Genomic DNA, 114,291 nt, shown 5'->3' with positions numbered 1-114,291 from the left:
CCTACACGGTTAAGCCCAGGGTTCTGGCTCAACAGCCTGATCACCCTGATTATTCTGCTGGGCCAGTCGGTTCAAGACAGTATTGCAGGCAAGGACGTCTACACGGCGTTTGCCGTGCGCATGGGACTGTTCATTCTCGTGACGCTGTATGCCTGCCTGATGGTGCATATTCTGGATCAGCGACAACCAGGGCGGGCTCAAGAATTAATCTGATTGGATGAAACGCTTCAGGGGCGATTCTTGCGGTGAAATCCTCAGAAATCAGGGGAAAGGGTGGCAAAAGCGTTTACTCACTTTGGGGCGATGCAGACTGCCGGTCGTGAAAGTCCACTATCGACTCATACTGTTTTAAACCGCAGGTCTTGAACTGCTCGGCGGTGTTTTCACACAGCCTGGACCCCCTGCTGCCGGCTGTGACAGGCAGCAAGGGGCCAATCTCTCTCGTGCGCTGCGTCGGCAGCCGTGGCAGCACATCTATGAGATAGGCATACGGATCATGCCCATGCATGCGTGCTTAGATATCCAGGCAAATTTTGCCGAAATGCTGGTTGGTTTCCTGATACTTGAACGCTTCGACAATCTCGCTCATAGGGAAATGACGATCAATAATCGGGCGCATGCCATTAGCATTGATGGCTCGGATCATGTCCTGCTGCTGGCTGCGGCTACCCACCAATACACCCTGCAGACGCACTTGCTTGATCAGTGCCGGTACAAAATTCATTGCACCGCTTACGCCACTCAATATGCCGATGACGGAGATGTGACCAGCAACCCGAATGGCACTCATCGATTGCTCAAGCGTCGCAGGGCCGCCGACTTCGATGATGTGGTCAACACCACGGCCACCCGTTAGCGCGCGTGCAGTTTCACCCCAGTTGAGGTCTTTGCGGTAATTGATCACATGATCAGCGCCTAGCGCTTTCAGACGTTCAAGTTTTTCGTCGCTTGAAGAGGTCGCAATAACGGTAGCGCCGGCCATTTTAGCGAACTGCAGGGCGAAAATTGAAACGCCACCAGTGCCTTGGACGAGCACGGTGTCGCCCGGCTTGAGTGAGTCATCGGCCATCAGGGCGCGCCATGCAGTCAGGCCAGCGGTGGTAAGCGTCGACGCTTCAGCATGGCTGTAGCCAATAGGCGCGAGGGTGAACGATGTGGCGTTGGCCGTTACTTGCTCACGAGCGTAGCCGTCAATGCCATCACCTGGCACGCTGACAAAGCCTTCAACCAGTGGCGTACCGTTGATCCATTCCGGGAAGAAAGTGCTGACGACCGAGTCACCTACCTTGAATTCAGTGACATCTGGGCCGACAGCAATGACTTCACCTGCACCATCGGCCATGGGGATGCGTTTTTCGCTAGGGCCCCACATACCGCTGACCACCGCGAAGTCGTGGTAGTTGAGCGAGTTTGCATGAAGACGGACGGTGATTTCGCCACGCGCTGCGGCTCGGACTTCGCTGCTGCCAACCACAACCTTTTCATAGCCGCCACCAGGTTCAACGAAGATAGTTTTGCTGCTCATAGGGGTTCCCTCATGCTTTCTCATTACGCGAAATAACGAAATGAATGTTTAAAAATTACAATTCGATGATCAGCCTAGCCGCAAAGTCATTAATCGCCTGCTCATTGCGCCGGTAGTAAGTCCATTTTCCGATGCGGGTGGTCAGGACGAAGCCTGCACGTTGCAAGATAGCTAAATGTGCAGACGCCGTAGAAGGTGAAAGCCCGGCCTTGTGCTGCAAATGGGTGACGCAAACGCCTATCGCAGGATCGCCATGATCCTGAGGGGGGAAATTACTGAGTGGGTCTTTGAGCCACTCCATCATTTGCATGCGAGTGTCATTGCCCAGGGCTTTGAGCTGTTCGAGTATCATGGGCGGCAATGCTACGCTTTTTTACGAAATGTTCAATAAGTAATCTATGCTCCCGCGCAAAGGGTTGAAATCAAAAACGCATCCAGCTGAATCGACCCCGCTATTTGTAGACGCATTGAATGACTGCTTGGACTACCCCGCTCCGGTAGACATCCCCGGTCTATGCCTGAACGACTGCTTCTAGCCGCAAGCCGCCTCTCGCAATCAACGGTTCTCGCTGTTTTTCACTCGAAGTTTGAGCGGAGCGACAGTAAGACAAAATAAAACAAACCCGACACAAGATTCCGGGTTTGTTTTATTGGCAGGATGCTTACCCGCTATCGCGGATCCACGTTATCCAACACCAGGTTCGCCAGCAACGCACTCAGTTCGATCAGGTGCTGAATGCCGAGGGCAGCGTGACGTCGTGAACCATCCAGCTCGAAGCCAGGTCGCTAACCATTGCATCGGCTGAGGCCAGGGTCTCGCTAAGCAACGAACCATGCTCCCAGGAGCGCGTACATTTCGTGGCGAAAGCTTGACGACGCTCGGAGACGCTGCTGTCGTAAGCCGGGTGATCTCTGTTCAGAAATGGCCTGTCGACTGACTAGGCCTGGACAGTTACGCTGACGTTTTTCACCGGCACGGATGAACTTATGCCAGAGGTTTACCAAGGAAGCTGCCTGTGCGCAGCCGTCAGTTATGAACTACTCGCCCCACCGAAAGCAGTGAGTCATTGTTACTGCAGCCAGTGTCGCAAAAGTCACGGAGCAGCGTTTGCTTCCTACGGCAGCGTTCCGCGTAACGCGCTTCGAATACTCAGTGGCGCCACCAGCATCAAAACCTATGCATCTTCACGGACGGTATTACGGGAGTTCTGCGTGCAGTGCGGTTCGACGTTGTTCTGGTCTCGATCTCAAGGGGAGTTTGCCTGCTGGGTTTCGGTAGCACTGGGTACCCTCGATACGCCTTTTCTGCCTCAAAAGCAGAAAGACGTTCATTTCGATAGCGCAGCTCCTTGGTACACACTGTCGCAGGAACGCTTGGGCAGCCAGTAAAGTCATCAATATCGATATGTCTCACGCTGGGAAGGTGAGAGGGTATGCGCCTTTTGCTTGGCCGGGATAGGCCAAGCGCTCCGATTCAACTTTGGGTTTCTACGATCCTGAGCCAAGGCCAGCGAGCCTGATAACTTTTCGCCTTCTGATCGAACAGATCTGGCTTGGGATTCTTTGGGTTGATGCGAAGGAGACCTTGCTCGGTGTCGGCCAGGCCGTTGGGGGCATAAACTTCGCCAGTTTCTATATCCAAACCAATGCAGGTACCCGAAACCAGGTAGCGATCAACTCCATCTTTAGCCGACTGAAGCTGGGGATAGTCCGCTCCAAACCGCTGGCGGTACCACAGGTGAACGCGAGCCTGATTCTTGATCTCAACGTTCACTCCAAGGTCTTGGAAGAGACGCTGAGCTGAGGTGATGACCTCATTCTCAGCGTCCCAGGACAGATCACTGTCGAAGTAAAAAACGTCGTAATCCTTCACCCCCCAGGCGGGCGGCAGCTGTGACTGATGATTCCAGACGGCTTGGAACAGGCAGCCTGCAGTGAGCATGCATTGATTCAAACCGAGTGAAGGTAGGCGTGAGGTGATTTCCGCATTTATTGGATTGGCCATTGCTATCCTGACCAACCTTTCGACAGTCAATGTCATTTTCGTCCCTTTGGAATCGATCTAGTGCTGGCGACCGGCAATACATCATCGCTTGGTAAAATTTCTCCAATGACGGCGTTTCCACACACTCTGGGCCAAGAGCGGTCATTGGTGACGGGGCTACAAACCGGGCTGTCGATGCCGGGCATAGAGAATTGAACCACCCACTCCGGACGTTCCCCTAGCTTGCAGTTCAAACGTATCCGGATACCCCTTGATCAGTTCACTGAGCTTTTTATAACCATGGGTGCGAGGGTCGAATTCAGGTCTCAATTTGCTGATGTTGGTGCCCAGCGCACCCAGGTGAACCCAGCCATCCTCGTCGGCAATGTCATCCAATATCTTTGCAATAAAACTTACGGGTGCCTTGGGTAGTTTTTTCGCCTCGGGCGTACTGGCGACATTAACGGTCTCAATTTCGGCGAGTGGCTCGGGTTCGGGGCGATCATGTCCATTGCTTGCAGCAACAAGCGCTTCACCGCGCAACAATTCGGTATAGATAAACTTGTCGCAGGCCGACACGAACGGCCTCGGGGTTTTTTCTTCACCAAACCCGTAGACCGTCAAACCTTCCTCTCGTAACCGCGATGCGAGTCGGGTGAAGTCACTGTCGCTCGAGACCAGGCAGAAACCGTCGAAGCGGCGGGTGTATAGCAGGTCCATTGCGTCGATGATCAACGCACTGTCTGTTGCGTTCTTACCTTTGGTATACGCGAACTGTTGAATAGGCTGAATCGAATGGTCGAGCAGCACCTTTTTCCATCCGCCCAACTGAGGGCCAGTCCAGTCGCCATAGATACGCTTGACGTTGGCGACACCATACTTGGCGATTTCTTCGAATAAACCTTCAACAATTGCCGCGGCGGCGTTGTCGGCGTCGATTAACACTGCCAAGTGTTTTTGCGTGACGGTGGGTGCGTGGATGGCCATAGGTCGTCCTCGAGTTGAGGACTTAAACATACCGTTAAAGCAACGACGAACAAAAGGGGCGCCGCTGCCAGAGGGCATGAAACAGTGGGCGGCTGCGACAACAGGGGAAACCTATGGGCCAGGAAATGAGCCGGGTAATCAGGAGTCCGGGATGCTGATGCTGTTATCCGAGTTACTGAGAAGGCGAATACGACCGTAGTACCTGAGAAACCATGGAACAACGGGCCTAGTCCTGTGAAGATGGTTTTTCATCCTGAAGGGTGCCCACCAGGGGCACCGTTTCAGTTCTATCGCAAGACGCCAGACTCAAACCAAGTCTTCAGGCTGCATGGTCAGAATGATTTTCCCGACGTTCTTGCAAGATTCCATCCGGCGATGTGCATCGGCGGCCCGTGATAGGGGGAACGTGCTGTCAACGACAGGCTCGAGGCTTGCAGCACCATCGAAGCGATCAAGCCAATGCTCACGGAAGCGCCTGATCATGTCGTGCTTCTCCGGCTGCGTGCGGGACTTCATGACCGTGCCAATGATTTGCAAGTGACGGTAGAGGATATGCTCCAGCTCTATAGTTACTTTGCCGCCACCGCCGAGGATGCCAACCTGAATCAGGCGGCCGCCATGCGCAAGGGACGCGACGTTGCGTGCGAAGTAGGGCTCGCCGACGAAGTCGATGACGATATCGACGCCTCGACCGTTGGTTTTATCGGCAATGACTTCGGCGAAGTTCTGTGTCTTATAGTCAATCGCGACATCTGCCCCCAAGTGTTCGACGCGAGACAACTTGCTGCCTTCAGTTGTCGCATACACCGTGGCGCCTGTGGCGTAAGCCAGCTGCACGGCGGCAGACCCAACGCCTCCAGCAGCAGCGTGAATCAGCACCGAGTCGCTGGCCTTGAGCCGAGCCAGATGCATCATCGCTTCATGGGCGGTGACGAAGACCTCCGGAATTGCTGCCGCGTGCACATAGTCCAGCTGGGCAGGGATGTGCATGGCCATGCGGTAGTCGATTCGAGCCAGTTCGGCATAGGCGCCGCCTCCAACAACGCCCATCACTCGATCACCCACCTCAAATCCGATCACCTCACTGCCTGCATCGATCACCTCTCCGGCGATCTCCAGCCCGATGATCGGGGAGTCACCGAAATTAGGATGGCCATAGCCACCCGTTCGATGAGTCAGATCCGCACGGTTTACCCCCGCGGCATAGACACGCACTAGCAGGTCGGTAGGACGCACTTCAGGAGTGGCAACCTCTGCGAGTTCCAGAACGTCTGCGGCACCAAATTCTCTGATGTTGATGGCTTTCATGCTTGGTTGTTCTCCGATTCGGTAAACGTGGCGTTGGCGATAGCAGACGCGGTAATGGCGCCAGGGAATCCCACGTAGAAAGCCAGGTGCGTGATCGCCGCTGCAATTTCGTCATGGTTAACGCCATTGCCCACCGCCCGGCGTAAATGAGCGGGCAATTCTTCCGAGTGGCTCCCGGCGATCAATGCGGCCACGGTGATCAGGCTGCGGTCGCGGGGGGACAATGCCGGATCGCTCCAGATCTGCGGATAAAGCGTTGAGTCGACGAACTGCGACAACTTGGGAGTGAATGCGCGCGCCGCTTCGCGGGGACTGCTGAAATTGATCTTGGACATGGGAATTACCCTTAAACCTGGCTGATGAATTTGTGGGTCAGATAGTGCTCGATGCCTTCAATGCCGCCTTCCGAGCCATGACCGCTTTCTTTCATGCCGCCGAACGGAAGCTCGGTGGCGACGATGCGGTATTGGTTGATCCCGATCATTCCGGCCTCCAATCCGTCAGCGACGTCAATCGCGGTTCGCGCACTGGATGTGAATGCGTACGCTGAGAGCCCGTAGGGCAGGCGGTTCGCTTCTTTCAGTCCATCCGCCAATTCATCGAACGGCATCAGCACTGCGATCGGGCCAAAGGGTTCTTCGTGCATGACTCGGGCGTTCAGCGGCACATCCGCCAGAACGGTGGGCTGGAAGAAGAAGCCTTCACGTGACAAGGCTTCGCCCCCGACCAATACCCGAGCACCTTTCTCGACGGCATCGGCCACCAGTTCTTCCATCTTTGCCAATTGCCTTGGGTTGGCCAAAGGGCCCACTTGAGTGTCTGGATGCAGGCCATCACCGATTCTCAGGGCTTTGGTTGCAGCGACAAAATGATCGACAAAAGCTTGATAGGCACCGCGCTGGATCAGAAAACGAGTGGATGAAATGCACACCTGTCCGGTCCCGCGAAACCGATTCGCGACACCTTCGGTTGCAGCCTTTTCAATATCTGCATCTTCGAATACGAGCACGGGGCCGTGCCCACCCAACTCAAGGGTGATGGGCTTAACGCCTTCGGCAGCTCGGGCAGATAGCAGGCGACCGATGGGCACTGAGCCGGTAAAGGTGACTTTGCGAATGATCGGTGAGGCGATCAGATGGCTGGACACTTGATCCGGTACGCCGAAGACCACCTGCAGCACCCCTTTGGGCAAGCCTGCGTCGTCGAGCGCACGAGCCAGGGCCAGCGCTGTGGAAGGACTTTCTTCACCTGGCTTGAGGATAACGCTGCACCCGGCGGCCAAGGCTGCCGAGAGCTTGCGGGCTGGAGTAATGGCCGGGAAGTTCCAGGGTGTGAACGCTGCCACTGGGCCGATGGCCTGGCGTTTGACCAGTTGCAGTACGCCAGGACGGTTGGCGGGTACCACGCGGCCATCAATACGCCGGGCACTCTCGGCGAACCACTCGAAGTATTCCGCCGCACGTATCACTTCATCCATGCTTTCACCCAGCGGCTTGCCTTCTTCCAGTGTCATTTGCGCGGCGATGTGCGGTGCTCGTTCAATGATCAGGTCGGCGGCCCGCTTGAGGATTTTTGCGCGTTTGTCAGGTACGGTCTGGCGCCATTGTTCGAAGCTCAGTCGAGCCACCTCAAGGGCGTTATCAAGGTCACCTGCGGTGGCGAGGGGGACGCGCCCGATCATCCGTCCGGTTGCCGGGTTAACGACAGCAGCAGTGTCGCGCCCTTGGTCACTGATCCATTCACCACCGATGAAAAGATAAAGCGGGTCGTAGGGAGTGTTCATGATGTGGCCTTCATTTGGTTGTCAGGGTTTGGTATGACGCTCGGCGCCTGAGTGGCTTTGCCGCAGGCCTGTTGAGGCGGCCTGTGCAACCAAGTCTATGGAAGGCGACACCGTTGATTTAGTCGGCCCAGAGGGAATCATTGTTGTCAGCAGAGGTAATATCGAGCATCGGGCCGAGCGTGTAGCATCATGGAAAAATGCGTGTTGTCACGGGTATGCGTCAGATCTGAAGGAAGGTCGCAATGGATAAGCTTTCGAACATGTCGGTCTACATAAAGGTTGTCGAGATGGGCAGTTTCACTGCCGTGGCAAATCATCTGGACTCCACAGTAGGTAACGTATCGCGTGCTGTTTCTGCGCTCGAAAATGTGCTCGATGCGCGTCTGTTGCAGCGCTCGACCCGGCGCCTGTCGGTCACTGATGCGGGGCGGCGGTTCTATGAGCGGTGCACGAAAATTCTGGCTGATCTTGAGAGTGCGGAAGCCGAAGCAAGCAACGCGGCCTTGCAGCCCAGGGGAACACTCCGTGTGCATTGTGTACCTGGACTGGCTCGGCATCTGGTCACGGGGGCCGTGCTGGAATACCGCAAACATTTTCCGGATGTCACTGTGGATCTATTGCTTTCCCAGCGTATGCCTAACCTGCTTGAAGACCAGCTCGATGTCTCGATTCTGATTGCCCGAACGCTGCCTGATTCGGCGTATGTCAGCCAAAAGATCGGTGTCAGCCATTGCGTTCTGGTGGCGTCACCAGACTATCTGGCTCGACATGCGCCGCCCGTGACGCCGAAGGATCTCGATGATCACCAGTGTCTGCTGCTGGGCACCGTGGACTATGTCAGGGATGAGTGGCAACTGAAGAGCAAGGCGGGCGACGCGACATTTGTCCCTGCCGGGCCAAGTTTCAGCGTGAACGATATGGATGCGATGGCGGTGGCTATTCGGGAGGGGGCTGGAATTGGGTTGCTGGCCGGGTTTACGGCCGTCGAGGATTTGCGCTCCGGGAAGCTGGTGCGGGTTCTGCCTGACTTCCATACGTATGAGCGCAACGTCTATGCCATCTACAACTCACGACAGTTTGTCGATGCAAAAATCACCCGCTTCATCGACACGTTAAAGGATCGGGTTGGTCGTCAATTGGCAGCCACCGCTCAGGAGCTCATCCATTGACATCAGTATTTTCACCTCGACAAGACAACATTCGAGCAACTCGCCTAAGCGCAAGGATATGTAGCCCCCCAAAAAACACCACCGGTAGCATCGGCTGGCCAATACCCAATAGTGAATTAAGCTATGAGGGCTGACCGCCTCCCGGCTCAAGTCGCTTTCAGGACACGTTAAGTCGTCTGTGTGCAATCGCCGCCCCCCGGGAGTGGCAAGCTGTAACGATGCCCCGGACCTGGTGCGCCTAGACACTTGGCCGGAGAGCGAGAATGGTGACTGGATCAGCCACGCGTCCGTGACGTGGCCCGGCACCGCAGCCAAGACTCCGGACGGTCGTCGCGTTGCGGCGGTATCGTTCGAGATGCCGAGGTACGTTTATGCCTGATGAGACGCTTCACCTGCCTCTGATTCATAGCGTGTTGCAGCGCGAAAAGGACACTCCCGGTGCCTTGCTGCCGATTCTCCACGCCATCCAGGAAGGCTGCGGGTACGTTCCCGACGTCGCCGTCCCGGAGATTGCCCATGCCTTGAACCTCAGCCAAGCTGAAGTGCGCGGCGTAATCAGCTTCTACCACGACTTCCGTACCTCGCCGCCGGCGCGCCACACGCTGCGTCTGTGCCGGGCCGAGTCCTGCCAGAGCATGGGGGCCGAGGGCCTGGCTGCGCAGTTGCGTGAGCAATTGGCGCTGGATGACCATGGCACCAGTGCCGATGGCAGCATCAGCCTGCGTCCCGTCTATTGCCTGGGTGCCTGCGTCTGTTCACCTGCTCTGGAACTGGACGGCGAGCTGCATGCACGGTTAACCCCCGAGCGCTTGCGCGAGCTGGTGAAGGGTTGTCTGGAGGAGGGCGCATGCTGAAGCTCTGTATCCCCCGTGATTCAGTGGCCCGTGCCGTGGGGGCGGACAAGGTCGCCGTGGCGCTGGTGAGTGAAGCCGAGCGTCGACAACTGCCGCTTGAACTGCGCCGCACCAGCTCCCGTGGGCTCTATTGGTTGGAGCCAATGCTGGAGCTTGAAACCGCCGAGGGCCGGCTGGGCTTTGGCCCGATCACGCCGCAAGACGTGCCGAGCCTGCTTGATGCCCTTGCAGGAGATCCCGCCAGTCATCCGTTGGCCTTGGGGCTGGTCGAGGAAATCCCGTACCTCAAAAGCCAGCAGCGTCTGCTGTTTGCGCGTGCCGGCATCACTCAACCGCTATCCCTGGACGATTACCGTGCCCAAGGTGGTTTTCTCGGGCTTGCGCGGGCGATCCAGATGGACGGCGCCGACGTGGTCGCCAGCGTGCTCGATTCCGGCCTGCGCGGCCGCGGTGGCGCGGCGTTCCCGGCGGGCATCAAGTGGCGCACCGTTCGAGATGCGGTAGGCGCACAGAAGTATGTGGTGTGTAACGCCGATGAGGGCGACTCCGGCACGTTTGCCGACCGCATGCTGATGGAGGGCGATCCGTTCCTTTTGATCGAAGGCATGATTATCGCGGGCATCGCTGTCGGCGCGACCATGGGCTACATCTACGTGCGTTCGGAATACCCGGACGCGGTAGCCACCCTCAATGCTGCCCTGGGCATCGCTCGCCAGGCGGGTTATCTGGGGACGAACGTGGGCGGCAGCGGTCGCGCGTTCGAGCTGGAAGTCCGGGTGGGCGCGGGGGCTTACATCTGTGGTGAGGAAACCGCCCTGCTGGAATCGCTGGAGGGCAAGCGCGGCACCGTTCGCGCCAAACCGCCATTGCCGGCGCTGCAAGGTTTGTTCGGGCTGCCGACACTGGTCCACAACGTGCTGACTCTGGCCTCGGTGCCCGTGATCCTGGAGAAGGGCGCACAGTTTTACCGTGATTTCGGCATGGGCCGTTCCTTGGGCACGATGCCTTTTCAACTGGCGGGCAACATCCGTCACGGCGGCCTGGTAGAGCGCGCCTTCGGTTTGAGCCTGCGTGAGCTGGTGGAAGGTTATGGGGGCGGTACCGCCAGTGGTCGGCCGCTCAAGGCCGCGCAAGTGGGCGGGCCGTTGGGTGCCTGGGTGCCGCCTTCGCAGTTCGACACGCCGCTGGACTACGAGGCATTCGCCGCCATGGGCGCCATGCTCGGCCACGGTGGTGTGGTGGTTGCCGACGACAGCCTGGACATGGCCCGGATGGCCCGTTTTGCCTTGCAGTTCTGCGCCGAGGAATCCTGCGGCAAGTGCACGCCGTGCCGGATCGGTTCCACCCGTGGCGTGGAAGTGGTGGACCGCTTGATCGCCAGCACCGATGCCGCTGCGCGCCAGGAGCAGGCGCTGCTGCTGCAAGACCTTTGCGACACCATGCAGTACGGCTCGCTCTGCGCCCTGGGTGGGATGACTTCCTTTCCCGTCGGCAGCGCCCTCAAGCATTTTCCCGCCGACTTCGGTCTGGCGACCACGGAGGCCGACCAATGATCAATATCTTCGACCCAAGTAGCGATATCGACCTTGGCACCCCGGAACGTGAAAGCGACGTGCAGGTCAGCCTGACCATTGATGGCCGCGAAATCAGCGTCGCCTCTGGCACCTCGGTGATGCGCGCGGCGGCCATGCTCGGCACCACCATTCCAAAGCTCTGCGCCACCGACAGCCTGGAAGCCTTCGGCTCCTGCCGCATGTGCCTGGTGGAGATCGACGGTATGCGTGGCTACCCGGCCTCCTGCACCACGCCGGTGACACAAGGCATGGTGGTGCGCACCCAAACGTCCAGACTGGCCGATCTGCGGCGCAACGTGATGGAAATGTACATTTCCGATCACCCGCTGGACTGCCTGACGTGCGCCGCCAACGGCAACTGTGAATTGCAGACGGTGGCGGGGCAGGTGGGCCTGCGCGAGGTGCGCTACGGCTACGAGGGTGCCAATCACCTGGCCGAAGCCAAGGACGTCTCCAACCCTTATTTCGAGTATGACCCGAGCAAATGCATCGTCTGTAACCGTTGTGTGCGCGCCTGTGAGGAAATCCAGGGCACGTTTGCCCTGACCATCACCGGACGCGGCTTCGATTCCCGCGTGGCGGCGGCCGGCGGTGACAACTTCCTCGACTCCGAATGCGTCTCCTGCGGCGCCTGTGTCCAGGCCTGCCCGACGGCGACCCTGATCGACAAGAGCGTTGTGGAGATCGGCCAGCCGGAGCGCAGCGTCATCACCACCTGTGCCTATTGCGGTGTAGGCTGCTCCTTCCGCGCCGAAATGAAAGGCGAGCAACTGGTGCGCATGGTCCCGGACAAGAACGGCCAGGCCAACCATGGGCACTCCTGCGTCAAGGGCCGTTTCGCCTGGGGTTACGCCACCCACCCAGACCGCATCACCAAACCGATGATCCGCAAGCACATCAGCGACCCGTGGCAGGAAGTCAGCTGGGAAGAGGCGGTCAACTACGCGGCCAGCGAATTACGGCGTATCCAGCTCAAATACGGGCGCGACTCCATCGGTGGCATCACCTCCAGCCGCTGCACCAACGAAGAAACCTACCTGGTGCAGAAACTGGTGCGCACCGCTTTCGGCAACAACAACGTCGACACGTGCGCCAGGGTCTGCCATTCGCCCACCGGTTATGGCCTCAAGCAGACCTTGGGCGAATCCGCCGGCACCCAGAATTTCGACTCGGTGATGAAGGCCGACGTGATCCTGGTGATGGGCGCCAACCCTACCGACGCTCACCCGGTGTTCGGCTCCCAGCTCAAGCGTCGCTTGCGCCAGGGCGCGCGGCTGATCGTCATCGACCCGCGTCGTATCGATCTGGTGGACTCCCCCCATGCCCGTGCCGAACTGCACTTGCAACTGCGTCCGGGGACCAACGTGGCCATGCTCAATGCGCTGGCCCATGTGATTGTCACTGAGGGGCTGGTCAACCAGCCTTTTGTCGAGGAGCGCTGCGAGGCGGCGGACTTCACCCGGTGGCGCGAGTTCGTCAGTCAGCCGGAAAACTCGCCCGAAGTCCTCGGACCGGTGTGTGGCGTGCCCGCCGAGCAGATCCGCGCCGCCGCGCGGCTGTACGCCAGCGTTGACAATGCCGCTATCTACTACGGCCTCGGTGTCACCGAACACAGTCAGGGCAGCACCTCGGTGATGGGTATCGCCAACCTGGCCATGGTCACCGGCAATATTGGCCGTGAAGGGGTTGGGGTGAATCCGCTGCGCGGGCAGAACAACGTCCAGGGTTCCTGCGACATGGGTTCTTTCCCCCACGAGCTGCCCGGCTATCGGCACATTTCCAACGAAACGGTACGCGCCCAGTTCGAACAGGCCTGGAACGTGACCCTGCAACCCGATCCGGGGCTGCGCATTCCCAATATGTTCGAAGCGGCCCTGGACGGGACCTTCAAGGCGCTTTACTGCCAGGGCGAGGATATCGCCCAGAGCGACCCGAACACCCAGCACGTGACCGCGGCCCTGTCGGCCATGGAATGCGTGGTGGTGCAGGATATCTTCCTCAACGAGACGGCCAAGTTCGCCCATGTGTTCCTGCCGGGCAGCTCGTTCCTTGAGAAGGACGGCACCTTCACCAACGCCGAGCGCCGCATTTCCCGCGTGCGCAAGGTGATGGAACCGCTGGCCGGTAAGGCCGACTGGGAAGCCACCGTGGCCCTGGCCGATGCCTTGGGCTACAAGATGCACTACAACCATCCTTCGCAGATCATGGACGAGATCGCTCGCCTGACCCCCACCTTCAGCCGCGTCAGCTACGCCGAACTGGATCGTCACGGCAGCCTGCAATGGCCGTGTAACGACGCCGCGCCCGACGGCACGCCGACCATGCACATCGAGCAGTTCGTGCGTGGCAAGGGACGCTTCATGCTCACCGGCTATGTACCCACCGAGGAGAAGGTCAACAGCCGTTATCCGTTGCTACTGACCACCGGGCGGATCCTTAGCCAGTACAACGTCGGCGCCCAGACCCGACGCACCGACAACGTGGCCTGGCACGAGGAAGACCGGCTGGAAATTCATCCGACTGACGCCGAAAACCGCGGTATCGTCGAGGGCGACTGGGTCGGTATCGGCAGTCGCGCCGGGCAGACCGTGCTGCGTGCGAAAGTCACCGAGCGGGTGGCGCCAGGGGTGGTCTACACCACCTTCCACTTCCCCGAATCGGGCGCCAACGTCATCACCACCGACAACTCCGACTGGGCCACCAACTGCCCGGAATACAAAGTGACGGCGGTCGAGATCGTGCGGGTCAGCCAGCCTTCCGAATGGCAGAAGCGCTACCAGGCCTTCAGTGATGAACAGGGACGTCTGCTCAGAGAGCGTCGCCATGCCGAGAAAGCCGAGGTGCGGCGATGAGTTCCGAAAGCCTGATCAAGATGGCCAACCAGATCGCGCAGTACTTCGCCAGTGAACCGGATCACGCACAGGCGGTGAACGGCGTGCGCCAACACATGAAGAACTTCTGGACGCCGGCCATGCGTCGCCAGTTGAGTGCTTGGCAAACCGAGCATCCAGGCGCAGTACTGCATCCTTTGGTGCTGGCGGCACTGACGGAAACGACAGAGGGGGCGGTCTAGCGGGGCCTGCGATGGCGGGAACGGGCACAGCCCTGGCCGGTTCATCGTCGAAGACGTATGACAAAACCGATCAGGGCTGTGGTCAACTCAGGGATCTGTCAGTTGACAGTGATGTAGGGGTCCCAGCTGTAGTTCGGACCAATCTGGTTCAGGTTCCGGTCCAGCAGAACGAAGGTAACGGTGTACCAGAGTTTTCCTGCGTTCAGGGCCGTGGACTGCCAGAAGGTGTAGGTCACGTCAGTTTTGGCGATGCCGTGGGGGGCGCCCTTGTCCAGGTACGGCACCGGGATATTCGGGATGTTGTAGGAGATCGGGGTCGACATGGAACCTGGGTAATCACCGCCCTGGTGAGGATTGCCTTGCTGGACGTTGGTGATCAGTGCGACGCGGTCGAAGTTGCGCGACAGGGTCGTTGCGCGCCAGCGGATGTTGTCGCCGGGGTTCACGTCGATCCACAACTCGTCGCCACCTTCGCCGGTGTTGCCGCTGGCTTGCTTGTCGACCGCATCGCGGCTCACCAGCATGGCCACTGCGCCGCCGACATCGCCAGGATGGGCGATCAGGTAATCGGCATCAATCGTGACAAGCACATCAATTGTTTGGGTCGCTCCAGACATTTTGTTGCTCCTTGATCGTAGTGACATCGACGACCGCGCCCTCAAAGGGCGTCCGGGCCACCCGGTCCCTGGGTGCGGTCTCGGGGGGAACGATAGAAGACGGCTTTATGGAGTCAAATTTCGATTTCTTGACGCTGAAAAAGCGCAGCGAAGCGCGACGGCGGCATGTCCTTGATTCGGTTCCGAACCGGACATTTTCGTAAGATGCATCGGGTGAAATTCTGGCGGCATGCGTAGGTGAAGGCGCACAGCGCATGTCTGTCTTTGCCTTCAATGCCGCCACGGACACGCCGCAGGAATTGGTCAGCCGCCGTGCTCGGTCCTGCGGCTGCTGACTTCCGCCGGTACGTCATCCCCGGCCATGCGTTTGCGAAACAACGCGGCGCGGGCCAGCAACAGGGTGGTCACCGGTACCGTGATGGACAGCAGGATCGGTATCAGCCAGGCATGCAGAACCGGCGCGGACTTGAGCGCTGAAAAATAGATGATCGAGGCCAGCGCCACGCACCAGGCGCCCAATGTCGAAGCCAGGGCCGGCGGGTGCATGCGCTGGAAATAATCCTTCAAACGCACCAGGCCGATCGCTCCGGCCAGGGCGAACAGGCTGCTGAGCACCAGCAGGATCGCCACGGGAATTTCGACCCACATCGACAGTTCGCTGCTCATTCAATCACCTCGCCGCGCAACAGGAACTTGGCCAGGGCGAACGAGCCGACAAAGCCGAACAGGGCGATCATCAGCGCCGCCTCGAAATAGGTGTCACTGGCGTAACGAATGCCCAGCACCAGCATCATCAGCATCGCCACGATGTACAGATAGTCCAGGGCCAGTACCCGGTCTTGCGCTGACGGTCCCTTGAACAGACGCAGCAAGGTCAGCACCATCGTCAGGGAGAACAGGAACAGGCTCAACAGGATCGCGTTGGACAGCAATGGGCTCATTCGAAAATCTCCATCAGCGGCCGCTCGAAGGTGGTCTTGAAGTGCGTAATGAATGCCGCTTCGTCTTCCAGATCGAACACGTGCAGTAGCAGGACGCTGCGATCCAGGGCCAGTTCCGACCAGACCGTGCCGGGAATTACCGTGGTGATCATCGACAGCGCCGCCAGGCCATTGGCATCGTGCAGGTCCAGCGGCACCTTGATGAACCGCGAGCGAGGTGGGCGGTGTCCAGCGTTGATCACACTCCAGGCCACGGCCAGATTGGACACCAGCACTTCGCGACCCACCAGCAGGAACAACCGCAGCACTGCCCAGGGCCGCCGAATATGGATGGGCCTGGGGCGCAACGGGCGCATCATTAAAGGTGCCAGCACGCCCAGTGCCGCTCCCAGCAGCAGATGCCCTGCACTGAGGGACAGGTTCAACAGCAGCCAGAGCAACCAGAGTGCCAGGGACAACCACGGAGCAGGAAACAGACGTTTCATGGTTGCACCTCTGTCAGTGCGCTGTCCGCTTTCGGGCCGGGGACGGGGCGGGTAGCGAGCACCGACATCACATAATGTTCGGGGGTGTTCAGCCCGGCGGCCGCCTCCTGGGTGTAGCGCAGCAGTGGCTCGGCCTTGAGGGTCAGCGCGATGCCCAACCCCAGCAGCACGATGATCGGCAGGCATTCGGAAGGTCGCAACAAGGGGGACGGTCGTTCTTGCGGCGTCCAGAAACGCTGGATACCCAGGCGCGAGAAAGCGATCAACGACGCCAGCCCCGACAGGATCAACAGCGCCAACAAGCCCCACGCCTGGTTCGACACCGGTTCCACACTGTCCCCAAACCCCTGAGGATTGAGCAATGCGCTCATGAGCCCCAGCTTGCCGATGAACCCCGAAAGTGGCGGCATGCCCACCACCAACAGCGTGCAGGCGATGAAACTCAAGCCGAGGAAGGCCATGGTCCAGGGAATGACTTGCCCGATGACGGCTTTCTGTTCGTCATCGAGGTTGATGCCCTTGGGCGGTTGCAAGGATTCCAGTGGCCGAGGCAGGACATCGAGATCGTCCTCCAGCGACGGTTCATTGGCCGAGCGCGAGCGTTCGATCAGCTCGGCCAGCAAGAACAACGCACAGAGTGCCAGGGTCGAGCTCACCAGATAAAACAGCGCCGCACCCACCAGGTTTGGCTGGGCAAAGCCGATGGCCGACAACAGGATTCCGGCGGACACCAGGATACTCAGGCTGGCCATGCGCTCCAGGCGCTGGGCCGCAAGAATGGCGATGGCGGCACAGATGATCGTCGCCATGCCGCCGTAGATCAGCCAGTCGCCGCCGAAATATGCCGAGGCACCGGCCTGGCCGGAGAACAGCAACGTCCACAGGCGCAGGATCGTGTAGACGCCCACCTTGGTCATGATCGCGAACAGGGCCGCCACCGGCGCACTGGCGGCGCTGTAGGCCGGCACCAGCCAGAAGTTCAGCGGCCACATGCCGGCCTTGGCCAGGAACGCCACCGCCAGGATGCCCGCCCCGGCGTGCAGCAAGCCCCGGTCGGCTTCCGGTACCAGGGGCACCTTCAACGCCAGGTCAGCCATGTTCAACGTGCCGGTGACGCCATAGATCAGCGCCGCGCCGATCAGGAACAGCGAGGAGGCCAGCAGGTTGATGGAAATGTAGTGCAACCCCGACGACACCCGCGCCCGGCCCGAGCCGTGCAGCATCAAACCGTACGACGCTGCCAGCAGCACCTCGAAGAACACAAACAGATTGAACAGATCCGCGGTCAGGAAGGCCCCGTAGAGGCCCATCAACTGGATCTGGAACAGCGCATGGAAACTCGCGCCGGCGCGATCCCAGCGGGCTGTGGCGAACAGCAAGGCACTGACGCCGATGATGCCGGTCAACACCAGCATCAACGCCGACAGACGATCGACCACCAATACGATGCCGAACGGCGCCTGCCAGTTGCCCGGCAGGTACACGCCGATGGAGGCGGGCAGGGCCTGGTCCTGGGTCCAATGCAACAACAGCATGGCGATGCCCAGGCCCAGCAGGCTGGAAAACAGATTGATCCGCGCTTTGAGCGGGCGATGCTTCTCGCCCAGCATGAGCATCAGCGCAGCGGTCAAAAGCGGCAGCAGGATCGGCGCGGCGATCAAATGAGGCGTCAACGTCATTCCTTGGGCTCCCGACCGTCCACATGGTCCGTGCCGGTCAAGCCCCGGGAGGCCAGCAGGACCACCAGGAACAGCGCGGTCATGGCGAAGCTGATCACAATCGCAGTGAGAACCAGCGCCTGGGGCAGCGGGTCGGTGTAATGCAGCAGGTCCTGGGGTATGCCGTCCTTGATGATCGGTTCCTTGCCGATGAACAGGCTGCCCATGCTGAAGATGAACAGATTGACGCCATAGGACAGCAGGCACAGGCCCATGACCACTTGGAACGTCCGTGGCCGCAGCACCAGCCAGACCCCGGAGGCGGCCAGCACGCCGATTGCTATTGCGATGACTTCTTCCATCAGGCCGCGCCTCCCGCTACCGGTTGTGCAATGGGTTTTGGATGCAGGCCAGGCTTGTGGGCCCGCACCGACTGGTGAGCCAGAGCGGTGAGAATCAACAGGGTCGAACCGACCACCACGGCGTAGACGCCGATGTCGAAGAACAGCGCGCTGGCCAAATGAATATCACCCAGCACCGGCAACTCGAAATGCCAGGTGTGGGTGGTCAGGAATGGATAACCCACGGCCATCGCTCCAAGCCCCGTGACCGTGGCGAACAACAGCCCCGTGCCCATCCAGCGCAGCGGACGCAGGCTCATCTGCGCTTCGACCCATTGGGTGCCGGCGACCATGTATTGCAGGATGAACGCCACCGACATCACCAGCCCGGCCACAAAACCGCCGCCGGGTTGATTGTGACCGCGCATGAACAGGTAGAACGACACCACCAGGGAGATCGGCAGCAGCAAACGCACCAGCACCGACGGCACCATCATGAACCCCAGCGCGGTATCACTGGCGTGGCGCGGGTTGACCAGATCGGTGACCACATCGGGTGCCAGCAGACGCTGTTGGGCCGGTAGCTGCATGCTTTCCTTGGGTGGCCGGAAACGTCGCAGCAGGGCGAAGACCGCCAGAGCCACCGCCACCAGCACCGTGACCTCGCCAAGGGTGTCGAAGCCACGGAAATCCACCAGCATCACGTTCACCACGTTGCTGCCGCCGCCCTCGGGCAAGGCCCGGCTCAGGTAAAACGATGAAATATCGTTGGGTGTCTGGCGGGTCAGCATTGCGTAGGACAGCAGCGCCATGCCGCCACCCACGGCGATGGACAGCAGCAAGTCCCGCAGACGACGGATGCGTGCGCGTCGTTCGCTGTTGGGTCGCGGCGCTGCATCCTCGATCCGCCGGGGCAACCAGCGCAGGCCCAGCAGGATCAGCACGGTGGTGACCACTTCCACGGCCAGTTGCGTCAGGGCCAGATCGGGGGCCGAGAACCAGACGAAGGTCACGCAGGTCATCAGGCCGCAGACGCTGACCATGGTCAGGGCCGCGAGCCGGTGATATTTGGCTTGCCAAGCCGCGCCCAGGGCGCAGGCAATTGCCAGCAGCCACAGGGTCACGAATACGATGGAGCCAGGGATCTTCGGCCGGTCACCCCACACCAGCGTGCTGTTGAGCATCGGGATCAGCCCGGCCAGTACGGCGGCCAGCACCAGCCAGAACAGCTGCGCTTGCAGGCGCCGGGTGCTGATCTTGCGCTCCAGCCGTCGGCCCTGGCGCATCATCAGCACCAAGCAGCGCTCGAACAGCCGCTTGCCGCTGAATCGGCCGATGAACGGTGGATGCTTGATGTGGCCCAGTTTGAACTGATTGCGCAGCAGCAGATAAAGCACGATGCCGCCGGACATCGCCACCAGGCTCATGATCATCGGCGCGTTCAGGCCATGCCAGATCGCCAGGCTGTACTCGGGCAACGGGCCGCCCACCACCGGCAATGCGGCGGCGGCCAGCAACGAGCCGACCACCTGGGCCGGGAAAATGCCCACCAGCAGACAGGCGAACACCAGCAACTCCACCGGTGCTCGCATCCAGCGTGGCGGTTCATGGGGGGTATGGGGCAGGTCGGTGGCCGGGGGGCCGAAGAACACGTCCACGGTAAAGCGCAGGGAGTAGGCGACGCTGAAAGTCCCGGCAATGGTGGCGATGATGGGTAGCGCCAGCTCGACCCAGGCCGTGGCGGAGATAAACACGGTTTCGGCGAAGAACATTTCCTTGGACAGGAACCCGTTGAGCAGCGGCACCCCGGCCATCGCCGCGCTGGCGACCATGGCCAGGGTGGCGGTGAACGGAATCAGCCGCACCAGGCCGCTGAGCCTTCGAATATCGCGGGTGCCGCTTTCGTGGTCGATGATCCCGGCGGCCATGAACAGCGAGGCTTTGAAGGTGGCGTGGTTAAGAATATGAAACACCGCCGCCACCGCCGCCAGCGGACTGTTGAGGCCCAGCAGCAGGGTGATCAACCCCAGATGGCTGATGGTGGAGTAGGCCAGCAGGCCCTTGAGATCGTTCTGAAACATCGCGCAGTAGGCGCCCAGCAACAACGTACAGGCCCCGGCGCCGCCGACGATGTAGAACCATTGTTCACTGCCCGACAGCGACGGCCACAACCGCGCCAGCAGGAATACACCGGCCTTGACCATGGTGGCCGAATGCAGATACGCCGATACCGGAGTGGGCGCGGCCATGGCATGGGGAAGCCAGAAGTGGAAAGGGAACTGCGCGCTTTTGCTCAGCGCGCCGATCAGGATCAGCGGCAGCAGGATGGGGTAGAGGGCGTGGTCACGGATCAGGTTGCCGGCAGCCAGGACCTTGTCCAGGTCATAGCTGCCCACCACATGGCCGAGGATCATCACGCCGGCCAACAGGCACAGCCCGCCGGCCCCGGTCACCATCAAGGCCATGTAGGCTCCGCGTCGGGCATCGGCGCGGTGGTGCCAATAGCCGATCAGCAGGAATGAGAACAGGCTGGTCAGTTCCCAGAAAAACACCATCTGGATCAGGTTGCCGGAAATCACCAGGCCAAGCATGGCGCCCATGAAGGCCAGGAAAAACGCAAAGAAACGCGGCACCGGATCGTCCGGCGACATGTAGTAGCGGGCATACAGCGACACCAGCGTGCCGATGCCCAGCACCAGCATCGCGAACAGCCAGGCGAAACCGTCCAGGCGCAGCACGACATTCAGGCCCAGGCTCGGTAGCCAGAAATACTCCTCACGAATCACACCGCCGTCGGCGATCTGCGGGTACAGCAAAGCCACCTGAACGGTGCCGACCAAGGCCACGAGGCCTGCCAGCAAGGATTCGGCGTTACGGGCGTTATGCGGCAGCAGCGCCGCGACACAGCTGCCGATGAAGGGCAAAAGCAATAGAACTATCAGTGACATAGGCTTCTATTCGGCGGGAGTTTGTCAGGGATCATACGTGGCGAGCGTCCGATCACCAACCGCCAGCCTGTCGCAGAATCCTACAAGGCCAGTGGAGTTTTCCTATTTTGCGTGGGGTAGGAGCCGCCGAAGACGGCGACCTTCCTAGAGACAAAACTTCTCGAAAGGTTTTTCGATTGCCTCAGCGTTCGCGCTCAAGCACCTCATCCGCCTCGTTGACAATTTTGCCGCGGGTTTTCAGTTCACTGACGATCACCGCCGCCACGATCAACACCGCACCTACCAGCGCAATCGCCGGCAACCGCTCGCCGGCCAGGCGCCCGGCAATACCGGCCCACACCGGCTCGCCGGCATAGATCAGCGTGGCGCGGGTGGGCGAGACGCTTTTCTGCGCCCAGTTCATCGCCACCTGGATCGCCGCGCTGGCCGCCCCGAGGCCCACGGCGCTGACCAGCAACAGCCAGGAAAAGTCCGGAATTCTTTCCTGGGTGGGCACCACCATCAAAAATGCCAGCACCGCCGTGCTTGCCAGTTGCACCACGGTTACCCGGCGCACATCGACCTGGCCGGCGTAGGCGCTGATCAGGATGATTTCGGCGGCAATGGCGATGGCGCTGATCAGCGTGGCGATTTCACCGGGGCTGAAATTCAACGACGCCCCGGCCGGGCCCGACACCAGCATCAACCCGGTGAACGCCAGCATGATGCCCAGGCTCGGCATCAAGCCGGGCCGACGGCCCAGCACCAGCCACTGCAACAGCGGCACGAACGGCACGTAAAGTGCGGTGATGAATGCCGATTGGCTGCTGGGAATGGTCTGCAGGCCGACGGTCTGCAAGCCATAGCCGAGCATGATCGCCACGCCGATGAAGCTCCCGGCCTTGAGTTCGAACAGGGTCAGGTCCCGCAGATGCCGCCACGAAAACAGCGCAACAAAGGCAGCAGCGGCGGCAAACCGCAGGCCCACGAAAAACATCGGCCCGCTGACCGTCATGGCGTGTTGCACCAGCAAGAAAGTCCCGCCCCAGATCATGGTGATCAGCACCAGCACGCATTCGGCCTTGCTGAACCTTGAGAAACGGGAGGGAGCTTGAGGGGAGTTCACCGATGCCATGACCTTGCGCGCCACTTGAGGCGGACGCACAATGCGCCCGAAGAAGGTGGGCAGTATAATGCGCAACCCCAGCAGATGAGCAATATAGTGCACAAAGAAAACGGCCAGCGGGCATCCGTCCTGCAACACGTCAGCCAGAACGTCCGCCGCCTGCGGCACGCCGCGCAGCTCAGTCAGACAACCCTGGCCGAACTGTCAGGGGTCAGCCGGCGCATGTTGGTGGCCATCGAGGCCGGCGAAAAGAACGTCAGCCTGACCACCCTTGACCGTGTCGCCGAAGCCCTCGACGTGGCCTTCAGCGACTTGATCCAGGCCCCCGATGCCCGCGACCCGAGTCGCATCAACGAACTGGCCTGGGCCGGTACCATCCCCGGCAGCAAAGCCGTGCTGCTGGCCAAGGCCACCGCCAGCCGCGAAGTCGAACTTTGGGAATGGCGCCTGGAGCCCGGTGAGCATTACCCATCCGAACCTGATGCCGATGGCTGGAGCGAGCAGCTCTATGTGTTCGAAGGCTGCCTGACCCTTACGCTGGGCAGCGCAGAGCACCAGATAGGCGCCGGTGAGTTTTTCATGTTTGCCAGCAACCAGCCCCATGCCTATCGCAATGAGGGGCCGGTGGCGACGAGATTCGTACGCAACGTGGTGATTTGATTCCTGGAGAGCGACATGCATACAGCGCTGGATCGACCTGGCAGCAGCATCACCCGCGAGGCCGATGTTTTGATCATCGGCGGTGGCCTGAGCGGAGCCATGCTGGCGGCGCAGCTACTGCGCCTGCCTGGCCGGCGCAACGTGCTGATCGTCGAGCCGCGCAGCGAGTTGGGCCGGGGCGAGGCCTACAGCGCCGTGGAGCTGGGCCACACCTTGAACGGCAACGCCGCGCGAATGAGCGTCGATCCGGACAACGCCGATGACCTGACCCAATGGCTCGCCGAATTCATCGAGGCCGGCGGCTGGCCCGAGTCGGATCAGCAGCATGTGCCGGTCAGCGAGCTGTTCCCGCCCCGGGGAATCTTTGGTTTATATGTGCAGCAGCGTCTGGCCGAAGCCCGGGCGCTGGGGGCCCGCAATGGCTCTGTGGCGGAGCATGTGCGCGGGGAGGCCGTGGATCTGCAGGTCGCCGGTGATGCCGTGCTGCTGACGCTTGACGATGGCCAGACGTTGCGCGGACGTTGCGCGGTGCTAGCCACCGGTATGTTCCCGGCGGCGCGCACCCCGCAGACCGAATCCAGCGGCTTGAATGCCGCCGCGCTGGACCCTTGGGATGTAGCGGCGATGCGTCGGCTCGATCCGCAATCCACGGTGTTGATCATTGGCTCAGGGCTGACGATGGTGGATGCCGTGGTGTCCCTCGAGCAGGCCGGGCATCGCGGACCTATCGAAGTGTTTTCCCGCCATGGTCTGCTGCCCCATGTGCGTCGACAACCGCCTGAGTGGGTGGACTTTCTCGCCGCCGATCACAGCCTCCGCTCGCCACGCCAATTAATGCGCGCTCTGCGTGAGCAATGCCGTCAGGCCCAGGCCGAAGGCATCGACTGGCAGGCCCCGCTGGACACGGTGCGTGCGCACATCGGGCGCTTGTGGAGCCAGGCCAGCGATGTGCAGCGCCGGCAATTCGTGCGGCATGTACGACCCTGGTGGGAGAGCCATCATCATCGTTCGCCGCCTCTGAGCGCTGAGCTGGTGGCGCGGTTGCACGAGGAAGGGCGGTTGCGGATCCAGGCAGCGTCGTTCAAGGGGCTGGCGCCGTCTGCCGAGGGAGCGGTGAACATCCGCATTCGCCGAAGGGGCGAGGCAGACCTGACGGTGGTGCAGGGCGCTGCGCTGATCAACTCCAGTGGCATTGAATACGATTGGCGCCGGGTTGCACGACCGTTGCCCCAACAACTGCTGGCTCGCGGATTGGTCCAGCCCGGCCCGCTGGCCCTGGGCATCGCCGCCCGTCCCGATGGCGCGGTGCTGGATGCCCAGGGCGAGCCTGCCAGTCGTCTGTTCGCCATGGGGCCACCGTTGCGCGGGATGTGGTGGGAAAGCACCGCTGTGACCGATGTGGCAAGCCAGGCCAAGGCGTTGGCGGCGCGGTTGGTTGAGTGGCAAACCCAATACCCACGTTGAACACAGTCCCCTGTGGCGAGGGAGCTTGCTCCCGCTGGGTTGCGCAGCAACCCCAAGGAGGCTAGCTGCAGTCAACCTGACACACCGGGTGAATTGTTTTGGGGCTACTTCGTAGCCCAGCGGGAGCAAGCTCCCTCGCCACGGGGTGTTCACTCGCGTGTGAGGTTACAGCTCGCTGATGTTCACCCAGCGCTGTTCCCTCGCCGCCAGGCGAATCGCCGCCGCCAGCCGCTCCACTTCCCAGGCTTCTGCAAAATCGGTCCCGTCCCCGCCTTGGCCCGCGAGGGCCATGATCAGTTCCTGGACTTCCAGGGTCTTCAATTCGTTGTACCCCAACTGATGCCCGGCCGCTGGGCTGAACGCGGCATAGCCCGGCAGATCCGGGCCGGCCAGCAGGCGCTGGAAGCCCCCTTGGCCGACGCGGCACAGGCGCAGTTCATTCAGCCGTTCCTGATCGAACACCAGGGTGCCGAGCGTACCGCTGATCTCGAAGCTCAAGTGGTTTTTGTAGCCGTGCTTGAGCCAACTGCTGCTGACCGTGCCTCGGGCGCCGCTGGTGAAGCGCAGCAGGGCGTGGACCTGGTCATCCACGGCGATGGTGCGCTGCTCAGTGTTGCCGGCACTGGCGGGGCGTTGGCTGTGTACGGTCTGGCTGTCGGCACACACGGCCTCGACATCGCCCAATAAATGACGGGCCATGGCCAGCAAGTGACTGCCCAGGTCCGCCAATGCGCCGCCAGCATGGGCGGCTTCGCAGCGCCATGACCACGGTGAGGTCGGATCGGCCATGAAGTCTTCGCTGAACTCGCCCTGGAAACTGATGATCTGCCCCAGTTCCCCGCGCCGGATCATGTCACGCGCCCGTTGAATGACTGGATTGTGCTGGTAGTTGTAGCCGACCCGCGTGACCACGCCGGCCGCCTTGGCTGCCCGTTGCATCTGGTCGGCCTGTTCCAGCGACACGGCCAGGGGCTTTTCACAATAAACCGGCTTGCCCGCTGCCAGCGCAGCCATGGCCATCGGGAAGTGCAAATGGTTGGGCGTGGTGATGGCGATCAGGCCGACCTTCGGGTCGTCGATCAGTTGTTGCCAGTCGCTGTGGGCCGTCTCGAACCCCCAGCTCTGGGCGCACTGCCGGGCACGCTGGGGATCGGCATCGGCCAGCGCCGCCAGTTTCAGGTTCAGGGGGAGGTCGAACACCGCTTTGGCATTGTGAAACGCCAAGGCATGGGCACGGCCCATGAAGCCAGTGCCAATCAGACCGATGCCGAGTTCGCGCATGAGAAAGAGCCCTTTGAATTTTTATTTTCAGAAGGGCTCTTTATGGAATAGATATTCGCATATTGCAAATACTGGAATAAATATTCTTTTGTTGGCACTCCCTGCACCACCCCCTGTGGGAGCGAGCCTGCTCGCGATAGCGGTGGATCAGTGACATCAATGCTGGCTGATCCAACGTCATCGCGAGCAGGCTCGCTCCCACAGGGGAAACATCATCAGGAGAGGAAACCCCCATCCACATTCAGCGCCACACCGGTAGTATAGCTGGACGCATCACTGGCCAGGTACAGCACCGCGCCGGCCATTTCGCTTGGGTCGGCCACGCGCTTGAGCGGGATCTGCGCCAGGGCGGTTTTCAGGATCGCGTCGTTCTTGACCAGCGCCGAGGCGAACTTGGTGTCGGTCAGGCCCGGCAGCAAGGCATTGCAGCGGATGCCGAATTGCGCGCATTCCTTGGCGAACACCTTGGTCATGTTGATGACTGCAGCCTTGGTTACCGAGTAGATGCCCTGGAAGATCCCCGGCGAGATGCCATTGATCGACGCCACGTTGATGATGCTGCCGCCACCGTTTTCGCGCATCAGCTTGCCGGCTTCGACCGACATGAAGAAATAGCCGCGAATGTTCACGTCGACGGTTTTCTGGAATGCCCCCAGGTCAGTGTCCAGCACGTTGCAGAACTGCGGGTTGGTGGCGGCGTTGTTCACCAGGATGTCCAGGCGCCCGAACTGCTCGCGGATACCGGCAAATACCTGGCTGATCTGTTCCATTTCACCGATGTGGCAGGCGATGGCGGTCGCTTTGCCGCCAGCGGCGATGATGGCATCGGCCACGTGCTGGCAACCCTCGAGTTTGCGGCTCGAGACGATCACATGGGCGCCTTGCTGGGCCAGCAGTTTGGCGATGGCCTCGCCGATGCCGCGGCTGGCGCCGGAAACGAAAGCGATTTTACCGTCGAGGTCGAACAACTGAGTCTTGGACATGCTGTTTCCTTGTTATAGATGCGCTCAGAGCGTGGATTTGCTGATGACCTGCAGGCTCATCTGCTCCAGCAGTTTGTTCATCTGAACGAACTGCGCGAAGCGTTTGTCCTGGGTCTGGCCATGGAAGAAGCGGTAGTAGATCTGTTGGACGATGCCGGCCAGACGGAACAGGCCGTAGGTGTAATAGAAGTCGAAATTGTCGATGCGGATCCCGGAGCGTTCGGCGTAGTAATCGACGAACTCGCGACGGGTCAGCATGCCCGGTGCATGGCTGGGCTGGCGGCGCATCAGTTGTACCGGGGCGGGGTCGCCGGCTTCGATCCAGTAGGCGAGGCTGTTGCCCAGGTCCATCAGCGGGTCGCCAATGGTGGTCAGTTCCCAGTCCAGCACGCCGATGATCTGCATCGGGTTCTCTGGGTCGAGGATCACGTTGTCGAAGCGGTAGTCGTTGTGCACGATGCTGGAGGTGGGGTGGTCGGCAGGCATCTTCTCGTTGAGCCAAGCCTTGACCGCCTCCCATTTCGGCGCGTCCGGGGTCAGGGCTTTTTCGTAACGGTCGCTCCAGCCACGGATCTGCCGGGCCACGTAGCCTTCGGGCTTGCCCAGGTCGGCCAGGCCGCAGGCCTTGTAGTCAACCTGATGCAGTTCGACGAGGCGGTCGATGAAGCTCTTGCACAGGGCTTCGGTACGGGCAGCGTCAAAACCCAGTTCCGGCGGCAGGTCGGAGCGCAGGATGATGCCCTTGACCCGCTCCATCACGTAGAACTCGGCGCCCATCACCGACTCGTCGGTGCAGTGCACGTAAGCCTTCGGGCAATAGGGGAAACCTTCGCGCAACTGATTGAGGATGCGGAACTCACGGCCCATGTCGTGGGCGGACTTGGCTTTATGGCCGAACGGCGGACGCCGCAGGACGAATTCCTGTTCAGGGTATTCCAGCAGGTAAGTCAGGTTCGAAGCACCACCGGGAAACTGGCTGATCTGCGGCGTACCGGTCAGGCCTGGAATGTGGGCCTTGAGGTACGGGTCGATCAGACTGGCATCGAGTTCTTCACCGTCGCGGACACGGGTGGACTGATCAGTAAACGCCATGCTTATCCCTTCTGCTTATTTTGGAGGCCATCGATCATTGGCTAATCTAATGGCAGGTGAGAGGCGTCACAAGCACGCCAGGGTCTTATAGGTTAGCGTGTTGCAGGATAATCAGCGGGCCTGATGCCGGGTGGATGAGCTATGGTTTCAGCGTCTGTCGCTTTTCAGGGAGCCATCGCGATGGGATGCCCGCAAGTCTGTGGCACCGCAACCTTGCAATGCAGTTTCGGCGCCGCCCCGGCGGTGCTCAATGTGCTGCCGGTCAATCGGCTGCTGACCGGCGGGATGCCGGCGGCGAATATCATGGATCACATTCCCCTGGTGAACATCACCACCTTCGGCATGTGTCAAAGCCTCGCTAACCCGACCGTCGCCGCTGCGACTGCCGCGGCATTGGGCGTGCTGACACCCATGCCGTGCATTCCTGCCACCGCAACGCCCTGGATCCCCGGCGGCCCGCCGACCTTGCTGCTGGGCAACATGCCGGCCATCGATGCCAACAGCACCCTGATGTGTACCTGGGCCGGGGTGATCAAGATCGTCGTGCCGGGGCAGGTGCAGATGCTCATTCCTTGATTGGTTCGGACCTACAGGTAGGGATGATTTCCTGTGGGAGCGAGCTTGCTCGCGATAGCGGCGGTTCAGTTGGTGGAGATGTTGGCTGTACCACCGTCATCGCGAGCAGGCTCGCTCCCACATGGGTAAGGGGAAAGATAATAATTATGCTTGCGCCGGATCACTCCAGCGCCTGAACCACCAGCGCACCCTGGAAATCGGCTTGCCCTCTGCGTCCAGTGGTCGGCCGTCTTCGGCATAAGCGTGTGCCGGTTCCAGCAGTTGGCCGTTGAGGTAGCGGGCCTCGACGGCGGGGTTGCCATTGGGGTGCATGCGTCGATAACGACCGTCACGCACACCGTCACGATAGAACTCGGACTCGGCCAGTTGCCCATCGGGGAAATAGTTGTTCGCTTCACCGTGCAGCAACCCACCCCGATAAGTGGCCTGGCGCTGCAGCCCGCCTTCGGCGGCGTAAAAACTCGCCACGCCCTGCAGTTTGCCTTTGACGAAGGGCAACACCGCCGAGACTTTACCGTTGGGGTGATACAGCGTGCTGGTGCCTTGCAGCTCACCTTGCTGATAGTTGAGTTTCGCTTGCGGGCGCTGGGCCTCATCAATCTGCAGCGGGCCGTCGAGGTGGCCGTCGACCAGTTGCCCGCCCAGGTGGCTGTCGCCACGCTCCACGTCGAGTTTTTTCGAGGTCATTGGCACGCTCCCGTCAGTTGACCTTCACCAGGCCGCCCTTGATGGTCAGCATGCCGCCGCCGTCCACGGTCTGTTCGGCGGCGGCCTTGTTCACCAGGCTGATGCCGGCGTCGTTGGTCAGGGTGGTGCCGGCCTTGTTCTCCAATGACGTACCGGCCTGGTTGCTCAGGGCGGTTCCAGCCTTTTGGCTGATGGACGTGCTGGCCTGGGCCGCCAGGTCGGCACCGCTCTTGATCGCGAAACTGCCGCCGCTTTGCAGGGTCAGGGTGCCACTGACCTTGATGGTCAGGTTGCCGTCCACCGTCAGTTCATAGTTACCGGTGACCTTGTGCGCGTAGTTGCCCCCGGTGCTGTGGTTCTGGTCCGAACCCACGGTCACGGTGCGAGTGTCCTTCACATCGAGGCTGTCGCTGCCGGTCTGGATGGTCACGCTGCGTTTGCCCTTTTCCAGGGTGACGGTTTCGTCGCCTTCCTTGACCGTGCGAGTGCGCGCGTTCTGCACCGTGAGGGTTTCATCGTGACCGACCGTGGCGGTGGTGTCGTTGAGCACGTTGATGTTGAAGTCTTTCTGGGCCTGGAGAAAAACCTCCTCGGCGTCCTTCTTGTCCTCGAAGCGTAATTCGTTGAAACCGCCGCCGCCCTTGGACGAGTTGGTCTTGATCCCGGACTGGGTCTGGTTGGCCGGCAGCGCGTAGGGCAGGGCGTTGTCGCCGTTGTAGACACAACCGGTCACCAGCGGCCGGTCGGGGTCGCCGTCGATGAAGGTGACGATGACCTCCTGGCCGATGCGCGGCACGAACTGCATGCCAAACCCCTTGCCGCTCCAGGGCAAAACCACACGAACCCAGCAGGATGAACTCTCGTCGTTCTTGCCGGTGCGGTCCCAGGGGAACTGCAACTTGATCCGCCCGTATTCATCGGTCCAGATTTCTTCGCCGGCCTTGCCCACCACCAGTGCCGTCTGGGTGTGCATGCGTGGTTTTTGCGTGGTGCGGGGCGGTCGATAAGTCGTTGCCTTGGGAATCGCCTCGAAGCGGTTTCGGTAGCTATCGTGGCTGGCTTCGTGGCTGACCGAGGTCACCACCCAATCGATATTCAGCGTCGAGTCTTCATGGCCGGCGAGGGTGAACCAATACCCCGGCACCAGCCAACGGCAGTCGCTTTCGCCGACAAAACGCTTCTCCTGACTGCGCAGGCCATCCACCCGTTGTTTGGTCAACGCATCGCCCTGGCCCTTGGCGTCATAGCCGCCCGGATGCTCGTATATCGAACTCGGCCCGGCGACGGCTTCGGCCTGGCTGTAGAGCGAAGTCGTTGGCGTGGTGAATTGGTAGTCGGTTGCCTGGTAGACCCCGGCCACCGCTTGCAGGCACACCTGGCCTGAGCGGATGCCATGCAGTTCCCGATCACCTATTTTCTGCCCGAGATAATTCACCGTCGGGCCATTGGGGATCGGCAAGAACGCATCATTGTTGTCAGCCAGCACCAGCGTGTGCGTGCCTTGTTCGTGGCTGAAAAACCAGAAGATTCCGTCTTCTTCCATCAAGCGCGAAACAAAGGCCAGATCGGTTTCGCCGTATTGCACACAGTATTCGCGTGGTGTGTAGCTGCCGGTGAGTTTGAGCTGGAAATCGGTGAAACCATGGGCCTTGAAAATCGTGGTGACGATGTCCGAGGTGGCGAGGTTCTGAAACACCCGATTGTTGCTCGCCAGGGTCAGCCACCAAAGCCACGGGCGCAATAAAAGTTGATAGCGTTCGGCGGTGGCGTCGGCGGGGAGCTGGCGGATCTCCGCGACCAGAAAATCCAGCGGGCGCAACAAGGCGTCCTTGTGCAGCGTCATGGTGACATGGCTGGCGACAGCGCTGGTGAGGGTCAGCGAAGGGCCGTCGTTGATGCCGTTGAGGATGTGCGAGCCCAACGCATTGAGGCTCTCTTCGCCGGACAGCGATTCCGGATACAGCGCTGACAGCGTGGCAGCGGTGAGGGAGAGGGTGGTGTTGCTGTCGGTGGAGCGGGGCATCGATTGTCCTCAGCGCCTTTAAATATCGTCAGGAAATCCTTCGACCGGGCCTGCCCATAAACATGACTCAACCGGGAAAGGAACATTGTCCAGTTGATTGGTATTGACCCCAATGCGTTGAGCGCAAATTTTGTCAGGCTCGCCAACTTTTTTAATCTTGATGAATCCGCTATTTACGTAATCATCCACTTTCTTCATCTGTTTTGGTTTTATCCATGCGAGGTTGAAATACAAAACATAGACTTCTGACAGTTTGCTAATGCCGAGTTTCTCTTTTTTCTCCCGTATTTCAGACGGTGGTATGGTCGTTAAATAGAAACCTTCTTCATGCTGCTTTTTGAACCAGGCCCACTTTTGAGGTTGATTCATCGTGCATTTCCACTCCCGGACGGCGGGGGTGCCGATTTGATTATCAGTGATGGATTTGGCCGCTGACTGGGTGGTGTAGTGATAGAACTTCATAAGGGCTCCGGTCCAACTCAGAAAGTCTTAACAGGCGATGAACCACGACGGTTTGTCACTCCAACACCCACTCCGCCAACTTCCCCGTCACCTGCGTCATCAACACATTCTCCACATCCCTTGCTCCTGCCGCGCTGCACTTGGCCAACACGGCCTTGACGATCCCTGCGTCGAACTCGAACTGCTTGCCGGTCGCGGCCTTGTACCGCCCACGCAGTTTCTCCAGCTTGGCCAGGACAATGGCTTCCAGCGTCGCCTCATCCAGCGGCCGATACGCCACCACCGTCATGCGCGCCAGGAATGCGGGGCGAAACGCTTGCAGCAAGACTTTATGCAAGGCTTCGTTGAAGGCGTCGCTGCCCAGTTGCGCGGCTGGCGTGTCCAGTAGCAGTTCGGCGCCGACGTTGCTGGTGGCGAGCATCACCGTGTTCTTGAAGTCCACCACCAGGCCGGTGCCGTCTTCCATCAGGCCTTTGTCGAAGACGTTGTAGAAGGCCTCGAGCACATCCGGGTGGGCCTTTTCGATTTCATCCAGCAACACCACCGAGTAGGGTTTGCGCCGCACCGCTTCGGTGAGCACACCGCCGCTGCCGTAGCCGACATAGCCGGGCGGGGCGCCCTTGAGCTGGCTGACGGTGTGGGCTTCCTGGTATTCCGAAAGGTTGATGCTGATCAGGTTACGTTCGCCGCCATAAAGGGCATCGGCCAGGGCGTAGGCGGTTTCGGTCTTGCCCACGCCGGTGGGGCCCACCAGCAGGAATACGCCGACCGGTTTCTGTGGATCGGTCAGGCCGGCGCGGTAGGCTTGCAGGCGCTGGGCGATGGTGTTCAACGCGGTGTCCTGGCCCATCACCCGCAGGCCCATGCGCTGACCGAGGGTGCGCACGGCGTGGGCTTCGTCGGCGAGCATCTTGCCTACCGGGATGCCGGTCCAGCCGGCGATCACGGCGGCGACGGTCTTGCTGTCCACCTGTTCGGGTACCAGCGGATCGTCCTGGCGAATGGCATCCAGGCCGGCCTCCAGACGCAGCAGTTCGGCAGCCAGGTGGTCGATGCGGTTATCGATCTCGGTGTCGGGCTTTTCACCGTCGGCGCGCTCGCTCAAGGCCAGCAGCTCGCGGCGGGTGTCGAGCAGTTCGCGCACCGCTTCGCGCTCTTCACCCCAGCGGGTCTCCAGCTCGCGGATGGCCTGCACGTTGCCGCTCGACTCGGTTTCCAGCAGGGTGATGCGCTCGCGGTGATCCAGTCCGGTGGCCTGTTCACGGCGCAAGCGTTCGACTTCGTCCTTGAGGCTGTTCTGGCGATGGCGCAGGCTTTCCAGAGGCGGTGGCACATCGTGTTGGCCGAGGGCGACCCGCGCGCAGGCGGTGTCGAGCACGCTGATGGCTTTGTCCGGCAACTGTCGCCCGGAAATGTAGCGGTGGGACAGTTTCACCGCCTCCTGAATGGCCGCATCCAGCACGTGTACGCCGTGATGTTGTTCCAGTTTGGTCGCTACGCCACGGAGCATTTCCACGGCGGTGAGTTCGTCCGGTTCTTCGACCTGCACCAGTTGGAAGCGACGGGCGAGGGCCGGGTCTTTCTCGAAGTATTTTTTGTATTCCAGCCAGGTGGTGGCGGCCAGGGTGCGCAGTTCACCCCGGGCCAGGGCCGGTTTGAGCAGGTTGGCCGCGTCGCTGCCACCTTCAGCGCCGCCGGCACCGATCAGGGTATGGGCTTCGTCGATAAACAGAATGATCGGTTTTTCAGCGCTGCGTACAGCGTCAATCACGCCTTTGAGACGCTGTTCGAACTCGCCCTTGACGCCCGCGCCGGCCTGCAACAGGCCCAGATCCAGCACGCGCAAAGTGACCTCCTGCAACGACGGTGGCACGTCGCCTGCGGCAATGCGCAGGGCCAGCCCTTCCACCACGGCGGTTTTGCCGACGCCCGGCGCGCCCACCAGGATCGGGTTGTTCTGCCGACGTCTGAGCAGGATATCGATGCACTGACGAATCTCACCGTCGCGTCCGACGATGGGATCGATGCGTCCGTCCCGAGCGTCGGCGGTCAGGTCCTGGGTATATTGGTCGAGCACCGGGTCCTGTTTCGGTGGTGCCTCACCGGGTTTTACCGGGCGCACGCCGCCGACATGTTCCCGCGAGCTTTCGGTCCATTCCAACAGATGGGCGCGCAAGGCCTCCCGGGGAATGCGCAGCAGCGACGAGGCACTGTTGAGCAACAGGCTGCGACGCTCATCACGGTCCAGCAGTGCCAGCAACAACAAGCCGGAACGAATGCTGTCCAGGCCCAGCACGCTGGCCTGCACCACAGCATCTTCCAGCAGGCCGATGGTTTGCGTCGACAGGGCCGGCGTGCGGGTACTGCCGGATTTGAACAGCTCCAGGGCCTTGTTGATTTCTGCCGCCACCGCGTCGCGCTCCAGGCCAAAGCGCGGCAACAGGCAGGCAAAGTCACCGCCTTCGATGTCCAGCAGTTCCAGCAGCAGGTGCTCGATTTCCACATAGTGATGGCTGCGTTGCAGGCAGCGTTGCGCGGCGCGTTCCAGGGCGCGACGGTTGTCCGGGTTGAGGCGTCCGATCAGGCTGGCCAGTTCCATTTCAGGCGATCTCCGGCTGACGAAGGCGAGTTTCGATCCGTTGTACGGCAAGGTTCGGCTGGCGTTGCAGGCCACCGTTCCAGCTCAATCGCGGCGGCGCCTGGCGAACCAGTTGCAGTGGCCCGGCGCCACGGATCAGCAGCACCAGACTGCAATCCAGATCGGGACCGAAGTACAAGGCGTAAAGGCTTGCGAGTAACGGATGGGTCTCGCCGGTGGGCAGCAATGCACTGGCCTGAACCGCGGTCAGCGGGCCGAGGGTCAGGCGCACGCCGGCATGTTCGTCCCAGACCCGAGTGCCGGCGACCGCGCTGTGGCCCAAGCGCAAGTTGCGCCCGCCGGGCTGCAAGCGGCTGCGGCTGGCGGGGGGAATTTCGCGCCAGCCACCTTTGTAGGCGGTCAGTTCCACCGGCAGCCCGAACTGTTCGCGCACGATGGCCGCAAACCCGGCCAGGGAGCGCCGGCCATCGGCGTACAGTGCGGTACACGCCAGCACGCCCGCATCGGGCGCGGCCTGGCGTTCTTGCAACGCCTTGGGCAGCAGGCCGGTCAATGCACGCAATTGCGCCTGCACGGCAGACGCCGCCGGTGCGGTAAAACCCAGGGCGATGCGGTGTTTGCGCATCACTTTGTAGAGCAGGCTGAGCAGACGATGCTGGAACAGGTCGAGAAACTCCGCCGGCGCATGATCGCGCGCCCGTGCCCGTTGTTGCAGCCATTCCTGATAGGCGTAGGGCAAGGGGCCGTCGGGGCCGCCGAGGCCAAAGATCGGCGTGGTCAGGATGGGTGCCGTGCCGGGCTCCTGCTTCAGGCTTTCGACTTCACTGGCGGCGAACAGCGGTGTCAGCGGTCCCCGCAGGCGCAGGGCTTCGGCGTGGGGCGCGGTGCCGCTGCCCAGGGTTTCGGCCTGGGGCTGTTCGCGCTCCAGCACCAGCAATGCCTGAAGCCATTCGAAACGATGCGGGTCGCGCCGCAATCGTTCGCTCAGGTTCAGAGCGTCAGGGGTTTGCCGGCTTGGGGTTGCCATGTTTTCACCTCCCTGTCCGACTGAACGAGTACGGTGCGCACGAAACGATTGGCGGTGGCATAGAGGGAAAAGAACTGCGCCAGCACCCCGGAGAACAGCACGGCACTGCTGCCGACGAAGTGTTGCGGGTCCAGTTGCAGGCTTACTTGCAACCCGTTGCGCCACCCGCGCCAGGCGTCTTCGCCGACATGGGCGATGACCCGGTCACAAGCCAGTTCCAGCACCCCGGCGATCTGTCGCCGGGCGCTGGCCTCGTCCCGCAGATTGTGCAATTCGAGAATTTCCCGCAGCGCGTCGAGAGCCTGGGGACCTTCCACCAGCGACAGGTGGTTGAGGGTCAATTGCGACACCAGTCTCCAGCGCGATTCGCCATCCAGGCGTGGCAGGCTCTGCGGGCTGGGCGGGTTGCGCAGGCGAGCCCAGGCCACCGGCCCGGGACGCTCAAAACCCAGCGCGGTGCCGGACGGCAGGCTCTGGGCCAGATGGCGGTTGGTGCACAGCAACTCGGCGGTGAGGCTGTAGTCCCGCGTGTCAGCCAGCGGGTCGAACTGAGTGTCCACCAGGCTGACCATCAAATCGGTGCCCAGGCGATTGGGGCTCATGCCGCTGACTCGCCGCGCATGCCAGTAATAGGCCTGGTCGTTGCCGTGCTGGCTGCCGTAATAGGCCGGGACTTTGCGCACCCCCTGGCTCGACGTCGCGCGCATGCCGCGGATGCTGTGGATCTCGACGCTGTTCTCTCGATGACTGTCGGCCACCAGGCGGTATTCGCTGCGGGTGCCGTCCGGGCGTAGCGGCTCGGACGTCCTGGGGAACAGGTTGATCACTGGCGCGCAGCCCAGGGCGATGTCGCTGGCCTGGAGCGGAAGGCGGCTGACGGGGGCACGGTCGAACACGATGTACAGGTACAAAGCTTGGCTGTCGCTGGACGCTCCGGCCAGTGGCAGGTCGAAAAAGCCGAATTTGTCGGGGAAGGCAAAGTACTCCGCCAGCAGGCGCATGCCGGGATGCACCCCGTCCTCGTCCGGCAGCAAGGCTTGATCACTGGCGAAACCGACGATCTCCGGCAGGCCGGTCAGGGGTTCCGGCACGCTGCCCGGTGGGCCGGCCAGGACCTTCACGGCATGGGCGCCGAGCAGGTCATACAGCCAGGCGTTGATCATTGGTGAGGCTGCCAGGTGCACCCGCAGAGAATCGATCCCCAGCGTCGACCATTGGCTTTCCCCCAGGCAACGCAGGTTCAGGCGCAAGGCGGAACGCGCCTGCACCACCCCCGTCAGCGCCTGAGCCTCATCGCTGCCCAGCAGCAACGCTTCACTGACTTCGACCGGCCACAGGCGCACGGCGGCCGTGGTGCGAAAATGAATGCTCTGCCCCTTGTCGGTGGTGACGAACAAGGGCGTGTCCCGGGGCAGGGGATAGCCTTCATTGAGGTTGCCTTTGCTCGGGTCGGGCTCGAACTGCACGATGGCGCAGGACGGCAGAGGACGCAGGGCCAGAGGGTAAAGCTGTTCGAGCAAGGCATCGCTGAACTCGGCGTAGTCGTCGTCCAGTCTTCGCTGCAAGCGGGCGGCCAGCAGTGCGAAGCCCTCCAGCAGTCGCTCGACATGCGGGTCCGGGCATTCACCGGGAGACAGTTCCAGGCGCCTGGCGACCTTGGGGTAACGTTCGGCGAACAGGCTTCCGGCATGCCGCAGCCAGGTCAGTTCACGCTGGTAATAATCGAGCAGTTGCGGGTCAATCGAGTCGCTCATGTCGTACCTCAAGGCCGTCGCCGGCGGGCTCGATGACAAATGCCACAGGCCATGAGTGCTGATCACCGCGCAACTCGCCCAATAGCCGTATGTTCAGTTGCTGGGGATGACCCGGCACAGGGTTGACCTGGACCTCGCCCAATCGCAGGCGCGGTTCGAAGTGGTTGATAGCCTGACGGATCTCGCGGGTCAGTTGGCGACGGTCATCGCTGCGCTGCTGTTGTAGCGCCGTCCAGTCAGCGATGCCGTAATCCAGAATGCTCGGCGGCTCGGTCAGCGCCTTCGGGCCGCGTCGGGTGTTGAACAGGCGCAGCAGTTCGGCATGAACCGAGTCCTGCAGCGCCTGCCGGTCGAACGCCCGCTCAGGGTCTTGCGCCGGGCTGGCCAGGCGGTCGAACAGGGGAGGGCGAAGCCCGAAACCAGCCATGGGCGCGGCTTCCTTACTTGGTCATCTTGTTGGCCGCCAGGTCCCACGTCGTGCCCGCCGTGCCTTCCTTGGTGCCGTCGTCTTTCTGCGCGGTGAGTTCCCATTTGATCTTGGTGAAGTTCAGCGACAGGGTTTCCACCGGTTTGCCGCCCGTACCGCCACTGACGCTGACGTTGGACAGCACGACGTTGGTCAGGGTGTAGACGATGAACGGCATGATCTGACCGCTGCCTTCGGCAGCGTTGCGACCGATGGTGATGATGGCTTCGGGGATCGGTTTACCGGCGCAGCAATATTCGTTGAGGGTGGGGGTAGAACTGTCGACGAATTTGGTCAGGGTGAATTCGCCGATGTGGGGCCTGCCGGACGTACGTTCCGAGTTGCTGACGTCATTGGTGACTTGCATCGCCACGTTGTGGCTGTAGGACATGACTTCGATTTTGTCCGTGAAGCCCTCGAGCAGGCTGTCGCCCTTGATGTCGCCGCCGAGGTCGAGAATGATCGCATCCATTGTGTGGAACTCCTGAATAAGACGAGATGGGGGGTGCCCAATACCGATCCGTTAAAGACGAACGCCGAACCTGTGGCGAGGGAGCTTGCTCCCGCTGGGTCGCGCAGCGGCCCCCTCTTTTGTGGGACTGCTGTGCAGTCCAGCGGGAGCAAGCTCCCTCGCCACATAGCTACATAGCCGTCAGGCAGCTACCGGCGGCGGCAGGGTCGCCACCAGGCGGATCGAGGCGGTCAGTTCCTCAAGCTGAAAGTGCGGCCGCAGGAACACCGTAGCCTTGTAGGCCCCTGGCTTGCCCGCCACCTCCGTGACGTCCACCCGCGCTTCGCGCAACGGGTACTGCGCCTTGATCTCTTGCGGCGCGTTGTCGTTGATCAGCACGTAGTCGGCGATCCAGTTATTGAGGTAGGTCTGCACGTTGTCGCGGGTCATGAAGCTGCCGACCTTGTCGCGCATGATGACCTTCAGGTAATGGGCGAAACGCGAGGCGGCGAGCACATACGGCAACATCGCCGAGATTCGCGCGTTGGCGTTGGCCTCGTTGGTGTTGTAGAGCTTGGCCTTGTTGGTGGTCTGGCCGCCGAAGAACACGGCCACGTCACTGTTTTTCTTGTGGCACAGGGAAATGAAGCCCAGGTCGTTGAGTTCTTTTTCGCGCCGGTCGGTGATCGCCACTTCGGTCGGGCATTTGAGCGACAGGTCCCCGGAGCTGGTGCGGAAGGTATGGGCCGGCAGGCCTGCTACCGCGCCACCGCCTTCGGCCCCGCGGATCGCCGCACACCAGCCATATTTGGCGAAGGCTTCGGTGATGCGTTGCGACAGTGCCCAGGCGGCGTTACCCCACAGGTATTTGCTGTGGTCGGTGCCGTTGACGTCCTCGACGTAGTTGATGCCTTCCACCGGCAGTGTGTCCGGGCCGTAGGGCAGGCGCAGCAGAAAGTGCGGCAGCACCAGGGATACGTAGCGCGAGTCTTCGCTTTCGCGGAACGAGCGCCACTTGATCAGCTCCTGGCTTTCAAAAATTTTCGACAGGTCACGGGGCACGGCCAGCTCAGTGAAGCTGGTCATGTCGAACAACCGGGGGCTGGCGGCGGCAATGAACGGTGCGTGCGCGGCGGCGGCGACGTTCGACAGTTTTTCCAGCAGGCCGATGTCCTGGGGGTGGCGTCCAAACGTGTAGTCGCCCACCAGCAGGCTGAACGGATGCCCGCCGAAGGTGCCGTATTCTTCCTCGTAGATCTTCTTGAACAGCGCGCTCTGGTCGAACTCGACGGCTTTTTCCAGATCGTTCTGCAGTTCTTTCTGGGTCACGTTGAGCAAGCGCAGTTTAAGTCGCGTGCTGGTTTCAGTGTTTTGCACCAGCAGATGCAGGCCGCGCCAGGAGGCTTCGAGTTTTTGCAGTTCGGGGTGGTGCAGCACTTCGTTGAGCTGGGCGCTGATCAACTGATCGATCTGGCTGATGCGGTCGTTGATCATGGCCACGGTGTCCTTGTCGATGGCCATGCCTTCGTCGAGGACCTGGGTGGCGAATTCGGCCAGCATGTCGCGGGCGTAGTCCTGCTGGCTGTCGTCGTGGGCCATGCGGCCTTCGGCGATGATCTTGTCCAGCAGGGACAGGGTCTGGGTCGTGCTCTCGCTGGTTTGAGCGCTGGATGAAGCAGGCATGGCTTTATCTCCCTTGAGTGATGAGCGCGATCAGGCCTGTGGTTCGGCCGGGGCTGGGTCATCGTTGGCGGCTTCGGTCGGCAGGTCTTGCGCATCCTGAGGGCGGGCTGACTTGATCTCTTGCAGGCCTTCGGTGTTGGCGATCACGTCGCGCAGCAGCTTGTCCAGGTCGTCGTTGCCATCAAGCTTGGTCAGCAGGTCCCGCAGACGCTGGCGGGCTTCGAACAGCCGGCGCAGGGGCATGATCTGCTCCACAACCTTGACCGGATCGAAGTCGTCGATGTGGCGGAAGTTGAGTTCGATGTTGAGCTTGCTGTCGTCACCGCTGAGGGTGTTATTCACCTGGAGCGTGGCGCGAGGGGAGATGGAGGCCAGTACCTCGTTGAAATTGTCGCGATCGATTTCGGTGAAGCGCCGCTCGTTGAGCTTGGGCAGCGGGTCCAGTGGTTTGCCCGAGAGGTCGGCCAGAATGCCGACCACCAGTGGCAATTCTTTCTTTTCGATGGCATTGCCGATTTCCACGTCATAGGTGATCTGGACGCGGGGAGGACGGACTCTGTCGAGCTTGTGCTGGGTACTTTCTGCCATGGCGGCCGACTCCGATGCATGTAGGGAGCAATGCATCGGGGGGCCCGCTCATCGCATTCCCTTGCTGATCCGCAGGTTGCAAATGGAGGGCAGTAGACCTGTCATTCCCTTGACGAACCTGGTGCATTCGACTGTGTGGGTCGAACTACCCAAGACGCTAGAACAGGTCTATAAAAATGCAAGCAAAAACAATTTTTGACCGCTGAGAAAAGGAAGATTCATTTTGCGTGTTCTTTTTTCCGGATTTTTTTTGAGCGTCGCGCTCACCGGTTGTTCGCTGTTTGCTCCCAGTGTCGACCTCGACAGCCTGACCCTGGACGTCGCGCCCCGAGCCAATGACGACACACCCATCGCAGTGGATTTTGTCGCCGTGAACGACCCGGATCTGCTCAAGCAGCTTTCGGGAATCAGCGCACGCCAGTGGTTTACCGAGCGCGAACAGTTCCAGCGCGACTATCGTCAACTCATGTCGGTGTGGGGGCTGGAGCTGGTGCCGGGGCAATTCATCGACCGCCAACCCTTCCCTCTGGAGGGCAGGCGCGCCGCTGGACTTTTGGTCTTCGCCAGCTATAACACTCCCGGAGCCCACCGGCTTCGGCTGGACGATCAGCGCCAGGCTTGGCTGAAGTTCGAAAGTCGTGAGATGACCCTGGTGAACGATGGCCAGCTTGCCAGTCAGCCTTGAGTGACCGCGGGCCGCCCTGGGGCGGCGTCATTGGGATGTCGAAGGGAGTCGTATGAGTCTGTTACCTGACGCGGTTTGCTGGCACGAGGGCATGCAGTTGCTGCCCCAGCACTTCCAATTGCAAGGGCTACGCGCTGAAGCCCTGGCCGCGCATTTTGCCGGTGCCTGCAACCCCTGGTTCTGGGGTGTCAGCCAGGTGGAGGTCGACCCTTCGGCTCTCAGCGCCGGCCAAGTCCGGCTGTTGCAGCTGCAGGGCACCTTGCCGGACGGGTTGCCGGTCAACGTGCAGGCCGGGGTCGGGCCGACCCTGGAGCTGGACATCACCGAAGCGGTGAACAAGACCGATGACGCGACGGTGACCGTGTACCTGGCCATCAGTCCGCTCTGGCGCGCCGGGCAATTGCTGCCGCTCAAGGGCCGGCTGCAATCGGTAGTGGGTGAAGCCTTGCCGGATCTCACCAGCGGCGAGTTTCCCGAGTCCATCACGGTGTGGCGGCCGAACCCTCGGCTGTGCACACAACTGAGCAAGGCCGACTCGATCTGCCTGCCACTGTTGCGCATCCGCAAGGAGGGCGGCGGTTTCCTGCGGGTGGCCTACACACCGCCGACGCCGATTCTGTTGCCGGAATCGATTCTTGGTCGGCGAGTGGCCGGGCTGTGTGCCAGGGCCCGGGAGAAATGCCTGTTCCTGGCCGGGCGCCTGCGTCAGGCCCAGGCGGCCGGTAACCAGGACGATGCCATGGAGATTCGCCGTCAATTGACTGCGTTGTGGGCGCGATTGCCGGAAGTCGAAGGCGCGCTGAACACCCGGGTGGCGACGCCCCAGGCATTGCATGGTCTGCTGTTGGGGCTGGCTGGTAGCTGGTCGGCGCTCGATCCGCTGGCCGGTGTCCCGGCCTTTGCGCCATTGGATTTTCTTGAGTTGCAACGCGGCTATGAGCCGCTGCTGGACTGGTTGGAACACACCCTGGAGCTGGTCCGCGCCGGTTATCGCAGCCTGGCCTTCGAGCGCGATGACCAGGTGTTCTCGATCCAGTTGCCCGACGACCAGCCGAACCAGCGCCTGGTGATCGGCCTGCGTATGCCCAACGGCGCCAGTGAGCAAGCCGCGGCCGAGTGGTTGCGCGGGGCGATCATCGCGTCGGCGCCGCACATCCCGTTGTTGAGTCGCCAACGCATGAGCGGTCTGCCCCATCAGGCCATGAGCCGCAACGAACAGGTGGCCTACAGCGTGGGTGACGACACCCGGTTGTTCGTGGTGGCCGCCAGCGGGCAATGGTTCGATGGGCAATTGCCGTTGCACATCGTAGCGCCGGCCTCGCATCAGGCCAGCAGTCCGTGGCAAGTGGTGTTGTTTGTGGCGCAAGCCGGTGAAAGCGCCTGATCGTAAAAGGGGAGTCGTATGCCTGACGGAAGTGGCGGGGCGGTTCGGAGTCTGCATGAGGCACCGCTGAGCAGTGCGTTTCGTCAGGCTTGGCTGAAGTGGTCCCAGGACTGGCAGGACTTGCCCAAGGACAGCGACCCCGCGGTATTGGTCAGCCGGGTGGTGGAGTTTTCCGGTCGAAGCGCCCAGCGGTTGTGGCGGGTTGCCTTTGCCACCGTGGGCGATGCGGCCACCGAGCAGGTCAAGGCATTGGTCTACGCCTTCGTGGCGCTGGTGGACGAGACCTTGCTGTTCACCCCATGGCCGGGACAACTGGCCTGGCAGCAGCATCCCCTCGAATCGCGCATGTACTCCAGCCGTCAGGCTGGCGAACGGTTGCCGGCTGCCATCAAGAAACTGCTCGATGAGCAGATGCCCGGCACCCGGGACCTGGCCAACGTGTACCTGCAGTGTCTGATTCTCGGTTTTCAGGGCCGATTGCGGGGCGAGCCCGGTCAGGTCCAGCACGAAAAATGGCGGGTGGCGCTGTTCACGTTCGCCTGGCAGCACGAGCCCGATTATGTCGATGTCAGCCAGCGCCTGGCGATGTCTGCGGCGGCCACACCGATACGTGTCCCGGCTCAACAGTCGTTGCCGGACGGTTTGCGCCTGGGCCTGGTGATCCTGGCGATGGTGTTGCTGCTGACCGGGTTGGGGCAGGTGTTCTGGCGTGACATCCAATCAGAGCTTGAACCGGTGCTGCAACTGAACGAGTCGGTGGTTCAGGAGCAGGACTCATGAGCCTCTTGAGCATCGTCGCCCTGGTGTTGCTCGCCATTGTCGCGGTGCTGCTGATTGCGGCGGCGATTTGGTGGCTGCGCACCCAGGGCGGCGCGGCTATCCGCAGCTTCTATGGCGCGGTGCGCCACATGGAGCAGGAGCAAGGCACTCGGGACCGCTATCAGATGCCCTGGTTGTTGATGCTGGGCAACGAGGCCGATGGCGCGCAGTTGTGCGCCCAGTGGCGTTTGCAGCCGACAGACAAGGCGGCGTGGTTCGGGCGCTGGTGGTCGGATGCCGAAGGCGCGGTGCTGGTGGTGCCCCAGGCGCTGTTTTTGCCCGATGAGGGCATGAACATGCAGCGGGGCAACTGGTGGCGCCTGTTGGGATTGATTCTGCGCCTGCGCAGCAGACGGCCGCTGGATGCGGTGATCTGGACTGTGCCGTTCGGCAAGCTCGATGACATCGAGCAGACGACCGAGCTGAGTCTCAAGGTCCGGCGCTGTTTCATCGACCTCTTGCAACGGTTCGGTCTGAGCTTGCCGGTGTACGTGGTGATCACCGGGATGGAAGAACTGCCGGGGTTCCAGGAACTGGTCAGCGCCTTGCCCGCCCAGGCGCGGGAATCGACGCTGGGCTGGTCGTCGCCATATTCGCCCGAGGCGGCGTGGCAATCGCAATGGAGCGATCAGGCGCTGGATCAGGTCAACGCCGCATTGTCCCAGTCGATCATCGAAATCGGCGCGCTGTCGGGGCAGTTGAGCAGCGATCTGTATGGGTTGCCGGAGCGTTTCGAAGGGTTGCGGCGCGCCATGCAGCTGCTGCTGGAACCGGTTTTCCAGGGCAACGCGCAAGGCGAGGCACCGCGCTTTCGTGGCGTGTATTTCACCGCCAGCCAGGCGCCGGCCGTCACCGGCGATGGGTTGACCGCCAGCGACAGCGTTTTGCGCCAGACGGTGTTCGCCCGGCAATTGTGGTCGCGCCGGCTGGTGGCCGAGCGGGGCCTGGCCCAGCCGGTGCCACGCCTGCTGCGCTTGCGCCAGCGCTGGCATCGGCTGGGCGGTGGGGTGGCGCTGGTGGTCGGCGTGGTCTGGCTGGGGAGCATGGTCTGGGTCTGGCACGATTCGGTCGAGCAAGCCGAGGGCTTGTCGCGGTTGGTCCTCAGCGCGCACAAAAACCATGTCGTGGTCGACCCCGACAAGCCGCAACTGGAGCCGACCCGGCACAACGTGCAGAACTACTGGAACGTGCTGGAAAAAGCCCCGCGCTGGCGTTTCGTCTCGGTGGTGTTTCCGACTTCCTGGTTCTCCGCCGTGGACGTACAACTGGACAACGGCTTGCGCATGACCGCCCGCCATCATTGGATATTGCCGCTGCGTGACCTGCTGGTCTCGGACCTCGAACAACTCAAGGGCATCCGCAATACCGAGCGGCGCGGCAACGTGGAAAGCGAAGATCCGGCGCAATGGCAAAGTTACGTGAAAGCCAAGGACCTGGTTGAGCGTGCGGTGCGCCTGGAACAGCACAACCAGATGTTCAGCCAGGCGGTGAACAACCCCAAGGCACCGTTGGACGAGCTGGTGCAACTGAGCAACAACGCCCTGTCGTTGAACCTCAACACCGGGACCTTGAGCCGGGCGCGTTTTTACAATCGGGTGCTGTTCGATGCCCAGAATAGCGATTTGAAAGGCCTGGACCTGAACGCCGCGCGCCCGGTGATTGCCGATAACTTCATGGGCCTGATGCAGCGCTGGCTGGATCATTACTTTCTGGCGGACAACTTCGTGCGTCAGGCCGGTTACCTGAAGCTGCATCTGCAACGGCTTGAGGCCGGCGGCGGCAACTCCTTGAGCGAACTCGAAGAGCTGATGGCGTTGGTCGATGACCTGCAAAGGCTCGTCAGCCTGACCAACTCGGCCTGGGGCCGGGGCAAGGGGCAGGACCTGGTGCCCGGTTACACCCAGTTGATGGACAAGGTGGGCCACAGCACGCTGCTGGGGCCGGATCTTGAGCAGGATCTGCAGAGCCAGGCGGCAAAATTGCAGCAGAGCTTTCGCGACCAGTGGATCGTCCAGACCGGTTCCAGGGACAATCTGTTGGTCCAGCAGGGCAGCGGTTTGCTGGTGCTGCAGGAGCATGTCACGGCGCTGGACGGCGCGGTACAAGCGCTGTTCAAGCGTGACTTCGTGGCGTTGGCCATGCAGAAGGCGCCGTCGGACAGTAACGCCGACTCGATGGGCCGGGGTGACAGCGACGATTTCAGTGTTGCCCTGAACTACTTCGCCAGCTACCAGAGCTACGCCAATGAAGAACTGCCGCGCATCCCGCCGGATTATCGTGGGGCGCTGATGGAGGCTGCTGAAAGCGCGGCGGCGCGGGCCATGTGGCTGAGTCTGGATGAAAGCGAGCAACCGCTACCGGGCATGAGTTTCAATGTGCAGACCTCCCAGGCCGTTGCCCTGCAAAAAGCCTTCATGGATGTGAAACGCAGCGATCTGGCGATTCGTTTTCAGCGCCTGCTCAACCGCCGCGCGTTGGCGCAGATCCAGAGCGGCCTGAGCGAAATCGACGCCCAGCCACTGTTCACTCAACGTGCCGATGTCCAACGCTGGGACGGCTCGAAGAACTTCGGCTTGCAGTTGTACGGCGCCACTGATCCTCAGGACTTGAAGCTGAACCTCAACCAGCAGTTCGGCGCCATGCTACAGATCGCCGAGCAACGCATGCCCGCGCTGGAATGGCTGATTGTCCAGCAGGACAACCTATCGGCCCTGGAGCACGATCAGGTCGCCCGGTTCATGGCGCTCAACGACGAACTGCTCAAATACAAAAACCAGAACCCGGCCAGTGCGGCTGCCCAACTGGAGCAATTGGTAAGTCGCGATTTCATCGAAATGGACACCACGTCCTGCGCGCAGATTCTGCAAACGTCCAGCCTGCCCGGCGGACGTGGCGACCTGGCCGTGCGCACCGTTACGCTGCAACAGAGTGCCTTGCAGCGCTGCCTGTATCTGCAACAGAACCAGGCGGCGACCGCCTGGAATGACCTGGCCAATTATTTCAATCAGTACCTGGCCGGGCGCTTTCCGTTTTCCCAGGACGTGCGGGCCAGCGATGCCGACCCGGCGCGGGTCCAGCGCCTGCTGGAGCTGATCGACACGCGGCTGCCTCAGGCACAGGCCGGACTGGCGTTGAGCCGGACGCCGGAGCGATTGGCGGCGGAGGATTTTCTCAACCGTTTGAAACAGGCCGGTGCCTGGCTCGGGCCGCTGTTCGTGCGGGACAAGAGTGGCTTGCTCGGCGTGGAAATGGACGTGCGCTGGCGAACCGATCGCGAGCAGGAACGCGGCGCGGATCAGGTGATCGCCTGGGGGCTGAACGCCGGCAACCAACAGATCAGTTACCCGGGTGAAACCGGGCAGAACCTGCGCTGGATGGTCGGCCAGCCGGTGAGTTTGACCCTGCGCTGGGCCCGTAACGGTTACCAGCGTCCGGCCAACGACCCCTTGCAACCCGACCTGGTGGTGCGCGATCTGGAAGCCGGCTGGGAGTATCAGGGGCCGTGGGCGTTGCTGCGCCTGATGCGCTCACTGGTGTCGAACCAGCGCCAGCCGAACGCCGACTACACCGACTTCCCGCTGACCCTGCAACTGCCCGTGACGGCCCAGACCCAGGCGACCACGGCGCAACAGACCCAGATGTTCCTGCGTTTGTCGCTGATGAGCCAGGGTTCGAAGCTGCCGCTGTCGATTGCTCCGCTGCCGACCCAGGCCCCCCGTTCACCTTTCATGGCGACCTCATCGAGCACCGCCATCGCAACCCGCGAGGAGGGTTTGTGAGCTTGCCGATATCCCCTTTGCCCGAACTCATCCCCCGGTTGCTCGAGCCGATCAGCGCCGAATCGCCCTGTGGCCAGGATCTGCGCTACGAGCCGGAGTTCGACCAGTTGCGCGAGTTGCGCCGGGAGGACGACACCAGCCTGCCCACAGGTGTGTGGCAATCGTCGATCAAGCGCGCCCAATGGCCGGAACTGGAAAGACTCGCCACTGCGTTGCTGCTCGAGCGCAGCAAGGATTTGATGATCAGCGCCTGGCTGGGGGAGGCCTGGTTACACCTGACCGGGCTGGAAGGACTGCCGGGCGGCCTGGCGTTGGTGGCGGGTTTGTGTGAGCGCTACCCCGAGCAGCTGTATCCACGGGCCGATGACGGTGACCCGTCGTGGCGGGTCATTCCGCTGGAGTGGCTGGCCCGTCGCTACAGCGAAGTGTTACTGACACGGGCGCCCTTGTTCGATGGCCGGGACCCTGATTTCGACGGCTTCTGCCTGGCCGACTGGCAACGCTTGCAGCGTCAGCAGGTGTTGGTCAACGACAGTAAAAACGCCAAGGCCTCGGCGGAAGCGGCACGCAACGACCAGAAAAAACTCAGCGAACTGATTCGCACCACGCCATTGTCGTTCTGGTTGCATCGCCAGGGCAGCCTGATGCTGAGCCTGCAGCACCTGCAACGGCTTGAAGCCTGGAGTGATGCCTACCTGGGCGATCAGGCCCCAGGCTATTCCTCCCTGCAGGACGTGATGCAGGCCTTGCTGACATTGATAGAGGAGTTCATTGCGATGAACCCACAGCAACCCACCGTCGTGCCGGTGCAAGCACCACCGCCGGTGACGCCGCAAACCGCCCCGGCGCAGGCGGGCGCCGCTGCAACCCTGGCTTTTCAGGAGCCGGCCAGCCGCGAAGAAGCCTATCGCCAGTTGCTGATCATTGCCGGCTACCTGGCTCGCACCGAACCCCACAGCCCGGTGCCCTATTTGATCCGGCGCGGCGTGGAATGGGGCAACAAACCGTTGAACGAGCTGCTGGGCGAACTGATCAGTGCCGATGCCGAATCCCGGCGCGTGTGGACGCTATTGGGCGTTCTCTAACGCTCCTCGTCGGGCAAGCGCACCGGCGTCAGTACCGGTTTGCCGGAAAAGAACGCGGTCAGGTTCTGGCCCACCAGCTCCACCATTGCACGGGTCGCTTCCGGCGACAGGCCTGCCACGTGGGGTGTGAGGACGACGTTGGGCAGGTTCTTCAGCGCCTGCGGCACTTCGGGCTCGTGATCGAACACATCCAGGGCCGCTCCGGCAATTCGCCGTTGCTCCAGGGCGCTGATCAGATCGGCGGTGGCCACCACGCTGGCCCTGGCGACGTTCACCAGGAATCCTTTTGGGCCGAGCGCATCGAGGGTCTGCTTGTTTATCAACTGCCGGGTATCCAGGCCGCCTGGCGTGGCGATGATCAGGAAGTCCGAGACCCGCGCCAGTTCCGTGGGGGTGGCGCAGAAGGTGTAGGGCACGTCGTTGCGTACCCGGCGATTGTGATAGCTGACACTCATGTCAAAGCCCAGGGCGGCCCGTTTGGCGATCGCCATGCCCACCGCGCCAAGGCCCAACACGCCCAGCCGCTTACCGGCCAGGGAAGGGCGCGCGCTCCTCGGCCATTCGCCCCGTCGCAGGGCGGCATCGCAATGGGGTATGTCGCGCACCAACGCCAGCAACAGCGCCATGGCATGGTCGGCTACCGACGACGCGTTGACCCCGGCGCCATTGGTCACCACGATGCCGCGCTGATGGGCGGCCTGCAGGTCCACCTGCTCGTAGCCGGCGCCGATCACGCAGATGATTTTCAGGTTGGGCAGGGCGGCAATTTCCTCGGCCGTCAAACCCAGGGGACCGCGGGTCAGAACCGCGCTGAACCGTTCTCCATGTTCGTAAATCGCCGTCTTGCGCTCGGCAGGCGTTGGCGCCAACTCTAAGTGATAGCCCTGACGCTCAAGAATCGGCAGGTATTCGTTGACGGTTTCAACCAGTACAAGAACGGTTGCGGTCATGCTGTGCTCCTGTGGGCAATAGGACTGACGAAAAACCTGTGGGAGCGAGCCTGCTCGCGATAGCGGTGTCTCAGGAAATACCATGGCTGGCTGTTCCATCGCTATCGCGAGCAGGCTCGCTCCCACAGGGTTTTGTGCATTATGGCTTATCCTGCGCTGGTAGCTGTTTCATCTGTTCTGAGTGTAGGAGTTGGCGCAAAAAGGCGATAGGTCGGCGGCTTCATTCCCCGGCGTTATTTGCCGCAGATGCACCGTCCTCACAACCGCTCCTCAGCTAAGTCTTTGCTTCTGCTCGTTAATCCCGGACAATCGCGCCCCTGTTTCGGCCAGGGCGCTGCCTGTCGGGGTTTTCCGACTCGTCCTGGTCGGGTGCATGTGACCGGAATGCGGAGATCCGACCGGATGAATGATCAGGCCACTAGCGTCGAAGAACGCTTTGAAACGACAGCCCCAGCTACGCTCAGCCAGTGGGGGCGGCATGACACTACTTGGATGTTGGGCCTGTTTGGCACCGCCATCGGTGCAGGTACTTTGTTTTTGCCCATCAACGCCGGCCTCGGCGGTTTCTGGCCGTTGTTGATCCTGGCGTTGCTAGCCTTTCCCATGACGTTCTACGCCCACCGGGAGCTGACCCGTTTCGTGTTGTCCGGCCGTGAAGGCGCGGACATCACTGACGTGGTGGAGGAGCATTTCGGTATCAAGGCCGGTGCACTGATCACGTTGCTGTACTTCTTTGCAATTTTCCCGATCCTGCTGATCTACAGCGTGGCGCTGACCAATACGGTGGGCAGCTTCCTGGAGCATCAACTGCATATCCAGCCGCCACCTCGGGTGGTGCTGTCGCTGGTGTTGATCCTGGGTTTGCTGGCAGTGGTGCGCTGCGGGGAGCAGGCGATCGTCAAGGCCATGAGCCTGATGGTCTATCCGTTTATCGTAGCGTTGCTGTTCCTGGCGGTGTTTCTGATCCCGCACTGGAACGGTGGCATTCTGACCACAGCGTCCACGCTGCCTGAACCTTCGGCGCTGCTGCATACTTTGTGGCTGGCGATTCCGGTGATGGTGTTCTCGTTCAACCACTCGCCGATCATCTCGGCGTTTGCGGTGGATCAGAAGCGTCGCCATGGCGATAACGCCGAAGTGCGCAGCTCGCAGATCCTCTCGCGCGCCCATGTGCTGATGGTGGTGATGGTGCTGTTCTTTGTGTTCAGTTGCGTTTTGACGCTTTCCCCGTCGCAGCTGGCCGAGGCCAAGGCGCAGAATCTGTCGATCCTGTCGTACCTGGCCAACCACTTCAGCAATCCGACCATCGCTTTTGCCGCGCCATTGATTGCGTTCGTGGCGATCTCAAAGTCCTTCCTGGGGCATTACATTGGCGCCAGCGAAGGCCTCAAGGGCCTGATCGTCAAGAGCGGTCGGCGTCCGGCGGCAAAGACCCTGGACCGTCTGACCGCGGCGTTCATGTTGGTGGTGTGCTGGATCGTCGCCACCCTTAACCCGAGCATCCTGGGCATGATCGAAACCCTGGGCGGCCCGGTAATCGCGGCGATCCTGTTCCTGATGCCGATGTACGCCATCCAAAAGGTCCCGGCCATGGCCCGTTACCGCGGCCAGGCGTCCAATGTATTTGTCGCGCTGGTGGGGTTGGTGGCGATTACTGCGTTGGTCTACTCCCTAATGGCCTGATAACACAGCCCCCTTGTGGAAGCGGGCTTGCTCGCGAAAGCGGTGGTTCAGTTGGCATGGATGCTGGCTATCCGGTCGCCATCGCGAGCAAGCTCGCTCCCACAGTGTGTCCGAGGTGTTCATAGGCATCGCATCCACCGAAAGTCCCCTGTGGGAGCGAGCTTGCTCGCGATAGCGGCCTGCCAGCTTGCATCGAAATCCCAGGCATAAAAAAACGCCGCCCCTCGCAAGAAGGGCGGCGTTTTTAGTCGAGCGTTGAAGCCTTAGGCTTGAACGACCGGGATGTTGGCATTGGCAGCCGCTTCACGGAACTCGGCGATCTGGTCGAAGCTCAGGTAGCGGTACACGTCCGCTGCCATGCTGTCGATCTTGCCGGCGTATTCCATGTACTCCTCGACGGTCGGCAGGCGACCCAGGATAGACGCCACGGATGCCAGTTCGGCCGAAGCCAGGTAGACATTCGCGCCGTCGCCCAGACGGTTCGGGAAGTTACGGGTCGAAGTCGATACCACAGTGGAGTTCGGTTCCACGCGTGCCTGGTTACCCATGCACAGCGAGCAGCCTGGCATTTCCATCCGTGCACCGGCCTTGCCGTAGATGCCGTAGTAGCCTTCTTCGGTGAGCTGGTGAGCGTCCATCTTGGTCGGCGGCGAGAGCCACAGACGGGTTGGCAACTGACCCTTGACCTGTTCCAGCAACTTACCGGCAGCGCGGAAGTGGCCGATGTTGGTCATGCACGAACCGATGAACACTTCGTCGATCTTCTGCCCAGCGACGCTGGAGAGCAGGCGGGCATCGTCCGGGTCGTTCGGTGCGCAGAGCACAGGCTCCTTGACGTCGGCCAGGTCGATCTCGATGACTTCGGCGTATTCGGCGTCCTTGTCGGCTTCCAGCAGTTCCGGGTTGGCCAGCCAGGCTTCCATCGCCTGGGCACGACGCTCCAGGGTGCGGGCATCGCCGTAGCCTTCGCCGATCATCCAGCGCAGCAGGGTGATGTTCGATTGCAGGTATTCGGCAATCGATTCCTTGGACAGCTTGATGGTGCAACCGGCAGCCGAACGTTCGGCCGAGGCGTCGGACAGTTCGAACGCTTGCTCGACGGTCAGGGTTTCCAGGCCTTCGATTTCCAGGATGCGGCCGGAGAAGGCGTTCTTCTTGCCTTTCTTCTCGACGGTCAACAGACCTTTCTGGATCGCGTAGTAAGGGATGGCGTGAACCAGGTCACGCAGGGTGACGCCTGGTTGCAGCTTGCCCTTGAAGCGAACCAGGATCGATTCCGGCATGTCCAGCGGCATGACGCCAGTGGCGGCGGCGAACGCCACCAGGCCAGAACCGGCCGGGAACGAGATACCGATCGGGAAACGGGTGTGGGAGTCACCACCGGTGCCGACGGTGTCCGGCAGCAGCATGCGGTTCAGCCAGCTGTGGATGATGCCGTCGCCCGGACGCAGGGATACGCCGCCACGGGTCATGATGAAGTCAGGCAGGGTGTGGTGGGTGGTCACGTCGATCGGCTTTGGATAGGCCGCGGTGTGGCAGAAGGACTGCATCACCAAATCGGTCGAGAAGCCCAGGCACGCCAGGTCTTTCAATTCGTCGCGGGTCATCGGGCCAGTGGTGTCCTGGGAACCGACGGTGGTCATCTTCGGCTCGCAGTAGGTGCCCGGACGAACGCCGGTCACGCCGCAGGCCTTGCCGACCATTTTCTGCGCCAGGGTGAAACCCTTGGTGCTTTCGGCCGGGGCTTCCGGCTTCTTGAACAGGTCCGAAGCGGGCAGGCCCAGCTCGGCACGTGCCTTCTCGGTCAGGCCGCGACCGATGATCAGCGGGATACGGCCGCCGGCACGCACTTCGTCCAACAGGACCGGGGTCTTCATTTCGAAGGTGGCCAGGACTTCATCAGTGCCGTGCTTGCAGACTTTGCCAGCATGCGGGTACAGGTCGATCACGTCGCCCATGTGCATGTTGGACACATCGAATTCGATCGGCAGGGCGCCGGCGTCTTCCATGGTGTTGTAGAAAATCGGGGCGATCTTGCTGCCGAAGCAGAAACCACCGGCGCGCTTGTTCGGCACGTAAGGCACGTCGTCACCGAAGAACCACAGCACCGAGTTGGTGGCTGATTTACGCGACGAACCGGTACCGACCACGTCACCGACGTAGGCGATCGGGAAGCCCTGGCCGCGCATCTCTTCGATCTGCTTCATCGGGCCGGTCTTGCCTTGTTCATCCGGCACGATACCGTCACGGGCCATTTTCAGCATGGCCAGGGCGTGCAGTGGGATGTCCGGGCGGGACCAGGCGTCAGGAGCCGGGGAGAGGTCGTCGGTGTTGGTTTCGCCGGTAACCTTGAACACCCGAAGGCTGATCTTGTCGGCCAGCACGGGGCGGTTCTTGAACCACTCGCCGTCGGCCCAGGATTGCAGCACGCCCTTGGCGTGAACGTTGCCATTGCGGGCTTTTTCAGCCACGTCGTGGAAGGCATCGAACATCAGCAGGGTGTGCTTGAGTTCTTCGGCGGCAACGGGCGCCAGTTCGGCGTCGTCCAGCAGGTCCACCAAGGTTACGATGTTGTAGCCGCCCTGCATGGTGCCGAGCAGTTCAACGGCGCGCTTCTTGTCCAGCAGAGGGGATTGGGCTTCGCCTTTGGCCAGGGCGGACAGGAAACCGGCCTTCACGTAGGCGGCTTCGTCGACTCCAGGCGGAACGCGATTGGTGATCAGGTCAACGAGGAAAGCTTCTTCGCCAGCCGGAGGATTCTTCAGCAGCTCGATCAGGCCTGCGGTTTGTTCGGCGTTAAGCGGCTGGGGAACGATACCCAGTGCTGCACGCTCTTCGATATGTTTGCGGTAGGCTTCAAGCACAGTTATTACCCTCATCAGTGGTCCCAAATGGGTGTCCGGGACGCTCATCCAGAAACCCACGGTACTCATGCGCGTCGGAGGCTTTTTGAGCCACCACGCCAGAGTTTCCGCGAGTTCCTCACAGAAGCTGCTTTCAAAGTTTTACGCCTGCAGAACGGGGAGCTGATGAGGGTTGGCGTTGGGCTTTCCCCGCTGGAAAGACCCTCGGCCAACACCGCTCTGAAGGAACGACTGTGCTCGTGACGCTTTGAAAACAGCTTCTAACGGACATTGGCGCCTTAAAAGGCTGGCTGATTCTACGGCAAAAAAAAAATAAACGTAAGTTGGCCCCTGAAGTTTGAGGGGTGATCAATCTTAGACAAAGGGCTAACATGCCGGCCTGTCCTGCTTTTACGTGTGTTTTTCCTTATGCCCAACCAGCTCATCAAGACCCCCTGCGTCGGCCTTTGCTCCACTGTCTACGGTGACCTGGTGTGCCGTGGCTGCAAGCGGTTCCACCATGAAGTGGTTCATTGGAACGGCTATAACGAGGACGAGAAACGCGCGGTGTGGATGCGGCTTGAGCAGTTGCTGGTCCAGGTAATGGTGGCCAAGCTGGAGGTTTTTGATCCTGCGCTGCTGCGCCAGCAACTGGAAACACGCAAGATTCGTTTTGTGCCGCACCAGTCGGAATATTGCTGGGCTTATCAATTGATCGCCCGTGGCGCGCGGGTGATCAACAACCTGGAAGCCTACGGCATGGTGCTGATGCCCGAATTTCGCGACTGGGACCTGCCGGACCTGCGCGACGCCATTGATCGGGAATTCTTCCTGCTGTCCGAAGCCCATTACCAGCGCTACATCGCGCCGGGGTTCCTGAAGGATGCCATTGGCGGCTGAAGGAGATGGCTTTTGTGGCGAGGGGTGTCAGTCCTTGACCGCCAGCTCCACCAGATGATCCTCGACCTCCTGCGGTTTGAGCACCAGCACGTCGCTTTCCAGCGTGTCGAGCACCGCTTCGGCGGTATTGCCGATCAAGACCCCTGACAACCCGGAACGCGCCACGGTGCCGATCACTGTCACCGCTGCCTGCAGCTTGCGCGCCATGTATGGAATCAGGACGTCCGCCGGACCTTCTTCGATATGCAGGTGTTGGTCGTCGATGTCGAACTCAGCCTGGAACGCCCGGCATTGTTCGCGGTATTTGGCCTCGATGGTTTCCTTGAGCTGGAACGTCGGATCGGCGGAGGACAGCATCGGTGTGGGATGGGCGCTGATCACGTGCAGGTGCGCCTTGGCCAGGATGGCAATGTCGTAGCCGTGATCGATGATGGTGGAGTGCAGGTGGCGGTGCTCGCCGTCGGCATTGCCCACGTCGACGGCGGCGAGGATCACTTTGTCTTTCCAGGAACCGGCGGTTTTCACCAGCAGCACCGGGGTCGGGCAATGGCGCAGCAATTTCCAGTCCGCCGGGGTGAGCAGGGCTTTTTTCAGCGGGCTGTCGGGAAAATGTTGCTTGATCACCAGGCCGCAACCTTCGGCCTGCTGTACGTCGATGATGGTTTCGTACAGGCTTTCGTTCCAGGCCTGTTCGGTGGTGACACTGTAGCCGTCGGCCAGCAACGCGGCCTTCAGCACGCTGAGCATGCCGGCATGGTCATGCTTCTTGTCACACACCAGCAGATGCAGGTGGGCCTGGGTGACACCGGCAATCAGCTTGGCGCGCTTGAGCGCCAGGCTTTCCGAATGTTCGGGGTCGATGACCACCAGAATGCTGCGAATGGCTTGCATGATCGGTGTCTCCAGCAATAAAAAGGCATGGCGTTGCTCAACTATAGTTGTTGTATGGCAGTCGTCGACTTGATGCATATCAACGGCGGTGGCTGGTGGTCTGGAGGCAGGCCGGTATAATCGGCGCCCTTCGCTCGACTCTCTTTTTCCGTGAGCCCCATGATCCTTCCCGAAATTCATGAATTCCTTGGTTGCCGCACTCCCGATGCCTGGGTCCAGGCGGCGCTGGCCGACCAGGAGACGCTGCTGATCGACCACAAGAACTGCGAATTCAAGGCCGCCAGCACCGCCCTGAGCCTGATCGCCAAATACCACTCCCACGTTGACCTGATCAACCTGATGTCACGTCTGGCCCGGGAAGAACTGGTGCATCACGAACAGGTGATGCGCCTGATGAAAAAACGCAAGGTCGGCTTGCGCCAGCTCTCTGCCGGGCGTTACGCCTCGGGGCTGCGCAAAGTGGTCCGCAGCCACGAACCGGTCAAACTGGTGGACACTTTGGTGGTCGGCGCTTTCATCGAGGCCCGCAGTTGCGAGCGTTTCGAGGCCCTGGTGCCGCACCTGGACGAAGAATTGGGCAAGTTCTATTTCGGCTTGCTCAAAAGCGAAGCCCGGCATTTCCAGGGCTACCTGAAACTGGCCTACCAGTATGGCGACGCCAAGGACATCGCCCAGGTGATCGACAAGGTTCGTGACGCCGAGCAGGCGCTGATTGAATCGCCGGATGTGGAGTTTCGCTTCCACAGTGGTGTGCCTGCGGTATAGGGCTGTTTGCCCTGACGCCATCGCGAGCAGGCTCGCTCCCACATTTGATCTTCAGTGAACACAAGTAATGAGTACACCGAAAATCCCTGTGGGAGCGAGCCTGCTCGCGATGAGGCCTCACGCAGCTCTACATCCTTAATCGCTCAAACCCAGGCGCTCATGCCATTGGGCAATGGACTCCTGGGGATAGACCTCGAACTGCTGATCGCCGGCGTGCGCCTCGACTTCCACCCATGGCGCCTTGGAGCCCAGCATCAGATGGGTGTGCTCAGGCGGTATCGGCAACGGCGTGTCGATGGCAGAGGCGAACGGGTGGATCAGCTCAGGCCATTCGGGGCTGAACAGCCACAAGCCTGAACCGCAAAGGGAACAGAAATGCCGTTCGGCGCTGCTGCGGTGGGCGCGTTTATCCCCGTCATTCTTGAACCGCGCATGATAGATCGAGATGTGCTTGCGACCGCGTACCTTCAAGCTCCGGGCATCGCCCCCCAGGTTTATCGCAAAGCCGCCTCCACCCTGGGTCTTGCGACAGATCGAGCAGTAGCAGCGCTGATAAGGGTAGGGGTGGGCGCTGTCGAGGCTGAACGACACCGCGCCGCAATGGCAGGATCCTTCGAGCTGCATGAGAACCTCCGCTTGGCAATTGGGAAGTGGCTCAGGACAGCCTAGACGGTCGGCATTTTTTGACAGCTGAATTCAGGCCGGCCATGCGGCAGCCATCGCGAGCGGGCTCGCTCCCACATTTGATCTTCAGTGAACACAAACACCGAAATCCCTGTGGGAGCGATCCTGCTCGCGATGAACGATGACGCGCTCTAGCGACCGGGCACCCGCCACAAATACCACGCCGCCACCGTCCGATGTGGGCTCCACGCCTGTCCAATCCCAACCATCTGTTTGCGCGTCGGTTGGACGTCCAAACCCTTGAGCCGCCGATACCCCTCACGCACTCCAAAGTCATCCGCCGGCAGGATGTCGGGTCGCTCCAGGCTGTAGATCAGCAGCATCTCCACGGTCCAGCGTCCGACGCCGCGCAGGGTGATCAAGCGTTCGATCAAGGCCTCATCATCCATGGCCAGCGCCGCGGGGTAGTCCGGCACCACCTCGTCCAGCGTCGCTTGAGCGATGCCCTGTATGGTCGCGATCTTGCTGGCGGAAAATCCGCAGTCGCGCATCTGTTGGAAGTCAGTCGCCAGGATCTGCTCAGGCCTGGGGAATATCGCTCCCGGAAACAGCCGCAGAAAACGACCGAGAATCGCATCGCCGGCTTTAGCATGCAATTGTTGATAGGCAATCGCCCGGACGAGTGCTTCAAACGGGTCGCGGGCCGGTTTGGGTTGCAGCAGACAAGGACCGATCGTCTCGACATGACGGCGCCAGTCTTCGTCGAGGCTTGCCAGAAAGGTGCTCGCATCGTGGTACGGGACAGGCATCAGGTGTTCACTCGGCGGGCTGATCAGAATGCCAGTGGCAGGGACACCTGCACCGCGGCTTTTTCCAGCCGCAACAGAAAAGCCTTGCGTGGCTGCCCGCCACCATAGCCGGTCAACGAGCCATCCGCACCGATCACCCGGTGGCAGGGGATGACGATGGCCAGGCGATTCTGGCCGTTGGCCAGTCCCACCGCACGGCTGGCACCAGGACTGCCGAGGGCAGTGGCGATGTTGCCGTAGCTACGGGTTTCGCCGTAGGGGATTTTTTCCAGTTCAGCCCAGACCCGGACGGCGAAGGCGCTGCCGGGCATGTGCAGCGGCACGCTGAACGAGGTGAGCTTCCCAGCGAAATAGTCGGCCAGTTCGGTTTCGATCTGTTGCAAGTGGGGATTGTGCCCCGGGGCGACGGTATAGCCGTAGCGTTGTTGCAACTCTTCGATTTCCCGGGTCAGGGCCGGGCGGTCGAGGAACTCCAGCAACACCAGGCCGCGCCGTTCGGCCATGGCCAGCATCGGCCCCAGTGGCGTTGTCAGGCGGGTGAACAGCAGGGGTTCGCTGTGGGCGGCGCGGCCCGGTGTGATGTGGAAAGACTTCACGAAGGCGTCACGAAATCCGCTCAGGGACTCGTAGCCTGAGTCAAAGGCCGCATTGTCGATGGAAATCCCTTCTTTGATGCCCCCCAGGGCGATGCCCAGCCGTCGGGTGCGCAGGTAGGCATGGAAAGTCATGCCGAAATGCTGCTTGAACCAGCGCCGCAGCTTCAGCGGTTCAATGCCTTGTTCCAGCAACAAGGCGTCGGTCCAGCGCAGGTCGGGTTCGGCGTCCACCGCCTTGAGCAGCGCCTGGATCCAGGCGGGCGCGATGGCGGCGGCATCCAGCGGCTTGCAACGCAGACAGGCTCGATATCCGGCCGACATGGCTTCGTCAGCGTGGGCGAAGAATTCGACGTTTTCCGGCTTCGGCTTGCGCGCCGTACAGCTGGGGCGACAGAAGATGCCGGTGGTCTTGACCGCCGTGAAGAACACCCCCTCGTAGGCGGTGTCTCGTTCGAGCATGGCGCGGACCATCTCGGCATGGGGTGGGAGCAGCGAGTCGTGTAGGTTCATGGGAGGAGCATAGAGCCAGGCCCGGAATGGCTCCACCGGAAAATCGACAGTGAATTTTCATCCGCCTCAATACTTCCAGAACACCGGCGTGAACAACACCAGCACGGTCAGAATCTCCAGACGACCCAGCAGCATGCCAATGGTCAGCAGCCATTTGGCCGCATCCGGCAAGGTGGAGAAGTTGCCGGCCGGTCCGATGATCGAGCCCAGTCCTGGCCCTACGTTGCACACGGCAGTGGCGGCACCGGTGAGGGCCGTCGTCCAGTCCAGGCCGATCAGCGCAAGCCCAAGGGCGATAGCGCCGATGGTAATGGTGAAGAAAAAAGAAAACGTCAGCAACGAACGGACGATCTCTTCGTCGATGGGGTGCTTGTTGTATTTTTTCTGAATCACCGCCCGCGGATGGATCAGTTGTTTCAAACTGCCCATCAGTAAGGCGCCGGCCACCTGAAAACGAAAAATCTTCAGCCCGCCGGAGGTGGATCCCGAACAACCGCCGACAAACGTCAGGTAAAAAAATAGCAGCAGGGCAAAGCTGCCCCATAGCGAGTAGTCACCCAGCGCCACACCGGTGGTGGTGATCACCGAAGTCACGTTGACGGCTACGATGCGCACCGCGTCCAGCCAGGCGTAGTCGCTGTTCAGGCTCAGCCAGGTGCCCACCACGAGCCAGGTAATGACCAGGAATCCGAGGAATCCACGGACCTGATGATCCCTGAGCAACGCTCGTTTGTTCCCGCGCAACGTGGCGACATACAAGGTGAAGGGCAGTGCGCCGGCGATCATGATAATCACCGAGATCCAGTGGATGGCCGGTTGAGACCAGTTGGCCAAGGACGAATCCGAAGTGGAGAACCCTCCGGTGGAAATCATGGTCATCGCATGGTTGATCGCTTCGAAAGGTGTCATGCCCGCCAGCCACAAGGCCAGGGCGGCCAGGGCACTCAAGCCTAAGTAGAGCCACAGGATGTAGGTCGCCGCCACATGGGAGCGCGGTGTGACTTTCTCCGACCAGTCCGATGATTCGGTCTGGAACAGTCGCATGCCGCCGACCCGCAACAGCGGCAGGATGGCCACCGCCATGCCGATGAAGCCGATCCCTCCGAGCCACTGCAACATCGAGCGCCAGATCAGCAGGCCCGGGGAGGCATTGTCCAAGCCGGTGAGGATGGTCGAGCCGGTGGTGGTGATGCCGGACATCGTCTCGAAGAATGCGTCGGTGTAGCTGATGTGCTGGATAAATACCATCGGCAAGGCGGCGAAGGTGCAGACAACCACCCAACTGGCAGTGGTCAGCAGGTACATGTCCCGCGGACGCAGTTGTATGTGCTCCGGTCGACCACGTGCTACCAGCAAGATGCCGCAGACAAAGGTGATCAGGCTCGACCACAAGAACGCCGAGAGGTCATCGTTTCGCTCGTACACCATCAGCGTGAGAAGCGGGATTGCCATGCTCGCGGCCAGGGTGATCAGGAAAATGCCGAGGATGAATCCGATAAACCGCACAGCCGCAAGGGACATAAAACACGCCTGAAAGAATGAGCCGCCCAGTATCGATTTCGTTGACCGGACGCTGCGTAAAGTTTGCGTAAAAAAAGCCCGAAACAGCACCTGTTCGCACGGCGCGCGCTGAATCGTCGTCATTGGGCAGTTTTGTTCAATACCGCCAGTGGCGTGCAATTTACCTTGAACGCCACCTCACGGACATGAAGAAGGTATGCAATGAGTCTGATTATTTCCATGGCGGCGTTTGCACTGGTCGCGTCCATCACCCCCGGCCCGGTCAATATAGTCGCCCTCAGTTCCGGGGCGCGATTCGGCTTTCGTGCCACCTTGCGTCACGTGGCCGGGGCCACCCTGGGGTTTGTCTTGCTGCTGGTGTTGATGGGGCTGGGGTTGCACGAAGTGCTGCAGCGCTGGCCCGGCCTCACGCGAGTGGTGCAACTGGGGGGCGTGGGTTTTCTGTTGTTCATGGCCTGGAAACTGGCGATGGACAACGGGCAGCTGGGCGCCGGAGACGAGGAGCGGGCGCCGTCGATGTTTTACGGCGCGTTGATGCAGTGGCTCAACCCCAAGGCGTGGCTGGCCTGTGTGGCCGGGATGGGAGCGTTCGTGGCCGATGGTGAGGCGCGGTTGGTGTGGCAGTTTGCAGCTATCTACCTGGTGATCTGTTATCTCTCGGTGGGCTGCTGGGCCTATGCCGGCAGTTTTCTGCGGGTCTGGCTGGGCAACCCGGCGACCATGCGCCTGTTCAATCGGACGATGGCGGCGTTGCTGGTGGTCAGTGCGGTGTATTTGTTGTTGCCTTGAGCCATCCCCGCAAAAGCAGGGTCGGGTATCAACCGCGATATTGGCCCGGGGTGGCGGCCAGGTGTTGTTTGAAGGCGCGCTGGAAATGCGCCTGGTCGGCAAACCCGCTGTCCAGTGCGACATCGGCAATCAGCTTGCCTTCGCGTAACTGCCGACGGGCGAACTGGATCCGACGATTGACCAGGAAAGCATGGGGCGTCATGCCGTAATGGCGCTTGAAGGCCCGGCTCAGGTACGACGGCGAAAGTTGTGCGGCGGCGCAGATGTCTTCGAGTTTCAAGGCCTCGCTGCAATGGTCATGGATAAACTGCGCCGCTCGCATCAACCCCGGGTGGCTGCCACGATCCGGGCGCCCGGCAGGGTTGAGCCGGTGTTGCAGGTCGATGAAAAACGCTTCGGCGGCGGCGTGTTTGCGGGCGATGTCGATCCGCTCATCCACCAGTTGTCCATACAAACCCTGTAAGGCGGCAAACAGCTCGATGTCGCGGCTGTGGGTGGTGGCGAAGCCCTGAAAACCCAGGGTCTCGTCAAAGCCGATTCGGCGCTGCAAGTCCGTCAGCCACTGGGTGTCGACGTACAGCATTACATACGACCATGGCTGATCATTGATCGGGTTGCACGCATGGACATCGCCGGGGTTCATCAATACGACCGTACCGCTCTCTACCTGGAAATTCGATTGCTCATGCAGGTAGGTGCTGCGCCCGGCCGTGATCGCCCCGATGGAAAAGTGGTCATGGGAATGACGCGAATAGCAGACCTTGCGTCCATCGGCGATGCCCCGGGCTTCGATGAAGGGCAGCGCTGCATCACGCCAGAAACGTGGGGCGGCATCATGGGGGGCGGGCTTCATCGGTCGGCGTCCTCGTCTTGAACCTGTGTCGCAGTGTATTCGGCCCCGTCGAGAAATGCCTGTCTGATTTGGCCGTTCGGTTTGAAGAGGAGAGGGCCTGGGCTAGACTTCAACAAGCCCTCTCTATGGAGTTTCCGATGCTTGCGCCTGGTAAACCGGATAACGAAGCCGTTCGCCTCAAGAATTTGCACTCGCTCAAATTGCTCGACACTGCGCCCGAGGAGCGCTTCGACCGCTTGACTCGCCTTGCCCGGCGTTTGTTCGATGTGCCCATTGCGCTGGTGTCGCTGGTGGATGCCAACCGTCAGTGGTTCAAGTCCAACGCGGGCCTGGACGCCAGTGAGTCCGGACGCGACGTTTCATTTTGTGCACACGCCATTTTGCAGGATCAGATTCTAGAGGTTTGCGACGCGGAGCAGGACGAGCGGTTTCGCGACAACCCGTTTGTCACCGATAAACCCGGCATTCGTTTCTACGCCGGGCAGCCGTTGGCACTGGATGACGGCAGCAAGCTTGGAACCCTGTGCTTGCTGGACACCAAGCCGCGCAAGCTCAATGACGAAGAGCGCGAACTGCTGCGCGACTTGGCCAGCATGGCCGAGCAGGAAATGATTGCTGTGCAGATGGCGAGCATGGACGAACTGACCTTGCTGTCCAATCGACGTGGTTTCATGACGTTGGCCCAGCATGCGCTGAGCGTTTGCGAGCGCCTGTCGCGTCCGGCAACACTGCTGTTCTTCGACCTCAACGACTTCAAGCTCATCAACGACCGCTTCGGACACGCCGAGGGCGATACGGCACTAAAAACGTTTGCCGACGTGCTACGCATCGCCTTTCGCGAAAGTGATGTGATCGGTCGTTTGGGTGGCGATGAGTTCGTGGCGCTGCTCACCGGCTCTGCCCATGTCGAAACCTCGGCGATCATGGCGCGACTCAGGGAAATCCTTGATGAGCGCAATGCGATGTTGCAGCGTGGCTATGACATCCGTTTCAGCGTGGGCCAGATCGACTATGACCCGAAGCGTCATCAGTCCATCGACAGCCTTTTGGCGGATGCTGATGAGGCGATGTACATTCAAAAACAGGCTGGCTCGCGCTGACGGCGTCACATCAAGCCCTTATGTGTGCAGGTCCTTCGTCATCGCGAGCAGGCTCGCTCCCACAGGGGATTTGCGGTTTGCCCGAAGTCTATGAGCAACTCGGAAAATGTGGGAGCGAGCCTGCTCGCGATAGCGGTGGCCCATTCAACACGAATGCAAGCTGACCCGCCGCCATGACCAGAGCGGAATAAAAAACGCCGCTTGTCCCTTTTCAGGACAAGCGGCGTTTTTACGCAGCGGATGTGACGTGAAGATTACTCTTCGATGTTACCCATGGCGGTGGTGTTGAAGCCGCCGTCCACGTACATGATTTCACCGCTGATGCCCGAGGCCAGGTCCGAGCACAGGAAGGCGCCGGCGTTGCCGACTTCCTCGATGGTGACGTTGCGACGCAGCGGGGTCTGCGCTTCGTTGGCGGCCAGCATTTTGCGGAAGTTCTTGATGCCGGAAGCGGCGAGGGTACGGATTGGACCGGCCGATACGCAGTTGACGCGGGTGCCATCCGGGCCCAGGGAGCCGGCCAGGTAACGCACGCCTGCTTCCAGGGAAGCCTTGGCCATGCCCATCACGTTGTAGTTCGGCATGGTGCGCTCGGCGCCCAGGTACGACAGGGTCAGCAAGCTGCCGTTGCGGCCTTTCATCATTTCACGACCGGCTTTGGCCAGGGCCACAAAGCTGTAGGCGCTGATGTCGTGGGCAATGCGGAAGCCTTCGCGGGTGGTGGCTTCGGTGAAGTCGCCGTCCAGTTGATCGCCCGGGGCGAAGCCCACGGAGTGCACGATGCAGTCCAGGCCGTCCCACTTCTTGCTCAGTTCTTCGAAAACCTTGGCGATTTCTTCATCGCTGGCCACGTCGCACGGGAAGCACAGCTCAGGGCTCGAACCCCAGCCTTGTGCGAACTCTTCGACGCGACCCTTGAGTTTGTCGTTCTGATAAGTGAAGGCAAGCTCAGCGCCCTCGCGATGCATGGCGGCGGCGATGCCGGATGCGATGGACAGCTTGCTGGCGACACCGACGATCAGTACGCGCTTACCGGCGAGAAAACCCATGTGTTGCTCCTCTTTCAGGTTATTCGGCAGTTGTTGGGGCCAGGAAAGCGGCCTCCAGCAACTGCTGTGTATAGGGGTGTTGCGGCGCGGCGAATATGCTGCGGGCATCACCTTGTTCGACCACTTGGCCATGCTTGACCACCATCAACTGGTGGCTTAGCGCTTTGACGACAGCCAGGTCATGGCTGATAAACAGGTACGTCAGGTTGTACTTGGTTTGCAGCGACCGCAACAGCTCCACCACCTGGCGTTGCACGGTACGGTCCAGGGCCGACGTCGGTTCATCCAGCAGAATCAACGCCGGCTTGAGCACCAGGGCCCGGGCAATGGCGATACGCTGCCGCTGCCCTCCGGAAAATTCATGGGGGTAGCGGTTCCGAGTCTCCGGATCCAGGCCTACCTCCTTCAATGCCGCGATTATCGCTTGTTCCTGCTCGGCTGCGGTGCCGATCTTGTGGATCCGCAGGCCTTCGCCGACGATCTGGCTTACACACATCCGTGGGCTCAGACTGCCGAACGGGTCCTGAAACACCACTTGCATCTCCCGGCGCAGTGGCCGGACCTGTTGCTGCGACAGGCAGTCCAGCTGCTTGCCTTCAAAGCGGATCCCCCCCTGGCTGCCGATCAACCGCAAGATCGCCAGCCCCAGGGTGGACTTGCCGGAGCCGCTTTCGCCAACGATACCCAGGGTCTGGCCCTGGGGCAGGCTGAAGCGGATACCGTCCACGGCCTTGATGTAGTCCACCGTGCGTTTGAACAGGCCTTTCTTGATCGGGAACCAGACTTTCAGGTCCTCGACCTGCAACAGCGGCGGGCCGACCACGTTGGTCGCCGGGTTGCCGCTGGGCTCGGCGGCCAGCAGTTCCCGAGTGTACGGATGCTGCGGCGCGCGGAACAGCTCTTCGCACGATGCCTGTTCGACGATGCAACCGCGCTGCATGACACATACGCGATGAGCAATTCTTCGCACCAGGTTCAAATCGTGGCTGATCAACAGCAGCGACATGCCCAGCCGCGCCTGCAAATCCTTGAGCAATTCGAGGATTTTCAGCTGGACGGTGACGTCCAGTGCCGTGGTCGGTTCGTCGGCAATCAGCAGCTCCGGCTCGTTGGCCAGGGCCATGGCGATCATCACTCGCTGGCGCTGGCCACCGGACAGTTCGTGGGGCAGGGCCTTGAGGCGCTTGTGCGGCTCGGGGATGCCCACCAGTTCCAGCAACTCCAAGGTGCGACGGGTAGCGACCTTACCGGACAGCCCCTTGTGAATGCCCAGCACTTCATTGATCTGCTTCTCGATGCAATGCAGCGGATTGAGGGACGTCATCGGCTCCTGAAAGATCATCGCGATCCGGTTACCCCGGATGTGGCGGATAGTCTTTTCTTTCAACCCGAGCAAATCCTGGCCGGCGTACTGGATGGTCCCGCTTGGATGGTGGGCCAGCGGGTAGGGCAGCAACCGCAGGATCGAGTGGGCGGTCACCGACTTGCCTGAGCCGCTTTCGCCGACCAGGGCCATGGTTTCGCCACGCTTGATGTCGAAACTGACGCCTTCGACCACCCGTTGGCGACGTTCGCCGACGATGAACTCCACGGCCAAGTCGCGCACTTCGATCAGATTGTCCTGATTCATTTCATTTCCTCGGATCGAAGGCATCGCGAGCTGACTCGCCGATGAACACCAGCAGGCTCAGCATGATCGCCAGTACGGCGAACGCGCTGATGCCAAGCCACGGCGCCTGCAGGTTGGATTTGCCTTGGGCCACCAGTTCACCCAGGGACGGAGCGCCCGGAGGCAAGCCAAACCCGAGGAAATCCAGGGCCGTGAGGGTGCCGATGGCCCCGGTGAGGATGAACGGCATGAACGTCATGGTCGAGACCATGGCGTTGGGCAGGATGTGGCGGAACATGATCGCGCCGTTCTGCATGCCTAATGCCCGCGCGGCACGCACGTATTCCAGGTTGCGCCCGCGCAGGAACTCTGCGCGGACCACGTCCACCAGGCTCATCCAGGAGAACAGCAGCATGATGCCCAGCAACCACCAGAAGTTCGGCTGCACGAAGCTGGCCAGGATGATCAACAGGTAAAGCACCGGCAGCCCCGACCAGATCTCCAGGAAACGCTGGCCGGCCAGGTCGACCCATCCGCCGTAAAAGCCCTGCAAGGCGCCGGCGATCACGCCGATGATCGAGCTGAGGAGGGTCAGTGTCAGAGCGAACAGCACCGAAACACGGAAACCATAGATCACCCGGGCCAGCACATCGCGGCCCTGGTCGTCGGTGCCCAGCCAGTTGACCGAGGAGGGCGGTGCCGGGGCGGGGACCTTCAGGTCGTAATTGATGCTCTGGTAGCTGAACGGGATCGGTGCCCACAGCACCCACGCGTCCTTGGCGGCCAACAGTTCGCGGATGTACGGGCTCTTGTAGTTGGCTTCCAGCGGAAATTCGCCGCCGAACGTGGTTTCCGGGTAGCGCTTGAGTGCCGGGAAGTACCAGCCGTCGTCGTAGTGCACCACCAGCGGCTTGTCATTGGCGATCAACTCGGCGCCCAGGCTGAGCCCGAACAGGATCAGGAACAGCCACAGCGACCACCAGCCACGCTTGTTGGCCTTGAACAGTTCGAAACGACGGCGATTGAGGGGGGACAGGTTCATCTCAATGCTCCCGGCTTTCGAAGTCGATGCGTGGATCGACAAAGGTGTAGGTCAGGTCACCGATCAGTTTCACCACCAGCCCCAGCAAGGTGAAGATGAACAGGGTGCCGAAGACCACCGGGTAGTCACGGTTGATTGCCGCCTCGAAACTCATCAAACCGAGGCCATCAAGGGAAAAAATAACCTCTACCAGCAACGAGCCGGTGAAGAAGATTCCGATGAACGCCGAAGGGAAGCCGGCAATCACCAGCAGCATGGCGTTGCGGAACACATGACCATAGAGCACCCGATTGCGGGTCAGGCCCTTGGCCTTGGCGGTGACCACGTACTGCTTGTTGATTTCATCGAGGAAGCTGTTCTTGGTCAGCAGGGTCATGGTGGCAAAGTTGCCGATCACCAGGGCCGTCACGGGCAAGGCCAGGTGCCAGAAATAGTCGAGGATCTTGCCGCCCATGCTCAGTTCATCGAAATCGTTGGACGTCAGCCCCCGTAGCGGGAACCAGTTGAAATAGCTGCCGCCGGCAAACACCACGATCAGCAGGATGGCGAACAGGAACGCCGGGATGGCATAGCCGACGATGATCGCCGAACTCGTCCAGACGTCGAAATGACTGCCATGCCGCGTCGCCTTGGCGATCCCCAGCGGGATCGACACCAGGTACATGATCAGCGTACTCCACAGCCCTAGCGAGATGGAGACCGGCATTTTTTCCTTGATCAGGTCGATGACCTTGGCGTCTCGGAAAAAACTGTCACCGAAATCCAGGCGAGCGTAATTCTTGATCATGATCCACAGGCGTTCCGGCGCCGACTTGTCGAAGCCGTACATGCGCTCGATTTCCTTGACCAGCGCCGGGTCCAGCCCCTGGGCGCCGCGATAGGCGGAGCCGGCCACCGACACTTCGGCACCGCCACCGGCAATGCGGCTGGTGGCGCCTTCGAAACCTTCGAGTTTGGCGATCATCTGCTCCACCGGCCCGCCGGGCGCGGCCTGGATGATCACGAAGTTGATCAGCAGGATGCCAAACAGGGTCGGGATGATGAGCAATAGACGCCGAAAGATATAAGCCAGCATCGGTTACTCCACACTCGCCGGGGCGACGATTTTTTGCTCGATGACCTGTTTTTCCACCTCGATGGAAGGCTTGACCTCTGGCTTGACCCACCATGTGGTGGTGCCGATGTCGTAGGTCGGGGTGATTTTTGGATGGCCGATGTGGTTCCAGTAGGCTACGCGCCAGGTCTTGATGTGCCAGTTGGGGATCACGTAGTAGCCCCATTGCAGCACCCGGTCCAGCGCCCGGGCGTGGGCCACCAGGCTCTTGCGTGAGTCGGCGTTGATCAGTTGCTCCACCAGTTGGTCGACTGCCGGGTCCTTCAGGCCCATGGTGTTGCGGCTGCCGGGATTATCGGCGGCGGCCGACATCCAGAACTCGCGCTGTTCGTTACCCGGCGAGCTGGACTGCGGGAAGCTGCCCACGATCAGGTCGAAATCCCGCGAGCGCACGCGATTGATGTATTGGGACACGTCGACCCGGCGGATCACCAGTTCGATGCCCAGGTCGCTGAGGTTACGCTTGAACGGCAGCAGCACCCGCTCGAATTCGGTCTGGGCCAGCAGGAACTCCAGCACCACGGGTTTGCCCTGGGCATCGACCATCTTGTCGTCGACGATGCGCCAGCCGGCCTCTTGCAGCAATTGATAGGCCTTGCGCTGCTGGTCACGAATCATGCCGCTGCCGTCGCATACCGAAGGCTGGAAGGCCTGGGTGAACACCTGCTCGGGGATCTTGCCACGCAACGGCTCGAGGATCTTCAGCTCGTCTTCGCCGGGCAGGCCGGTGGCGGCCATCTCCGAGTTTTCGAAATAACTGCGGGTGCGGGCGTAGGCACCGTGGAACAGTTGTTTGTTGGTCCATTCGAAGTCCAGCAGCAGGCTCAAGGCCTTGCGCACCCGCACGTCCTGGAAGACCGGGCGGCGCAGGTTGTAGACAAAGCCCTGCATGCCGGTGGGGTTGCCGTTGGGGATCTGTTCCTTGATCAGCCGGCCTTCGGTCACGGCGGGGATGTTGTAGGCGTTGGCCCAGTTCTTGGCAGCCATTTCCAGCCAGAAATCGAACTGCCCGGCCTTCAGTGCCTCGACCGCCACGGTGTTGTCGCGATAGTAGTCGGTGGTCAGCACATCGAAGTTGTAGAAGCCGCGGTTGACCGGCAGGTCCTTGCCCCAATAGTCCTTCACGCGTTCATAGCGAATCGAGCGGCCAGCCTTCACTTCGGCGACCTTATACGGGCCGCTGCCGAGGGGGATCTCCAGGTTGCCCTTGTTGAATTCGCGCCCGGCCCACCAATGCTTGGGCAATACCGGCAGTTGGCCGAGGATCAGCGGCAATTCGCGGTTATTGGTGTGCTTGAACTTGAACAGCACCTTGAGCGGTTCTTCGGCGATGACTTCGGCCACGTCGTTGTAATAACCGCGGAACATCGGAGCGCCGTCCTTGGTCAAGGTCTGGAAGCTGAACACCACGTCCTCGGCGCGTACGGGATGGCCGTCGTTGAAGCGGGCTTCGGGCCGCAGGTAAAAGCGCACCCAGGCATTGTCCGGGGCCTTCTCGATTTTTTCGGCGATCAGGCCATATTCGGTGAAGGGTTCGTCCAGGCCTTGTTTGGCCAGGGTGTCGTAGATCAGGCCGATGTCATCGGCGGGGACGCCCTTGCTGATAAAAGGGTTGAGGCTGTCGAAGCCACCAAACCCGCCCTGACGAAAAATCCCGCCCTTGGGGGCGTCAGGGTTCACATAATCGAAATGCTTGAAGTCGGCCGGGTATTTCGGCGGCTCGTTGTACAAGGTCAAGGCGTGCTGCGGTGCGGCACAGGCCAGTCCGGCGAACAACAGGCCGCTGGCCTGCAGGAGCAGGGCGCGTAAAGGCTTCATTGATCTTTCTCCGAAGATTTCAGCCACCATGCGCTCAAACCCAGGGTGTAGGGCGGCGTAGTGACAAAGGCAAACCGGTTACGGTAGGCCAGGCGATGATAATTGAGATACCAGTTAGGGATGCAGTAGTGCTGCCACAGCAGCACACGGTCCAGGGCTTTGCCGGCGGCGACCTGTTCGTCACGGGTGCGGGCAGACAGGAGCTTTTCCAGCAGGTGATCAACCACCGGGTTGTTGATGCCGGCGTAGTTCTTGCTGCCCTTGACCCCCGCCTGGCTGGAATGGAAGTACTGCCATTGCTCAAGACCCGGGCTGAGGGTTTGCCCCAGAGTCAGCAGGATCATGTCGAAGTCGAACTGGTCCAGACGCTGCTTGTATTGAGCGCGATCCACCGTACGCAGGCGGGCCTGGATGCCGATGCTGGCGAGGTTTTCCACGTAGGGCTGCAGGATGCGCTCCAGGTTCGGGTTCACCAGCAGGATCTCGAAGCGCAGGGGCTGGCTGTCGGCGTTGAGCAGGCGCTGGCCGTGGATGGTCCACCCGGCTTCCTTCAGCAATCCCAGGGCTTTGCGCAGGGTTTCCCGGGGGATGCCCCGCCCGTCGGTCTGGGGCAGGCTGAAGGGTTGGGTGAACAATGCGGGCGGTAGTTGTTCCCGGTACGGCTTGAGCAGCAGCCATTCGTGGCCCACCGGAAGACCGCTGGCGGAGAATTCACTGTTGGGGTAGTAGCTGAGGGTGCGCTTGTAGGCACCGCTGAAGAGCGTGCGGTTGGTCCACTCGAAGTCGAACATCAGCCCCAGGGCTTCACGAACCTTGACCTGGGCGAACGTGCTGCGCCGGGTATTCATGAACAGACCCTGGGTCTGGGTCGGGATCTGGTGAGCAATCTGCGCCTTGATCACCTCGCCGCGATTGACCGCCGGGAACCGGTAGCCGTTGGCCCAGTTTTTGGCCTGGTGTTCAATGTAGATGTCGAATTCCCCGGCCTTGAAGGCTTCGAAAGCCACTTCACTGTCGCGGTAGAACTCCACGTCCATCCGGTCATAGTTGTACTTGCCGCGATTGACCGGCAGGTCCTTGCCCCAGTAATTCTTGACCCGCTCAAACACCAACTGGCGACCAGGCTGCACTTTGGTAATCCGGTAAGGGCCGCTGCCCAAGGGCGGTTCGAAGGTGGTGGCCTTGAAGTCGCGGTCTTTCCAGTAATGCTGGGGCAGCACCGGTAACTCACCCAGGCGCAGGATCAGCAGCGGGTTGCCCGTACGCTTGAACACAAAGCGGATTTTCAGCGGGTTGAGGATGTCGACCCGTAGCACTTCCTGAAGGTTGGTGCGGTACTGCGGATGACCTTCCTTGAGCAGCGTTCTGTAGGAGAACGCCACGTCATAGGCGGTAATCGGCACGCCGTCGTGAAAACGGGCTTCGGGTCTGAGGTTGAACACCACCCAACTGCGGTCTTCGCTGTATTCCACTGACCGGGCGATCAGGCCATAGCTCGACGTCGGCTCGTCGCCGGACGGCGCATACTGACCGGTGCCAACCATCAGCGGTTCGTTCAGCTCGTTGATGCCGTATTGCAAGAAGTTGGGCGTCGAAACTGGGCTGCTGCCCTTGAAAGTATAGGGATTGAGCGTATCGAAGGTGCCAAATGCCATGACCCGCAAGATACCGCCCTTGGGCGCTTGCGGGTTGACCCAGTCGAAGTGGGTGAATCTGGCCGGGTACTTGAGCGTGCCGAACTGCGCATAACCATGGCTTTCGCTAATGGTTGCGCCGGCGGGAGAGCTCAAGGCCAGGCTGATCAGGAGCAGGAGGAGGGGACGTATCAAGTCTGAGATCCGATCCAGGCGGCTTGGGCTTTATGGCCCGTACAGTAACAGCTTGTATCGGCAGGAAAAAGGCGGGAGCCGAAAGCTTCAGGGATTACCTGAAACCGTGGCGAGGGAGCTTGCTCCCGCTGGGCTGCGAAGCAGCCCGCTCTTCAGTCAGGCTTAGTGCGGAGAGTAAACCGTCAGCATCTGCCCAGGCTTCAGTGCCTTGCCTACCCGTGGATTCCAGCGCTTGAGGTGCTGCATTTCCACGTTGAAGCGTTTGGCTACCACGTACAGCGAGTCGCCTTGCTTGACCTTGTACTGGGTTTGTTTCTTTTTATTCTTGCTGCTGGCAGCGACTACCGTGTTGACGCGTTTGCGGGTGTCTTGCATGACCAGGGTCTGGCCGATCTTGAGTTTGTTGCCGCTCAATCTGTTCCAGCGTTGCAAGTCTTTGATCTGAACGTTGTTGGCCTTGGCGATCAGCCCCAGGTTATCGCCACGCTTGACGCGATAGGTGCGCTTGGCGCCCGCCACCGTGCTTTCTTCGGCTGAGTCAAAAACCGGTTGGAGCGATCGTTTGCTGATCAGTTCTTCCGGACGCATGGTGGACAGGCTGGCGGTCAACAACTGGGCCTTGGACGTGGGCACCAGCAGGTGCTGCGGGCCATCGATGGTGGTGCGCTGCTTGAAAGCCGGGTTGAGCTGGAACAGCTCGTCTTCGTCGATGTCAGCCACCGCCGCGACTTTGGACAGGTCCATGCGCTGGTTGATCTCGACGACCTGGAAGTACGGTTCGTTGGCGATCGGGTTGAGGTTGACGCCGTAGGCCTCGGGAGAAAGTACGACCTGGGACAATGCCAGCAACTTCGGCACATAGGCCTGGGTTTCGCTGGGCAGCGGCAGGTTCCAGTAATCGGTGGGCAGGCCAAGTTTTTCGTTGCGCTCGATGGCGCGGCTGACCGTTCCCTCGCCTGCGTTGTAGGCAGCCAGCGCCAACAGCCAGTCGCCGTTGAACATGTCGTGCAGGCGCGTCAGGTAATCCATCGCGGCCGTGGTAGAGGCCGTGATGTCGCGACGCCCATCATAGAAGCGGGTCTGGCGCAGGTTGAAGTAGCGCCCCGTGGACGGGATGAACTGCCACAGGCCCACCGCATGGGCCCGGGAATAAGCCATGGGGTTGTAGGCGCTTTCGATCACCGGCAGCAGCGCCAGCTCCAGGGGCATGTTGCGTTCTTCAAGGCGTTCGACGATGTAATGAATGTACAGGCTGCCGCGTTCGCCGGCGTTTTCCAGAAAGGATGGATTGCTGGCGAACCACAGGCGTTGCTGCTCGATACGCGGGTTGACGCCGGCGGTTTCCTGCAGCTGGAAGCCCTGGCGCATACGCTCCCAGACGTCCTGAGGCACTTGAGGGACGGGTTTTTCAGTGAGCCAGATGGGCTTCTGTTTGGCGCGAGCGGCGATGTTCGGCGTGTGCGCCACATCGCTCTGCGGCACCTGGCTCGTGCTCTGGCAGCCCGCCAGGGTGGCGGACACAGCCACTGCGACAGCTTGAGCCAAGCGGGTCAATGTGTCTGACTGGACGGACTTACGTATAGATGACGACATTGGCTGGAAGTAAGTTCCGGGCAAAAATGTCGGCCGATTCTAGGAAGCGCACCCCAACAGGTCAACCTTTCAGAATTTTTGTATCAAACGCCAGCGGCCTTAGAACTTATCTTTCCACGCCCTCAAGGCCGCAAAAACCTCACTCGGCGTCTGGTTACGCTGGCCATTCCGTTCGTCTGCTTTTTGTTTAACGGATGTTTCAGCGGTACGCAGGAACGGATTGGTGAGCTTTTCAAGTGCCAGGGTCGAGGGCAGGGTCATGACGCCGGCGTTGCGTTGCTGGCTGACTTTTTCCAGGCGCGCGGCAATGTCCGGGTTGCCCGGCTCTACCGCAGCGGCGAATCTAAGATTGCTGAGGGTGTATTCATGGGTACAGTAGACCAGCGTATCCTCAGGCAGAGAGGCCAGGCGGCTGAGGGACTGATGCATTTGTGCAGGCGTGCCTTCGAAGAGTCGCCCACAACCGGCGGCAAACAGGGTGTCGCCACAGAACAGCAAGCCATGATGGTAATACGCGATATGCCCCAGGGTGTGGCCGGGTACGGCGTAGACATCGAAGTCCCAGTCGAGGACGCTGAGCCGGTCGTTGTCCTGCAGCGCCACGTCCCGCGCCGGGATGTTTTCACTGGCCGGGCCGTAGACGGTGGCGTGTGTCGCGTTTTTCAGTGCCTGGACGCCGCCGACATGGTCGTGATGATGGTGGGTGATCAGGATGTCGCTCAGGACCCAGCCTGGATGGGCGTCGAGCCAGGCCTGCACCGGCGTGGCGTCGCCGGGGTCGACGACGGCGCAGCGTTGAGTGGCGTGGTCCTGTAACAACCAGATGTAGTTATCGGTGAACGCGGGCAGGGCACTGATCTGTATCATCGCGGAATTCGCCAAGCAGAAAACAAAGGCGCATCTTAGAACTTCCTGACGCGTTGGAGAATGCAATGACCGATGAAGCGTTCGCTCAGGCTGATCCCGACTGGCTTGCGTTGATCAGCGCCGCTCGTGAGTGGCTGTCCGGCCCTGTCGGGCAATTTTTGCTGGAAGAGGAGCGGCGCATGCTCGAAGACGAGCTGGGCCGGTTCTTTGGTGGCTATCTGGTGCACTACGGGCCTTCGGCGCAGACCCCGCCGTCGGCGCCGCAGGTTCAGCGTAATGTACGCCTGGGGGCACCATTGCCTGGCGTGGAGATCGTTTGCGAAGAGCAGGCCTGGCCGTTGAGCGAGCATGCCGCCGATGTGGTGGTGATGCAGCACGGGCTGGATTTCTGTCTCTCCCCGCACGGGCTGCTGCGCGAAGCCGCCAGCAGCGTCCGTCCTGGCGGGCATCTGCTGATCATTGGCATCAATCCCTGGAGCAGTTGGGGGTTGCGTCACGTGTTCGCTCACGATGCTTTGCGTCAGGCTCGCTGCATCTCGGCGTCAAGGGTCGGTGACTGGCTCAACCTGCTGGGCTTCGCGCTGGAGAAACGCCGCTTCGGATGCTATCGTCCGCCGCTTGCGTCGCCCAAGTGGCAGGCCCGTCTGGCCGGCTGGGAGCGCAAGGCCGGTGAGTGGCAACTGTCCGGCGGCGGCTTCTATTTATTGGTGGCGCGCAAGATTGCGGTCGGGCTGCGCCCGGTTCGTCAGGCGCGACGCGAGCCGATGGGTAAGCTGATTCCCTTGCCGATGGCCAAGGTCAATCGTCGCCACATCGAGCCTTAACCCTTTTCTGATGGTCTGGCGGCATTTCGGTTGCGGGCGTTGTCGTTCCCGTCCGGCAGGCCTTTGCATTTTTTTCTGGATGGATTGGCATGAGCGATAGTGTAGAACTCTTCACTGACGGCGCCTGCAAGGGCAATCCCGGCCCGGGTGGCTGGGGGGCGCTGCTGGTATGCAAGGGTGTCGAGAAGGAACTCTGGGGCGGTGAAACCAATACCACCAACAACCGTATGGAGCTGATGGGCGCTATTCGGGGTCTGGAAGAGCTTAAGCGGCCTTGCGACGTATTGCTGGTGACCGACTCGCAGTATGTGATGAAAGGCATCAATGAGTGGATGGCCAACTGGAAGAAGCGTGGCTGGAAAACCGCTGCGAAAGAGCCGGTGAAGAACGCCGATCTGTGGAAACTGCTCGACGAGCAGGTCAACCGTCACAACGTTACCTGGAAATGGGTGCGCGGCCATATCGGCCATCACGGTAACGAACGGGCCGACCAGTTGGCCAACCGTGGGGTGGATGAGGTGCGGGGTTTCAAGCAGGCCTGATACGAGTGGTGTCGGGGCCTGAACAGGATGATCTGTGGCGAGTGGGCTTGTGTGGGAGCAAAGCTTGCTCGCGACACAGGCGCCCTGGTTTTCCTGAAAGACCGCATTATCTTCATCGCGAGCAAGCTTTGCTCCCACAGCTTCGCTCCCATAAGCCAGGTTTCAGGTAAGTCCCCTCGTTACCGGAGCGTGTTAACATCGCCGCTTTTGCAAGCATGCCCGTTGAGAGCTGAACACTGATGGCCAACAGATCTGTTGTACTGGATACCGAAACCACCGGCATGCCGGTGACCGATGGTCACCGGATTATCGAAATCGGCTGTGTCGAGCTGATCGGCCGACGCCTGACCGGTCGCCATTTCCATGTTTACCTGCAACCGGACCGCGAAAGTGATGAAGGCGCCATCGGCGTCCACGGCATCACCAACGAGTTCCTAGTGGGCAAGCCGCGCTTCGCTGAAGTGGCCGATGAGTTCTTCGAGTTCATCCAGGGTGCGCAGCTGATCATCCATAACGCGGCGTTCGACGTTGGCTTCATCAACAACGAATTTGCCCTGATGGGGCAGCACGACCGGGCCGATATCACCCGGCACTGCACCATCCTCGATACCCTGATGATGGCTCGGGAACGGCACCCGGGGCAGCGCAACAGCCTCGATGCCTTGTGCAAGCGCTACGGCGTCGACAACTCCGGTCGTGAACTGCACGGCGCCTTGCTCGACTCGGAGATTCTCGCCGACGTCTACCTGACCATGACGGGTGGCCAGACCAGCCTGTCCCTGGCCGGCAACGCCTCCGATGGCAATGGCACGGGTGAGGGTTCAGGTAACCAGGCAACGGAAATCCGTCGTTTGCCCGCTGACCGCACGCCAGGCCGGATCCTTCGCGCCAGCGAAAACGACCTGGCCGAACATGCCGCGCGTCTGGAAGCTATCGCCAAATCTGCCGGTGCTCCGGCACTGTGGACGCAACTGGTCGAATCCCAGGCCGCGGCGAACTGATCTTGCGCCTGTGGGAGCGAGCCTGCTCGCGATGCAGGCGGCTCGGTCTGTCTGTTGGACCATGGAGATCCCATCGCGAGTAGGCTCGCTCCCACAAGGGCAGTCTTCATTCATTTCTCGCCACAATCGCCAGTACCTTCTAACCTGAGGTAACGGGCAGGCTACGGATACCCGCTTGATGTATGAAGTTTCGAGAGGCAAGGGCAATGGATGGCAGAGCGCCGTTGGTTGTCTCAAGGAATGAGGACTTTTCCCAGTATGCAGCCGGTCATGAATCCCAAGCACCCCGGCCTGTCGGTGCGTGTCGTCGATGACGGCTTTGCCGCCTACATCTGGGGCAGCGACTTCAGTTTCGAGGTCAGCGCCTATGGGACGGCGCAGGTGGGTCGGCCGGTGAGCCAATGGCCAGTGACGCCCATTGCCCCTTATCGTAAATGCTATGGCATTGATCCTGAGGAATTCAGCAGTTTCCGGGACGCTCCGGACAGCGAGATCTTCATGGCTTACCTCGATGACCAACCGGTAGGACATCTGGTGGTGAGTACCAACTGGAACGGTTTTGCCCACATCGATGAGCTTGCCGTGCATGCCCCGGCCCGTCGCCACGGTGTGGCCAGGGCATTGCTGGACGTCGCTCATTTCTGGAGCCGCAAGAAAAAACTACCGGGCATCATGCTCGAAACCCAGAACAACAACCTGGGCGCTTGCCGGCTCTATGAGCGTTGCGGTTACGTGCTGGGCGGGATCGATCACCTGCGCTATCGCGGCATTGACCGTCATACCGCCGAGGTGGCGTTGTTCTGGTACCGGTTGTTCGACGATCCACTGGGCATGGCGATCAGTGGCCCAACAGCGCCTCGGCTTGTTCCGTAATCAGTTCCAGCAGCGACTGGAGGGTGGGAGAGACCGCCGTGCCATTCAGACTCAGCGCATACAGGCAGATGGGAATGGCGGGCGATACCGGGCATACGTCCAGCCCGCCGTCCTTGGCACCTGAAGCGGTGAAGGGGTCGACGATGGCAAGCCCTTCACCAGCCTCGACCATGGCGCGCATCATCTGATGAGTCTGTACGCGGATCTGGATGACCGGCGCGGGGCGTAGCGCCGCCAGCTTATGGTCGAACGCAGGGCTCAGCGGGTCGTGGCCATCCAGGCCCACCAGCGACTGGCCGGCCAGATCCTGAACCGAAATGTATTTTTGCCGCGGTTGCAGCCAGCCGTGGGGCGCCAGCAATTGCAGTTTGCCCTGGGCGATCATCTGGCACTGGATGTCGGAGTGTTCGGGGTCGTGCAGACTAAGGCCCAAGTCACTGTCGCGCAGCAGAAGGCTCTGAACAATGTCTCGGGTCGGTTGGCTGAGCAGGGTGCAAGGGGCGTCCGGATGGCGTCGACGCAGGGCAGCGATACTCTGGGGCAGTAACTGCTGGGCCAGCGGTGGGGTGCAAATGATGCGCAGGGGCGGCGCCTGATAGTGTTTCAGGCTGCTGGCCAGGCGTTGCACCGGTTCGAGGGTGTCATACACGCGGGTGATGCCGTCGCGCAACTCAAGGGCTTCGCGAGTCGCCTGCAATCGCCCGCGCACACTGGCAAACAGCATGAAACCCAGCTGCAGCTCGGCATCGCGCAGCGTCGCCTCCACCTCTGCCACCGGTAATTGCAGCCATTCAGCCGCCGTGCCGAGGTGGCCGGTCTGCAACAGCGCCTGGATCACTTCGATGTGGCGTAAACGCATGCAAGCAGTCCATGTTGGGCGGGAGAGCCATTGAGTGGCTGAATCCTAACCCAAGTCCGGGCATGACTTCTGCTCATAACAACAGGTTATGAAGCAATTAGCGTTTCAGCGGGCGTTTGAGCGGGCGGTAGCGTTTCCGGTTCGCGGGTTAATTCAATCTGGGACTGCACCAGCATGAATTTGCCGTCTTCGAGTTGGTTGACGCGATCTCCGATCGCCAGCTTGAAAGTGGTCACAGGCTCCTTGCCGTTACCGTCGGGCGACGGGGTCGATTCTTGGTATTCATGCACTGAATAGACGCGACCTTCGGCGTCCCGCGCATGAAATTGTCCGACAAGTACTGCTGCCATTGCTTAGAACCTCTGGAAATAAATCACTCGATTTGCGGTTCTGTAGACCTTGGTCAAGCGCGGTAAGTTTTCCTACATGAAAAAAATAGTCCAGTCGGAAGGTTTTCGGTTCTCCGCTGGTCCAATTGTTCGCCCGATCATCTATAAATGGGGCTCCCTTGAACCCATCGTCGAGAAGTGTCCAATGAGTAATGTCTACACCGTGGCCGTTTTAGTGGGGAGCCTGCGCAAGGCTTCGATCAATCGCAAGCTGGCTCTGGCCCTGGCGGGTCTGGCGCCGAGCAACCTGAAGCTGGAAATCATCGAGATAGGCGACCTGCCGCTCTACAACGAAGATATTGACGTCACACCCCCACCAGCCTACAGCACTTTCCGTGAGCAGGTTGGTGCGGCCGACGCATTGTTGTTTGTCACGCCTGAGTACAACCGCTCGGTTCCGGCCCCGATGAAAAATGCCATTGACGTCGGCTCGCGGCCTTACGGCAAGAGCTGCCTGAGCGGTAAACCGGGTGCGGTGATCAGTGCCTCGCCGGGAGCCATGGGTGGTTTCGGCGCCAATCATCATTTGCGCCAGTCCCTGGTTTTCCTCGATGTGCCTTGCATGCAACAGCCGGAGGCTTATCTGGCCGGTGCGGGGAGCGCGTTCGATGAGCAGGGCGAGCTGTCTGAGTCGGTGAGGCCGTTTCTGCAGAAATTCATTGATGCCTATGGCAAGTGGGTTGAACAGCACAAAAAGGCCTGATGCCCGGCATTTTCAGGCATGCATAGCGGGTGAGGGGTTTATCCCCTCGCCACAAGGCGACCCTTCTTTTCCCCTACTAAATCCCTTCTTTCAAGGCTGTTGCGCATGCTCCTCGCGTCGTTGATTTTTCTGCTGACCATTACACTGGTGATCTGGCAACCCAAGGGCCTCGGTGTTGGCTGGAGTGCAACGCTCGGTGCGCTGCTGGCGTTGTTGAGCGGGGTGGTGCAGGTCGGTGACATTGCCCTGGTGTGGCAGATCATCTGGAACGCCACCGGTACGTTTATCGCGCTGATCATCATCAGCCTGTTACTGGACGAGGCTGGGTTCTTCGCCTGGGCCGCCTTGCATGTGGCCCGCTGGGGCCGAGGCAGCGGGCGCAAGCTGTTTGCGTTCATGGTGCTGCTGGGCGCGCTGGTGTCGGCTTTGTTCGCCAATGACGGCGCGGCGTTGATCCTGACGCCCATCGTAATTTCGATGCTGCTGGCCTTGCGTTTTTCTCCGGCGGCAACCCTGGCATTCGTGATGGGCGCCGGCTTCATTGCCGATAGCGCGAGCCTGCCGCTGGTGGTGTCGAACCTGGTGAACATCGTCTCAGCCGACTTCTTCGGCATTGGCTTCAACCGTTACGCGGCGGTCATGGTGCCGGTGAACCTGGTCAGCGTCGCGGCCAGCCTGGCGATATTGCTGTGGTTCTTTCGCCTCGACATCCCGCGCGACTATGACCCGCATCAACTGGATGCCCCGGCGAGTGCCATCCACGACAGGGCCACCTTCTTCGCGGGCTGGGCGGTGTTGGCGATTCTGCTGCTTGGTTGCTTCGCCCTCGAGCCGTTGGGCATTCCCATCAGCGCGATTTCGGCGGTCTGCGCCGCGTTATTGCTGGCCGTCGCGGCCCGCGGTCACAAAATCTCCACTCGCAGGGTCATGAAGGAGGCGCCGTGGCAGATCGTGATCTTCTCCCTGGGCATGTATCTGGTGGTCTATGGCCTGCGCAATGCGGGGCTGACTGGCTACCTGGCGCAATGGCTCGACGGTTTCGCCGCCTATGGTGTGTGGGGGGCGGCGATGGGCACCGGGCTGTTGACGGCTTTGCTCTCGTCGATCATGAACAACCTGCCGACGGTGCTGATCGGTGCCTTGTCCATCGATGCCAGTCAGGCCACCGGGGTGGTGAAGGAGGCGATGATCTACGCCAACGTCATCGGCAGCGACCTGGGCCCGAAAATCACTCCGATCGGCAGCCTGGCGACTTTGCTTTGGCTGCACGTGCTGGCGCGCAAGGACATCCGGATTGGCTGGGGGTACTACTTCAAGGTCGGGATTGTGCTGACCGTGCCGGTGTTGTTGGTGACGTTGGCGGCGTTGGCGTTGCGGTTGTCCATTTAGACCGCGTTGACTTTATCGCGAGCAGGCTCGCTCCCACATGGATGCAGTGTTGCCATTGAAGTTGCAAACGCCGCGGTCACTGTGGGAGCGAGCCTGCTCGCGATGAGGTCCGGACAGACGCCGTCCATCTCACCCATTCCCCGGCACATCCGGCCAAAGATCCGCCACTAGGAACGCTCGCTCGGTTTCTTCCCACTCACCCTCGGCATTTTCACTCAGGCGCACCATCAATTGTGCGGGGGCCATGGGGTCGAGGGCCATTCGCCAGGCATCCAGTTGCCCGGCACTCCAGGTCTGGTCCGCCGGATAATGGGCCGGGGCCAGCCAGCCAGCGCGGGGCAGGGGTTGCCAGCGCCCCGGCGGACGCTGGGCAACGAACGCCGGCCAGTCCCGCTGATGCAGCCACCTTCCGCGCAAATGCCTGGGATGGGCGCCGGTTGGGGGTTCGGCATGGCCGGGCCACGGGTAAAGCAGATAACCGCCCAGCCAGAGTTCCGAGCGAAACAGCTCGATGCCCGAGGGTTCGATGCCCAGCGTTGCCAGGGCCTCTCGGCTTTCCGGGCGAGCGGAGATTGGTAGCTGGTGTTCGCGCAAATGCGCCAGTTTAAGGTCGAGCCGGTCATGGCAGCCCGGGCCGAGCCATTGTGCGGTGTCCTGCCCGTGGCCGTTTTGCGGCCCGAGGTACAACTTGATCGCCAGTTCCAGGTGGTGGATGCCGTCGCCATCGCGCAGCAGCAGGTCCAGTTCACCCAGGGTCTGGCCCTGGTGGCGGATCGGCAGGTTGGCGGCGATCAGCTCAATGCCCGGCGCGTGCTGCACCGCAAACTGCCACAACCTTTCGTAATACAGACCCAGGCGCCGGGTTCTGCCCTGGGACAGGCAATGCAGTAACGGATAGCTGTCGCGGTCCAGTTGTCGCAGCCAGTGTTCCAGTTGATGAGGCTGTTGCACCCAGTCGCTGCCGGTCAGGGGATGGCGTTGGGGCCAGGGCGTGTCGATCAGCATCGGCGGGGCAAGGATCGCCCAAGCCAGGTCGCGCACTTCGGGATGGCGCAGGCGGCGGGGCAAGTCGAGCAGTTCGGGGAACAGGATCATTTTGCGAGCATAGCCTGCGTCGAAGGCTTAAAGAATTTTGTCTATGGGCGGCTTTCGCCCATAATCGTGTTTTTCGCCCGACGCAGACCCTCGCAGGAGCCCCATGGAGCAATTTCGCAATATCGGCATCATCGGTCGCCTGGGCAGTTCGCAGGTGCTGGACACTGTTCGCCGACTCAAACGTTTCCTCCTGGAGCGGCACCTGCATGTGATCCTCGAAGATACCATCGCCGAAGTCTTGCCCGGTCACGGCCTGCAGACTTCGTCGCGCAAGATGCTCGGCGAAGTCTGTGACATGGTGATCGTGGTCGGCGGCGATGGCAGTCTGCTGGGGGCCGCCCGAGCCCTGGCGCGGCACAACATTCCGGTACTGGGCATCAACCGGGGCAGCCTGGGGTTTCTGACCGATATCCGCCCCGACGAGCTGGAAACCAAAGTGGCCGAGGTGTTGGACGGTCACTATCTGGTGGAGAATCGCTTCCTGCTGCAAGCCGAGGTGCGCCGTCACGCCGAAGCCATCGGCCAGGGCGATGCCCTCAACGATGTGGTGCTGCACCCCGGCAAATCCACGCGGATGATCGAATTCGAGCTGTATATCGACGGTCAGTTCGTCTGCAGCCAGAAGGCCGACGGCCTGATCGTCGCCACGCCCACCGGCTCCACGGCCTATGCGCTTTCCGCCGGTGGCCCGATCATGCATCCCAAGCTCGACGCTATTGTGATTGTGCCCATGTACCCCCATACCTTGTCTGGGCGACCCATTGTGGTCGATGGCAATAGTGAGCTGAAAATCGTCGTGTCCAAGGATATGCAGATCTACCCGCAAGTGTCCTGTGACGGCCAGAACCATTTCACCTGCGCGCCGGGTGACACCATCACCGTCAGCAAAAAAGCGCAGAAGCTGCGCCTGATCCACCCGCTGGATCACAATTACTACGAAGTCTGCCGGACCAAGCTCGGCTGGGGCAGTCGGTTGGGGGGTGGAGGCGACTGATGCTCGATCCTGCGCGCAGTTACGACCTGATCGGCGACGTGCACGGATGCGCCCTGACCCTGGAACGCCTGCTGGACCGCCTCGGTTACCACAAGCAGGGCGGCGTCTGGCGGCACCCGTCGCGCATGGCCGTGTTCCTGGGGGACATCATCGACCGTGGTCCGCGGATCCGCGAAGCCCTGCACATCGTCCACGACATGGTGGTGGCCGGTCAGGCGCTGTGCATCATGGGCAACCACGAGTTCAACGCCCTGGGCTGGAGCACGCCGGCGTTGCCGGGCAGCGGCCAGCGCTACGTGCGCGAACACACCCCGCGCCATGCCCGTCTGCTCAACGAAACCCTGACCCAGTTCGAGCAGCATCCGGGCGACTGGCATGACTTTCTCAAGTGGTTTTACGAGTTGCCGCTGTTTGTCGATGCCCAGCGCTTTCGGGTGGTCCACGCCTGCTGGGACAACGGTCTGATCGAGCCGCTGCGAGGCTTGTTCCCGGACGGCTGTATCGACGAGCATTTCCTCCAGGCCTCGGCGGAGCCGGGCAGTTTCGCCTGCACGGTGTTTGATCGCCTGCTGCGCGGTACCGACATGCGCTTGCCCCATGGCCTGACCCTCACCGGCGGCGACGGCCTGACCCGTTCGTTCTTTCGCACCAAGTTCTGGGAAGACGATCCTCAGACCTATGGAGACATCGTGTTCCAACCCGACGCCTTGCCCGAACCGGTGGCTCGCACGCCGCTGTCGCCCGACGAAAAGAATAATCTGCTGCGCTATGGCGTGCATGAGCCCATGCTCTTCGTCGGTCATTACTGGCGCAGCGGCAAACCCGCGCCGATCCGCTCGAACCTGGCCTGCCTGGATTACAGCGCGGTGCTTTACGGAAAACTGGTGGCCTATCGTCTCGACGCAGAAACCCGACTGGACCCGCATAAATTTGTCTGGGTCGATGTCGAACGGCCGGAGGAACTGCGATGAGCGTCGTGGCGGTCTTGCGCTTGCCCTTGGCCGAGGATCTGAGCGGCTTCGTCAAATTGCTGCAACGCATGCAGGTGCCCCATCGGGTCAGCGAGGAGGCGGGCGAGCAGGTGCTCTGGGTGCCCGATGAAATCAGCGAAGACGTGCGCTCGTTGTATGCACGCTTCCCGAGCGGCGATCCCGAGCACCAGTTGGAGTTGCCGGGCACCGGCAGCACGTCGCGCCGGCCTGGTTTCGTCCAGCAACTGACCCGCAGCCCGGTTACAGCACTGGTGTTGCTGCTGAGCCTGATCGTCGGCGCCGTGACGTTGCTGGGGGAAAATCTCGAGACCTTGCGCTGGCTGACATTCCTGGAGTTTCGCGTCGTCGGCGACTATATCCATTTCACGCCCCTGGCCGACAGCCTGGCGGCAGGGCAGTGGTGGCGCCTGGTGACGCCGATGCTGATCCATTTCGGTTTCCTGCACATCGCCATGAATGGCATGTGGTACTGGGAACTGGGACGGCGGATCGAAGCGCGCCAGGGCGGCATCAACCTGCTGGGGCTGACACTGCTGTTCAGCCTCGTGTCCAACTTCGCCCAATATTTCTTCAGCGGCCCGACCTTGTTCGGCGGCTTGTCCGGCGTGCTCTATGGTCTGTTGGGGCACTGCTGGATCTTTCAACTGCTGGCGCCGAACCCGGCCTATCACTTGCCCCGTGGGGTGCTGGTGATGATGCTGGTGTGGCTGGTGCTGTGCCTGTCCGGGCTGATCTCGCTGATCGGTTTCGGCGAAATCGCCAACGCGGCCCACGTCGGCGGGCTGCTCATCGGTTGCTTCACGGGTTTGTTGGGCGGGCTGTTCGCTCGTCGTAAAATGGCCCTCTGACGGCGCCTGTAATATTTGAATATGCGCGATTGCGCGGAGAACCCATGTCCTCGTTCAACGAAATGATCAAAAACATCACCCCCGAGATCTATCAGAGCCTGAAGCTGGCGGTGGAAATCGGTAAATGGGCCGATGGCAACAAGCTCACCGCCGAACAGCGCGAATTGTCGCTGCAGGCGATGATCGCCTGGGAGATGCAAAATCTGCCCGAAGAGGAACGCACCGGCTACATGGGCCCGCAGGAGTGCCAGTCGAAGGCCACAGAAGTGCCGAACATCCTGTTCAAGTCGGATGCCATCCATTGATCGAGATTGGCCGCGGTGCAATCAGCAAGATGTCGGCACGCCTTGACGGGCCGACCGTTCAATACGCCTTTCGCCTGGGCGATACCGAGGTGCCAGTCAACCCGTTGATTGGCAGCACGGTGCGCCTGGAGTTTCTCGGTGCGATCCACTGCAGCCATTGCGGACGCAGGACCAAGACCAGCTTCAGCCAGGGTTATTGCTACCCCTGCATGACTAAACTGGCCCAGTGCGACCTGTGCATCATGAGCCCTGAGCGCTGCCACTTCGATGCGGGCACCTGCCGCGAGCCGGCCTGGGGCGAACAGTTCTGCATGACCGATCATGTGGTGTACCTGGCCAATTCCTCGGGCGTGAAAGTCGGCATCACCCGCGCCACGCAGCTGCCGACCCGCTGGCTGGACCAGGGCGCCAGCCAGGCGCTGCCGATCCTGCGGGTCGCCACTCGCCAGCAATCGGGCTTTGTCGAAGACCTGTTCCGCAGCCAGGTGGCGGACAAGACCAACTGGCGTGCATTGCTCAAGGGCGACGCCGTGGCGGTGGACCTGCCGCAGATCCGCGATTCGCTGTTCGAGAGCTGCGCCGAAGGTCTGCAAGGCTTGCAGGAACGATTCGGCTTGCAAGCGATCCAGACCATAGCGGACGTCGAGCCGATCGAGATCCGTTATCCGGTGGAGCAATACCCGGCCAAGATCGTCAGCTTCAACCTGGACAAGAACCCGATTGCCGAAGGCACGCTGCTGGGGATCAAGGGCCAATACCTGATTTTCGACACTGGCGTGATCAATATTCGTAAATACACGGCTTATCAGCTCGCCGTGCATCAGTAGAAGGATTTGCCCCATGCGCACCGAACAACCGAAGATGATTTACCTGAAGGACTATCAGGCGCCCGAGTACCTGATCGACGAGACGCACCTGACCTTCGAGTTGTTCGAGGACCACAGCCTGGTCCATGCGCAACTGGTGATGCGCCGTAACCCCGAGCGCGGTGCCGGCCTGCCGCCCCTGGTGCTCGATGGCCAGCAGCTGGAACTGCTCTCGATCAAGCTCGATGACACCGACCTCAATCCGCTGGACTATCAGTTGGACGCCAGCCACCTGACCCTGCAACCCAAGGCCCCGGCCTTCACGGTGGACACCACTGTCAGGATCCACCCGGAAACCAACACCGCCCTGGAAGGCTTGTACAAGTCCGGCAGCATGTTCTGCACCCAGTGCGAGGCCGAAGGTTTCCGCAAGATCACCTATTACCTCGACCGCCCGGATGTGATGAGTACGTTCACCACCACGGTGGTGGCCGAGCAGCACAGCTATCCGGTGTTGCTGTCCAACGGCAACCCGATCGCCAGCGGTCCCGGCGAAGATGGCCGGCACTGGGCGACCTGGGAAGACCCGTTCAAGAAACCCGCCTACCTGTTTGCCCTGGTGGCCGGTGACCTGTGGTGCGTCGAAGACACCTTCACCACCATGACCGAGCGCACCGTGGCGCTGCGCATCTATGTCGAGCCGGAAAACATCGACAAGTGCCAGCACGCCATGACCAGCCTCAAGAAGTCGATGCGCTGGGATGAAGAGGTCTATGGCCGTGAGTATGACCTGGACATCTTCATGATCGTCGCGGTCAACGACTTCAACATGGGCGCCATGGAAAACAAGGGCCTGAACATCTTCAACTCCAGCGCAGTGCTGGCCCGCGCCGAAACCGCCACCGATGCCGCGCACCAGCGGGTCGAAGCGATCGTTGCCCACGAGTATTTCCATAACTGGTCGGGCAACCGCGTGACGTGCCGTGACTGGTTCCAGTTGTCCCTCAAGGAAGGCTTCACTGTGTTCCGCGACGCCGGTTTTTCGGCCGACATGAACTCGGCCACGGTCAAGCGTATCCAGGACGTGGCGTACCTGCGCACTCACCAGTTTGCCGAAGACGCAGGTCCCATGGCCCACCCGGTGCGCCCGGACAGCTTCATCGAAATTTCCAACTTCTACACCCTGACCGTGTACGAAAAGGGGTCGGAAGTGGTCGGCATGATCCACACCCTGCTGGGGGCCGAGGGCTTTCGCAAGGGCAGCGACCTGTACTTCGAGCGCCACGACGGCCAGGCCGTGACCTGCGATGACTTCATCAAGGCCATGGAGGATGCCAACGGCGTCGACCTGAGTCAGTTCACGCGCTGGTACAGCCAGGCGGGTACGCCACGGCTGGCGGTCAGCGAGTCCTACGACGCTGCTGCCCGAACCTACAGCCTGACCTTCAGCCAGAGCTGCCCACCGACCCCGGACAAAATGGAAAAACTGCCATTTGTGATTCCCGTGGAGCTGGGTTTGCTGGACAGCAAGGGCAACGAAATCCCTCTGCGCCTGGCCTGCGAAGCGGCGGCAACTGGCACGTCCCGGGTGATCTCGGTGACCGAAGCCGAGCAGACCGTCACCTTTGTCGACATCGCCGAAAAGCCGTTGCCTTCGTTGTTGCGCGGCTTCTCGGCCCCGGTGAAGCTGAGCTTCCCGTACGATCGGGACCACTTGATGTTCCTGATGCAGCACGACAGCGACGGCTTCAACCGCTGGGATGCCGGCCAGCAGTTGTCGGTGCAGGTGCTGCAGGAACTGATCGCCCAGCATCAGAAAGGCGAAAATCTGGTGCTGGATCCGCGTCTGGTCAGCGCTTTGCGTAGCGTGCTGTCGGACGAATCCCTGGATCAGGCCATGGTCGCGGAAATGCTCTCGCTGCCAAGCGAGGCTTATCTGACGGAAATCAGCGAAGTGGCCGACGTGGAGGCGATCCATGCCGCGCGGGAATTCGCCCGTCAGCAACTGGCGGACAATCTGTTCGAAGCCCTGTGGCTGCGCTATGAGGCCAACCGTGACCTGTCCAAGCGCACGCCGTACGTGGCCGAGGCCGAGCATTTCGCCCGCCGTGCCTTGCAGAACATCGCGCTGTCGTACCTGATGCTGACCGACAAGCCGGAAGTGCTCAGTGCCACCCTGGAGCAGTTCGACACCGCCGACAATATGACCGAGCGTCTCACGGCCCTGGCGGTGCTGGTCAATTCCCCGTTCGAAGCCGAGAAGGCCAAGGCGCTGGAAGTGTTCGCGGAGAACTTCAAAGGCAACCCGCTGGTCATGGACCAATGGTTCAGCGTCCAGGCCGGCAGCCCGTTGCCGGGCGGCCTGGCGCGGGTCAAGGCCTTGATGGAACATCCGGCGTTCAATATCAAGAACCCGAACAAGGTACGCGCTTTGGTGGGGGCGTTTGCCGGGCAGAACCTGATCAACTTCCACGCGGCTGACGGTTCAGGTTATCGCTTCCTGGCGGATCTGGTGATCCAGCTCAATGGCTTCAACCCGCAGATCGCCGCACGGCAACTGGCGCCACTGACCCGCTGGCGCAAATACGACAGTGCCCGCCAGGCGCTGATGAAAGCCGAGCTGGAGCGCATCCTGGCGTCCGGCGGGCTGTCGGCCGATGTGTTCGAAGTGGTGAGCAAGAGCCTGGCGTGACCTTGGCACCGCGGTCTGCCTGGCAGGCCGCGGTGTTCCCATCGCGAGCAGGCTCGCTCCCACAGGTGATCTTCAGTGAGCATATATCTTGTGTTCAACATTGATCCCTTGTGGGAGCGAGCCTGCTCGCGATGGCGTCAGACCTGTCTACACAACAACCGCCTCGATAGCCTGCCATAACCTCCCCGAATACCCCTTCATTCACCCCCGACCGCACTGCGCCACGGTTAACAAAAGATAACGCGGCGTCGATTGTCAGACCTTTCCAAAGCCCGATAGGATAGGTCAGCTTCCGAAGTGGCTCTAGATTGCAGGTTTCAGGACTATGCTCCAGAACAGTCAATCACGATGAGCCCGCTTACGGCGCCCTGAAGGGTTGAATGACCTAACAATAATAATGGGGGAAAGGTCTATGAATGAGCCTGTCATGGCTGTGGGCCGCTGCCGGCCGCCGGTACTGCGCAGAGTCGCGTTGCTGGTCTCGGCGCTCTCGCTGCTGGGCTCTGCCGTGTTGTCTGCACCGGTGATGGCCGTAGCGGCTTCGACATCCGATGTCATCTATTCCGTCGAGTCGGCCAAGGCCAGCAAAACCCTGATGCTCGATGTGGTCCATGCCGGCAAACGCCTGGTGGCGGTCGGTGATCGCGGGCACATTGTCTATTCGGACGATCAGGGCGGTTCCTGGACTCAGGCCAAGGTGCCGACCCGCCAGTTGCTCACCGCAGTATTTTTCGTCGATGACAAACACGGCTGGGCCGTGGGGCACGACGCGCAGATACTGGCCAGCGAAGACGGTGGCAGCACCTGGACCAAGCAATTCGAAGACCTGACCCGTGAATCGCCGCTGCTGGACGTCTGGTTCAAGGACGCGAGCAACGGTTTTGCCGTGGGCGCCTACGGGGCGCTGTTCGAAACCACCGACGGCGGCAAGCACTGGGAAGAGGTCGGGGATCGTCTCGACAACGAAGACCAGTTCCACCTCAACGCGATAGCTGCGGTGAAAGACGCCGGGCTGTTCATCGTCGGTGAGGCCGGCAGCATGTTCCGCTCCAGCGATTGGGGCCAGACCTGGGAAAAGATCGAAGGCCCATACGAAGGTTCGCTGTTCGGCGTCATCGGCACCGCTCAGCCTTCAACGCTGTTGGCCTACGGCCTGCGCGGCAACCTCTATCGCTCCACCGATTTTGGTAGCACCTGGGAGCAGGTCGAACTCAAGGCCACCCGCGGTGCCCTGGAATTCGGCCTGTCCGGGGCCACGCTCTTGCCAGATGGCTCCATCGTAATTGTCGGCAACGGCGGCAGTGTGGTGCGCAGCAGTGATGACGGCGTGACCTTCAGCGTGTTCAACCGCCCGGATCGGATTTCTGTGGCGGCTGTCACGGCGGCGGGCAACGGCAATCTGATCCTGGCAGGACAGGGTGGCGTTCATGCCACCACCCCCACCGGCGCTGAATTGAGCAAATGAGCCGCAAACATCCGGCGGGCACAATAACAAGAAGGCGGACCCCATGAGCAGTCATCACCAAGACAAGGCGACGTTCCTCGAGCGCCTGATTTTCAACAACCGCCCGGCAGTGATCGTCATTTGCCTGTTGGTCAGTATTTTCCTGTTCTGGCAGGCCACGCTGATCCGGCCGTCCACCAGTTTCGAAAAGATGATCCCCCTCGAGCACCCCTTCATCGAGAAGATGCTCGAACACCGCAATGACCTGGCGAACCTGGGCAACACGGTGCGGATTTCCGTGGAGGCCACCAACGGTGACATTTTCTCCAAGGATTACATGGAGACCTTGCGCCAGATTCACGACGAGGTGTTCTACATTTCCGGCGTCGACCGCTCCGGCCTCAAGTCGTTGTGGAGCCCGAGCGTGCGCTGGACCGAGGTGACGGAGGAGGGCTTTGCCGGTGGTGAGGTGATTCCCCAGAGCTATGACGGCTCGGCAGACAGCCTCGACCTGTTACGCAACAACGTGCTCAAGTCCGGCCAGGTCGGACGCCTGGTAGCCAACGATTTCAAATCGAGCATCATCGATATCCCGCTGTTGGAGTCCTATCCGGACCCGCAGGACCAGGGCAAGCTGCTGGCCCTGGATTATCAGAAGTTCTCCCACGAACTCGAAGACAAGATTCGCAACAAGTTTGAAGCCCAGAACCCCAACGTAAAGATCCATATCGTGGGCTTCGCCAAGAAGGTCGGTGACTTGATCGACGGCCTGACCATGGTGGTGATGTTCTTCGGCGTGGCCTTCATCATTACCCTGGTGCTGCTGTACTGGTTCACGAACTGCATGCGCAGCACCATTGCAGTGCTGAGCACGACCCTGGTGGCCGTGGTCTGGCAGTTGGGGCTGATGCACGCCGTCGGTTTCGGGCTCGATCCTTATTCGATGCTGGTGCCGTTTCTGATCTTCGCCATTGGTATCTCCCACGGTGTGCAGAAAATCAACGGTATCGCTTTGCAATCCAGTGAAGCGGACAACGCCCTGACGGCGGCGCGGCGCACATTCCGCCAGTTGTTCCTGCCGGGGATGATCGCAATCCTGGCGGATGCCGTCGGCTTCATCACCTTGCTGATCATCGACATCGGCGTGATCCGGGAACTGGCCTTCGGTGCGTCCATCGGCGTGGCGGTGATTGTGTTCACCAACCTGATCCTGTTGCCGGTGGCGATTTCCTATGTCGGCATCAGCAAGCGTGCCATCGAGCGCAGCAAAAAGGATGCGACGCGGGAGCATCCGTTCTGGCGCCTGCTGTCGAAGTTTGCCAGCGCCAAAGTCGCGCCGGTGTCGATCATCCTGGCCTTGATCGCCTTTGGTGGCGGCCTCTGGTACAGCCAGAACCTGAAGATCGGTGATCTGGACCAGGGCGCGCCGGAGTTGCGTCCGGACTCGCGCTACAACCAGGACAACAACTTCATCATCAGCAACTATTCCACCAGCTCCGATGTCCTGGTGGTGATGGTCAAGACCAAGGCTGAAGGCTGCTCACGCTATGAAGCCATGGCTCCCATCGACGAACTGATGTGGAAAATGCAGAACACCGAGGGGGTGCAGTCGGCGATCTCCCTGGTCACCGTGTCCAAGCAAATGATCAAGGGCATGAACGAGGGCAACCTGAAATGGGAAACCCTGTCGCGCAACCCTGACGTGTTGAACAACTCCATTGCCCGGGCCGATGGCCTGTACAACAACAACTGTTCCGTGGCCCCGGTGTTGGTTTTCCTCAACGACCACAAGGCCGAGACCCTGGACCGCGCCGTGAAGGTGGTGCAGGAGTTTGCCAAGGAAAACAATCGCGACGGACTGGAGTTCATCCTCGCCGCCGGTAACGCCGGCATTGAGGCTGCAACCAACGAAGTGATCAAGGAATCGGAACTGACCATCCTGATCCTGGTGTACATCTGTGTGGCAACCATGTGCATGATCACCTTCCGTTCCTGGGCGGCGACGCTGTGCATCGTGCTGCCGCTGGTGCTGACCTCGGTGCTGGGGAACGCCCTGATGGCCTTCATGGGTATCGGTGTGAAGGTCGCGACGCTGCCAGTGGTGGCGCTTGGCGTGGGGATAGGCGTGGACTACGGCATCTATATCTACAGTCGCCTGGAAAGCTTCCTGCGGGCCGGCTTGCCGTTGCAAGAGGCGTACTACCAGACGCTGAAGTCCACCGGTAAGGCCGTGTTGTTCACAGGCCTGTGCCTGGCTATCGGTGTGTGCACCTGGATCTTCTCGGCCATCAAGTTCCAGGCCGACATGGGGCTGATGCTGACGTTCATGTTGTTGTGGAACATGTTCGGGGCACTGTGGCTGCTGCCGGCGCTGGCGCGGTTCCTGATCAAACCTGAGAAAATGGCAGGGCAGAAGAGTAAGTCGTTGTTTGCCCATTAATACATGTGGCGAGGGAGCTTGCTCCCTCGCCACAATGAATTACGCCAGCCTTTGAACAGGGGTCAAGGTGCCAACGGCAAGAACTTGCTCTGCGCCAACGGCCTGCCGATCTGCCCTCGATGCACATTCACCACCGCATAAGGGCTTTTCGCCTTGGCCAGCATCGAGTGATAGTGCTCCCGGCGTTGCTCCTTGGTTTTCAGATGCGCGACGCTGAAATCCGCTTTCGGCGTATCGGCCGCTTCGTAGTGAAAATGCGCATACCACAGCGGCCAACCGTCGCGGTCATTGATGGCGTATTCCTGAAGGAAATCCTTGCGCTCGCTTTTCAAGGCTTTGCGTTCGCCGAGCCGGGCAACTTGTATCAGATTCTTTTCGAACAGGTAGCGCAGGTTGCTGTCGGTGGGCGGCAATTTGAAACTCAGTTCGGTACGCAGGGCGCTGCCCCGGGTGGCCAGGCGGGAAGCTGCGTTTGACAGTTCATCGATCAATGCCTGATCCGCTGGTGTGCGCGGTTTTGTCGACGCGGTGATGGCCCTTTCAAGTTCTTCGCAGCGTTTGCGGTAGCGACTCGCCTCATTGTTCATGATCTCCTCGATTTCCTGAGGAAAGCGGCACTGGGTTTTATACCGCTCTGCGCTCAGTAAACTGTTTTCCAGTTGATCCAGCAGCTTGCGCGCTTCGCTCTTGATCGTTTTGATCGCTCTGGTGCGCGGTGGTGGCGGAACCGGTCGTTGTACTTCGACGATGTCCCAGACGTCATCGTGCTGTGAATACGTGGCGAGCAACTCGTCATCGACTTCGGAGCGTAACTCGACGACTTCAATCGGCAGGGAGGTGCCGGCGGGTTTCAGATCACCAATCAACACGCCGCCCTTACGGGTTTTGATCACCTTTTTTTGCGGACGCCCGCTCGCCGTTTTGGTGCGTTTTTGCGGACGCTTGCGCGGTTGCGGCGCGGGTTTTAGCTCGGCGGACAATGTCTTGGAGGCGTCGTCATAGAGCTGTTCGATCAGCTTGAACAGCCTGTCGAAATAGGATGGGTCAATGTCGCTGGCATTGAGTGCCTTGATGCCCTGCATGGCATCAAGGGAAGCACCATAGTTTTCGGTCAGACTTTCCAGCACTTCAAGCCGCTCCGAAGGGGGCAGGTCATATGTTCCCAGGTCAGAGTGGGAGCGCACCTGTTCCAGCAAGAACTTGATGAGGTTATGCAGACTGGCGGGAAGGTCGGAGTCGGGGTTTTTGACCAGCAGGGCCCCGAGTATGGGTAACTGCACGGCCTTGGTGGCCAGCGCCGTTCTTTCTTCCTCGGGACGGTCCTTGGTCAGCCGCTCAAATATCTGCGCGCCTTCGGCATCCAGGTTCAATAGCGCGTCCAGGTGTCGATCTTTGAGTTCCAACCAATAGATGGAACGATCGTTGATGACGCTCATTGCGTCGAGGTACGCAAAGTAGCCTGCGGGGTTGTCGGCGACAGCCTCCTTCAACGCCGGTCCGTTTTTTATGAATTGGATATTGGCGGCATCCAGGGCCAATAAATCCAACTCGACGACAAGAAAGGCTTTACGGGCATTGTTGACCACGTTTTCCATCAGGGCGCGAAGCATCTCCGGGGGCAATGTCATGTCAAGGCCGGCATATTCGGTTGCTTTGTTCAGCAGCCGCAGATAGTCGTCAGTCTGGTCCTGGAGCAATTCATAAAACTGCGTACGTTTTGCCGCACGTTGCTCCTCGGTAAAGGCGCCTTCCTGAGTTCTGCTCATGACTTCCTGGGCAACTTGCACGGCCTTTAGCTTATCGGCTTCCTGTGCATGATAATTCGCCAGCTCCCGGCTCAGTTCCATCCCCCGCTGGGCCCTGAGCTTGCGCAGTTCGGCCACCCGCTTTGGAGGCATGCCCCCGCGCAGACGCAGGCGTAGATCCATGGACCAATTGCCTTGGGTATCCGATTTCAACACCGGACCATTTTTTGCCGAGTCTCGTGGAGCCTGCGGGTCGACGATCACCGTATTGCCGTCCGGCTCCGGACTGATCCGATACAGTTGGTCTTCCACCAGTGCGTGCCATTTGTTCTGGATGACGTACAAGCCTGTATAGGGGCCATATTTGATCGGTTCAGGCAATGACGTGGGGCGTGGCACCTGTAGCCGCTGCAGGCGGGTGCGTTGTTCCGGCGTCAGGCGCTGGCGGGCGCTGGCGAAACTGAGGTCCAGGTGCCTGCTGGCGCCCTGCAAGTGTTCGCCGGGCAAGCCCACCGGCCCTTCGAGAATGCGGGGCGGCGCAGGCGCGGGCCATTGCTCAGGGATGGTGCGTGGCGCAGGAGGACGCATCGCCTGTTCCTTCAGTGCATCGGGCAACGGTGCATGGGACAAGGCGCTGATGGCGGGAAACTGGTGCACCAGCATGCCGAGGTTGAGCAGCAGATCGACAGCGGCCAGTTCCCGGGTTACCGGGTCTTCGCTGCTCAGGGCCGGGATATCCTGGCTGGCACTGGCCATCAGGCTCCACAGCCAGAAGGTGGCCATGACCGGGCCACGCAGCAAGGGCATCAGCAGCGTATTGAACAGCAGGCTGCCGCCCTTGAGGAGCAAGGCCCAGCGGCTCTCGCTGTTGGAGACTGAATCACGGTCGGCCTGGGAGATCAGGGCGCGGGCATTGCTGCCGTACAGATACTGCATCAGCTCGCCGTTGCGCAGGAACTGCCGCAGTTCATCGTTTGCACCGTCGATGGCCAGCGTCGCAGGGGCGGGCTTGGCGGGGAGGTTGAATTCATCGCCCTGGAAAAACCGCACGATGTGCGGCTCCTGGAAGCCGCCATTGGCATAGATCGGCCGTGCGGCATCAGTCATCCAGGTCAGGATGCTTTTTTGCAGGTCCCCTGGGGTGACGACGGCCTTCAGCAGTGCCTCGCGCGTCGGGAACTCTTGCAACGAGGGCGCGTAAAGTGGGCGATACAGCAGGTGCGGTCCGGTTTGGACATCCTCCGGCTCGATAATGAACATATTGTTCACGATGTCGGGGTGGGCCTCGGGTTTGCGCAGGAAGGCCAGGTGGCGGATGACCACCGACTGGCCGCTGACCTGTTGGCTATCTGCGTCGGGATTGAGGAGCGCTTCAACCAGGCCCAGTCCTTGGCGGGTCACACCGTTTTCGTTGTTGAGCATTTGCTGGAAGGCTTCAAGCGGCAACTGTGCCGCGATCTGTTCGGCAAACATCCGCTGGCGTTCCTGGGCTTGAGGTACATCGTCCAACAGCCGTTGTTGCAGGTAGCGGGGATAGGCCGAACCAATGTCGACCTGTTCGATCAGCCCGTTCTTGCGGGTAATGAAGTCCGGCGTCAGCCACCGGGGCAGCGTCAGGCCCAAGCGATGGCTGAGGATCAGGTTTGCACTCGGTCGGGCGATGAGGTTGTTGATGGCCAGCTCGGTCAGGCTCATCGTTCTTTTTTCGATGATCCCGCTAGTTCCGGGATAACCTGCGGCGACGGTGAAGGTCAGTTCTATATCATCAGGCTGGTATTGGATGGGTTGAGCCTTGTCCGGGTGGCTGTCGTTGGTTAGCCGCATCTGCTTGAGCAGGGCGTCGGCGGTAAAGGCCTTGATGTCTTCAATGTCGCTGAGAAAGGTGCGGCCCTGGTGGCGTTTTTTCGCGCTGGCCAATGTCAGGCTGTAGTGCTGGAATTTCGTTTGATCGACGATGGAAGCTTTTTTCAACCAGTCGGGCAACAGCGGCTCGATCCGTGCCGACGTTTCCGGCGTCAGACGCGGCGCGTCAAGCAGATAACGGGCAGGGTCGCTCAGCTCCTGGTAGAGCGTCGACAGGTCTTGCAGGCCAATCCGCGAGGGCAACTGCACTGCGTTCAGGTCGGCCAGTTGCTGCTCCAGCACCATAGCCGCCTGGGTGTCGAAGACATTGCCACTGATCTCGTTGCGTTGACAGGTGAGCGTGTCGACCACGTACCGGCTGGCGATCAGTGCGCCCCAATGGTGATTGAAGGCTTCCAGGGATGCAAACGACTGCACGGCGCCGCCAGGGCGGCATAGCAGGAAGGTGGTCGCGCCTTTTGTGGCGTGAGTCAGGAGGATTTCGTTGCCGATCAGCACGCTGCTGGAGCCGTCTCGGATGAGCTTGGTTTCCAGGCTGTAAGCGTAGACGGGGGATGGGTTGTTGCGGCGAAAGCGCTGCTCGCGCTCCGGCCAGCGGACGATCTGGTCCAGGGCTTCGCGCGCCTGGTCAGTGAGGCCGGGTTGTCGCAGCCTGCGGATAGACAGCGTGTTCTTCAGTGCATCGCTGAGCCAGCGCCAGCGGCTGAGGTTATTGCTTGTGTCGATTCCGGCGTTCCAATAGCGGGTCAGCGCATCCTCCAGCCCGATCGGTACGGTCCAAGGCAGTTCAAGCAGCAGTTTTTCGATGACCTTGATGTCCAGCTTCCCGTCGTCTGGTGAGAGCTCGCGGGGCGGTGCGTCGGAAAGAAAACAGCGACGCCCACCGCGCTCCGTGAAATCCACGGGCGTGCCGAGGGCCAGGTATTCGAGGACGCGGGGCATGAACGGTTGGAGCGTAAAGCCGCGAGAGGCTGGGTCCGGTGTGGCCAATCGGGTCTTGGACAGGTCGAAGGTCAGCGAGGGGTATTTTTCCTTGATGGCTTGCTCGAGCATGCGTTGCGCGATTTCTTCGAAGGTCGGGCGGCTGGCAAATAGCAGGCTGACCCTTTGCGCCAACGCGGGGAGCGTATTGGCCGGAGCGGGTGCGGTCATATGAAATCCTTTTCATAAATTCATGGCCGCCGGGAGTGACGACGAGGGAAGTATCGACATCCCGCTCCTGCGAGGGCGGTAAATAAATACCACCCTGGCGAATGCGGGTTATGCCTGGCCTCGTCGGGAGGGAAGATCAGGAAGGATCGGCGCCCAGCACCACATTCAGTGCGCTGCGGGCATCGTCAAGCTGCACCAGCGTGGCATGGCGGGCGCCGAGGGCGTCGCGGTTCTCGATGGCGGTGAGGATCGCCTTGTGGCGCGGCATCGCCAGTTCATGCAGGTTGGGCCGCTGGTTGGAGTGCTTGAGGGCTTCGGCGATGGCCACCGACAACATGTTGCACAGGTTGGCGAGCAGGTCGTTGTGGGTGGCATCGGCGATGCGGCTGTGGAAGTCCAGGTCCGGTTGCAGCACCGCCTCGGGGGTCGGTGCCGCCTCCATGCGCTGGTAGGCCTCACGGATGGCAGCGATGTCGGTATCGTTGGCGAACTGTGCGGCGAGGGCCGCGGCGGCCGGCTCGATGATGCTGCGCACGCTGGTCAGCAGATTGAAGAACTCATTCTGCGGGCTGCTTTGCATCAACCAGTGCAGCACATCGGGGTCGAGCATGTGCCATTCCCGACGCGCCTTGACCACCGTGCCAACCCGTGGCCGCGAATACACCAGACCCTTGGCTACCAGCACGCGCGTGGCCTCGCGCAACACCGGACGGCTGACGGCATACTCCTCGCACAACAAAGCTTCGGCGGGCAGTTTATCGTCGGGTTTGAACCGCCCGGAAACGATCTGCATGCCCAGTTCCTGGACGATGCGCGCGTGCATGCTTTTGCGGTCGGAGGGTTTACGGTAGTCCATGGGGGGTGGCGCGATCCTGTGCGAAGGGGATGCAGCGCATGATAGCAGGCGCGGCGAGGGCGGGTCGCTAGTGCGATTTTGATGTACACCCGAACCCATTGTGGGAGCGAGCCTGCTCGCGATAGAGGTGGGTCAGTCAACATAGATGCTGGCTGATCCGACGCTATCGCGAGCAGGCTCGCTCCCACAAAGGTTGAAGGGGTCAGTGGGAGTGACGCGGCACCTCGGCGCCGCGGCAACCGACCAGGAAGTCGAAGTCACAACCCTGGTCCGCTTGCAGCACATGGTCGATGTACAGCTGGCGGTAGCCGCCCACCAACAGGTTCTGCGCTGGCGGCAGGTCGGCCAGGCGGGCGGCCAGTTCGGCGTCGCAAATGTCCAGGTGCAGACGCCCGCTGGCGCAGTCCAGTTCGATCCAGTCACCTTCCTTCACGGCCGCCAGTGGTCCGCCGGCTGCGGCTTCCGGGGCCACATGCAGCACCACGGTGCCGTAGGCGGTGCCGCTCATGCGCGCATCGGAGATACGCACCATGTCGGTCACTCCCTGGGCCAGCAACTTGGCCGGCAAGCCCATGTTGCCCACTTCGGCCATGCCTGGATAACCCTTGGGCCCGCAGTTCTTCATCACCAGAATCGAGCTGGCATCGACATCCAGCTCCGGATCATTGATCCGCGCCTTGTACTCGTCGAAGTTCTCGAACACCACCGCGCGACCACGATGTTGCATCAGCTCGGGCGTGGCGGCGGAGGGTTTGAGTACCGCGCCCAGGGGCGCGAGGTTACCGCGCAGCACGCAGATACCGCCGTCGGCCCGGATCGGGTTGTCCAGGGTACGAATGACTTCGTCCTGGCCATAGATCGGTGCGTCCTTGGTGTTCTCGCCAAGGCTCTTGCCGTTGACGGTCAACGCGTCGGGGTTAGGGATCAGGTTGGCTTCGCCGAGACGGCGCAGCACGGCGGGCAAACCACCGGCGTAATAGAACTCCTCCATCAGGAAGCGCCCGGACGGCTGCAGGTCGACGATGGTCGGCATGCCTCGACCGATGCGGGTCCAGTCGTCCAGGTCCAGTTGCACGCCGATGCGTCCGGCAATGGCCTTGAGGTGGATCACCGCGTTGGTCGAGCCGCCGATGGCTGCGTTGACCCGGATGGCGTTCTCGAAAGCCTCCTTGGTCAGGATCTTCGACAGCTTCAAGTCTTCACGGACCATTTCCACCGCACGCATGCCGGACATGTGGGCCAGCACATAACGGCGCGCGTCCACCGCCGGAATCGCGGCGTTGTGCGGCAGGGACGTGCCGAGGGCTTCGGCCATGCAGGCCATGGTCGAGGCGGTGCCCATGGTGTTGCAGGTCCCGGCCGAGCGGGACATGCCGCCCTCGGCCGCAAGGAAATCATCGATCGTGATGGTGCCGGCCTTGACCTGTTCGCTCAACTGCCAGACCACTGTGCCCGACCCGATGTCCTGGCCCTTGTGCTTGCCGTTGAGCATCGGTCCGCCGGTAACGACAATGGCCGGCACGTCGCAACTGGCTGCCCCCATCAGCAAGGCTGGGGTGGTCTTGTCGCAACCGGTGAGCAGCACCACGCCGTCAATCGGATTGCCGCGAATGGCTTCCTCCACGTCCATGCTCGCCAGGTTGCGCGTCAGCATGGCGGTGGGGCGCAGGTTCGATTCGCCGTTGGAGAACACCGGAAACTCCACCGGGAAGCCCCCGGCCTCGATCACGCCGCGCTTGACGTGTTCGGCGATCTGCCGGAAGTGCGCGTTGCATGGCGTCAGCTCCGACCAGGTGTTGCAGATGCCGATGATTGGCTTGCCATGAAACTGATGGTCGGCGATGCCCTGATTTTTCATCCAACTGCGGTACATGAAGCCGTTTTTGTCGGCGGTGCCAAACCATTGGGCCGAGCGCAGGGAGGGTTTCTTATCAGACATGATCGATTCTCTTATTGTATGACTATATTGTTTTAGCTTGCGCCTAACATAAGCGCAATTTGCTCTGTTTGGAAGTGTTGTTGGGTAAATAGTATTACTATATAGTCCGATTCAACGGAGGGATTGTCCTGGCGCTCATTGGTCAGAGAAATCCCCCAAGGTTCTATAACAACAACAATCGGAGACCGGTCCCATGAGCCAGGAATTGCGGCTTATTCGCCGCATCACGCTGAAACTGATTCCTTTCCTGATCCTGCTATACCTGATCGCCTACGTGGACCGTTCCGCCGTGGGTTTCGCCAAGCTGCACATGGGCGCCGACATCGGCATCGGCGACGCCGCCTACGGCCTGGGCGCGGGGTTGTTTTTCATTGGCTACTTCCTGCTTGAGATCCCCAGCAACCTGATGCTGGAACGCTTCGGTGCCCGGCGCTGGTTCGCGCGGATCATGATCACCTGGGGCGCCATCACCATCGGCATGGCGTTTGTGCAAGGGCCTTACAGCTTCTATGTGATGCGCTTTCTGCTCGGCGCGGCGGAAGCCGGATTCTTCCCCGGCGTGCTGTACTACATCACCCAATGGTTCCCGGTCCGCCATCGCGGCAAGATCCTGGGCTTGTTCATTCTGTCTCAGCCCATCGCCATGATGATCACCGGCCCCGTCTCCGGCGGCTTGCTGGGCATGGACGGCATCCTGGGCCTGCACGGCTGGCAGTGGTTGTTCATTGTCATCGGCCTGCCGGCGGTCTTGCTGACCTGGCCGGTGCTGCGTTATCTGCCGGATGGTCCGCAACAGGTGAAGTGGATGGACCAGGCCGAAAAGGACTGGCTGACCGGTGAACTGAAAAAAGACCTTGAGGAATACGGCCAGACCCGGCACGGCAATCCGCTGCACGCCTTGAAGGACAAGCGTGTCCTGCTGCTGGCGCTGTTCTATCTGCCGGTGACCCTGAGCATCTACGGGCTGGGCCTGTGGCTGCCCACGTTGATCAAGCAATTTGGCGGCACCGACCTGGTGACCGGTTTCGTGTCCTCGGTGCCCTACATCTTCGGCATCATCGGTTTGCTGATCATTCCTCGCAGTTCCGACCGCTTGAACGATCGCTACGGTCATCTGGCCGTGCTCTATGTGCTGGGCGCCATCGGTCTGTTCCTCAGTGCCTGGCTGACGGTGCCGGTGTTGCAACTGGCGGCGCTGTGCCTGGTGGCGTTCGCGCTGTTTTCCTGCACCGCGGTGTTCTGGACCTTGCCGGGGCGTTTCTTTGCCGGCGCCAGTGCGGCGGCGGGTATCGCGCTGATCAACTCGGTGGGCAACCTGGGTGGCTACATCGGGCCGTTCGTGATCGGTGCGCTGAAGGAATACACCGGCAACCTGGCGTCGGGGCTGTACTTCCTGTCCTGCGTGATGGTGTTCGGCCTGGTGTTGACCGGCGTGGTGTATCGCCTGCTGGAGCGCAAGCATGTGCTGCCGGCGGAGCAGTTCGCGGCCAGCGCCCGGGGGGCGACGCGGACCTGAGGTGATTGAAATCCCCTGTGGGAGCGAGCTTGCTCGCGATTGCGATCTGTCAGTCGCATCAATGTTGCTGACCCAACGCTATCGCGAGCAGGCTCGCTCCCACAGGGATCAGCGTGTTATTCAAGCTTTGTTTGCAGGGAGAAAAATATGCGTTTAGTTCAGTTCGAATTGAATAACGGCGAACGCCGCGTCGGCGTGGTCGATGGCGAGCAAGTGCGCGAAGTGCAGGGCGCCCGGACCGTGCGCGACCTGGCTCTGGCGGCCATTGAGGCGGGTGTGAAGCTTGAGCAGCAGGTCAACAGCCTGGGCCTGGGAACCGCCCATGACTACCCGCAGTTACTCAGCGAACTGCGCATTCTGCCCCCGCTGGACCACCCGGACCCGGCGCACCTGCTGGTCAGCGGCACCGGCCTGACCCATCTGGGCAGTGCTTCGGCCCGGGACAAGATGCATCAGCAGGCCGGCGACGAAACAGCCATGACCGACACCATGCGCATCTTCAAGTGGGGCGTGGAGGGCGGTAAGCCTGAGAGCGGACAGGCCGGTGTGCAACCGGAGTGGTTCTACAAGGGCGACGGCAGCATCGTGGTCCGTCCGGGCCATCCGTTCCCGCTGCCGCCGTTTGCCGAAGATGCCGGCGAAGAGCCGGAAATCAGCGGACTGTATGTCATCGGCCACGACGCTAAGCCATACAGACTGGGCTTTGCGGTGGGTAACGAGTTTTCCGATCATGTGATGGAGCGCAAGAATTACCTGTACCTGGCCCATTCGAAATTGCGCAGCTGCAGCTTTGGCCCGGAACTTCGCCTGGGTGAACTGCCTCAACATCTTTCCGGGACCAGTCGTATCCTGCGCAATGGCCAGGTGCTGTGGCAGAACGAGTTTCTCAGTGGCGAGGCGAACATGTGTCACAGCCTCGAAAACCTTGAGTTCCACCATTTCAAGTACAGTCAGTTTCTGCGTCCGGGTGACGTGCACGTGCATTTTTTCGGCACCGCGACCCTGTCGTTCGCCGACGGCATCCGCACGCAACCGGGGGATGTGTTCGAAATCAGCCAGACCGAATTCGGCGCACCGCTGGTCAACGGCATTGCCCCGGTGGACGCGGTGTTCAACCCGGGTACTATCGGCACACTTTAAAGGAGACTTTCGATGAACCAGATCCTTGGCCACAACTACATTGGTGGCGCGCGCAGCGCGGCCGGCCAGACACGCTTGCAGAGCCTTGACGCCAGCAGCGGCGAAGCCTTGCCCCATGAGTTCGTCCAGGCGACGGCCGAAGAAGTTGACGCTGCCGCCAAGGCTGCGGCTGCCGCTTATCCGGCCTACCGCAGCTTGAGCGCAGTGCGCCGGGCCGAGTTCCTCGAAGCCATTGCCGATGAGCTGGATGGCTTGGGCGATGAGTTCGTGGCCGTGGTCTGCCGGGAAACCGCCTTGCCGGCGGCGCGGATCCAGGGTGAGCGCGGTCGCACCAGCGGCCAGATGCGTCTGTTCGCCAAGGTTCTGCGTCGCGGCGATTTCTACGGCGCGCGCATCGACCGGGCCTTACCGGAACGCACGCCGTTGCCGCGTCCGGACTTGCGTCAGTACCGCATCGGCCTGGGGCCGGTTGCGGTGTTTGGCGCCAGTAACTTTCCTCTGGCATTTTCTACAGCGGGTGGCGACACCGCGTCGGCCCTGGCCGCGGGTTGCCCGGTGGTGTTCAAGGCCCACAGCGGCCACATGGCAACGGCCGAATGGGTGGCTGATGCGATTATCCGCGCGGCTGAAAAAACCTCGATGCCCGCCGGCGTATTCAACATGATCTACGGCGGTGGTGTTGGCGAATGGCTGGTCAAGCATCCGGCGATCCAGGCGGTAGGCTTCACCGGTTCCCTCAAGGGCGGCCGCGCCCTGTGCGACATGGCCGCCGCGCGGCCCCAGCCGATCCCGGTATTCGCCGAGATGTCGAGCATCAACCCGGTGATCGTGTTGCCGCAAGCGTTGGAAAAGCGTGCCGACAGCGTCGCCCGCGATTTGACCGCCTCGGTGGTACAGGGCTGTGGTCAGTTCTGCACCAATCCCGGCCTGGTGATCGGCATCCGCTCGCCGCAATTCAGCGCCTTCACCCAACAAGTGGCCGCGCTGATCGGCGATCAGGCCCCGCAAACCATGCTCAACGCCGGCACGCTGCAAAGCTACGGCAAGGGCCTGCAGAAGTTGTTGGCTCACCCGGGCATCGAACATCTGGCCGGACGTGCGCAACAGGGCAACCAGGCCCAGCCGCAGTTGTTCAAGGCTGACGCCAGCTTGTTGATCAACGGTGACGAGGCGCTGCAAGAAGAGGTGTTCGGCCCGACCACGGTGTTTGTCGAAGTGGCGGACCCAGCCGAGCTCACTGCCGCGCTGAACGGCCTGCACGGTCAGTTGACTGCAACCATGATCGGGGAGCCAGCGGATTTCGAGCAGTTCAGAGAATTGACTCCGTTGCTGGAGCAAAAAGTCGGTCGCATCCTGCTCAACGGTTATCCAACCGGCGTCGAGGTCTGCGACTCGATGGTCCATGGCGGGCCTTACCCGGCGACTTCCGATGCCCGTGGGACTTCGGTGGGTACGCTGGCGATCGATCGTTTCCTGCGCCCGGTGTGCTTCCAGAACTACCCCGACAGCCTGTTGCCCGAGCCTTTGAAAAACGCCAATCCGTTGGGCATCCAGCGGTTGGTCGATGGGGTGCCGGGGCGCGAGGCGCTCTGATCGCAGTCAGGCAGTTGCATTGAGGTTCAATGGGCTGCCGCTATCGCGAGCAGGCTCGCTCCCACAGTGGATGGGTGGTGAATACAAGATGTGTGTTCGCCGCAAATCCAATTGTCGGGGCGAGCCTGCTCGCGATGCGAGCTGGCAGTTGACCGTGCTTTCGAACCTTTTGGCCCAAGGCCCACTCCCACATTGGGTTATCATGAGCACTTTCCCAACGACCGACTGATTGCCATGACTGCCTTGACCGACACCCTGCTGCACGCCCTCGAAACCTGCGACATGCTGATCATCGACGGGCTGCACGCATTCGATTTTTCCCTCGACGAACAAGACCAGTTGCACGTCGAGTGCATGAACGGTCGCACTCTCGAGCATTGGCGCTTCACGCCTGCGCAGATGGAGGCCGCGACGTTCGACGTGGTCAAGAAACACTGGATCATCACCAGCGATTCGGGCGACCACCACTTGGAGTGCGTGGAAGCGACCAGCGGCCACGACGATGAGGAAGACACACATGAGGATGCGTAGTTTCTGGCCCTTGTTGATGGCCGGTAGCGTGGGTGCCATGGGCGTCCAGGCAGAGACCGATGAGCGCCATCAACTGTTGGTGGGTTCCTATACCGCCGGCCAGAGCCAGGGCATCTACCGCCTGCAATTCGACAGCCGCAACGGCCAGCTCGATGCCCAGCCGTTGCAAGTGATCAAGACCGACAACCCATCGTGGCTGACCCTTTCCAAGGACATGAGCCGGCTGTTCGTGGTGAATGAAAACGGGCCGGGGCAAAAAGACCCGGTGGGCAAGGTCAGCAGCTACGCCATTGATCCGAAGACCCATGAGCTGAGCCTGATCAGTCAGGTGCAGTCATTGGGCAACGAACCGACTCATTCGAGCCTCAGCGGCGATGGTCGACATTTGCTGGTCAGCAACTACTCGGTGGTGGAAGACCCGGGTGGCACCCTGGCGGTGTTGCCGGTAGGAGCCGACGGTAAGCTGTCGCCGGTGGTGCAACTGAGCAGCCATCAACCGAGTCGGATCAATCCCGAGCGGCAGATGTCCGCCCATGTGCACTCGGCCGTGTCTTCGCCCGATGGCAAGTATGTGTTCGCCAGCGACCTGGGGGCGGACAAGGTGTTCATCTACCGCTACGACCCCAAGGCCAACCCCGAACTGCCACTGACCGCCGCCGATCAGGCCTTCGTGCAGTTGCCGCCCGGCAGCGGCCCGCGTCATCTGCTGTTCAGCGCCGACGGCAAGCATGCGTGGCTGACCATGGAAATGACCGCCCAGGTGGCGGTGTTCGATTATCAGGACGGGCGTTTGACCCAGCGGCAACTGGTCGACCTGGCAGCGGGCAAACCACAGCCCGGTAGGGCGGCGGCAGCGCTGCATGCCTCCAAGGATGGCAAGTTCCTGTACGTCAGCAATCGTGGCACCACCAACGAAGTGCTGGTGTTCGCCATCGACCCGACTGCCGGCACGCTGACAGAGCTTCAGCGCCGCTCTGTGGAGGGGGATCATCCGCGGGAATTCAGCCTCGATCCGAGCGGGAAATTCCTGCTGATCGCCAATCAGAAGAGCAACCAGATCGTGGTTCTCGAGCGTGACCCCAAGACCGGCCTGCTGGGTAAAACCGTGCAAAAGCTGGCGATGGATGCGCCGAGCGACTTGAAGTTCATGCTCCCTCAGTAAAGCGCAGGCCCCGATTTTCGGGGCCTGCGTCGCTGTATCAACAAGACTGATATTCGCTAGTGTTGCAAAGCATTTCAAAGCGAGACGCCTCGGCGCGTAAGTTTGCTTCACGGCCCAACCGGGCAGGCAAGCCAACTCATCCGAGGACTATCGACATGAATCTGAATCTCTTCTCCGTGATCGCTGCTTCCGCTATCTCCGCCACCGTAGCGCTGCCAGCCAGTGCCAACATTGAAATCAGCGACAAGAAAAATCGCACCCAGAGCTATACCGAAAAATACCTGCAACAGAGCGCCAACTTCTACGCCGCCCTGGACCACAAGACCCAACACTGAACCGCGCTGAAGACTGAAGCCTGCGATCTTTTCATCTTTGAAAAAGAGAAAAAATCGCAGGCTTTGCCTGCTCCTACGAAAAACCCGCTGTAATATCACATGGCCATGTGTTTAAATTTGACGCTAGTAAATTGACTCCTTCTCCAACAAGAGATCGACACTATGGCGATGCGTCTGGCAATGATGCTGCTGTTCCTCTATTCCACCCCCATTGTTTCGGCTGCCCAGCCGACCCCCGGCGAGCCGGACGCTGCTCGTGAGCGATTATTGAGCCTGCTTAGGGACTGATCTGTTTGGATTAGTAATCAATAAAACTGATAGACACTATGCGTATTGTTCGCTATTAAAATCGGTTTAGTTGATTGATTCTGTGGGCACTGAAACATGCCCACGGAGAACCCCATGGCCAGCACAATCCTATCTTCTGCCAGACACGGCGCGTACATCGCTATCGGCCTTTACGTGGCGATGGTGTTGGTGGTCAGCCTCGGTGCCCAATACCAAGGCTCTGTCGAAACCTCTCTCCAGGCCGCCCGGCCTTCTGTTCATTATGGTTCCCCGGTTGCCCGCGCGGCGCTCGAGCATGGCGCCGCAAAAGGGGCGGTCGGCGCATGAACAGAAGCAAGTTTTGGGTGATCGCATTCCTGGCGTTCATCACCAATGGTTTTTCATTGCTGGGTCTGGGGCAAGCCTCGGCGGGATCTCTGGCGCGGACCATCGAGTGCAACCACAACATCGCGCACAACATTCTGACTGCCAAGGCTCTGGGGGCGTTGGTGGGGAATCCGCCGGTCAAGCCCAGGGTTGCCGTCTTCGGGCCTTTTCAGATCGATTGTGCTGTGGTACGCATGTGCAGCGTGGCTGCCTGAAGCCAGTCACAAAAGCTGTTCACCAGGAGGTGGTGATTACTTGGCCATGATCGCCACGAACAACTCGGAATCCAGCAACCCTTGCAACCAACGCTGTAGGCGAGGGTAGGGCGCTGCGGCAAACCATTCCCGGTCGACATGAGCAAACTGCCGTATGAACGGCATCAGTGCCACGTCAGCCAGGCTTTGGTAATCCGCCGCCAGAAATGCTCGGGTTTCAAGCAACGCTTCCAGCCTGCGCAAGAAGACCTCGCCCTCGGTCCGATAATGTTCCAATGGATACTCGGGATGGCGCTCGGGGTATTTGTAGCGGTTCAGATGAAGCTTGAAGACCTGGTCGTTTTCCTCGATCAACGCGGCCGTCAACGCCTGGCCTTCGAGGTCGCCAAGCAATCTCCAATTATCCGGATCATGCTGCGCCAGGGCCCAGTGCATGATCTCCAGGCTTTCATCGATCACCCGGTCATCGACCTGCAGCACCGGCACCGTGCCCTTGCTGGAAAGCGCCAGCATCTCGGGCGGCTTGGCCTTGAGGCTGACTTCGACAATGTTCAATTCGACCGCGCTGTAGCGCAACGCCATGCGCGCTCGCATCGCGTAGGGACAACGCCGGAACGAGTAGAGCGTGGCGCGGCTCATTTCACCTCCACGGTACTCAAGCCATTCCCTTGACGACGAACCTGGATCTGCACGGGGATCCGCTCATGCATTTCCTGCACGTGGGAAATCACCGCAACCTTGCGTCCCTGGGCTTGCAAACCGTCGAGGGCATCCATGGCCAGTTGCAGGGATTCGGGGTCCAGGCTGCCAAAACCTTCGTCAATGAACAGCGATTCGATTTTCAGCGTGCTGGAAGCCATCGAGGCCAGGCCCAGCGCCAGGGCCAGGGAAACCAGGAAGGTTTCACCGCCGGATAACGAATGCACCGAGCGCAGCTCATCGCCCATCTCCGTGTCCATCACCAGAAGCCCCAACATGCTGCCACCGCGTTTGAGCCGGTAGCGGCGCACCAATTGTCGTAGCTGGACGTTGGCGTGATGCACCAGCAAATCGAGGTTGTACGCTTGCGCCAGCTTGCGGAAGCGGTCGCCGGTGGCCGAACCGATCAGCGCATCGAGCCGCGCCCAGCGCTGGTACTCGGTATAAGCCTGTTCGATCTGCTGGGCCAGGGCCTGGTTGGCGTTCTGCCTGCGCTGGTCCTCGGCCTGTTCGGCACGTAGTTCGGCGCAGCGTTGCTCGCTGGCGGTAAATTGGGTTTGAAGTTCGGTGAGGGCCTGGGCCAGTTGTTCAGATTCCAGGTTGCCGTTGTGCTGGGCCTGATGGTGTTGCAGGCGCTGCTCGCGTTCAGTGAGCAACACGCGGACCTGCTCAATGGCTTTTTCGCTGTTGAGCAGTTGCTGACGCAGTTGGCCGACACTTTGCTCGTCCAGGTCAAGTAAGGCGGCCAGAGAGGCATCATCCAGTTCCGGGTGGCTGGCGCGCCATTGTGCGATGCCGGCGGCCAGGGCCGTGTGTTCGGTGTCCAGCGCTTGAGCCTGTTCCTGGCGGGCCTTGAGTTCGGCGGCCAGTTCCACCCGGTTGTGGCGTAGCGCTTGCAGTTGTTGATTGGCCGCTGTTTCGGCGCTGTGTGCCTGTTCCAGGGCCTGGTCGAGTTGCTGCTGCCACTGTTCGGCGCTGGTGTGTTCGCCCAGCAATTGCTTGAGCCGCTGCTGGCAGGCCTGCTGTTGTTCCGTCAGCGCGCTCAGTTGCCGTTGCGCCAACTCCAACTGCTGGAGGCGGGTTTGCTGGCGATCCTGCTCTTTCTCCAGGGCCTGCTGACGCTGAAGCTGCTCGCTGAGTTCGTCGCGTTGCTGTTCCAGGTGCGCCAGGCGTTGAGCGATCTGCTGGTCAAGCTGCATGAAGGTCGCGGCCGGCTCGGTGCGCAGGGCCTGTAGTGTGTCTGCCGGCAACAACGTACTGAAGTGGCTCAGTTCCTCGTCCAGGCGCTGGCGATCCCGGGCCAGCTCCTGCTGTTGGTTGTTCAGGTGCAGTGATGCCTGCTGATGCGCAGTTTCAGCCTCGCGCAATTGCTGCGCCAGGCGCGCGGCGTCCTGTTGCAGCGTCAGCAGGGCGGCCTGGCGTTGTTCGTCCTGGCTGATACGCAGGTTGAGCTGACTGCTTTGCTGGTCCAGCCAGGCGTCGCGTTTGGCTGCATCCTGGGCCAGCAGTTGCGCCGAGAGCGGATGGCCTTCAAGGCTGGGCGCCAGACTTTGATGCTGGCTGGCGAGCTGTTCCTGTTGCTGCTTGAGTTCTTTGAGCTGGGCGATGACGCCGCTGTATTGCGCGCGCAGGTCGATGACTTTTTCATGGAGCGACTCGACGGCTTTGCGTGCATTGGCCTCTTCGGTTTCATCAAACCGCCCCAGGCTTTGCAGCAAGGCTTCTGGCTGATGGTAAGGATGCTCGACGCTGCCACACACCGGGCATGGCTGGTCATCCTTGAGCTGTTCACGCAGTTGTTCGACGCTTTCGCTGCGGGCCAGGCGCTGACGCTCCAGCAGTTGGCGGGTGACGCTCAGGGTCTGTTCGGCAATCGCCAGTTTGGCCTTGGCTTCGCTGCCTTCGCGCACCAGTCGGTCGCGTTCCTGCAACGCCTGTTGCTGGCGCTGTTCAAGTTCGGCACCTCGCTTGTCCAGCTCTTGCTGGCTGGCCCAGAGCCGCGTCAGATCCTCGAATGCACGCAGTTGCTTGCGATTGTCTTGCAGCAGATTAGCGAGCAACTGGATCTGCTCGGCCACCGCTTGCGGCTCGGCGTCGGCTTCCTTGTAGAGCACTTCAAGGTTTTGCCGGTGGGTTGCCAGGTGTTCGGCGGCGTGGGCGGCATTTTGCTCCAGGGTGGCGAGTTCGGCCTGACCCTGGTTCAGGCGGTTGCCGATCAGCATCAGCTGTTGGAGGCGATCACGATAGGCCTGCCAGGCGTCGCTCAACGGCGCCAGGTGAGTGCTTTGTTCAAGCTCCCCGGCGATTCGCTGCAAGCGCCCGGCCACCTGTTTTTGCTGCTCAAGCAGCGTGTCGATGGTGCGCTGGCCTTCGCTACAGGCGTGTTGTGCCTGCTCCTGGCGTTCGGCGCTTTGGCGAGCCTCCTTGTCGAGGCGGGCGAGGGTACCTTGTTCTTCAAAGGCCTGGCGCAGCAAGGGAGCGCTGTCGGTGCTGTGTTGTCGGGCTGCGGTCAGCGCCAGTTGCGCAACGCCCAGGCCTTTCTCCAGTTCGGCCTGGCGTTCATGCAGATCGATCTGCTGCTGGGTGAGCTGCTGGACCTGTACCGCCAGGGGTTCGAGCTGCCGGGTCAGCTCCGTCTGGCGGATGAACTGATGCCGTTGCGGCGCGAGTTGTTCCAGGCGGGTCAGCTTCAGGCGTTCGTCGACCAGGGCGTCCCAGTCGGCCTGGGCTTGTTGCAGTTGCTCGGCGGCGCTGGCCCGTTGCTCTTGCAACTGGCGTAGTTCCTTGAGCCAGGTGTGTTGCTGCTCCAGTTGCTTGAGTTGCGCCTGTTGGGTCTTGAGCTGTTGCTGGGCTTCGTTGAAGCGCTGGTCCAGTTCGGCGCGGGCCTCGGGGGCCAGGGGTGTGACGCCGGTGGCCTGGTCCTGCAATTGCCTGTGGGACTCTTTGGCTTGCTTGGCTTTGTCGAAAGCTCGCCGGCCCAATCGGGTATACAGGGCCGTATCAGTGAGCTTTTCCAGCAGTTCGCTGCGGTCGTTGTCATCGGCCTTGAGGAATGCGCTGAACTCGCTCTGGGCCAGCAACACGGCACGGGTGAACTGTTCAAAGTTCAGGCCCAGGGCGGCTTCGAGCTGGGCCTTGTATTCGCCTTTCTGACTCGCCAGCAACTGATCGTTGTCCAGATCCCGCAGGCTCTGGCGGCTGGCTTGCAGCTTGCCTCCGGCCTTTTCCCGGGCGCGATTGGCTTCCCAGCGCGCTCGATAGCGGCGCCCGTCGATGCCGCGAAAATCCACTTCGGCGTAACCATCGCCGGTACCACGGCGCAACAGCGTACGCGGATCGCCCGTAGCGATTTCGCCGTCGGCGTCCGGCACCTTGGCGTCGCGCCCGGTGTTGTTGAGGCGCGGCACGGCGCCGAACAGCGCCAGGCACAACGCGTCGAGCAGGGTGCTTTTACCGGCGCCCGTGGGGCCGGTGATGGCGAACAGGCCGGCACTGGCAAGGGGTTCGGCGGTGAAGTCTATTTCGAAGGGCCCGGCCAGGGACGCGAGGTTCTTGAGACGGATCGCGAGAATTTTCATGGCTGCTCGCCCTCCATCTGCACGTCTTGCAACAGCACGGCAAAATCCTTGAGAGTCTGTTCGTCCACTTCGTTGCCGTAGGTGTCCTGCCAGGCGCGGCTGAACAATTCCTGCGGGCTCAACTGATCCAGTTCCACCAACGCGGCGCCGTCATCGACGTTTGTGCTGTCGCCGTTGCCGGCGTATTCGGCGGCGATCCGCACCAGGCGCACGGCTTTGCCTTGCAGGGCGGTTTCCACTTGATGGCGCAGGTCCGGCTGCGGCTCATCGAGGCGCACCCGCACCTCCAGCCAGGGTTGGCGCTGGACATCGGCCAACAGGTCGATGTCCGGCAGCTCCTTGAGTTGCACAAGAATATCGGCCAGGGGTACCGGGCCCAGACGCTGCAGATTGACGGCCCGGGGAATCAGCCGTGGCTCGACCTTGACCAGGGTTTCGCCGTCCAGGGTGATATCGAGAATCTGATGCTGATAACCGATTTCCGAAAACGACAATGGAATCGGCGAGCCGCTGTAGCGGATGCGCTCTTCGCCGTTGACCTTTTGTGGCTTGTGCAAATGGCCGAGGGCGACGTAGCTGATGCTCGGGCCGAACAGGCTGGCGGGCAGGGCCTCGGCGTTGCCGATGATCAGGCTGCGCTCGGAATCCTCGGACACCGAGCCGCCGGCCATGTGGGCGTGGCTGATGGCGATCAGCGCCTGGCCCTTCTTGCGTTTGTCGTTGGCGGCGGCGATCAGCCATTCATGGACCTGACCAATGCCCCGCAGGTAATCGTCACCCAGTTGTGCGCCGGTCACCTCGGCCGGCCGCAGGAATGGCAGGGCCAGGCACCAGGCCTTGACCTTGCCCTTGGCGTCGGGCAACGGCAGCAGCAAACGCTCGACGTCCAGTTGCCCGTCGTCCAGCCACAACACCCGGCCCAGGGCATGCGTGCGCAACCGACGCATCAGCGGCGCCGGCAGTTCGATGCGCGAACCGGAGTCGTGGTTGCCGGCGATCATCACAATGGTCAGATTGGCGTTTTGTTCATGGGCACTGACGATGAAGTCGTACAGCCGCTCCTGGGCTTTGACCGGCGGGTTCACCGTGTCGAAGATATCCCCGGCAATCAGCAGCACGTCGGGCTTTTCGCTGGTCAACTGACGCAGCAGCCAGTCAAGGAAACAGGCGTGTTCGAAGTCGCGTTCCTGACCGTGCAGGTTTTGCCCAAGGTGCCAGTCGGAGGTGTGGAACAGACGCAAGATGAACTCCAGAAAACAGATGATGGCCGCGGGAAGATGGGCGGCTAAAAGATGGAGAGTTTACTGGTAAACAGAGGAGAGAAACCGGGCAACTTCTCCAAATGAGTTGGCACCACTCCTGTGGCGAGCCACAGAAGCGCTATGTCCCGCAAAGGGATCACTTGGGGTAGAGCGGTGGCAAGCCACTGTCGCCGGCCGGGTCCTGGAAGCCTTCCGCAGCGGGAATGGTTCGAATGGCCCGCCACAGATCTTCGCCCTGCCAATATTGACCCGTTTCGCTGTAGAGCGCGCCGTTGAGGCCGTCCAGGGCGTCGGACAGTGGCACGAAGCGCGCGGCCATGTCGGCCAGGGTTTCCGGTTGCTGGCGAGCCCAGGCGTCCAGCGCCTGGCGTGTAGCGTGGGAGTCGTTGGCCAGGCAGGCACGCTTGAGGTCGTCCAGCAAGGTCCGCGGGCTCGGCCCGGCCTGGGTCGCGCGCAGGATGGCCGGCTGCGAACGGGCGCGCCACCACAGGCCCAAGCCCAACAGCGTGGTGCAGGCCAGGATGAAAGTGCTCAATTGCCAATACCGCAAGGTGTCGCTGTCGACGATCGTCACAATCTGAGGTGTGCTTGTTGGCGTGTCCACCATCAGGCTTGGGTTGTTCGCCACCTGCAGGGTCCGCGCCGGGAGACTGGTGCGGTCCAAGTGATCTTCCAGGGTATTCCACCAAACCACTTCCACCGGCGGCAGTTCAATGGTGCCGCTGCGGTTGGGCACCAGGGCCTCGCGGTCTTCACGGCTGCCCACCAAACCGCGCTCGCTGCTGCGACTGCTGAGTACCGGTTGGTCGGGGTAGCGCCGCAGGCCGCTGATTTCAGTGGCTGGCAGGGGCGGTAACTGAGCGCTGGCCAGGCCCTCGGCTTCCAGGGTCAGGCTGCGGGTCAGGGAGTCACCCACCTGGCTGTGGGTCGGTTCCGGGCTCCAGCTTTCGCTCAAGGAAAGGCTGCGCGCCGGCAGCCAGGGCACATCAGCCGGGTAACTGGCGGGCTTGGGGTTGACGGTCAGGCGCAGTTGCTCGGAACTGACACGCATCAACTGACCGGGTTTGGGCCCTGACGGCGTGGCTCCCTGGGCCACCGGCTCGACCAGGGTGGCGCTGAAGGTCTGGGCGGGGATCATCAGTTCGCCGCTGCGTTGGGGGTAGATGCCGTAGCGCAGCTCGATCACGCCGTGGCGTACGTTGTTGATGACCTTTTCGTAGGTGCGCGATTCGCCCAGTTGTTCGGTGCGGGCATCGGGAATGTGCAGCGGCGTCAGGCTGCTGTCGTCGTACAGCGACACCGAATGGTAGATGCGCAAGGTCAGGATCGCCTGTGCCTGCACATAGACGTGGCTCTGGTCGAGGCTGGCCTCGATGAACACCGGGGCCAGTTTGCCTGGCTCATTGCGCGTTTCGCTTTCGACCACTTGCAGGGTGATCGGCTGGCTCGTCACTTCGCCCAATTGCAGGGGCGGAATGACCACGGTGCCACTTTGGCGCGGCAGCAGGGTGACGATCCAGCGGGTGGTGGCGCGATTCTCGCCGTCAAGAGTCGTCAGTTGGTTGACCTGGCGGGTGCCGCGTACTTCGAACAGCGCCTGGAGCGGGCTCAGGTCGGGTTTGCCGAACAGTGTGGCGTCATTGGACTCCAGAGTCAGTTCCACGGTCTCCCCGGAGTTCAGGCGCCCGCGATCCACACTGGCAGTCAACTCTACGGCCTGGGTTCCAGATGCCCATAGCAGCAACACGAGGAGGTAGGCGGTGAAGCGGGTCATGGGGTTTTTCCCTGGGCCTGATGGCTTTGTTGTTCATACCAGAATTTACGTCTGAGCAGTTCGCCCGGATTATCGGGGATTTGGCGCAGCCATTGTTCCAGTGCCTGGCGCTGTTCTTCGTCGTTGCGTTGGCCGGCCGCGGGGCGCAGCGGTGGGGTTGTGGTCTGCTCATCGGGCAACTCGCTGCCCGGCACATCCTGGGCACCGGGCGGTGGCGTTGTCTGGGGTCCCTGGGATTGTTCCGGTGGCGCGGTCGCTTCGGAGGAGGGTTGTCCCGACGCAGAACTTGGTGCCTGGGCATTGGCGTTCGGTGATTGCTCGGCGGGCCCTGGCTGCTCACTTTCACTAGGCTCGGGTTCGGCAGGTTTTGCCGTCTGCTCTTTGAGCAGGCTCTGCACCAGCGCTTTGTTGGTTTGGGCGGGACGC

Annotated in this window: 99 protein-coding genes and 1 pseudogene (2 of these 100 cut by a window edge); 43 read left to right on the top strand and 57 right to left on the bottom strand. The window is 61.1% G+C overall.

Going from position 1 to position 114,291, the window contains the following annotated elements:
- A protein-coding gene (locus GKKCFE_RS13005; protein WP_445577958.1) for a DUF2955 domain-containing protein crosses the window boundary here: on the top strand, nucleotides 1-213 show its 3' portion. The gene continues 816 nt to the left of window position 1, outside the view; the window shows 213 of its 1,029 coding nt (coding positions 817-1,029); its start codon lies off the left edge, out of view; it ends in the stop codon at nucleotides 211-213.
- Between the two features lie 73 nt (nucleotides 214-286).
- Here GKKCFE_RS13005 and GKKCFE_RS13000 read toward each other — a convergent pair whose 3' ends face one another.
- The 4 genes and pseudogenes from GKKCFE_RS13000 to GKKCFE_RS12985 form a co-directional block, all read right to left on the bottom strand.
- Nucleotides 287-508 (bottom strand): transposase domain-containing protein, encoded by a 222-nt coding sequence (locus GKKCFE_RS13000; RefSeq protein WP_445577957.1) that lies wholly within the window; start codon nucleotides 506-508, stop codon nucleotides 287-289.
- Nucleotides 509-514: 6 nt separating this feature from the next.
- Nucleotides 515-1,525 (bottom strand): zinc-dependent alcohol dehydrogenase family protein, encoded by a 1,011-nt coding sequence (locus tag GKKCFE_RS12995; protein ID WP_047225703.1) that lies wholly within the window; start codon nucleotides 1,523-1,525, stop codon nucleotides 515-517.
- A 55-nt stretch (nucleotides 1,526-1,580) separates the two neighbouring features.
- Nucleotides 1,581-1,877 (bottom strand): ArsR/SmtB family transcription factor, encoded by a 297-nt coding sequence (locus GKKCFE_RS12990; protein WP_047225704.1) that lies wholly within the window; start codon nucleotides 1,875-1,877, stop codon nucleotides 1,581-1,583.
- A 317-nt stretch (nucleotides 1,878-2,194) separates the two neighbouring features.
- Nucleotides 2,195-2,349: pseudogene (locus GKKCFE_RS12985) on the bottom strand (DUF6124 family protein); the annotation flags it as partial.
- A 163-nt stretch (nucleotides 2,350-2,512) separates the two neighbouring features.
- Between GKKCFE_RS12985 and GKKCFE_RS12980 the strand changes: the two are divergent.
- On the top strand, nucleotides 2,513-2,914 hold the full coding sequence (locus GKKCFE_RS12980) for a GFA family protein (RefSeq protein ID WP_445577956.1): 402 nt from the start codon (nucleotides 2,513-2,515) through the stop codon (nucleotides 2,912-2,914).
- A gap of 85 nt (nucleotides 2,915-2,999) precedes the next feature.
- Here the strand turns inward: GKKCFE_RS12980 and GKKCFE_RS12975 are convergent, their stop codons facing one another.
- The 5 genes from GKKCFE_RS12975 to GKKCFE_RS12955 form a co-directional block, all read right to left on the bottom strand.
- Nucleotides 3,000-3,566 (bottom strand): nucleotidyltransferase family protein, encoded by a 567-nt coding sequence (locus GKKCFE_RS12975; RefSeq protein WP_445577955.1) that lies wholly within the window; start codon nucleotides 3,564-3,566, stop codon nucleotides 3,000-3,002.
- Nucleotides 3,567-3,686: 120 nt separating this feature from the next.
- Nucleotides 3,687-4,496, bottom strand: a complete 810-nt coding sequence (locus GKKCFE_RS12970) for an NYN domain-containing protein (protein ID WP_107322332.1) — start codon at nucleotides 4,494-4,496, stop codon at nucleotides 3,687-3,689.
- A gap of 306 nt (nucleotides 4,497-4,802) precedes the next feature.
- Complete coding sequence (locus tag GKKCFE_RS12965; RefSeq protein ID WP_445577954.1) at nucleotides 4,803-5,804, bottom strand: NAD(P)H-quinone oxidoreductase; 1,002 nt, start codon at nucleotides 5,802-5,804, stop codon at nucleotides 4,803-4,805.
- A complete protein-coding gene (locus tag GKKCFE_RS12960) occupies nucleotides 5,801-6,139 on the bottom strand; it encodes a carboxymuconolactone decarboxylase family protein (protein ID WP_445577953.1) in 339 nt (112 codons plus the stop codon). Before GKKCFE_RS12960 ends, GKKCFE_RS12965 begins: the two co-directional genes overlap by 4 nt.
- A gap of 11 nt (nucleotides 6,140-6,150) precedes the next feature.
- Entirely contained in the window at nucleotides 6,151-7,587 is a 1,437-nt protein-coding gene (locus tag GKKCFE_RS12955; RefSeq protein WP_445577952.1) for an NAD-dependent succinate-semialdehyde dehydrogenase, read from the bottom strand.
- A gap of 242 nt (nucleotides 7,588-7,829) precedes the next feature.
- On the opposite strand from GKKCFE_RS12955, the gene GKKCFE_RS12950 reads away from it, so the two are divergent.
- The 5 genes from GKKCFE_RS12950 to GKKCFE_RS12930 all read left to right on the top strand — a co-directional run bounded on the left by GKKCFE_RS12950 (nucleotide 7,830) and on the right by GKKCFE_RS12930 (nucleotide 14,257).
- Nucleotides 7,830-8,756, top strand: coding sequence for a LysR family transcriptional regulator (locus GKKCFE_RS12950; protein WP_047225710.1), 927 nt, complete (start codon nucleotides 7,830-7,832; stop codon nucleotides 8,754-8,756).
- Nucleotides 8,757-9,127: 371 nt separating this feature from the next.
- On the top strand, nucleotides 9,128-9,610 hold the full coding sequence (locus GKKCFE_RS12945; protein ID WP_445577951.1) for a formate dehydrogenase subunit gamma: 483 nt from the start codon (nucleotides 9,128-9,130) through the stop codon (nucleotides 9,608-9,610).
- Nucleotides 9,604-11,163, top strand: a complete 1,560-nt coding sequence (locus tag GKKCFE_RS12940; RefSeq protein ID WP_139049911.1) for a formate dehydrogenase beta subunit — start codon at nucleotides 9,604-9,606, stop codon at nucleotides 11,161-11,163. Before GKKCFE_RS12945 ends, GKKCFE_RS12940 begins: the two co-directional genes overlap by 7 nt.
- On the top strand, nucleotides 11,160-14,036 hold the full coding sequence (gene fdhF, locus GKKCFE_RS12935; protein WP_445577950.1) for a formate dehydrogenase subunit alpha: 2,877 nt from the start codon (nucleotides 11,160-11,162) through the stop codon (nucleotides 14,034-14,036). The genes GKKCFE_RS12940 and fdhF overlap by 4 nt, the downstream gene beginning before the upstream one ends.
- On the top strand, nucleotides 14,033-14,257 hold the full coding sequence (locus tag GKKCFE_RS12930) for a formate dehydrogenase subunit delta (protein ID WP_076384381.1): 225 nt from the start codon (nucleotides 14,033-14,035) through the stop codon (nucleotides 14,255-14,257). The genes fdhF and GKKCFE_RS12930 overlap by 4 nt, the downstream gene beginning before the upstream one ends.
- Nucleotides 14,258-14,355: 98 nt before the next feature.
- Here GKKCFE_RS12930 and GKKCFE_RS12925 read toward each other — a convergent pair whose 3' ends face one another.
- From GKKCFE_RS12925 to GKKCFE_RS12890, 8 genes are all read right to left on the bottom strand, one after another.
- Entirely contained in the window at nucleotides 14,356-14,874 is a 519-nt protein-coding gene (locus GKKCFE_RS12925) for an AidA/PixA family protein (RefSeq protein WP_047225715.1), read from the bottom strand.
- Nucleotides 14,875-15,177: 303 nt separating this feature from the next.
- Nucleotides 15,178-15,540: a Na+/H+ antiporter subunit G gene (locus tag GKKCFE_RS12920; RefSeq protein WP_445577949.1), complete on the bottom strand. Its 363-nt coding sequence runs from the start codon at nucleotides 15,538-15,540 to the stop codon at nucleotides 15,178-15,180.
- Nucleotides 15,537-15,815 carry a K+/H+ antiporter subunit F gene (locus GKKCFE_RS12915; RefSeq protein ID WP_047225717.1) on the bottom strand — a complete coding sequence of 93 codons (279 nt, stop codon included), beginning with the start codon at nucleotides 15,813-15,815 and terminating at the stop codon, nucleotides 15,537-15,539. Before GKKCFE_RS12915 ends, GKKCFE_RS12920 begins: the two co-directional genes overlap by 4 nt.
- Nucleotides 15,812-16,300: a Na+/H+ antiporter subunit E gene (locus GKKCFE_RS12910; RefSeq protein WP_139049914.1), complete on the bottom strand. Its 489-nt coding sequence runs from the start codon at nucleotides 16,298-16,300 to the stop codon at nucleotides 15,812-15,814. Before GKKCFE_RS12910 ends, GKKCFE_RS12915 begins: the two co-directional genes overlap by 4 nt.
- The gene (locus GKKCFE_RS12905; RefSeq protein WP_445577948.1) at nucleotides 16,297-17,979 is read right to left on the bottom strand and encodes a monovalent cation/H+ antiporter subunit D; all 1,683 of its coding nucleotides are present in this window, start codon (nucleotides 17,977-17,979) and stop codon (nucleotides 16,297-16,299) included. The genes GKKCFE_RS12910 and GKKCFE_RS12905 overlap by 4 nt, the downstream gene beginning before the upstream one ends.
- Entirely contained in the window at nucleotides 17,976-18,320 is a 345-nt protein-coding gene (locus GKKCFE_RS12900; RefSeq protein ID WP_047225720.1) for a Na+/H+ antiporter subunit C, read from the bottom strand. The genes GKKCFE_RS12905 and GKKCFE_RS12900 overlap by 4 nt, the downstream gene beginning before the upstream one ends.
- Nucleotides 18,320-21,247 carry a monovalent cation/H+ antiporter subunit A gene (locus tag GKKCFE_RS12895; protein ID WP_322833942.1) on the bottom strand — a complete coding sequence of 976 codons (2,928 nt, stop codon included), beginning with the start codon at nucleotides 21,245-21,247 and terminating at the stop codon, nucleotides 18,320-18,322. The genes GKKCFE_RS12900 and GKKCFE_RS12895 overlap by 1 nt, the downstream gene beginning before the upstream one ends.
- 181 nt (nucleotides 21,248-21,428) lie before the next feature.
- A complete protein-coding gene (locus GKKCFE_RS12890) occupies nucleotides 21,429-22,454 on the bottom strand; it encodes a DMT family transporter (RefSeq protein WP_445577947.1) in 1,026 nt (341 codons plus the stop codon).
- Here GKKCFE_RS12890 and GKKCFE_RS12885 point away from each other — a divergent pair.
- Complete coding sequence (locus GKKCFE_RS12885; RefSeq protein ID WP_047225723.1) at nucleotides 22,449-23,012, top strand: helix-turn-helix domain-containing protein; 564 nt, start codon at nucleotides 22,449-22,451, stop codon at nucleotides 23,010-23,012. The two genes, GKKCFE_RS12890 and GKKCFE_RS12885, sit on opposite strands and share 6 nt — an antisense overlap.
- Nucleotides 23,013-23,027: 15 nt before the next feature.
- Nucleotides 23,028-24,476 (top strand): FAD/NAD(P)-binding protein, encoded by a 1,449-nt coding sequence (locus tag GKKCFE_RS12880; protein WP_445577946.1) that lies wholly within the window; start codon nucleotides 23,028-23,030, stop codon nucleotides 24,474-24,476.
- 165 nt (nucleotides 24,477-24,641) lie between these two features.
- Here GKKCFE_RS12880 and GKKCFE_RS12875 read toward each other — a convergent pair whose 3' ends face one another.
- The 3 genes from GKKCFE_RS12875 to GKKCFE_RS12865 form a co-directional block, all read right to left on the bottom strand.
- Complete coding sequence (locus GKKCFE_RS12875; RefSeq protein ID WP_445577945.1) at nucleotides 24,642-25,757, bottom strand: Gfo/Idh/MocA family protein; 1,116 nt, start codon at nucleotides 25,755-25,757, stop codon at nucleotides 24,642-24,644.
- Between the two features lie 215 nt (nucleotides 25,758-25,972).
- Nucleotides 25,973-26,740, bottom strand: a complete 768-nt coding sequence (locus GKKCFE_RS12870; RefSeq protein ID WP_047225726.1) for an SDR family oxidoreductase — start codon at nucleotides 26,738-26,740, stop codon at nucleotides 25,973-25,975.
- 24 nt (nucleotides 26,741-26,764) lie between these two features.
- On the bottom strand, nucleotides 26,765-27,832 hold the full coding sequence (locus tag GKKCFE_RS12865) for a phosphotransferase family protein (protein ID WP_076384387.1): 1,068 nt from the start codon (nucleotides 27,830-27,832) through the stop codon (nucleotides 26,765-26,767).
- 180 nt (nucleotides 27,833-28,012) lie between these two features.
- Here GKKCFE_RS12865 and GKKCFE_RS12860 point away from each other — a divergent pair, with 180 nt between their 5' ends.
- Entirely contained in the window at nucleotides 28,013-28,408 is a 396-nt protein-coding gene (locus GKKCFE_RS12860) for a DUF4280 domain-containing protein (protein WP_047225728.1), read from the top strand.
- 144 nt (nucleotides 28,409-28,552) lie between these two features.
- On the opposite strand, the gene GKKCFE_RS12855 is transcribed toward GKKCFE_RS12860, so the two are convergent.
- The 10 genes from GKKCFE_RS12855 to tssB form a co-directional block, all read right to left on the bottom strand.
- Nucleotides 28,553-29,095: a toxin-antitoxin system YwqK family antitoxin gene (locus GKKCFE_RS12855; RefSeq protein ID WP_445577944.1), complete on the bottom strand. Its 543-nt coding sequence runs from the start codon at nucleotides 29,093-29,095 to the stop codon at nucleotides 28,553-28,555.
- A 13-nt stretch (nucleotides 29,096-29,108) separates the two neighbouring features.
- Nucleotides 29,109-31,118, bottom strand: a complete 2,010-nt coding sequence (tssI, locus tag GKKCFE_RS12850; protein ID WP_047225730.1) for a type VI secretion system tip protein VgrG — start codon at nucleotides 31,116-31,118, stop codon at nucleotides 29,109-29,111.
- 18 nt (nucleotides 31,119-31,136) lie between these two features.
- The gene (locus tag GKKCFE_RS12845) at nucleotides 31,137-31,580 is read right to left on the bottom strand and encodes a hypothetical protein (RefSeq protein WP_047225731.1); all 444 of its coding nucleotides are present in this window, start codon (nucleotides 31,578-31,580) and stop codon (nucleotides 31,137-31,139) included.
- 55 nt (nucleotides 31,581-31,635) lie between these two features.
- Complete coding sequence (tssH, locus tag GKKCFE_RS12840; protein WP_419417075.1) at nucleotides 31,636-34,179, bottom strand: type VI secretion system ATPase TssH; 2,544 nt, start codon at nucleotides 34,177-34,179, stop codon at nucleotides 31,636-31,638.
- 1 nt (nucleotide 34,180) lies between these two features.
- Nucleotides 34,181-35,206 carry a type VI secretion system baseplate subunit TssG gene (gene tssG / locus GKKCFE_RS12835; RefSeq protein WP_188250795.1) on the bottom strand — a complete coding sequence of 342 codons (1,026 nt, stop codon included), beginning with the start codon at nucleotides 35,204-35,206 and terminating at the stop codon, nucleotides 34,181-34,183.
- Nucleotides 35,170-36,960: a type VI secretion system baseplate subunit TssF gene (gene tssF, locus GKKCFE_RS12830; RefSeq protein WP_281459162.1), complete on the bottom strand. Its 1,791-nt coding sequence runs from the start codon at nucleotides 36,958-36,960 to the stop codon at nucleotides 35,170-35,172. Before tssF ends, tssG begins: the two co-directional genes overlap by 37 nt.
- Nucleotides 36,944-37,387, bottom strand: coding sequence for a type VI secretion system baseplate subunit TssE (gene tssE / locus GKKCFE_RS12825; RefSeq protein WP_107322344.1), 444 nt, complete (start codon nucleotides 37,385-37,387; stop codon nucleotides 36,944-36,946). Before tssE ends, tssF begins: the two co-directional genes overlap by 17 nt.
- 13 nt (nucleotides 37,388-37,400) lie before the next feature.
- Nucleotides 37,401-37,898, bottom strand: a complete 498-nt coding sequence (locus GKKCFE_RS12820) for an Hcp family type VI secretion system effector (protein WP_047225736.1) — start codon at nucleotides 37,896-37,898, stop codon at nucleotides 37,401-37,403.
- Between the two features lie 180 nt (nucleotides 37,899-38,078).
- Nucleotides 38,079-39,560, bottom strand: a complete 1,482-nt coding sequence (tssC, locus tag GKKCFE_RS12815) for a type VI secretion system contractile sheath large subunit (RefSeq protein WP_047225737.1) — start codon at nucleotides 39,558-39,560, stop codon at nucleotides 38,079-38,081.
- Between the two features lie 30 nt (nucleotides 39,561-39,590).
- Nucleotides 39,591-40,148: a type VI secretion system contractile sheath small subunit gene (gene tssB, locus GKKCFE_RS12810; protein ID WP_445577943.1), complete on the bottom strand. Its 558-nt coding sequence runs from the start codon at nucleotides 40,146-40,148 to the stop codon at nucleotides 39,591-39,593.
- A gap of 223 nt (nucleotides 40,149-40,371) precedes the next feature.
- On the opposite strand from tssB, the gene GKKCFE_RS12805 reads away from it, so the two are divergent.
- The 5 genes from GKKCFE_RS12805 to tssA are packed head-to-tail and all read left to right on the top strand — an operon-like array spanning nucleotide 40,372 to nucleotide 47,900.
- Nucleotides 40,372-40,833: a type VI secretion protein gene (locus GKKCFE_RS12805; protein WP_445577942.1), complete on the top strand. Its 462-nt coding sequence runs from the start codon at nucleotides 40,372-40,374 to the stop codon at nucleotides 40,831-40,833.
- Nucleotides 40,834-40,885: 52 nt separating this feature from the next.
- Nucleotides 40,886-42,217, top strand: a complete 1,332-nt coding sequence (tssK, locus tag GKKCFE_RS12800) for a type VI secretion system baseplate subunit TssK (protein WP_445577941.1) — start codon at nucleotides 40,886-40,888, stop codon at nucleotides 42,215-42,217.
- An 18-nt stretch (nucleotides 42,218-42,235) separates the two neighbouring features.
- Nucleotides 42,236-42,997, top strand: coding sequence for a DotU family type IV/VI secretion system protein (locus tag GKKCFE_RS12795; protein ID WP_160892238.1), 762 nt, complete (start codon nucleotides 42,236-42,238; stop codon nucleotides 42,995-42,997).
- A complete protein-coding gene (locus tag GKKCFE_RS12790) occupies nucleotides 42,994-46,815 on the top strand; it encodes a type VI secretion system protein (protein ID WP_445577940.1) in 3,822 nt (1,273 codons plus the stop codon). Before GKKCFE_RS12795 ends, GKKCFE_RS12790 begins: the two co-directional genes overlap by 4 nt.
- Nucleotides 46,812-47,900, top strand: a complete 1,089-nt coding sequence (tssA, locus tag GKKCFE_RS12785; RefSeq protein ID WP_445577939.1) for a type VI secretion system protein TssA — start codon at nucleotides 46,812-46,814, stop codon at nucleotides 47,898-47,900. Before GKKCFE_RS12790 ends, tssA begins: the two co-directional genes overlap by 4 nt.
- Here tssA and GKKCFE_RS12780 read toward each other — a convergent pair.
- Nucleotides 47,897-48,850, bottom strand: a complete 954-nt coding sequence (locus GKKCFE_RS12780) for a 2-hydroxyacid dehydrogenase (protein WP_310662646.1) — start codon at nucleotides 48,848-48,850, stop codon at nucleotides 47,897-47,899. The genes tssA and GKKCFE_RS12780 overlap by 4 nt on opposite strands.
- Nucleotides 48,851-49,252: 402 nt before the next feature.
- Here GKKCFE_RS12780 and GKKCFE_RS12775 point away from each other — a divergent pair, with 402 nt between their 5' ends.
- Complete coding sequence (locus GKKCFE_RS12775; protein ID WP_445577938.1) at nucleotides 49,253-50,533, top strand: serine/threonine transporter; 1,281 nt, start codon at nucleotides 49,253-49,255, stop codon at nucleotides 50,531-50,533.
- 263 nt (nucleotides 50,534-50,796) lie between these two features.
- On the opposite strand, the gene acnB is transcribed toward GKKCFE_RS12775, so the two are convergent.
- Nucleotides 50,797-53,397, bottom strand: a complete 2,601-nt coding sequence (acnB, locus tag GKKCFE_RS12770) for a bifunctional aconitate hydratase 2/2-methylisocitrate dehydratase (protein WP_047225746.1) — start codon at nucleotides 53,395-53,397, stop codon at nucleotides 50,797-50,799.
- Nucleotides 53,398-53,805: 408 nt separating this feature from the next.
- Between acnB and GKKCFE_RS12765 the strand changes: the two genes are divergently transcribed.
- Complete coding sequence (locus tag GKKCFE_RS12765; RefSeq protein ID WP_445577937.1) at nucleotides 53,806-54,276, top strand: DUF1289 domain-containing protein; 471 nt, start codon at nucleotides 53,806-53,808, stop codon at nucleotides 54,274-54,276.
- 27 nt (nucleotides 54,277-54,303) lie between these two features.
- Here GKKCFE_RS12765 and GKKCFE_RS12760 read toward each other — a convergent pair whose 3' ends face one another.
- On the bottom strand, nucleotides 54,304-55,167 hold the full coding sequence (locus GKKCFE_RS12760; protein WP_047225748.1) for a universal stress protein: 864 nt from the start codon (nucleotides 55,165-55,167) through the stop codon (nucleotides 54,304-54,306).
- A 159-nt stretch (nucleotides 55,168-55,326) separates the two neighbouring features.
- Here GKKCFE_RS12760 and GKKCFE_RS12755 point away from each other — a divergent pair, with 159 nt between their 5' ends.
- Complete coding sequence (locus GKKCFE_RS12755) at nucleotides 55,327-55,932, top strand: tRNA-(ms[2]io[6]A)-hydroxylase (RefSeq protein ID WP_076384407.1); 606 nt, start codon at nucleotides 55,327-55,329, stop codon at nucleotides 55,930-55,932.
- 135 nt (nucleotides 55,933-56,067) lie between these two features.
- Here GKKCFE_RS12755 and GKKCFE_RS12750 read toward each other — a convergent pair whose 3' ends face one another.
- The 4 genes from GKKCFE_RS12750 to GKKCFE_RS12735 all read right to left on the bottom strand — a co-directional run bounded on the left by GKKCFE_RS12750 (nucleotide 56,068) and on the right by GKKCFE_RS12735 (nucleotide 59,992).
- Complete coding sequence (locus GKKCFE_RS12750; protein ID WP_445577936.1) at nucleotides 56,068-56,556, bottom strand: GFA family protein; 489 nt, start codon at nucleotides 56,554-56,556, stop codon at nucleotides 56,068-56,070.
- Between the two features lie 191 nt (nucleotides 56,557-56,747).
- Nucleotides 56,748-57,365, bottom strand: coding sequence for a DNA-3-methyladenine glycosylase family protein (locus tag GKKCFE_RS12745; protein ID WP_445577935.1), 618 nt, complete (start codon nucleotides 57,363-57,365; stop codon nucleotides 56,748-56,750).
- Between the two features lie 23 nt (nucleotides 57,366-57,388).
- Nucleotides 57,389-58,471, bottom strand: coding sequence for a bifunctional transcriptional activator/DNA repair enzyme AdaA (locus GKKCFE_RS12740; RefSeq protein WP_047225752.1), 1,083 nt, complete (start codon nucleotides 58,469-58,471; stop codon nucleotides 57,389-57,391).
- A gap of 66 nt (nucleotides 58,472-58,537) precedes the next feature.
- Entirely contained in the window at nucleotides 58,538-59,992 is a 1,455-nt protein-coding gene (locus GKKCFE_RS12735; protein ID WP_445577934.1) for a TrkH family potassium uptake protein, read from the bottom strand.
- A 201-nt stretch (nucleotides 59,993-60,193) separates the two neighbouring features.
- Between GKKCFE_RS12735 and GKKCFE_RS12730 the strand changes: the two genes are divergently transcribed.
- A complete protein-coding gene (locus GKKCFE_RS12730; RefSeq protein WP_047225755.1) occupies nucleotides 60,194-60,781 on the top strand; it encodes a LysE family translocator in 588 nt (195 codons plus the stop codon).
- Between the two features lie 28 nt (nucleotides 60,782-60,809).
- On the opposite strand, the gene GKKCFE_RS12725 is transcribed toward GKKCFE_RS12730, so the two are convergent.
- Nucleotides 60,810-61,634, bottom strand: a complete 825-nt coding sequence (locus GKKCFE_RS12725) for a helix-turn-helix transcriptional regulator (protein WP_047225756.1) — start codon at nucleotides 61,632-61,634, stop codon at nucleotides 60,810-60,812.
- 137 nt (nucleotides 61,635-61,771) lie between these two features.
- On the opposite strand from GKKCFE_RS12725, the gene GKKCFE_RS12720 reads away from it, so the two are divergent.
- Complete coding sequence (locus tag GKKCFE_RS12720; RefSeq protein WP_188250799.1) at nucleotides 61,772-62,734, top strand: sensor domain-containing diguanylate cyclase; 963 nt, start codon at nucleotides 61,772-61,774, stop codon at nucleotides 62,732-62,734.
- Between the two features lie 254 nt (nucleotides 62,735-62,988).
- On the opposite strand, the gene fabI is transcribed toward GKKCFE_RS12720, so the two are convergent.
- From fabI to gloB, 8 genes are all read right to left on the bottom strand, one after another.
- A complete protein-coding gene (fabI, locus tag GKKCFE_RS12715) occupies nucleotides 62,989-63,783 on the bottom strand; it encodes an enoyl-ACP reductase FabI (RefSeq protein WP_003202751.1) in 795 nt (264 codons plus the stop codon).
- 19 nt (nucleotides 63,784-63,802) lie between these two features.
- Complete coding sequence (locus tag GKKCFE_RS12710; protein ID WP_076384417.1) at nucleotides 63,803-65,413, bottom strand: ABC transporter ATP-binding protein; 1,611 nt, start codon at nucleotides 65,411-65,413, stop codon at nucleotides 63,803-63,805.
- Between the two features lies 1 nt (nucleotide 65,414).
- The gene (locus GKKCFE_RS12705) at nucleotides 65,415-66,434 is read right to left on the bottom strand and encodes an ABC transporter permease (RefSeq protein ID WP_047225759.1); all 1,020 of its coding nucleotides are present in this window, start codon (nucleotides 66,432-66,434) and stop codon (nucleotides 65,415-65,417) included.
- Nucleotide 66,435: 1 nt separating this feature from the next.
- On the bottom strand, nucleotides 66,436-67,509 hold the full coding sequence (locus GKKCFE_RS12700; RefSeq protein WP_047225760.1) for a microcin C ABC transporter permease YejB: 1,074 nt from the start codon (nucleotides 67,507-67,509) through the stop codon (nucleotides 66,436-66,438).
- Nucleotides 67,510-67,512: 3 nt separating this feature from the next.
- Nucleotides 67,513-69,366, bottom strand: a complete 1,854-nt coding sequence (locus GKKCFE_RS12695) for an extracellular solute-binding protein (protein ID WP_047225761.1) — start codon at nucleotides 69,364-69,366, stop codon at nucleotides 67,513-67,515.
- Nucleotides 69,363-71,195: an extracellular solute-binding protein gene (locus GKKCFE_RS12690; RefSeq protein ID WP_047225762.1), complete on the bottom strand. Its 1,833-nt coding sequence runs from the start codon at nucleotides 71,193-71,195 to the stop codon at nucleotides 69,363-69,365. The genes GKKCFE_RS12695 and GKKCFE_RS12690 overlap by 4 nt, the downstream gene beginning before the upstream one ends.
- Before the next feature lie 162 nt (nucleotides 71,196-71,357).
- Nucleotides 71,358-72,788, bottom strand: coding sequence for a transglycosylase SLT domain-containing protein (locus tag GKKCFE_RS12685; RefSeq protein WP_076384421.1), 1,431 nt, complete (start codon nucleotides 72,786-72,788; stop codon nucleotides 71,358-71,360).
- A gap of 99 nt (nucleotides 72,789-72,887) precedes the next feature.
- The gene (gene gloB / locus GKKCFE_RS12680; RefSeq protein WP_139049963.1) at nucleotides 72,888-73,655 is read right to left on the bottom strand and encodes a hydroxyacylglutathione hydrolase; all 768 of its coding nucleotides are present in this window, start codon (nucleotides 73,653-73,655) and stop codon (nucleotides 72,888-72,890) included.
- A gap of 65 nt (nucleotides 73,656-73,720) precedes the next feature.
- Here gloB and GKKCFE_RS12675 point away from each other — a divergent pair, with 65 nt between their 5' ends.
- From GKKCFE_RS12675 to GKKCFE_RS12660, 4 genes are all read left to right on the top strand, one after another.
- Entirely contained in the window at nucleotides 73,721-74,479 is a 759-nt protein-coding gene (locus GKKCFE_RS12675; protein WP_047225765.1) for a class I SAM-dependent methyltransferase, read from the top strand.
- An 89-nt stretch (nucleotides 74,480-74,568) separates the two neighbouring features.
- On the top strand, nucleotides 74,569-75,021 hold the full coding sequence (rnhA, locus tag GKKCFE_RS12670) for a ribonuclease HI (protein WP_047225766.1): 453 nt from the start codon (nucleotides 74,569-74,571) through the stop codon (nucleotides 75,019-75,021).
- Between the two features lie 239 nt (nucleotides 75,022-75,260).
- Nucleotides 75,261-76,022, top strand: a complete 762-nt coding sequence (gene dnaQ / locus GKKCFE_RS12665; RefSeq protein WP_047225767.1) for a DNA polymerase III subunit epsilon — start codon at nucleotides 75,261-75,263, stop codon at nucleotides 76,020-76,022.
- A 258-nt stretch (nucleotides 76,023-76,280) separates the two neighbouring features.
- Nucleotides 76,281-76,895, top strand: coding sequence for a GNAT family N-acetyltransferase (locus GKKCFE_RS12660; RefSeq protein ID WP_047225768.1), 615 nt, complete (start codon nucleotides 76,281-76,283; stop codon nucleotides 76,893-76,895).
- Here the strand turns inward: GKKCFE_RS12660 and GKKCFE_RS12655 are convergent.
- On the bottom strand, nucleotides 76,861-77,754 hold the full coding sequence (locus tag GKKCFE_RS12655) for a LysR substrate-binding domain-containing protein (protein ID WP_339488136.1): 894 nt from the start codon (nucleotides 77,752-77,754) through the stop codon (nucleotides 76,861-76,863). The two genes, GKKCFE_RS12660 and GKKCFE_RS12655, sit on opposite strands and share 35 nt — an antisense overlap.
- An 86-nt stretch (nucleotides 77,755-77,840) precedes the next feature.
- A complete protein-coding gene (locus GKKCFE_RS12650; protein ID WP_047225770.1) occupies nucleotides 77,841-78,104 on the bottom strand; it encodes a hypothetical protein in 264 nt (87 codons plus the stop codon).
- A 184-nt stretch (nucleotides 78,105-78,288) separates the two neighbouring features.
- Here GKKCFE_RS12650 and GKKCFE_RS12645 point away from each other — a divergent pair, with 184 nt between their 5' ends.
- Together GKKCFE_RS12645 and GKKCFE_RS12640 are read left to right on the top strand one after the other, a co-directional pair.
- The gene (locus GKKCFE_RS12645; RefSeq protein ID WP_445577933.1) at nucleotides 78,289-78,846 is read left to right on the top strand and encodes an NADPH-dependent FMN reductase; all 558 of its coding nucleotides are present in this window, start codon (nucleotides 78,289-78,291) and stop codon (nucleotides 78,844-78,846) included.
- A 105-nt stretch (nucleotides 78,847-78,951) separates the two neighbouring features.
- Nucleotides 78,952-80,235, top strand: a complete 1,284-nt coding sequence (locus GKKCFE_RS12640; RefSeq protein WP_445577932.1) for an arsenic transporter — start codon at nucleotides 78,952-78,954, stop codon at nucleotides 80,233-80,235.
- Between the two features lie 129 nt (nucleotides 80,236-80,364).
- Here the strand turns inward: GKKCFE_RS12640 and GKKCFE_RS12635 are convergent, their stop codons facing one another.
- Complete coding sequence (locus GKKCFE_RS12635) at nucleotides 80,365-81,330, bottom strand: DUF1853 family protein (RefSeq protein WP_047225773.1); 966 nt, start codon at nucleotides 81,328-81,330, stop codon at nucleotides 80,365-80,367.
- Between the two features lie 103 nt (nucleotides 81,331-81,433).
- Between GKKCFE_RS12635 and GKKCFE_RS12630 the strand changes: the two genes are divergently transcribed.
- The 8 genes from GKKCFE_RS12630 (at nucleotide 81,434) to GKKCFE_RS12595 (ending at nucleotide 91,851) form a co-directional block, all read left to right on the top strand.
- Nucleotides 81,434-82,324: an NAD(+) kinase gene (locus GKKCFE_RS12630; protein WP_003202709.1), complete on the top strand. Its 891-nt coding sequence runs from the start codon at nucleotides 81,434-81,436 to the stop codon at nucleotides 82,322-82,324.
- Nucleotides 82,321-83,295 (top strand): metallophosphoesterase, encoded by a 975-nt coding sequence (locus tag GKKCFE_RS12625; protein WP_171061363.1) that lies wholly within the window; start codon nucleotides 82,321-82,323, stop codon nucleotides 83,293-83,295. Before GKKCFE_RS12630 ends, GKKCFE_RS12625 begins: the two co-directional genes overlap by 4 nt.
- The gene (locus GKKCFE_RS12620; protein ID WP_047225775.1) at nucleotides 83,292-84,164 is read left to right on the top strand and encodes a rhomboid family intramembrane serine protease; all 873 of its coding nucleotides are present in this window, start codon (nucleotides 83,292-83,294) and stop codon (nucleotides 84,162-84,164) included. Before GKKCFE_RS12625 ends, GKKCFE_RS12620 begins: the two co-directional genes overlap by 4 nt.
- A gap of 44 nt (nucleotides 84,165-84,208) precedes the next feature.
- Entirely contained in the window at nucleotides 84,209-84,469 is a 261-nt protein-coding gene (locus GKKCFE_RS12615; RefSeq protein ID WP_047225776.1) for a YeaC family protein, read from the top strand.
- Nucleotides 84,466-85,296, top strand: a complete 831-nt coding sequence (locus GKKCFE_RS12610; RefSeq protein WP_076384435.1) for a DUF2797 domain-containing protein — start codon at nucleotides 84,466-84,468, stop codon at nucleotides 85,294-85,296. The genes GKKCFE_RS12615 and GKKCFE_RS12610 overlap by 4 nt, the downstream gene beginning before the upstream one ends.
- A 13-nt stretch (nucleotides 85,297-85,309) precedes the next feature.
- A complete protein-coding gene (pepN, locus tag GKKCFE_RS12605) occupies nucleotides 85,310-87,967 on the top strand; it encodes an aminopeptidase N (RefSeq protein ID WP_445577931.1) in 2,658 nt (885 codons plus the stop codon).
- A gap of 412 nt (nucleotides 87,968-88,379) precedes the next feature.
- Nucleotides 88,380-89,432 carry a WD40/YVTN/BNR-like repeat-containing protein gene (locus tag GKKCFE_RS12600; RefSeq protein WP_047225779.1) on the top strand — a complete coding sequence of 351 codons (1,053 nt, stop codon included), beginning with the start codon at nucleotides 88,380-88,382 and terminating at the stop codon, nucleotides 89,430-89,432.
- A 43-nt stretch (nucleotides 89,433-89,475) separates the two neighbouring features.
- Nucleotides 89,476-91,851, top strand: a complete 2,376-nt coding sequence (locus GKKCFE_RS12595) for an efflux RND transporter permease subunit (protein ID WP_445577930.1) — start codon at nucleotides 89,476-89,478, stop codon at nucleotides 91,849-91,851.
- Between the two features lie 62 nt (nucleotides 91,852-91,913).
- On the opposite strand, the gene GKKCFE_RS12590 is transcribed toward GKKCFE_RS12595, so the two are convergent.
- The 3 genes from GKKCFE_RS12590 to GKKCFE_RS12580 form a co-directional block, all read right to left on the bottom strand.
- Entirely contained in the window at nucleotides 91,914-96,611 is a 4,698-nt protein-coding gene (locus tag GKKCFE_RS12590) for a dermonecrotic toxin domain-containing protein (protein WP_445577929.1), read from the bottom strand.
- Nucleotides 96,612-96,747: 136 nt separating this feature from the next.
- Nucleotides 96,748-97,467, bottom strand: coding sequence for a FadR/GntR family transcriptional regulator (locus GKKCFE_RS12585; protein WP_047225782.1), 720 nt, complete (start codon nucleotides 97,465-97,467; stop codon nucleotides 96,748-96,750).
- 202 nt (nucleotides 97,468-97,669) lie between these two features.
- The gene (locus tag GKKCFE_RS12580) at nucleotides 97,670-99,406 is read right to left on the bottom strand and encodes an IlvD/Edd family dehydratase (protein WP_047225783.1); all 1,737 of its coding nucleotides are present in this window, start codon (nucleotides 99,404-99,406) and stop codon (nucleotides 97,670-97,672) included.
- Nucleotides 99,407-99,599: 193 nt separating this feature from the next.
- On the opposite strand from GKKCFE_RS12580, the gene GKKCFE_RS12575 reads away from it, so the two are divergent.
- From GKKCFE_RS12575 to GKKCFE_RS12535, 9 genes are all read left to right on the top strand, one after another.
- Entirely contained in the window at nucleotides 99,600-100,922 is a 1,323-nt protein-coding gene (locus tag GKKCFE_RS12575) for an MFS transporter (protein ID WP_107322362.1), read from the top strand.
- Nucleotides 100,923-101,069: 147 nt separating this feature from the next.
- Nucleotides 101,070-102,062, top strand: a complete 993-nt coding sequence (gene araD1 / locus GKKCFE_RS12570) for an AraD1 family protein (RefSeq protein ID WP_274090116.1) — start codon at nucleotides 101,070-101,072, stop codon at nucleotides 102,060-102,062.
- Between the two features lie 12 nt (nucleotides 102,063-102,074).
- Nucleotides 102,075-103,655 (top strand): aldehyde dehydrogenase (NADP(+)), encoded by a 1,581-nt coding sequence (locus tag GKKCFE_RS12565; RefSeq protein WP_305465974.1) that lies wholly within the window; start codon nucleotides 102,075-102,077, stop codon nucleotides 103,653-103,655.
- Nucleotides 103,656-103,889: 234 nt separating this feature from the next.
- The gene (locus GKKCFE_RS12560; RefSeq protein WP_173406906.1) at nucleotides 103,890-104,186 is read left to right on the top strand and encodes a DUF5629 family protein; all 297 of its coding nucleotides are present in this window, start codon (nucleotides 103,890-103,892) and stop codon (nucleotides 104,184-104,186) included.
- The gene (locus GKKCFE_RS12555; RefSeq protein WP_445577928.1) at nucleotides 104,173-105,348 is read left to right on the top strand and encodes a lactonase family protein; all 1,176 of its coding nucleotides are present in this window, start codon (nucleotides 104,173-104,175) and stop codon (nucleotides 105,346-105,348) included. Before GKKCFE_RS12560 ends, GKKCFE_RS12555 begins: the two co-directional genes overlap by 14 nt.
- A 155-nt stretch (nucleotides 105,349-105,503) precedes the next feature.
- Nucleotides 105,504-105,683, top strand: coding sequence for a hypothetical protein (locus GKKCFE_RS12550; RefSeq protein ID WP_047225788.1), 180 nt, complete (start codon nucleotides 105,504-105,506; stop codon nucleotides 105,681-105,683).
- 162 nt (nucleotides 105,684-105,845) lie between these two features.
- Nucleotides 105,846-105,971, top strand: coding sequence for a hypothetical protein (locus GKKCFE_RS12545; RefSeq protein ID WP_256676792.1), 126 nt, complete (start codon nucleotides 105,846-105,848; stop codon nucleotides 105,969-105,971).
- A gap of 114 nt (nucleotides 105,972-106,085) precedes the next feature.
- Nucleotides 106,086-106,298, top strand: a complete 213-nt coding sequence (locus GKKCFE_RS12540) for a hypothetical protein (protein ID WP_417692179.1) — start codon at nucleotides 106,086-106,088, stop codon at nucleotides 106,296-106,298.
- Nucleotides 106,295-106,552 (top strand): hypothetical protein, encoded by a 258-nt coding sequence (locus GKKCFE_RS12535; protein ID WP_092398528.1) that lies wholly within the window; start codon nucleotides 106,295-106,297, stop codon nucleotides 106,550-106,552. Before GKKCFE_RS12540 ends, GKKCFE_RS12535 begins: the two co-directional genes overlap by 4 nt.
- 36 nt (nucleotides 106,553-106,588) lie before the next feature.
- Here GKKCFE_RS12535 and GKKCFE_RS12530 read toward each other — a convergent pair whose 3' ends face one another.
- The 5 genes from GKKCFE_RS12530 to GKKCFE_RS12510 form a co-directional block, all read right to left on the bottom strand.
- Entirely contained in the window at nucleotides 106,589-107,191 is a 603-nt protein-coding gene (locus tag GKKCFE_RS12530; protein ID WP_445577927.1) for a glutathione S-transferase, read from the bottom strand.
- The gene (locus GKKCFE_RS12525) at nucleotides 107,188-110,829 is read right to left on the bottom strand and encodes an AAA family ATPase (RefSeq protein WP_445577926.1); all 3,642 of its coding nucleotides are present in this window, start codon (nucleotides 110,827-110,829) and stop codon (nucleotides 107,188-107,190) included. The genes GKKCFE_RS12530 and GKKCFE_RS12525 overlap by 4 nt, the downstream gene beginning before the upstream one ends.
- Entirely contained in the window at nucleotides 110,826-112,070 is a 1,245-nt protein-coding gene (locus GKKCFE_RS12520; protein WP_445577925.1) for an exonuclease SbcCD subunit D C-terminal domain-containing protein, read from the bottom strand. The genes GKKCFE_RS12525 and GKKCFE_RS12520 overlap by 4 nt, the downstream gene beginning before the upstream one ends.
- A 157-nt stretch (nucleotides 112,071-112,227) precedes the next feature.
- Entirely contained in the window at nucleotides 112,228-113,865 is a 1,638-nt protein-coding gene (locus GKKCFE_RS12515; RefSeq protein WP_445577924.1) for a BatD family protein, read from the bottom strand.
- Nucleotides 113,862-114,291, bottom strand: partial view of a tetratricopeptide repeat protein gene (locus tag GKKCFE_RS12510; RefSeq protein ID WP_445577923.1) — the 3' end only. It continues 1,307 nt past the right edge of the window; only the last 430 of its 1,737 coding nucleotides appear in the window; the start codon falls outside the window, past its right edge; it ends in the stop codon at nucleotides 113,862-113,864. Before GKKCFE_RS12510 ends, GKKCFE_RS12515 begins: the two co-directional genes overlap by 4 nt.

Source organism: Pseudomonas sp. E141, assembly GCF_052659885.1.
Note: the sequence above shows the minus strand (reverse complement) of the source record. Positions and strands in the feature narration are given on the sequence as shown.

Bases quoted from the DNA above. Each gene is read 5' to 3' on its own strand.
- GKKCFE_RS12575 (WP_107322362.1), top strand. From the start codon at position 99,600: ATGAGCCAGGAATTGCGGCTTATTCGCCGCATCACGCTGAAACTGATT.
- GKKCFE_RS12675 (WP_047225765.1), top strand. From the start codon at position 73,721: ATGACCGATGAAGCGTTCGCTCAGGCTGATCCCGACTGGCTTGCGTTG.
- GKKCFE_RS12900 (WP_047225720.1), bottom strand. From the start codon at position 18,320: ATGGAAGAAGTCATCGCAATAGCAATCGGCGTGCTGGCCGCCTCCGGG.
- GKKCFE_RS12790 (WP_445577940.1), top strand. From the start codon at position 42,994: ATGAGCCTCTTGAGCATCGTCGCCCTGGTGTTGCTCGCCATTGTCGCG.
- GKKCFE_RS12635 (WP_047225773.1), bottom strand. From the start codon at position 81,330: ATGATCCTGTTCCCCGAACTGCTCGACTTGCCCCGCCGCCTGCGCCAT.
- GKKCFE_RS12525 (WP_445577926.1), bottom strand. From the start codon at position 110,829: ATGAAAATTCTCGCGATCCGTCTCAAGAACCTCGCGTCCCTGGCCGGG.
- GKKCFE_RS12870 (WP_047225726.1), bottom strand. From the start codon at position 26,740: ATGTCCAAGACTCAGTTGTTCGACCTCGACGGTAAAATCGCTTTCGTT.
- GKKCFE_RS12685 (WP_076384421.1), bottom strand. From the start codon at position 72,788: ATGTCGTCATCTATACGTAAGTCCGTCCAGTCAGACACATTGACCCGC.
- GKKCFE_RS12820 (WP_047225736.1), bottom strand. From the start codon at position 37,898: ATGGATGCGATCATTCTCGACCTCGGCGGCGACATCAAGGGCGACAGC.
- GKKCFE_RS12620 (WP_047225775.1), top strand. From the start codon at position 83,292: ATGAGCGTCGTGGCGGTCTTGCGCTTGCCCTTGGCCGAGGATCTGAGC.
- GKKCFE_RS12940 (WP_139049911.1), top strand. From the start codon at position 9,604: ATGCTGAAGCTCTGTATCCCCCGTGATTCAGTGGCCCGTGCCGTGGGG.
- fdhF (WP_445577950.1), top strand. From the start codon at position 11,160: ATGATCAATATCTTCGACCCAAGTAGCGATATCGACCTTGGCACCCCG.
- GKKCFE_RS12530 (WP_445577927.1), bottom strand. From the start codon at position 107,191: ATGAGCCGCGCCACGCTCTACTCGTTCCGGCGTTGTCCCTACGCGATG.
- GKKCFE_RS12920 (WP_445577949.1), bottom strand. From the start codon at position 15,540: ATGAGCAGCGAACTGTCGATGTGGGTCGAAATTCCCGTGGCGATCCTG.
- GKKCFE_RS13000 (WP_445577957.1), bottom strand. From the start codon at position 508: ATGCATGGGCATGATCCGTATGCCTATCTCATAGATGTGCTGCCACGG.
- GKKCFE_RS12970 (WP_107322332.1), bottom strand. From the start codon at position 4,496: ATGGCCATCCACGCACCCACCGTCACGCAAAAACACTTGGCAGTGTTA.
- GKKCFE_RS12580 (WP_047225783.1), bottom strand. From the start codon at position 99,406: ATGTCTGATAAGAAACCCTCCCTGCGCTCGGCCCAATGGTTTGGCACC.
- GKKCFE_RS12735 (WP_445577934.1), bottom strand. From the start codon at position 59,992: ATGTCCCTTGCGGCTGTGCGGTTTATCGGATTCATCCTCGGCATTTTC.
- tssE (WP_107322344.1), bottom strand. From the start codon at position 37,387: ATGGCTGGTTTCGGGCTTCGCCCTCCCCTGTTCGACCGCCTGGCCAGC.
- GKKCFE_RS12755 (WP_076384407.1), top strand. From the start codon at position 55,327: ATGATCCTTCCCGAAATTCATGAATTCCTTGGTTGCCGCACTCCCGAT.
- GKKCFE_RS12955 (WP_445577952.1), bottom strand. From the start codon at position 7,587: ATGAACACTCCCTACGACCCGCTTTATCTTTTCATCGGTGGTGAATGG.
- GKKCFE_RS12905 (WP_445577948.1), bottom strand. From the start codon at position 17,979: ATGACGTTGACGCCTCATTTGATCGCCGCGCCGATCCTGCTGCCGCTT.
- GKKCFE_RS12780 (WP_310662646.1), bottom strand. From the start codon at position 48,850: ATGACCGCAACCGTTCTTGTACTGGTTGAAACCGTCAACGAATACCTG.
- GKKCFE_RS12980 (WP_445577956.1), top strand. From the start codon at position 2,513: ATGCCAGAGGTTTACCAAGGAAGCTGCCTGTGCGCAGCCGTCAGTTAT.
- GKKCFE_RS12630 (WP_003202709.1), top strand. From the start codon at position 81,434: ATGGAGCAATTTCGCAATATCGGCATCATCGGTCGCCTGGGCAGTTCG.
- GKKCFE_RS12590 (WP_445577929.1), bottom strand. From the start codon at position 96,611: ATGACCGCACCCGCTCCGGCCAATACGCTCCCCGCGTTGGCGCAAAGG.
- araD1 (WP_274090116.1), top strand. From the start codon at position 101,070: ATGCGTTTAGTTCAGTTCGAATTGAATAACGGCGAACGCCGCGTCGGC.
- GKKCFE_RS12550 (WP_047225788.1), top strand. From the start codon at position 105,504: ATGAATCTGAATCTCTTCTCCGTGATCGCTGCTTCCGCTATCTCCGCC.
- GKKCFE_RS12705 (WP_047225759.1), bottom strand. From the start codon at position 66,434: ATGAACCTGTCCCCCCTCAATCGCCGTCGTTTCGAACTGTTCAAGGCC.
- GKKCFE_RS12645 (WP_445577933.1), top strand. From the start codon at position 78,289: ATGAGTAATGTCTACACCGTGGCCGTTTTAGTGGGGAGCCTGCGCAAG.
- GKKCFE_RS12660 (WP_047225768.1), top strand. From the start codon at position 76,281: ATGCAGCCGGTCATGAATCCCAAGCACCCCGGCCTGTCGGTGCGTGTC.
- GKKCFE_RS12565 (WP_305465974.1), top strand. From the start codon at position 102,075: ATGAACCAGATCCTTGGCCACAACTACATTGGTGGCGCGCGCAGCGCG.
- GKKCFE_RS12950 (WP_047225710.1), top strand. From the start codon at position 7,830: ATGGATAAGCTTTCGAACATGTCGGTCTACATAAAGGTTGTCGAGATG.
- fabI (WP_003202751.1), bottom strand. From the start codon at position 63,783: ATGGGTTTTCTCGCCGGTAAGCGCGTACTGATCGTCGGTGTCGCCAGC.
- GKKCFE_RS12700 (WP_047225760.1), bottom strand. From the start codon at position 67,509: ATGCTGGCTTATATCTTTCGGCGTCTATTGCTCATCATCCCGACCCTG.
- GKKCFE_RS12990 (WP_047225704.1), bottom strand. From the start codon at position 1,877: ATGATACTCGAACAGCTCAAAGCCCTGGGCAATGACACTCGCATGCAA.
- GKKCFE_RS12730 (WP_047225755.1), top strand. From the start codon at position 60,194: ATGAGTCTGATTATTTCCATGGCGGCGTTTGCACTGGTCGCGTCCATC.
- GKKCFE_RS12740 (WP_047225752.1), bottom strand. From the start codon at position 58,471: ATGAACCTACACGACTCGCTGCTCCCACCCCATGCCGAGATGGTCCGC.
- GKKCFE_RS12915 (WP_047225717.1), bottom strand. From the start codon at position 15,815: ATGAGCCCATTGCTGTCCAACGCGATCCTGTTGAGCCTGTTCCTGTTC.
- GKKCFE_RS12775 (WP_445577938.1), top strand. From the start codon at position 49,253: ATGAATGATCAGGCCACTAGCGTCGAAGAACGCTTTGAAACGACAGCC.
- dnaQ (WP_047225767.1), top strand. From the start codon at position 75,261: ATGGCCAACAGATCTGTTGTACTGGATACCGAAACCACCGGCATGCCG.
- GKKCFE_RS12585 (WP_047225782.1), bottom strand. From the start codon at position 97,467: ATGGACTACCGTAAACCCTCCGACCGCAAAAGCATGCACGCGCGCATC.
- GKKCFE_RS12960 (WP_445577953.1), bottom strand. From the start codon at position 6,139: ATGTCCAAGATCAATTTCAGCAGTCCCCGCGAAGCGGCGCGCGCATTC.
- GKKCFE_RS12535 (WP_092398528.1), top strand. From the start codon at position 106,295: ATGAACAGAAGCAAGTTTTGGGTGATCGCATTCCTGGCGTTCATCACC.
- gloB (WP_139049963.1), bottom strand. From the start codon at position 73,655: ATGATACAGATCAGTGCCCTGCCCGCGTTCACCGATAACTACATCTGG.
- GKKCFE_RS12720 (WP_188250799.1), top strand. From the start codon at position 61,772: ATGCTTGCGCCTGGTAAACCGGATAACGAAGCCGTTCGCCTCAAGAAT.
- GKKCFE_RS12545 (WP_256676792.1), top strand. From the start codon at position 105,846: ATGGCGATGCGTCTGGCAATGATGCTGCTGTTCCTCTATTCCACCCCC.
- GKKCFE_RS12710 (WP_076384417.1), bottom strand. From the start codon at position 65,413: ATGAATCAGGACAATCTGATCGAAGTGCGCGACTTGGCCGTGGAGTTC.
- tssC (WP_047225737.1), bottom strand. From the start codon at position 39,560: ATGCCTGCTTCATCCAGCGCTCAAACCAGCGAGAGCACGACCCAGACC.
- tssG (WP_188250795.1), bottom strand. From the start codon at position 35,206: ATGGCAACCCCAAGCCGGCAAACCCCTGACGCTCTGAACCTGAGCGAA.
- GKKCFE_RS12965 (WP_445577954.1), bottom strand. From the start codon at position 5,804: ATGAAAGCCATCAACATCAGAGAATTTGGTGCCGCAGACGTTCTGGAA.
- GKKCFE_RS12540 (WP_417692179.1), top strand. From the start codon at position 106,086: ATGGCCAGCACAATCCTATCTTCTGCCAGACACGGCGCGTACATCGCT.
- pepN (WP_445577931.1), top strand. From the start codon at position 85,310: ATGCGCACCGAACAACCGAAGATGATTTACCTGAAGGACTATCAGGCG.
- GKKCFE_RS12765 (WP_445577937.1), top strand. From the start codon at position 53,806: ATGCCCAACCAGCTCATCAAGACCCCCTGCGTCGGCCTTTGCTCCACT.
- GKKCFE_RS12925 (WP_047225715.1), bottom strand. From the start codon at position 14,874: ATGTCTGGAGCGACCCAAACAATTGATGTGCTTGTCACGATTGATGCC.
- GKKCFE_RS12555 (WP_445577928.1), top strand. From the start codon at position 104,173: ATGAGGATGCGTAGTTTCTGGCCCTTGTTGATGGCCGGTAGCGTGGGT.
- GKKCFE_RS12930 (WP_076384381.1), top strand. From the start codon at position 14,033: ATGAGTTCCGAAAGCCTGATCAAGATGGCCAACCAGATCGCGCAGTAC.
- tssH (WP_419417075.1), bottom strand. From the start codon at position 34,179: ATGGAACTGGCCAGCCTGATCGGACGCCTCAACCCGGACAACCGTCGC.
- GKKCFE_RS12865 (WP_076384387.1), bottom strand. From the start codon at position 27,832: ATGGCGTTTACTGATCAGTCCACCCGTGTCCGCGACGGTGAAGAACTC.
- GKKCFE_RS12695 (WP_047225761.1), bottom strand. From the start codon at position 69,366: ATGAAGCCTTTACGCGCCCTGCTCCTGCAGGCCAGCGGCCTGTTGTTC.
- GKKCFE_RS12725 (WP_047225756.1), bottom strand. From the start codon at position 61,634: ATGAAGCCCGCCCCCCATGATGCCGCCCCACGTTTCTGGCGTGATGCA.
- GKKCFE_RS12655 (WP_339488136.1), bottom strand. From the start codon at position 77,754: ATGCGTTTACGCCACATCGAAGTGATCCAGGCGCTGTTGCAGACCGGC.
- rnhA (WP_047225766.1), top strand. From the start codon at position 74,569: ATGAGCGATAGTGTAGAACTCTTCACTGACGGCGCCTGCAAGGGCAAT.
- tssF (WP_281459162.1), bottom strand. From the start codon at position 36,960: ATGAGCGACTCGATTGACCCGCAACTGCTCGATTATTACCAGCGTGAA.
- tssK (WP_445577941.1), top strand. From the start codon at position 40,886: ATGAGTCTGTTACCTGACGCGGTTTGCTGGCACGAGGGCATGCAGTTG.
- GKKCFE_RS12860 (WP_047225728.1), top strand. From the start codon at position 28,013: ATGGGATGCCCGCAAGTCTGTGGCACCGCAACCTTGCAATGCAGTTTC.
- tssI (WP_047225730.1), bottom strand. From the start codon at position 31,118: ATGCCCCGCTCCACCGACAGCAACACCACCCTCTCCCTCACCGCTGCC.
- GKKCFE_RS12910 (WP_139049914.1), bottom strand. From the start codon at position 16,300: ATGAAACGTCTGTTTCCTGCTCCGTGGTTGTCCCTGGCACTCTGGTTG.
- GKKCFE_RS12945 (WP_445577951.1), top strand. From the start codon at position 9,128: ATGCCTGATGAGACGCTTCACCTGCCTCTGATTCATAGCGTGTTGCAG.
- GKKCFE_RS12745 (WP_445577935.1), bottom strand. From the start codon at position 57,365: ATGCCTGTCCCGTACCACGATGCGAGCACCTTTCTGGCAAGCCTCGAC.
- GKKCFE_RS12760 (WP_047225748.1), bottom strand. From the start codon at position 55,167: ATGCAAGCCATTCGCAGCATTCTGGTGGTCATCGACCCCGAACATTCG.
- GKKCFE_RS12975 (WP_445577955.1), bottom strand. From the start codon at position 3,566: ATGACATTGACTGTCGAAAGGTTGGTCAGGATAGCAATGGCCAATCCA.
- GKKCFE_RS12560 (WP_173406906.1), top strand. From the start codon at position 103,890: ATGACTGCCTTGACCGACACCCTGCTGCACGCCCTCGAAACCTGCGAC.
- GKKCFE_RS12640 (WP_445577932.1), top strand. From the start codon at position 78,952: ATGCTCCTCGCGTCGTTGATTTTTCTGCTGACCATTACACTGGTGATC.
- GKKCFE_RS12995 (WP_047225703.1), bottom strand. From the start codon at position 1,525: ATGAGCAGCAAAACTATCTTCGTTGAACCTGGTGGCGGCTATGAAAAG.
- GKKCFE_RS12595 (WP_445577930.1), top strand. From the start codon at position 89,476: ATGAGCAGTCATCACCAAGACAAGGCGACGTTCCTCGAGCGCCTGATT.
- tssB (WP_445577943.1), bottom strand. From the start codon at position 40,148: ATGGCAGAAAGTACCCAGCACAAGCTCGACAGAGTCCGTCCTCCCCGC.
- GKKCFE_RS12750 (WP_445577936.1), bottom strand. From the start codon at position 56,556: ATGCAGCTCGAAGGATCCTGCCATTGCGGCGCGGTGTCGTTCAGCCTC.
- GKKCFE_RS12795 (WP_160892238.1), top strand. From the start codon at position 42,236: ATGCCTGACGGAAGTGGCGGGGCGGTTCGGAGTCTGCATGAGGCACCG.
- GKKCFE_RS12600 (WP_047225779.1), top strand. From the start codon at position 88,380: ATGAATGAGCCTGTCATGGCTGTGGGCCGCTGCCGGCCGCCGGTACTG.
- GKKCFE_RS12855 (WP_445577944.1), bottom strand. From the start codon at position 29,095: ATGACCTCGAAAAAACTCGACGTGGAGCGTGGCGACAGCCACCTGGGC.
- GKKCFE_RS12875 (WP_445577945.1), bottom strand. From the start codon at position 25,757: ATGCGCGAACTCGGCATCGGTCTGATTGGCACTGGCTTCATGGGCCGT.
- GKKCFE_RS12650 (WP_047225770.1), bottom strand. From the start codon at position 78,104: ATGGCAGCAGTACTTGTCGGACAATTTCATGCGCGGGACGCCGAAGGT.
- GKKCFE_RS12615 (WP_047225776.1), top strand. From the start codon at position 84,209: ATGTCCTCGTTCAACGAAATGATCAAAAACATCACCCCCGAGATCTAT.
- GKKCFE_RS12880 (WP_445577946.1), top strand. From the start codon at position 23,028: ATGCATACAGCGCTGGATCGACCTGGCAGCAGCATCACCCGCGAGGCC.
- GKKCFE_RS12895 (WP_322833942.1), bottom strand. From the start codon at position 21,247: ATGTCACTGATAGTTCTATTGCTTTTGCCCTTCATCGGCAGCTGTGTC.
- GKKCFE_RS12515 (WP_445577924.1), bottom strand. From the start codon at position 113,865: ATGACCCGCTTCACCGCCTACCTCCTCGTGTTGCTGCTATGGGCATCT.
- GKKCFE_RS12845 (WP_047225731.1), bottom strand. From the start codon at position 31,580: ATGAAGTTCTATCACTACACCACCCAGTCAGCGGCCAAATCCATCACT.